General features: G+C 61.6%; 95 protein-coding genes and 2 pseudogenes (1 of these 97 running past the window's edge). 35 read left to right on the plus strand and 62 right to left on the minus strand.

The genetic code is table 11. From position 1 onward, the window contains the following. Positions 1-55 precede the first annotated feature (55 nt). The 5 genes and pseudogenes from otsB to M1L53_RS15010 all read right to left on the minus strand — a co-directional run. Positions 56-3,202 (minus strand): annotated as a pseudogene (otsB, locus tag M1L53_RS14990) (trehalose-phosphatase); the annotation flags it as partial. 120 nt (positions 3,203-3,322) lie between these two features. Beyond that, on the minus strand, positions 3,323-4,207 hold the full coding sequence (locus tag M1L53_RS14995) for a universal stress protein (protein ID WP_054187222.1): 885 nt from the start codon (positions 4,205-4,207) through the stop codon (positions 3,323-3,325). Between the two features lie 96 nt (positions 4,208-4,303). Then, positions 4,304-5,188, minus strand: a complete 885-nt coding sequence (locus M1L53_RS15000) for a 3-oxoacyl-ACP synthase (protein WP_054187211.1) — start codon at positions 5,186-5,188, stop codon at positions 4,304-4,306. Next, positions 5,172-6,275, minus strand: coding sequence for a 3-oxoacyl-ACP synthase III family protein (locus M1L53_RS15005; protein WP_054187210.1), 1,104 nt, complete (start codon positions 6,273-6,275; stop codon positions 5,172-5,174). The genes M1L53_RS15000 and M1L53_RS15005 overlap by 17 nt, the downstream gene beginning before the upstream one ends. A 163-nt stretch (positions 6,276-6,438) precedes the next feature. Further along, on the minus strand, positions 6,439-6,726 hold the full coding sequence (locus tag M1L53_RS15010) for an SHOCT domain-containing protein (RefSeq protein WP_054187221.1): 288 nt from the start codon (positions 6,724-6,726) through the stop codon (positions 6,439-6,441). A gap of 398 nt (positions 6,727-7,124) precedes the next feature. Here M1L53_RS15010 and M1L53_RS15015 point away from each other — a divergent pair, with 398 nt between their 5' ends. Next, on the plus strand, positions 7,125-8,276 hold the full coding sequence (locus M1L53_RS15015; protein ID WP_054187220.1) for a serine hydrolase domain-containing protein: 1,152 nt from the start codon (positions 7,125-7,127) through the stop codon (positions 8,274-8,276). Between the two features lie 26 nt (positions 8,277-8,302). Here M1L53_RS15015 and M1L53_RS15020 read toward each other — a convergent pair whose 3' ends face one another. Next, the gene (locus M1L53_RS15020) at positions 8,303-11,035 is read right to left on the minus strand and encodes a cation-transporting P-type ATPase (RefSeq protein ID WP_232319006.1); all 2,733 of its coding nucleotides are present in this window, start codon (positions 11,033-11,035) and stop codon (positions 8,303-8,305) included. 336 nt (positions 11,036-11,371) lie between these two features. Between M1L53_RS15020 and M1L53_RS15025 the strand changes: the two genes are divergently transcribed. Together M1L53_RS15025 and M1L53_RS15030 are read left to right on the plus strand one after the other, a co-directional pair. Beyond that, positions 11,372-12,172: a slipin family protein gene (locus tag M1L53_RS15025; RefSeq protein ID WP_080656743.1), complete on the plus strand. Its 801-nt coding sequence runs from the start codon at positions 11,372-11,374 to the stop codon at positions 12,170-12,172. A 36-nt stretch (positions 12,173-12,208) separates the two neighbouring features. Beyond that, on the plus strand, positions 12,209-12,793 hold the full coding sequence (locus M1L53_RS15030; RefSeq protein ID WP_141751469.1) for a hypothetical protein: 585 nt from the start codon (positions 12,209-12,211) through the stop codon (positions 12,791-12,793). A 54-nt stretch (positions 12,794-12,847) separates the two neighbouring features. On the opposite strand, the gene M1L53_RS15035 is transcribed toward M1L53_RS15030, so the two are convergent. Beyond that, positions 12,848-15,184, minus strand: a complete 2,337-nt coding sequence (locus tag M1L53_RS15035) for a heavy metal translocating P-type ATPase (RefSeq protein ID WP_054187208.1) — start codon at positions 15,182-15,184, stop codon at positions 12,848-12,850. 163 nt (positions 15,185-15,347) lie between these two features. On the opposite strand from M1L53_RS15035, the gene M1L53_RS15040 reads away from it, so the two are divergent. Then, complete coding sequence (locus M1L53_RS15040; protein WP_054187207.1) at positions 15,348-16,835, plus strand: AAA family ATPase; 1,488 nt, start codon at positions 15,348-15,350, stop codon at positions 16,833-16,835. On the opposite strand, the gene M1L53_RS15045 is transcribed toward M1L53_RS15040, so the two are convergent. The 4 genes from M1L53_RS15045 to M1L53_RS15065 form a co-directional block, all read right to left on the minus strand. Continuing rightward, positions 16,819-17,838 carry an Acg family FMN-binding oxidoreductase gene (locus tag M1L53_RS15045; RefSeq protein ID WP_141751468.1) on the minus strand — a complete coding sequence of 340 codons (1,020 nt, stop codon included), beginning with the start codon at positions 17,836-17,838 and terminating at the stop codon, positions 16,819-16,821. The two genes, M1L53_RS15040 and M1L53_RS15045, sit on opposite strands and share 17 nt — an antisense overlap. Positions 17,839-18,540: 702 nt before the next feature. After that, positions 18,541-20,232, minus strand: a complete 1,692-nt coding sequence (locus M1L53_RS15055; RefSeq protein ID WP_083471155.1) for a GAF domain-containing sensor histidine kinase — start codon at positions 20,230-20,232, stop codon at positions 18,541-18,543. Beyond that, positions 20,229-20,876 carry a response regulator transcription factor gene (locus M1L53_RS15060; protein ID WP_020907981.1) on the minus strand — a complete coding sequence of 216 codons (648 nt, stop codon included), beginning with the start codon at positions 20,874-20,876 and terminating at the stop codon, positions 20,229-20,231. The genes M1L53_RS15055 and M1L53_RS15060 overlap by 4 nt, the downstream gene beginning before the upstream one ends. 115 nt (positions 20,877-20,991) lie before the next feature. Next, the gene (locus M1L53_RS15065) at positions 20,992-21,963 is read right to left on the minus strand and encodes an Acg family FMN-binding oxidoreductase (protein WP_054187205.1); all 972 of its coding nucleotides are present in this window, start codon (positions 21,961-21,963) and stop codon (positions 20,992-20,994) included. A 234-nt stretch (positions 21,964-22,197) separates the two neighbouring features. On the opposite strand from M1L53_RS15065, the gene M1L53_RS15070 reads away from it, so the two are divergent. The 3 genes from M1L53_RS15070 to M1L53_RS15080 are packed head-to-tail and all read left to right on the plus strand — an operon-like array spanning position 22,198 to position 27,343. Further along, positions 22,198-23,085, plus strand: coding sequence for a universal stress protein (locus M1L53_RS15070; RefSeq protein ID WP_054187204.1), 888 nt, complete (start codon positions 22,198-22,200; stop codon positions 23,083-23,085). A 35-nt stretch (positions 23,086-23,120) separates the two neighbouring features. Beyond that, positions 23,121-24,119, plus strand: a complete 999-nt coding sequence (locus M1L53_RS15075) for a zinc-binding alcohol dehydrogenase family protein (protein WP_054187217.1) — start codon at positions 23,121-23,123, stop codon at positions 24,117-24,119. After that, positions 24,116-27,343: an HAD-IA family hydrolase gene (locus M1L53_RS15080; RefSeq protein ID WP_054187203.1), complete on the plus strand. Its 3,228-nt coding sequence runs from the start codon at positions 24,116-24,118 to the stop codon at positions 27,341-27,343. Before M1L53_RS15075 ends, M1L53_RS15080 begins: the two co-directional genes overlap by 4 nt. A 37-nt stretch (positions 27,344-27,380) precedes the next feature. On the opposite strand, the gene M1L53_RS15085 is transcribed toward M1L53_RS15080, so the two are convergent. Continuing rightward, positions 27,381-27,758, minus strand: a complete 378-nt coding sequence (locus M1L53_RS15085; protein WP_054187202.1) for a hypothetical protein — start codon at positions 27,756-27,758, stop codon at positions 27,381-27,383. Between the two features lie 239 nt (positions 27,759-27,997). On the opposite strand from M1L53_RS15085, the gene M1L53_RS15090 reads away from it, so the two are divergent. From M1L53_RS15090 to M1L53_RS15110, 5 genes are all read left to right on the plus strand, one after another. Next, on the plus strand, positions 27,998-28,516 hold the full coding sequence (locus tag M1L53_RS15090; protein ID WP_054187201.1) for a flavodoxin domain-containing protein: 519 nt from the start codon (positions 27,998-28,000) through the stop codon (positions 28,514-28,516). Further along, entirely contained in the window at positions 28,513-29,445 is a 933-nt protein-coding gene (locus M1L53_RS15095; protein ID WP_054187200.1) for a universal stress protein, read from the plus strand. The genes M1L53_RS15090 and M1L53_RS15095 overlap by 4 nt, the downstream gene beginning before the upstream one ends. Further along, positions 29,442-29,693 carry a hypothetical protein gene (locus M1L53_RS15100; protein ID WP_054187199.1) on the plus strand — a complete coding sequence of 84 codons (252 nt, stop codon included), beginning with the start codon at positions 29,442-29,444 and terminating at the stop codon, positions 29,691-29,693. Before M1L53_RS15095 ends, M1L53_RS15100 begins: the two co-directional genes overlap by 4 nt. 10 nt (positions 29,694-29,703) lie before the next feature. Continuing rightward, the gene (locus M1L53_RS15105; protein WP_054187198.1) at positions 29,704-30,441 is read left to right on the plus strand and encodes an SDR family oxidoreductase; all 738 of its coding nucleotides are present in this window, start codon (positions 29,704-29,706) and stop codon (positions 30,439-30,441) included. A 68-nt stretch (positions 30,442-30,509) separates the two neighbouring features. Next, positions 30,510-30,950 carry a DUF1003 domain-containing protein gene (locus tag M1L53_RS15110; protein WP_232319005.1) on the plus strand — a complete coding sequence of 147 codons (441 nt, stop codon included), beginning with the start codon at positions 30,510-30,512 and terminating at the stop codon, positions 30,948-30,950. Positions 30,951-30,953: 3 nt separating this feature from the next. On the opposite strand, the gene M1L53_RS15115 is transcribed toward M1L53_RS15110, so the two are convergent. The 5 genes from M1L53_RS15115 to M1L53_RS15135 all read right to left on the minus strand — a co-directional run bounded on the left by M1L53_RS15115 (position 30,954) and on the right by M1L53_RS15135 (position 38,543). Beyond that, positions 30,954-35,327 carry a non-ribosomal peptide synthetase gene (locus M1L53_RS15115; protein WP_054187197.1) on the minus strand — a complete coding sequence of 1,458 codons (4,374 nt, stop codon included), beginning with the start codon at positions 35,325-35,327 and terminating at the stop codon, positions 30,954-30,956. Next, positions 35,324-35,971, minus strand: a complete 648-nt coding sequence (locus tag M1L53_RS15120; protein ID WP_064112849.1) for a HemK2/MTQ2 family protein methyltransferase — start codon at positions 35,969-35,971, stop codon at positions 35,324-35,326. Before M1L53_RS15120 ends, M1L53_RS15115 begins: the two co-directional genes overlap by 4 nt. 35 nt (positions 35,972-36,006) lie before the next feature. Next, positions 36,007-36,504 (minus strand): DUF2231 domain-containing protein, encoded by a 498-nt coding sequence (locus M1L53_RS15125; RefSeq protein ID WP_021333643.1) that lies wholly within the window; start codon positions 36,502-36,504, stop codon positions 36,007-36,009. 63 nt (positions 36,505-36,567) lie between these two features. Further along, positions 36,568-37,803 carry a cell wall metabolism sensor histidine kinase WalK gene (locus M1L53_RS15130; protein WP_082900856.1) on the minus strand — a complete coding sequence of 412 codons (1,236 nt, stop codon included), beginning with the start codon at positions 37,801-37,803 and terminating at the stop codon, positions 36,568-36,570. Next, complete coding sequence (locus tag M1L53_RS15135; RefSeq protein ID WP_021333645.1) at positions 37,800-38,543, minus strand: response regulator transcription factor; 744 nt, start codon at positions 38,541-38,543, stop codon at positions 37,800-37,802. The genes M1L53_RS15130 and M1L53_RS15135 overlap by 4 nt, the downstream gene beginning before the upstream one ends. A 98-nt stretch (positions 38,544-38,641) precedes the next feature. Here M1L53_RS15135 and M1L53_RS15140 point away from each other — a divergent pair, with 98 nt between their 5' ends. Genes M1L53_RS15140 through M1L53_RS15160 form a run of 5 tightly spaced genes read left to right on the plus strand, consistent with a single transcriptional unit; the run spans position 38,642 to position 41,864 of the window. Next, positions 38,642-38,917, plus strand: coding sequence for a hypothetical protein (locus M1L53_RS15140; protein ID WP_021333646.1), 276 nt, complete (start codon positions 38,642-38,644; stop codon positions 38,915-38,917). Then, the gene (locus M1L53_RS15145; protein ID WP_021333647.1) at positions 38,914-39,855 is read left to right on the plus strand and encodes an FAD:protein FMN transferase; all 942 of its coding nucleotides are present in this window, start codon (positions 38,914-38,916) and stop codon (positions 39,853-39,855) included. Before M1L53_RS15140 ends, M1L53_RS15145 begins: the two co-directional genes overlap by 4 nt. Before the next feature lie 2 nt (positions 39,856-39,857). Continuing rightward, positions 39,858-40,415 (plus strand): ferric reductase-like transmembrane domain-containing protein, encoded by a 558-nt coding sequence (locus M1L53_RS15150; protein WP_054187195.1) that lies wholly within the window; start codon positions 39,858-39,860, stop codon positions 40,413-40,415. 1 nt (position 40,416) lies between these two features. Continuing rightward, positions 40,417-41,634, plus strand: coding sequence for an NADH-ubiquinone oxidoreductase-F iron-sulfur binding region domain-containing protein (locus M1L53_RS15155; protein ID WP_231915780.1), 1,218 nt, complete (start codon positions 40,417-40,419; stop codon positions 41,632-41,634). After that, on the plus strand, positions 41,631-41,864 hold the full coding sequence (locus tag M1L53_RS15160) for a ferredoxin (protein ID WP_082900857.1): 234 nt from the start codon (positions 41,631-41,633) through the stop codon (positions 41,862-41,864). Before M1L53_RS15155 ends, M1L53_RS15160 begins: the two co-directional genes overlap by 4 nt. 58 nt (positions 41,865-41,922) lie before the next feature. On the opposite strand, the gene M1L53_RS15165 is transcribed toward M1L53_RS15160, so the two are convergent. Continuing rightward, positions 41,923-45,075 (minus strand): multicopper oxidase family protein, encoded by a 3,153-nt coding sequence (locus M1L53_RS15165; RefSeq protein WP_261949228.1) that lies wholly within the window; start codon positions 45,073-45,075, stop codon positions 41,923-41,925. 269 nt (positions 45,076-45,344) lie between these two features. On the opposite strand from M1L53_RS15165, the gene M1L53_RS15170 reads away from it, so the two are divergent. Next, complete coding sequence (locus M1L53_RS15170) at positions 45,345-45,956, plus strand: hypothetical protein (RefSeq protein ID WP_007732226.1); 612 nt, start codon at positions 45,345-45,347, stop codon at positions 45,954-45,956. Positions 45,957-45,990: 34 nt separating this feature from the next. On the opposite strand, the gene M1L53_RS15175 is transcribed toward M1L53_RS15170, so the two are convergent. Next, positions 45,991-47,004 (minus strand): cation diffusion facilitator family transporter, encoded by a 1,014-nt coding sequence (locus tag M1L53_RS15175; RefSeq protein WP_042449543.1) that lies wholly within the window; start codon positions 47,002-47,004, stop codon positions 45,991-45,993. Continuing rightward, complete coding sequence (locus tag M1L53_RS15180; RefSeq protein ID WP_003942406.1) at positions 47,001-47,423, minus strand: metalloregulator ArsR/SmtB family transcription factor; 423 nt, start codon at positions 47,421-47,423, stop codon at positions 47,001-47,003. The genes M1L53_RS15175 and M1L53_RS15180 overlap by 4 nt, the downstream gene beginning before the upstream one ends. A gap of 109 nt (positions 47,424-47,532) precedes the next feature. Between M1L53_RS15180 and M1L53_RS15185 the strand changes: the two genes are divergently transcribed. Beyond that, positions 47,533-47,958: a nitroreductase/quinone reductase family protein gene (locus M1L53_RS15185; protein WP_029255500.1), complete on the plus strand. Its 426-nt coding sequence runs from the start codon at positions 47,533-47,535 to the stop codon at positions 47,956-47,958. 60 nt (positions 47,959-48,018) lie between these two features. Here the strand turns inward: M1L53_RS15185 and M1L53_RS15190 are convergent, their stop codons facing one another. The 4 genes from M1L53_RS15190 to hisI all read right to left on the minus strand — a co-directional run bounded on the left by M1L53_RS15190 (position 48,019) and on the right by hisI (position 49,449). Continuing rightward, positions 48,019-48,405, minus strand: coding sequence for a DUF2784 domain-containing protein (locus tag M1L53_RS15190; RefSeq protein ID WP_054187193.1), 387 nt, complete (start codon positions 48,403-48,405; stop codon positions 48,019-48,021). Between the two features lie 73 nt (positions 48,406-48,478). After that, a complete protein-coding gene (locus M1L53_RS15195; protein WP_223304508.1) occupies positions 48,479-48,739 on the minus strand; it encodes a hypothetical protein in 261 nt (86 codons plus the stop codon). A gap of 62 nt (positions 48,740-48,801) precedes the next feature. Beyond that, a complete protein-coding gene (locus M1L53_RS15200; RefSeq protein WP_054187192.1) occupies positions 48,802-49,095 on the minus strand; it encodes a DUF1905 domain-containing protein in 294 nt (97 codons plus the stop codon). Between the two features lie 6 nt (positions 49,096-49,101). Further along, complete coding sequence (gene hisI, locus M1L53_RS15205; RefSeq protein WP_003942390.1) at positions 49,102-49,449, minus strand: phosphoribosyl-AMP cyclohydrolase; 348 nt, start codon at positions 49,447-49,449, stop codon at positions 49,102-49,104. Positions 49,450-49,550: 101 nt separating this feature from the next. On the opposite strand from hisI, the gene M1L53_RS15210 reads away from it, so the two are divergent. Then, positions 49,551-50,072, plus strand: a complete 522-nt coding sequence (locus M1L53_RS15210; protein ID WP_054187191.1) for a universal stress protein — start codon at positions 49,551-49,553, stop codon at positions 50,070-50,072. A gap of 21 nt (positions 50,073-50,093) precedes the next feature. On the opposite strand, the gene M1L53_RS15215 is transcribed toward M1L53_RS15210, so the two are convergent. After that, the gene (locus M1L53_RS15215) at positions 50,094-51,575 is read right to left on the minus strand and encodes an NAD(P)/FAD-dependent oxidoreductase (protein WP_054187190.1); all 1,482 of its coding nucleotides are present in this window, start codon (positions 51,573-51,575) and stop codon (positions 50,094-50,096) included. A 104-nt stretch (positions 51,576-51,679) separates the two neighbouring features. On the opposite strand from M1L53_RS15215, the gene M1L53_RS15220 reads away from it, so the two are divergent. Beyond that, positions 51,680-52,297: a TetR/AcrR family transcriptional regulator gene (locus M1L53_RS15220; protein WP_185744506.1), complete on the plus strand. Its 618-nt coding sequence runs from the start codon at positions 51,680-51,682 to the stop codon at positions 52,295-52,297. Here the strand turns inward: M1L53_RS15220 and hisF are convergent. From hisF to M1L53_RS15275, 11 genes are all read right to left on the minus strand, one after another. Then, positions 52,294-53,067 carry an imidazole glycerol phosphate synthase subunit HisF gene (gene hisF, locus M1L53_RS15225; protein WP_054187188.1) on the minus strand — a complete coding sequence of 258 codons (774 nt, stop codon included), beginning with the start codon at positions 53,065-53,067 and terminating at the stop codon, positions 52,294-52,296. The two genes, M1L53_RS15220 and hisF, sit on opposite strands and share 4 nt — an antisense overlap. Further along, positions 53,064-53,897 (minus strand): inositol monophosphatase family protein, encoded by an 834-nt coding sequence (locus M1L53_RS15230; RefSeq protein ID WP_003942414.1) that lies wholly within the window; start codon positions 53,895-53,897, stop codon positions 53,064-53,066. The genes hisF and M1L53_RS15230 overlap by 4 nt, the downstream gene beginning before the upstream one ends. 9 nt (positions 53,898-53,906) lie before the next feature. Continuing rightward, positions 53,907-54,641 (minus strand): bifunctional 1-(5-phosphoribosyl)-5-((5-phosphoribosylamino)methylideneamino)imidazole-4-carboxamide isomerase/phosphoribosylanthranilate isomerase PriA, encoded by a 735-nt coding sequence (gene priA, locus M1L53_RS15235; RefSeq protein WP_003942371.1) that lies wholly within the window; start codon positions 54,639-54,641, stop codon positions 53,907-53,909. 19 nt (positions 54,642-54,660) lie between these two features. After that, the gene (locus tag M1L53_RS15240) at positions 54,661-54,912 is read right to left on the minus strand and encodes a hypothetical protein (protein WP_054187187.1); all 252 of its coding nucleotides are present in this window, start codon (positions 54,910-54,912) and stop codon (positions 54,661-54,663) included. Next, the gene (hisH, locus tag M1L53_RS15245) at positions 54,909-55,544 is read right to left on the minus strand and encodes an imidazole glycerol phosphate synthase subunit HisH (RefSeq protein ID WP_003942389.1); all 636 of its coding nucleotides are present in this window, start codon (positions 55,542-55,544) and stop codon (positions 54,909-54,911) included. The genes M1L53_RS15240 and hisH overlap by 4 nt, the downstream gene beginning before the upstream one ends. Positions 55,545-55,553: 9 nt before the next feature. Next, positions 55,554-56,675 (minus strand): MFS transporter, encoded by a 1,122-nt coding sequence (locus M1L53_RS15250; protein WP_042449554.1) that lies wholly within the window; start codon positions 56,673-56,675, stop codon positions 55,554-55,556. Positions 56,676-56,743: 68 nt separating this feature from the next. Continuing rightward, positions 56,744-56,893 carry a hypothetical protein gene (locus M1L53_RS15255; RefSeq protein WP_185744461.1) on the minus strand — a complete coding sequence of 50 codons (150 nt, stop codon included), beginning with the start codon at positions 56,891-56,893 and terminating at the stop codon, positions 56,744-56,746. Further along, entirely contained in the window at positions 56,890-57,504 is a 615-nt protein-coding gene (gene hisB / locus M1L53_RS15260) for an imidazoleglycerol-phosphate dehydratase HisB (RefSeq protein ID WP_003942383.1), read from the minus strand. The genes M1L53_RS15255 and hisB overlap by 4 nt, the downstream gene beginning before the upstream one ends. Continuing rightward, a complete protein-coding gene (locus tag M1L53_RS15265) occupies positions 57,501-58,643 on the minus strand; it encodes a histidinol-phosphate transaminase (RefSeq protein WP_042449556.1) in 1,143 nt (380 codons plus the stop codon). Before M1L53_RS15265 ends, hisB begins: the two co-directional genes overlap by 4 nt. Beyond that, complete coding sequence (gene hisD, locus M1L53_RS15270) at positions 58,640-59,962, minus strand: histidinol dehydrogenase (protein WP_054187186.1); 1,323 nt, start codon at positions 59,960-59,962, stop codon at positions 58,640-58,642. The genes M1L53_RS15265 and hisD overlap by 4 nt, the downstream gene beginning before the upstream one ends. A 153-nt stretch (positions 59,963-60,115) precedes the next feature. Further along, entirely contained in the window at positions 60,116-60,661 is a 546-nt protein-coding gene (locus M1L53_RS15275; protein ID WP_007732256.1) for a hypothetical protein, read from the minus strand. A gap of 55 nt (positions 60,662-60,716) precedes the next feature. Between M1L53_RS15275 and M1L53_RS15280 the strand changes: the two genes are divergently transcribed. The 3 genes from M1L53_RS15280 (at position 60,717) to M1L53_RS15290 (ending at position 65,876) form a co-directional block, all read left to right on the plus strand. Beyond that, positions 60,717-63,986 carry an arabinosyltransferase domain-containing protein gene (locus tag M1L53_RS15280; RefSeq protein WP_397517560.1) on the plus strand — a complete coding sequence of 1,090 codons (3,270 nt, stop codon included), beginning with the start codon at positions 60,717-60,719 and terminating at the stop codon, positions 63,984-63,986. 140 nt (positions 63,987-64,126) lie between these two features. Then, on the plus strand, positions 64,127-65,380 hold the full coding sequence (locus M1L53_RS15285) for a glycoside hydrolase family 1 protein (protein WP_082900860.1): 1,254 nt from the start codon (positions 64,127-64,129) through the stop codon (positions 65,378-65,380). Positions 65,381-65,426: 46 nt separating this feature from the next. Next, the gene (locus tag M1L53_RS15290; RefSeq protein ID WP_007732260.1) at positions 65,427-65,876 is read left to right on the plus strand and encodes a hypothetical protein; all 450 of its coding nucleotides are present in this window, start codon (positions 65,427-65,429) and stop codon (positions 65,874-65,876) included. Here the strand turns inward: M1L53_RS15290 and M1L53_RS15295 are convergent. Further along, positions 65,854-66,657 (minus strand): helix-turn-helix domain-containing protein, encoded by an 804-nt coding sequence (locus tag M1L53_RS15295; protein ID WP_054187183.1) that lies wholly within the window; start codon positions 66,655-66,657, stop codon positions 65,854-65,856. The two genes, M1L53_RS15290 and M1L53_RS15295, sit on opposite strands and share 23 nt — an antisense overlap. A gap of 92 nt (positions 66,658-66,749) precedes the next feature. Between M1L53_RS15295 and M1L53_RS15300 the strand changes: the two genes are divergently transcribed. Next, positions 66,750-67,553 (plus strand): sulfite exporter TauE/SafE family protein, encoded by an 804-nt coding sequence (locus tag M1L53_RS15300; protein WP_197492815.1) that lies wholly within the window; start codon positions 66,750-66,752, stop codon positions 67,551-67,553. On the opposite strand, the gene M1L53_RS15305 is transcribed toward M1L53_RS15300, so the two are convergent. Further along, positions 67,550-68,155, minus strand: a complete 606-nt coding sequence (locus tag M1L53_RS15305) for a dihydrofolate reductase family protein (RefSeq protein ID WP_030537073.1) — start codon at positions 68,153-68,155, stop codon at positions 67,550-67,552. The two genes, M1L53_RS15300 and M1L53_RS15305, sit on opposite strands and share 4 nt — an antisense overlap. Then, a complete protein-coding gene (locus M1L53_RS15310) occupies positions 68,149-68,805 on the minus strand; it encodes a nitroreductase family protein (protein WP_003942413.1) in 657 nt (218 codons plus the stop codon). The genes M1L53_RS15305 and M1L53_RS15310 overlap by 7 nt, the downstream gene beginning before the upstream one ends. Before the next feature lie 110 nt (positions 68,806-68,915). Between M1L53_RS15310 and M1L53_RS15315 the strand changes: the two genes are divergently transcribed. Beyond that, the gene (locus tag M1L53_RS15315; RefSeq protein ID WP_037130153.1) at positions 68,916-69,545 is read left to right on the plus strand and encodes a LysE family transporter; all 630 of its coding nucleotides are present in this window, start codon (positions 68,916-68,918) and stop codon (positions 69,543-69,545) included. A 21-nt stretch (positions 69,546-69,566) separates the two neighbouring features. Here the strand turns inward: M1L53_RS15315 and M1L53_RS15320 are convergent, their stop codons facing one another. The 6 genes and pseudogenes from M1L53_RS15320 to M1L53_RS15345 form a co-directional block, all read right to left on the minus strand. Continuing rightward, entirely contained in the window at positions 69,567-70,238 is a 672-nt protein-coding gene (locus M1L53_RS15320) for a DUF1345 domain-containing protein (protein WP_030537075.1), read from the minus strand. Positions 70,239-70,291: 53 nt separating this feature from the next. Continuing rightward, on the minus strand, positions 70,292-70,606 hold the full coding sequence (locus M1L53_RS15325) for a lipase family protein (protein WP_315974178.1): 315 nt from the start codon (positions 70,604-70,606) through the stop codon (positions 70,292-70,294). An 88-nt stretch (positions 70,607-70,694) separates the two neighbouring features. Next, a pseudogene (locus M1L53_RS34805) lies at positions 70,695-71,612 on the minus strand (lipase family protein); the annotation flags it as partial. Between the two features lie 20 nt (positions 71,613-71,632). Then, entirely contained in the window at positions 71,633-72,964 is a 1,332-nt protein-coding gene (locus M1L53_RS15335) for a cyclopropane-fatty-acyl-phospholipid synthase family protein (RefSeq protein WP_054187182.1), read from the minus strand. Between the two features lie 127 nt (positions 72,965-73,091). Continuing rightward, entirely contained in the window at positions 73,092-74,648 is a 1,557-nt protein-coding gene (locus tag M1L53_RS15340; protein WP_185744462.1) for an aminotransferase class V-fold PLP-dependent enzyme, read from the minus strand. 3 nt (positions 74,649-74,651) lie between these two features. Beyond that, complete coding sequence (locus M1L53_RS15345) at positions 74,652-76,043, minus strand: MFS transporter (RefSeq protein WP_042925076.1); 1,392 nt, start codon at positions 76,041-76,043, stop codon at positions 74,652-74,654. 124 nt (positions 76,044-76,167) lie between these two features. Here M1L53_RS15345 and M1L53_RS15350 point away from each other — a divergent pair, with 124 nt between their 5' ends. Both M1L53_RS15350 and M1L53_RS15355 read left to right on the plus strand, forming a co-directional pair. After that, positions 76,168-76,821, plus strand: coding sequence for a GNAT family N-acetyltransferase (locus M1L53_RS15350; RefSeq protein WP_176742015.1), 654 nt, complete (start codon positions 76,168-76,170; stop codon positions 76,819-76,821). A 95-nt stretch (positions 76,822-76,916) separates the two neighbouring features. Continuing rightward, positions 76,917-77,486 carry a DUF5655 domain-containing protein gene (locus M1L53_RS15355; RefSeq protein WP_054187180.1) on the plus strand — a complete coding sequence of 190 codons (570 nt, stop codon included), beginning with the start codon at positions 76,917-76,919 and terminating at the stop codon, positions 77,484-77,486. Between the two features lie 348 nt (positions 77,487-77,834). Here M1L53_RS15355 and M1L53_RS15360 read toward each other — a convergent pair whose 3' ends face one another. Continuing rightward, positions 77,835-94,016, minus strand: coding sequence for a non-ribosomal peptide synthetase (locus M1L53_RS15360; RefSeq protein WP_054187179.1), 16,182 nt, complete (start codon positions 94,014-94,016; stop codon positions 77,835-77,837). A 192-nt stretch (positions 94,017-94,208) separates the two neighbouring features. On the opposite strand from M1L53_RS15360, the gene M1L53_RS15365 reads away from it, so the two are divergent. Together M1L53_RS15365 and M1L53_RS15370 are read left to right on the plus strand one after the other, a co-directional pair. Beyond that, positions 94,209-96,068, plus strand: a complete 1,860-nt coding sequence (locus M1L53_RS15365; RefSeq protein ID WP_054187178.1) for a DUF4012 domain-containing protein — start codon at positions 94,209-94,211, stop codon at positions 96,066-96,068. A gap of 182 nt (positions 96,069-96,250) precedes the next feature. Beyond that, a complete protein-coding gene (locus M1L53_RS15370) occupies positions 96,251-97,282 on the plus strand; it encodes an iron-siderophore ABC transporter substrate-binding protein (RefSeq protein WP_054187177.1) in 1,032 nt (343 codons plus the stop codon). A 36-nt stretch (positions 97,283-97,318) separates the two neighbouring features. Here the strand turns inward: M1L53_RS15370 and M1L53_RS15375 are convergent, their stop codons facing one another. The 6 genes from M1L53_RS15375 to M1L53_RS15400 all read right to left on the minus strand — a co-directional run bounded on the left by M1L53_RS15375 (position 97,319) and on the right by M1L53_RS15400 (position 104,145). Continuing rightward, positions 97,319-97,822, minus strand: coding sequence for a GbsR/MarR family transcriptional regulator (locus M1L53_RS15375; protein ID WP_003942377.1), 504 nt, complete (start codon positions 97,820-97,822; stop codon positions 97,319-97,321). A 61-nt stretch (positions 97,823-97,883) separates the two neighbouring features. Beyond that, positions 97,884-99,140: a hypothetical protein gene (locus M1L53_RS15380; RefSeq protein WP_042925087.1), complete on the minus strand. Its 1,257-nt coding sequence runs from the start codon at positions 99,138-99,140 to the stop codon at positions 97,884-97,886. 34 nt (positions 99,141-99,174) lie between these two features. Beyond that, positions 99,175-101,166: a glycosyltransferase family 39 protein gene (locus tag M1L53_RS15385; RefSeq protein WP_083471153.1), complete on the minus strand. Its 1,992-nt coding sequence runs from the start codon at positions 101,164-101,166 to the stop codon at positions 99,175-99,177. Between the two features lie 93 nt (positions 101,167-101,259). Further along, the gene (locus tag M1L53_RS15390; protein ID WP_054187176.1) at positions 101,260-101,772 is read right to left on the minus strand and encodes a GNAT family N-acetyltransferase; all 513 of its coding nucleotides are present in this window, start codon (positions 101,770-101,772) and stop codon (positions 101,260-101,262) included. Between the two features lie 123 nt (positions 101,773-101,895). After that, positions 101,896-103,203 (minus strand): HNH endonuclease signature motif containing protein, encoded by a 1,308-nt coding sequence (locus M1L53_RS15395; RefSeq protein WP_142006209.1) that lies wholly within the window; start codon positions 103,201-103,203, stop codon positions 101,896-101,898. 48 nt (positions 103,204-103,251) lie between these two features. After that, on the minus strand, positions 103,252-104,145 hold the full coding sequence (locus tag M1L53_RS15400) for a dihydrodipicolinate synthase family protein (RefSeq protein WP_054186699.1): 894 nt from the start codon (positions 104,143-104,145) through the stop codon (positions 103,252-103,254). A 71-nt stretch (positions 104,146-104,216) separates the two neighbouring features. On the opposite strand from M1L53_RS15400, the gene M1L53_RS15405 reads away from it, so the two are divergent. Beyond that, a complete protein-coding gene (locus M1L53_RS15405; RefSeq protein ID WP_042450126.1) occupies positions 104,217-105,125 on the plus strand; it encodes a LysR substrate-binding domain-containing protein in 909 nt (302 codons plus the stop codon). Between the two features lie 6 nt (positions 105,126-105,131). Here M1L53_RS15405 and nadC read toward each other — a convergent pair whose 3' ends face one another. The 3 genes from nadC to nadA are packed head-to-tail and all read right to left on the minus strand — an operon-like array spanning position 105,132 to position 108,609. After that, positions 105,132-106,004 carry a carboxylating nicotinate-nucleotide diphosphorylase gene (gene nadC / locus M1L53_RS15410; protein WP_054186698.1) on the minus strand — a complete coding sequence of 291 codons (873 nt, stop codon included), beginning with the start codon at positions 106,002-106,004 and terminating at the stop codon, positions 105,132-105,134. Then, positions 106,004-107,575: an L-aspartate oxidase gene (locus tag M1L53_RS15415; protein WP_054186697.1), complete on the minus strand. Its 1,572-nt coding sequence runs from the start codon at positions 107,573-107,575 to the stop codon at positions 106,004-106,006. Before M1L53_RS15415 ends, nadC begins: the two co-directional genes overlap by 1 nt. Then, entirely contained in the window at positions 107,572-108,609 is a 1,038-nt protein-coding gene (nadA, locus tag M1L53_RS15420) for a quinolinate synthase NadA (RefSeq protein ID WP_003941702.1), read from the minus strand. The genes M1L53_RS15415 and nadA overlap by 4 nt, the downstream gene beginning before the upstream one ends. A gap of 102 nt (positions 108,610-108,711) precedes the next feature. Here nadA and M1L53_RS15425 point away from each other — a divergent pair, with 102 nt between their 5' ends. Next, positions 108,712-109,440, plus strand: coding sequence for an NUDIX domain-containing protein (locus M1L53_RS15425; RefSeq protein ID WP_007733069.1), 729 nt, complete (start codon positions 108,712-108,714; stop codon positions 109,438-109,440). Positions 109,441-109,454: 14 nt separating this feature from the next. Here the strand turns inward: M1L53_RS15425 and M1L53_RS15430 are convergent, their stop codons facing one another. Then, complete coding sequence (locus M1L53_RS15430) at positions 109,455-109,787, minus strand: hypothetical protein (protein ID WP_003941794.1); 333 nt, start codon at positions 109,785-109,787, stop codon at positions 109,455-109,457. Between the two features lie 109 nt (positions 109,788-109,896). Continuing rightward, positions 109,897-110,499, minus strand: coding sequence for a TetR/AcrR family transcriptional regulator (locus tag M1L53_RS15435; protein ID WP_007733070.1), 603 nt, complete (start codon positions 110,497-110,499; stop codon positions 109,897-109,899). A gap of 83 nt (positions 110,500-110,582) precedes the next feature. On the opposite strand from M1L53_RS15435, the gene M1L53_RS15440 reads away from it, so the two are divergent. After that, on the plus strand, positions 110,583-111,413 hold the full coding sequence (locus M1L53_RS15440; RefSeq protein ID WP_054186696.1) for an SDR family oxidoreductase: 831 nt from the start codon (positions 110,583-110,585) through the stop codon (positions 111,411-111,413). Between the two features lie 11 nt (positions 111,414-111,424). Here M1L53_RS15440 and M1L53_RS15445 read toward each other — a convergent pair whose 3' ends face one another. The 3 genes from M1L53_RS15445 to bioB are packed head-to-tail and all read right to left on the minus strand — an operon-like array spanning position 111,425 to position 113,261. After that, complete coding sequence (locus M1L53_RS15445) at positions 111,425-112,015, minus strand: DUF2567 domain-containing protein (protein WP_054186695.1); 591 nt, start codon at positions 112,013-112,015, stop codon at positions 111,425-111,427. A gap of 11 nt (positions 112,016-112,026) precedes the next feature. Continuing rightward, positions 112,027-112,251, minus strand: a complete 225-nt coding sequence (locus tag M1L53_RS15450) for a hypothetical protein (RefSeq protein WP_054186694.1) — start codon at positions 112,249-112,251, stop codon at positions 112,027-112,029. Further along, a complete protein-coding gene (bioB, locus tag M1L53_RS15455) occupies positions 112,248-113,261 on the minus strand; it encodes a biotin synthase BioB (protein WP_024487821.1) in 1,014 nt (337 codons plus the stop codon). Before bioB ends, M1L53_RS15450 begins: the two co-directional genes overlap by 4 nt. Before the next feature lie 164 nt (positions 113,262-113,425). Between bioB and M1L53_RS15460 the strand changes: the two genes are divergently transcribed. Next, positions 113,426-114,082, plus strand: a complete 657-nt coding sequence (locus M1L53_RS15460; protein WP_007733086.1) for a TetR/AcrR family transcriptional regulator C-terminal domain-containing protein — start codon at positions 113,426-113,428, stop codon at positions 114,080-114,082. On the opposite strand, the gene M1L53_RS15465 is transcribed toward M1L53_RS15460, so the two are convergent. Together M1L53_RS15465 and M1L53_RS15470 are read right to left on the minus strand one after the other, a co-directional pair. After that, entirely contained in the window at positions 114,068-114,388 is a 321-nt protein-coding gene (locus M1L53_RS15465; RefSeq protein ID WP_054186693.1) for an AzlD domain-containing protein, read from the minus strand. The two genes, M1L53_RS15460 and M1L53_RS15465, sit on opposite strands and share 15 nt — an antisense overlap. After that, complete coding sequence (locus M1L53_RS15470; RefSeq protein ID WP_054186703.1) at positions 114,385-115,098, minus strand: AzlC family ABC transporter permease; 714 nt, start codon at positions 115,096-115,098, stop codon at positions 114,385-114,387. Before M1L53_RS15470 ends, M1L53_RS15465 begins: the two co-directional genes overlap by 4 nt. Before the next feature lie 64 nt (positions 115,099-115,162). Between M1L53_RS15470 and M1L53_RS15475 the strand changes: the two genes are divergently transcribed. Beyond that, positions 115,163-115,343 carry the beginning of a helix-turn-helix domain-containing protein gene (locus M1L53_RS15475; protein WP_054186692.1) on the plus strand. 392 nt of this gene lie beyond the right edge of the window, so the window shows 181 of its 573 coding nt (coding positions 1-181); it begins with the start codon at positions 115,163-115,165; the stop codon falls past the right edge of the window.

Here is a 115,343-nt window from a genome sequence, read left to right on the forward strand (position 1 = left end):
CCACAAAATGCGCCATAAATGGCCGCCAGTGGGGAGCTTACGATGGCCGTCGACATTGCACTTCTCTCCCATTGATTCGCAGATGCAGGCGGTGGCCCCGGTAGAAGATGGGAAACTCGAGAACTCCGAGTGGTTTCGGCCAATGCGGGGAAAAGATCAGGCGGTCGCCGCGGGTCTCGAGCCCGGTGAAGCACCTTTGCAGCAAGTCGACGCTTCCCGCCATGGCGGCCAGGTGTATTCCCTCTGCGGTAGTGCCCCCCTGCACATCGGCGATATCGGAACGAAGGGCCAGGTCGAAGAATTCCATCGCACGGTCGCGGTTGGCCCGAGCCAGCACCCAGGAATGGACAACACCACTGAGCGTCGAACCGTGCGATGTACGTGCCATGTAATAGTCGATGGTTGCGGGGATGGCATCACCCACAAACTCATAGCCCAAACCATGGAGGATGCAACGCAACTCGTCAGCGGACAACAAGTAGAACAACATCACTACGTCGGCCTGCTTGGAAACCTTGTAGGAGTTGACGTCGTCACCCTCTGCCTCGAGGAGTCGGTCGAGGCGTTGTAGGTCGCCGTATCGCTGACGATATGCGTCCCAATCCAGTTCAGGAAGGTCCGCGTACCCCTCGAATTGGCTGATGACATCGTCGTGAAACGGGACGAACATCTTGTGCGTAATGTCTCTACAGCGCTCGATCTCCAGTGTGGGCAGTTCCAGCTTCTGAGTCAGGTCCGACCGGATCTGCAGTGGCACAACATCCAATGCCTCGAGGGCTCGCAGGATCACCCACACCGACATGACATTGGTATAGGCGTTGTTGTCGATCCCGTCACAGGGAGCATCCGGATATCCGGAGTGGAATTCGTCAGGGCCGATGATGCCCTGGATGACATACCGTCCGCGCATCTGGTCGAGTGAAGCGAGATCCGCGTAGAACCGAGCGATTTCCACCAGCATTTCGGCACCGAACTCGATCAGGTATTCCAAATCGCCGGTGACCTGATAGTACTGCCACACGTTGTACGCAATCGCGATGCCGCTGTGATGCTGGCGCCGACTCGGATCCGGGTTCCAGCGCCCGGATCTCGGATTGAGATGCAGTTGCTGGCTCTCTTCCCGTCCGTCACTACCCGACTGCCAGGGAAACATCGCTCCTCGATGACCGGCTTCGATCGCAGCCCGACGGGCCTCCCCCAATCGACGGTACCGATACCGGAGCAAGGACCGCGTCAGCGTAGGCAGGCGCAGGTTCAGCGCCGAAAAAACGAACAACTCGTCCCAGAAGATATGTCCACGATAGGCCTCTCCGTGCAATCCGCGAGCCGGTACTCCGGCGTCGCGGTCGGCGGTGTTCGGCGAGACCGTCTGCAGCAAGTGAAGTAGATGAAATCGGATTACACGCAGTGCGTGACCGTGACCAATGAGGTCGATGCCCATGCGATCCCACAGACTTGCCATGGTGAGAACGTGACCGTCGAGCAATTCATCGAATCGGTCTAGACGAGACAGCCAGCGCTCGGCTTCGTCAGCGGGCTCGGTCACAGCGGGATCACGTCCGGTGAATACCGTCACCATCTTCTCGAGAGTCGCCGAGCAGCCCGCTGCGAGATGCAGAGATATGTCGTGCCCGATCCGCCCTTCTCCTTCTACCCGTCGATACTCAGTCGAAGTCGGTTCGCCATTTCTCCACACCGTATGCCGGGCGGCCATCGCCACCGGTATCCGTGAGCGATTGGTCTGCACCACGAGCAGAACCGCGTTCTCGGATAGCTCTCTGGCCTCCAGCAGTGCGAGGTGTTGAGAGCCGAGTTCGCGATAACGCTCCACCAACCCGTTGCGGACCGTACCGTCCAGTTCCGAACGGATCTCGAGTAGGCCCGCCCAATCTTCAGCCACGATCGTCATCTCGAGAGCACAGGCATGCGGGAGGTGCATGGCAACACATCTCCGCTGGATAACCGTCGTGGTGTATCCCTCAGTGTCGCGCACCCGGAATCGGCGCGTCAGCATTGCCCGGCGAAGATCGACGTACTGGCGGTACTTGAGCACCTCCACAGTATCGATATCGAACCACGGGCCCCCGTCGATCCGGAATGTCACCGGCAACCAGTTCGGCAGGTTGACGATGCTCTCGTTGTCGACTGTGATTCCCGATACTTCGTCCTGCAGGCGGTTGAAGACGCCCGCAGCGTACGTGCCCGGGTAGTGGATGGCCCCGGCACGGCACTCCGGAGCACATCCCCGAGTGGCGAATGCTCCATTTCCGAGGGTGCACAGTGCCTCCCTCAACTTCTCTGTGTTCGGATCGTAGCCTTCGAAGAACACAGTCCAGGGATCGCCGGCGGGTGGCATCGTCTGCGCGCCGCTGCCCAGCAGATCTGCCAACCATTGCACCAATTTACGGACCTGGACGGGACTGTCTACCGCGAACCGAGCAGCCGACCGCCGGTCGCCGTTCTCGAAGTGGCGCACCACGATCCCGACGCCGCGGTCGTGGAGTATGACGAAAGCATCCTCGTCGGTGAAGTCATCGCCGATGTAAATCGGCAGCACGTTGTCGGCATCGACGAGGTGATCGAGAATCCAGTCCAGCGTTCGACCTTTGTCCCAGTTAACGTCGGGGCGGAGCTCGGTCACCATCCGTCCGCGGGTGGCACGAAGCCCGGTTCCACCCCCAACCTCCTGAACCACCGCGGCAGTCTCGGTGCGCCTGTCGAGGTCGGCATTGCGATAGTGGACTGAGAGACCAAACCGCTTGCGTTCCAGGACAACCCCTGGAATACCGGTCAAGCGATCACGTAGAATGTCCGCCGCGCGCTCGAGATTCGGCACCGAGGCCACAGCCAGGTCATTTCGATAGCGCTGCCCGTCCGGCCCGACGATTTCGAAACCGTGACTGCCGGCGTACCAGATTCCGGGCATGCCAACTCGGGTCTCGATGTCCGCCAGATCGCGGCCGGTGATCACGCCGATCGTGCAATAGCGAGTCAGCCTCGCGAGATCTTCCTTCATCCCGTCGACGAGAGTGGCAGCGGCTGGGTCGTTCACGATGTTCGATAGGGTTCCGTCGAAGTCAAGAAAGACGACAGGTCGTCGGGAACGCAAAAGGGTCGTCAGCTGACCGAGTGATGTGAGAGCTTCCGGTATTTCCGACATTCGGCGGTCGTGACGACGTGGGTGGATCGAAGGCATAGTCATGGACTCGACTCCAACGATTCATCGATGCCGGCGGGAAGCCACTCGTCGCAATTGTCGGACACGATCGGCCACGAAGTATCGCCGGATTCCTTGATACACAATTTCTTTCGATGCCATTCTCTATTCGCCAACGCATTCACCGCCTGGCTGTCGGACCATCAGGAGTGGGCACGGCGTTTTGTGCAGCAAAGCTGTGCCGGTCGAGCCGATGTCCATCCCCACGAAACCGCCCCTTCCTCGGGTTCCGACCACAACGAGCTGGGCATCGGCCGCCAAATCCAGGAGATGCTCAACAGGCCGGTCCCGAACCAGATTCCGCCGCACCCTGACCTCAGGGAATTGCTTCCACCACCTGGACACACTTTCCGCCAGCACCAACCGGCCTGCCTCCTCTACCGCAGCGCGGACCTCGGTCGCCGAATCGTCATGCAGCGTAGACATATCCTGGTCGAAACAAGCGTGCAGCACGATCAGGGACGCTCCACGAAGAGCACATTCTTCGAAGGCGAGACCGATGGCCGGCTCACTGTTCATCGAGCCGTCGACGCCGACTACGACGGGCCCCTCGACGGTCTCGTCCCTTGACCAACCGTCTATCACTGCCACCGGGCATTTCGCTCGACGTGCTACGGCCGCGCACACAGAACCGACAAACCCTCTGGAGTACTCATCGAGCCCGCGACGACCGAGCACGATCATCGATGCATCGGCGGATCGATCGATGAGCGCTCCCGGAGCATACTGACGTGACACTTCCCCGCGGACCTCGATTGAACCGGCGACAGCCTCGGCCCTGGCGATCCCCAGGGCCGTGGCAAGCACTCGATCTGCGCGGTCACGTAGTTCGCGGGCGAGGTCTGGACCATCATTTGTGCGTCGATAGGTCGTGGCGCACACGAGCAGTAGCGGCACGTCACGCAAGGTTGCCTCCCTTACAGCCCACCCCAGAGCATCGCGCGAGTGCTGAGATCCGTCTATTCCCACAATGATCGGAGATCTCGCCATCAGGACCTCCACAACAATCGATGTCAGCGTCAAGCACCAATACGTTCGCAACCATCGCTTCCCCCCACACAACTGTTCAGCTCGACCCGACTCAGCTCAATCTGACTCCGGGGGCACGTCGTACAGCGCGGCGCCAGCGGTCACGCCCGCCCCAGCCGCGACCAGCATCGTTCGAGAGCCTGCAAAGCGTCGCGGTTTCTCCCTCGCCAATCCTGCGATCAGGGCAGCCGTGTGGATGTACTCGTCGTCGGCCACGATGACCCGTGAGCTCGCACTCCCCAACCGTGTCGCGAGTGCCGAACGGAATGCCGGGCGAGCCGGAGCAGCCACGATGAAATCCACCTCCGCCAGAGCGATTTTCGCCTGCCGCAGGCATGCGGAAACTGCTTCGTGACCGGCTGCGGCGTAGTCGTCATCGAGCGAGTCGGACACTTGGAAACGCAGGATGTTTCGATTGTCTGCCTGTCCGACAGTTGCCCGGAAAGACTCCCCGCGGTCGAGATCATTGACCCAATGCACCGGGCCAAGACCATATCGATCATCGGTCCAGCGGCATAACGCCGCTCCCCCGGCTGCCGAGAACGGAAACCTCTCACTGAGCCGATGCCCCGGGTCTGCATCACTGGCAACGACGAGAGCCCGTTCGATCACTCCGGAGCGGAGGAATCCGTCGACGATCTGCAGCGCGGTCAGGACGCCACAGGTGCCATTCGCGATATCGAAAGAGAAGGTCCCGTGATCGCCCGTGTGCGGGTCTTCCGGATGAGCGCCGATATCGTCCTGAATCAGCGCGGCAAGAGCCGGCTCACCAAGGTTCCGGTCGCGATACAAACCCGCGTTCACGAGCAGATCCAAGCCATCCGGGCTGCAACCGGCCTTTCCGAGGCACGACTGAGCCGCCGCTACCGCAAGGTGCAGTGCGCTGTGCCGCCTCAGCCATCCAGCCCGAGTGACCATCACCTGCTCAATGATCGTTCCCATAGCGCGCCACCAGTTCATCGTCGATTTCCACAAGGACTACCCCGATCTCCAGCCCGGAAGCCAGGGAGATCAATGCAACTGTCTCTCCCGGTTTGATCCGGCCGGCCTCGAGTTCTTCGACCAATGCCACGGTATGAGTTGTCGAGGCTGTGTTCCCGTATCGATCGACGGTGATGACCGCGTCATGGCGCGGACTGTCGCCGAACGACAGCGCCATCTCAGCCATGCCCTTCTTGATTGCACGCGCCGACGTTTGATGGGTGATCACATGGTCGATGTCATGGATCGACAGTCCGAGTGTGTCGAGTACCTCGTGCAGAAGTAACGGGGTATCGGCGATGGCGGCCTTTTGAATGGCTCGCGAATTGGTGAACATGCGAGCACCCGGCTCCCTGCCCTTCGGGTAAGCGAGACACAACCGGCTGTAGTCCGCGACCGTTGTAAACCCGGCAATGCGAATCCCGGCTGCGCCCACGGGCGCCCGTTCGAGGACGAGCGCGGCGCCCGCATCGCCCAAGGTCAAGGAAGCCAACTCTCTGCTCAATATGTTGTGAATATGCTTGGCAGCATTGTGACCGAGCTGAGAAATATACTCACCGCTGACAACCAGCGCCCGCTCGATCAATCCCAGACGGATCCAATTGTTGGCCACCATCACCCCAGTGAGCATCCCAGCACAAGCATTGGAAAGATCGAAGCTCATAGCCCGGTCTGCACAGAGGTTCCGCGCGACGGCACTACTCATCGTCGGTTCGAGCCATTGAGTCATACCGCCCCTAAACTTGGTGATACTGCAGCTGATCACCACATCTATCGACTCGACGGCACAACCCGACCGACGCAAGGCATCCCGCGCAGCTGCTGTTGCGAGGGTGTAGGAATCCTCATCGCCCACGCTGACCCGCCGCTCGTGGATTCCAGTCAGTCGTTCGAGATCGATACCCGTGTCGTGGCGTGTTGTCGCCATCAAATCCTCAGTCGTAAGTCTGGTGACGGGAAGATGCCGACCTGCCCCCGCCACCCGCGTTCGATACGGCACTCGTCTGTCGTCATTTTCCGAGTCCGTCAACAGCCAGTGTTTGACCATTTCACTTGTTACCTCGCGCCGGCGTTCCTGAATCGTGAGTTAGTGCATCGGCATCATCTGCATGGGCGGCACTATGCCCATTCCGTGGAGACACATCATGAACATGTGGAACATCTGCATGGCATCCATGGCCGTCACCTCCTTCGTACTTGTGCCGAATCACTCAGGGGGATGGGTCGGTTCGCAGAATCGCCAGCCGGCTTCGATACTCGTTCTCATCTATATCCCCGCGCGCGAATCGCTCGGCAAGAATTTGCTCGGCGCTGTGTCGCGGCGGCGGAAAACTTTGCAACCGACTGCTTCCAGGCGGCTGACTCCCCGACTCTGTCGGTCCATGTCCGGCGTAGCGAATGAGCAGAAAGATCCCCAGGATCAGCAAGCCCCAAAACAAGGCCATACCTACGAACATCAGCAGGTAACCCCAACTACTGAAATAGTGATCGTCGTACATCACAGCGAGGCCTCCCATCTCTCCATGCGTGCCGTACGCACTTCCCCACCAGCGGAGCACTCACGCATACTCCTTCATGATGCGCCCTTACACGACGCGCACACAGAGTCTTTCTGCTCATATCGGCAGATGCGCCAAGCCCCGCCATGCTGCCGCAAGTCCGTGTTTGTAGAGCACTTCTGCTCCACCTTCCCCAAGCGTGCCGGCGCAGGAATCTTCCCGATCAACACGACGTTTCAAAGAAGTAACGCGGTGGTAATCGACGACCCAAGATCGATTGAGAAGTGCAGACCATGACGAACCTCCCCGAGATCGAGGAGCTACTCTCGACGACCGTTTCATGCGCCCCTCGTAGGGACGGATCCGACGGGGGTGCTCCCCTGTCCACTCCGGGCGTCATGCTGATCGACCCACGGTTCGGTCAGCTGGCTGCCCAGTTCTTCCGCCTCTTCGAACGCCCTTCCAACGGCGGCGGAGCGCTGGCGGTCTACCTCGAAGGAGAACCGGTACTCGACATCTGGTCCGGGTGGTCGACCCGCGACACCCGTTGGAACGCTTCCACGGTATCTGTGTCCTTCTCCACCGGAAAAGGGGTTGCCAGCACGGTATTGCACCGTGTCGCAGAACGTGGGCTCATCGACTACGACGCACCCATCGCGAAATACTGGCCCGAATTCGCTTACGCCGGCAAGGATGACGTAACCGTACGGCAACTGTTGACCCACCGTGCCGGGCTACATCGCATTCGCGGACTTGTCACCGGCCGACTTGCGATGCTCGATCACGACGGCATGGCCAACGCCCTGGCCTCGGCAACACCGGATATCCGTCGCCTCGACTCACCCGGGTATCACGCAGTCACATTCGGATCTCTCGTCGCCGAACTCACGACGCGGGCAACCGGAACATCGTTTACCGACCTTGTACGTACCGAGATAGCGGAACCTCTTGACATTCCGGACTTCTGGTTCAAGGTCCCCGAAGACGAACGTCATCGAATTGCGAAGCTGTTTCCTCATATCAATCAGTTCAAAGTGCCGTGGGATACAGCTTCTTACGCTTTGACCCGTCTACCTGTCCTCAAGAACATCGCGGATGCCGGAATGCCGGCAGGCTTCGACGAACTCGTCCGCAATCCCGTCATCCATGATTACGTGATGCCTGGTTGGAACGGTGTGTTCAGCGCGCGAGCTCTTGCTCGCATGTATGCAGCACTTGCCAATCGAGGAATGGTCGGAGGAATCAGGTTCTTGAGCGAAGACACCCTCGAACAGATGGGTGAAGTGCAGACCACTGCGCGCGATTACGTTCTCGGAGTCCGCATGAACTGGCGGCTGGGTTATCACTCGGCATTTGTAACCAGCCGCACCCAGTCGTTGCAAGCCTTCGGGCACTACGGGCTCGGCGGATCAGGTGCGTTCGCTGACCCGGAAACTCGTTTGTCCGTCGCATTCGTCACGAACCGAATGGGTGGGTCTCTGACTCCGTTCGCCGACCTGCGGTTGGCCGGACTGGGTGCCAGAGCGGAATCCATCGCCCGCGCACTATAGGCACTATAGGTTGGTCGCCTGCTCGATCAGCGGCGTCGCGTCCACCGCCAGAATTCATCGCACCCCCACACCAAGACCGGTAAGGGCAGCAACCACAGAACCTGATACCACGTGGGCGAGACTGTGCCGAATACACGCTGCGCCGACGGAAGCGTCACCACAACAGCGGCGAAGACAATCTCGAACGCAATCCCCCAGAGCAACAACCGATTCGAGAACAATCCGATCTTCCATAGGGATGCATGCTCTGTTCGAGAAGCGACGGCGGTTCCGATCTGGCACGACACGATCCCGAGGAAACTCATCGTCGTTGCCAGCTTCCAGGTGTGTTCGAGCGCACCTGAAGACACGTCGGCTCCGAAAGTCCAGCCTCCAGATAGAAGAGCGGCCATGAACAAGACCATGACTGCTGCAGCCGACGCGCCACCGAGCACGCCCCACGATCGCACCAGCATCATCTTGTCCACCACATTCTGTGAAGCTTTTCGCGGTGCCCGATCCATCAAGCCAGGCTCCTCCCGTTCCCGACCGAGTGCCAATGCGGGCAATGTCTCAGTGCCCAAATCGATTGCCAATATCTGCATCACGGTCAGGGGAAGTGGAATCTGACCGCCGGACAGGGCATACACCAGGAAGGGCACCACTTCGGGAGTCGCGTGCGCAAAAATGTAGACGATGAATTTACGGACATTGTCATAAACCCTGCGCCCAGCTTCGACCGCGTCGACGATAGTGGCGAAATTGTCGTCAGTGAGAACCATCGTCGCAGCCTCCCGAGCGACGTCAGTGCCGGACCGTCCCATCGCCACTCCGATGTCCGACCGTCGCAGAGCTGGAGCATCATTGACACCGTCGCCGGTCATCGCGACCACATAGCCACCGGCGCGAAGCGCATCTGTGATCCGAAGCTTCTCTTCCGGCGAACTCCGAGCGAAGATGATCTCGTTGTCGGTATACAGGAGTTCGTCGAGATCCTTCTCCGACATTTCCTCGAGTTCAGATCCGGTGACTACCTGAAGGCCCCCTCGGCCGATTCCCACACTTTCTGCAATTCCGCGTGCGGTGAGTCCATGATCGCCGGTCACCACGATGATGCGAATACCTGCAGTATGGCATTTCTCCACCGCGGCAGCGACTTCCGGGCGTGGAGGGTCGATCATCGCCACGATCCCTAGCAGTGTCATGTCTCGTTCGATGTCGAGACGAGACAATTGCTCCTCCTCGCCGATGATCGACAATCGTTCCGCCACGGCGATCAGTCGTAGTCCTTCCCGTGCCCAATCGTGGACCGCCGACGCCACCTCGGAACGCTCCGAGGACGTCAGATCATGCTCAGACGCATCGACCCCCACAATTCGGGAGCACAAACTGAGGATCTCCTCCGGCGCCCCCTTCGCCTGGATCCGAAATTCATCTCCGACCCGGTCCACTGTCGACATTCTGCGAAGCTCGGGATCGAAAGGAAAAATCGTGTGGTGCACGTGAGTGGTCGCCGACAACGGCTCACCGATATCTGCCGCAGCCCGCAGCATCGCCAACTCGGTCGGGTCCCCCGAATCGTCCCCGCCGTCTTCAACGCGGCCGCCCCCGATTTCCGCATTACAACAGTAAGTGATCGCATGCGCTACACGACGCGGGACAGACCCCTCGGGCCACGTTGAATCGGTTGCTCCATTTGCGTCGAAGGAAAGAACGCCACCAGGCGTCCACAGTCTGGTTACCCGCATTCGATTCTGTGTCAGAGTTCCGGTCTTGTCGGTACAGATCACGCTCGTCGAACCGAGCGTTTCCACCGCCGAAATCCTTTTGACCAACGCCCCTCGTTTAGCAAGGGTGCGTACTCCAACTGCCAGCGCCAACGTGATGATCGGAAGGAGCCCTTCGGGAACATTGGCAACCAGGAGTCCGATCGCGAAGTTGATCGAATCTCCCCAGGACAATCCCGCAATCAAGCTACCGAGGGGGATGAATGCCGCGCCCATCACCACCGCTACACAGGCGATCAGCCAGGCAATCTTCTTCACTTGTTTCTCGAGTGGACTCTCGTCACGACCCACGCGCTGTGAAAGGGCAGCGATACGCCCGATCTCAGTACGCATACCAGTTGCGAAGACCAATCCCGTAGCTTTGCCGCCGAGCACATCCGTTCCACTGAAGGCGATGTCTCGGGCCGAAACCAAAGGCCCTGCATTACTTGTCGAATCCGCAGAAACAGTGACCGGAACCGACTCTCCGGTCAGCGTGGACAGATCTACCTGCACCGAGCCCGATATCAGTCGTACATCTGCCGACACTCGGCGACCTTCGTCGAGAATGATCACATCACCTGGAACCAAGGTCCGTGCATCCACCACTTGCTCAAAGCGGTCACGGACCACAGTCGCCGTTTCAGGGAGAAATGCAGAGAGCGCCTCCACCGCTTGTTCGGCATGTAATTCCTGGACGAACGCGAACAACGCATTGACGAGAATCACCAGGACGATCGCCACCGCCAGTGGAGAAGCTCCACTGACAACAGCAAGCCCAGCGGCAACCCACAGCAGCAACGCGAGGGGATGAGTCAACTGCCCGAGTATCTCGCCAGGCCACTCACGTCCACGCCGACGCTGCAGTTCGTTGGAACCATGAACAACGGATCGACGTTCGGCTTCTCTGGCCGAGAGACCTTGCCGATCTGACCTGAGATCTCGAAACATTCGTTCCACGGATTCACGCGGATTCACCGCATCTGATTCCGAATCAGCGACCGCCTCGGACACATGCACACCTCCTCACGAACCGAGAACCAAATGCAACTGCTTCGTTCGAGGTTTCACCGTCCGAGAACGCGATACCAGGGCACTCGGTAGTCAACTCAGGCCGTATGGCCTCACTGATCGAAACAGTGTCCGCCTGCCGTGCAACTAGTGACATTCGGCCATGTATGCAATCGACACCGCGACGCAAAGCTGGACGAAGACCGGACATGCCTGCAGGTCCGCCCGCCCGCACGACGGTGCTCGTCTGGCCCCCTGCCCCGCACAGAATCGAGAATCACCGTGAGCGCCACCATCGTCGTCGTCGTGGTTGCGACAATCCTGTTCCTGATTTTCGCAATGGCAATACGAATCGTCACACAGTACGAGCGCGGTGTTCATTTCCGGCTGGGGCGGATCATCGCGGTACGCAATCCCGGTCTGACACTCATCATTCCCGCGGTCGACCGGATGACCAAGGTCTCGATGCGTATCGTCACGATGCCGATCCAGTCGCAGGGAATTATCACCCGCGACAACGTCAGCGTCGATATCGCGGCCGTCGCATATTTTCGCGTCATCGACGCGGAGAAATCCGTGGTGACCATCGAGAGCGTCAACTCTGCCATCGACCAGATCGCGCAAACCACTCTCCGAAACGTGGTAGGTCAGCATTCCCTCGACGAGGTTCTGTCGGAAACGGCCGTGATCAACACCAGCATCCGTCAGATACTCGATACCACGACACTCGACTGGGGCGTCGAGGTAACGCTGGTAGAACTCAAGGACATTCAGCTTCCGGAAAGCATGAAGCGAGCCATGGCGCGTGAAGCAGAGGCCGAACGAGAGAAGCGGGCAAAGATCATCGCAGCGGAAGGGGAAGCGCGAGCCGCCGCTGCGCTCGGCGAAGCATCGGACACAATGATGGACCACCCGTTGGCGCTACAACTGCGCAACCTGCAGACCCTCGCAGAGCTCGGCGTCGAGAAAAACACCACCGTGGTCTTCCCCGCACCCCTGATGAGCGCAATCGGCGAACTCGGTTCGTTTCTTCATCGGGAAAACGCATCTGCGGAGGATCTCTCCAGTCATGGTGCGAAGGAAAACGCCATGAAAGAGACAACTTTCAACGCAAGCTCCCTCAGCGCCAGCCGACCGTGATGCCTCCACTCCAGACCGGTCCAGGAGGCCGGCACCATGCGTAAAGATCTGATTCACACGGCGGGACGGCCCACTCGCTGGTGGAACCAAGCTCCCTGGTCTTCGAACCGACTCATGCGTCCGTCGGATCGTATCTGGTCCTCCTTGGTCATCGCCGCAGTCGCAATCGGGACTCTTGCGATACCTGTCGCAGCAGCAGTCGGCACGTCCGTCTACGCGTCCGGCCGAGCGCGAATCGAACAGCAACAGCACGTCAACAGCCAATGGAGTGGCACGGTGAGTCCCGACCCGGTTCCCGGGACAAAAGACATGGGAGCCGCGCGCAAGGTCGTGGCATGGACCATGAACGGAACTGCACGCACCGAACCATTGGTTGCTCACTTCAGCGCACGTCCCGGTGACACGATCGCCGTGTGGACGAATGCAACAGGCGATCAGGTTCCGCCTCCCCCTCAGACGTCGAGCACGGCTGTCGACGGAATCGCTGCTGCGATCACGTTGTATTGTGCGAGCGTTCTTGCTGTGCACGGAATGCTCACTGCCGCAAGAACACTGATCAGTTGGCGCAACGGTCGCGCCTGGGATGCAGAGTGGTCGGGGGCCTTCCCACCACACGCATGAAGTAACAAAAGTCCAAGTGGATTCGTCTGCGACTGGATTCGTCTGCGACGCAGATCAACTGCTACTCCCTTCCCTCTCCGATCGATCTGCGAGGACGAAATAGCTCTCTTCTTCCTGACGGAAATGCAACTTCAGCACCGCATAGAGACCGTAGAGACACGCGAGAAGGTCTCCGACCTGAGCATCGTCTACCGCTCCCAGCTTGTCCGCGGCCCTGACATGATTCTCGACCCGTCGGCAGAGTCTCTCGATCTCGGAGTGAGCGTCGGCCACCGCCGAGATGGAATCCGCGCCACCCAACGAACGCTCTAGTGCTGGATACAGTTTCGCCCCCTCGGCCCGCTCGTGCGGAAGAACCACCTCCTGGAGAAACCGATTGGTCTGATGAAGTCGCCGCATTGCCAACACACGGTCGTCACCCGAGAGAGCATCCGCAGCGACACGAATCGAATCGAGATCTGCGCGCATACGACGATGCTCCGTGGAGAATCCGCGAAGCATCCGCTCCAACTCAGGTTCGAGCTTCGGCACACTCGACCGTCCGTGCCCAAGCGCACGTAACGCGTTCAGTATCACTGCAACATCTATCAACTCCTGCAACAAGGCACCCACCGCCGGAGCCAGCAATCCGAACGCTGCAAAAGCCATCGCGACCACAGAAAGCCCGGTGCCGACAGTGGCACTCTGCACAGCAATTCGACGAGATCGCCGAGCAATATCCATTGCATCGGCTACCCGAGACAACCGGTCGGTCGTCAAGACGATGTCAGCCGCTTCAGACGATGCCGTCGCACCTCGTGCACCCATGGCGATACCGACCGATGCTGCGGCCAGCGCCGGCGCGTCGTTTATTCCGTCTCCCACCATGACGGTCACCGCGCGCTCGGATTCTTCGCGTACTCGCACGACCTTGTCGGCAGGTTCCTGTTCCGCATAAACCGCGTCCAGTCCGAGGACACATCCGACCTCGACTGCAGGTTCCGGACGGTCGCCAGTCAGCATCACGATCTTGCCGATGCCGGCCGATCGCAAGCGCCGTATCGTCCAAGGTGCGTCGTTGCGAATCGGATCGATCAGCAGTAGCGCCCCGCTGAGTTGATCGTCGATCCGCACCCACACCACGACCGCTCCGTCGAGCCTCGCGCGATTCTCCACTGATGCGGCCCAGCCGGGGCGGTCGATCGCGCCGGCGATTCTGCCGACTTCGACGACATGACCGTCGACCGTTGCGGTCACTCCATACCCTGGCCGTTCGGTCACAGATTCGGGTGTACTGAGTAACAAACCCTGCGCTCGCGCACTTCGAACGATGGACTCCGCCAAGATATGTGAGGACACTTGGTCTGCGGATGCAGCCAGGCGGAGAATTGAAGAGCTGTCGATATCCTCTCCGCAGACGATATCCGATTGTGTGGGTTTCCCTGTGGTCAAAGTCCCCGTCTTGTCGATAACGAGAGTCTTGACATTTCCGAGCCTCTCCAGTGCACCGCCGGACCTGACGATCACACCGATCCGCGATGCCCGTGAGAGACCGGAAACGATAGCAACGGGTGCAGCCAGCAAAAGCGGACACGGGGTCGCGACGACTAGTACGGCAACCGCACGTGTGGCAGAGCCACTCGACATCCACGCAAAGCCACTCACGAGCAGTGTCACGGGTATGAACCACGCCGCCACGCGGTCGGCCACACGCACGATCGGCGCACTGTCGGCGGCCGCTTCCTGGGCAAGCGAAACCACCGCCGCGTACGTGCTCGATCTGGCCGTCCGACTCGACTCGATTCGACAACCACCACCCGCATTCACCACGCCACTGCGAACCGGGTCGCCGATCGAGCGCTCCACCACTTTCGATTCACCCGTCAGAGCGGATTCGTCGAAGACTGCCGGTTCGCCGACAATCCATCCGTCCGTGGGTACGACGTCCCCGGAGCTGAGGAAGATTCGGTCGCCTGGCTCGATCTCGTCGACTGCCACCGTCCGAAGTTGGCCGCACTCTTCGCGTTGCGCGGTCCTCGGAACATGTTCACGAAGGGAACGAAGATCTCGCGCCGCTCGACGATTGGCCGCCGCATCGAGGGTTCGCCCGGTCGCCAGCATGACTGCAATCAACGCACCGGCCAGATACTCCCCTACCCAAATCGTTCCGAGCAGCGACAGAACTGCAATGACATCGACGCCCGCCCGTCCTCTGCGCAACCCGTCGACAACCCACCACCCTGCCGGCAGCAACGCCGCAATTGTGCCCAAGGCCCACATCCCGTCGGCAACGGCGCGCTGATCGAGTGACCAGGCGAGAACGCCACCGGCGAGCGCACACACAGTCGCGGCCAGGAGAAGGGACTCGGCTTTCGTTGTCAAGCGCTGGAACAGGTCTCGGATAGGCGACATGATTCCAGCGTCGTCATTGCCGCGCTGTGACCACTAGTGCCGTAATGCCCGACTAAGTCATCGCAATGCCCCGCGACGGCTGACCGCTGTTTCGTCCAGACTTGAAGGATCGAGGAATCGAGCGTCTCCGCGTGGGAACCGCTGCAGTACGAGGGGAGATCAGATGAGCATTCATGCTTCGTATCTCGACGTAAAGGAAACGACTACCGGGGTCGTCGTACTTGTAGGTGACCGCGCGTACAAGATCAAAAAGGCCATCTCCACGCCATTCCTCGACTTCAGCGAACCTTCACGACGAGAGGACGCTCTGCAACGTGAACTCACGTTGAATCAAAGGATCTGCGAGGGTGTCTACCGCGGAGTGACGCACGTGGTCGACCCGGTCGACCAGTCGAGCGAGCCGATTCTGGTGATGGTGCGTATGCCCGATGAGCGAAGACTGTCCGCGTTGGCTGCGACGAACCAGGATGTCGCACACGCATTGGACGAGATCGCAGCGGCAGTGTCGGACTTTCACAGGCGAGCAGCCAGGGGCGAGCGAATATCCGAACAAGGAACATCAACAGGCGTCGGACACCGATGGGTATCGAATCTTGCCGAATTGCGCCAATTGTGTTCGGGTCTCCTCCCGCCCTGCCGACTCGATCACCTCGAGGCGCTGTCTACGAGATACCTGTGTGGGCGTCGGTCCCTGTTCGATTCGAGAATCGCCGAAGGTTGCATCGTGGACGGCCACGGAGACCTTCTCGCGGACGATATTTTCGTACTGCCCGACGGACCCAAGATTCTCGACTGCCTCGACTTCGACGACCAACTCAGATTCGTCGATATTCTCGACGACAGCTGTTTCCTCGCCATGGACCTGGAGTTCCTCGGCTATGAGGATCTTGCGAGGGAGTTCCTTGCCTCGATCGTCACGAAATCGAAGGACCAGCCGCCGATTTCGTTGATCGACCATTACATTGCCTATCGCGCCACGGTTCGTGCCAAGGTCGACGCTCTGCGTCTGCAGCAAGGCGATTCGAATAGTCAGGCCGCGCTCGAACGGCACCTTGATCTTGCCGACAACCACCTGCGCAACGGCGAAGTTCGACTATGCCTGGTGGGCGGCTTTCCGGGAACCGGTAAAACGACATTATCCCTCGCTCTTGCCGCACACACCGGCGCTACAGTCATCTCCAGCGACCGCGTGCGGCGCGAGCTCGTCGATGCCGGCGCACTCCGCGGCTCCGCCGACGCCTATCAATCGGGACTGTATTCGCCCGACTCGGTTCACACCGTCTACAGCGAAATGCTCGATCGTGCCCGCGATCATCTCTCGATGGGTGAGTCGGTCGTACTCGATGCAACATGGGCTCGGTCTCGACACCGCAGGGAAGCCGAACTGTTATGCACCTCAACAGCGTCGACGTTGATCAGCCTGTCGACCAGCACACCGCTACCTGTCGCCGTTCAACGAATAGCAACGCGCACGAATACGCTTTCCGACGCCACGACGGCTACTGCAGCCGCCATCGCGCAAGGCCACGACCCTTGGCCCGAATCGACCGCGATCGATACCGACACATCCATCGACGTCAGCGCCGAGTCGGCCGTAGATGTCTGGCGCCGGTCAGTGAGTGTGGGTAAAGGTGTCAACTCGACACGGTGAGCACCTCTTCGAGTGGACGACGGCCTGTGCCCCCTGTCCGATGTTCCTCGATACGTGTTTCGCTCCCTGCGGCATCGATCACCGCGTCGGACGGTTCTCTCTCCAACCCGACACGAATCATCACCTGTGGATTCTGAAGTGTCTCGCCGGATCTCGAAGCAACATCTCGAACGATTTCCCGACTTGATTCCACTTCGGTCAAATGTGTCAGAGGGCAGGTCGCCAGGTGCGACGCGGTGGCATGTAACAGCAGCGAGGACATCGCCTGACCTGCGTTCAGCCAGTCGATCGGTGTGTCCGAAAACGTACTGATCAGTATCAATGCTGCATCGTCCCTCACTCCAGGCCCGATCCTCAGTTGGCCCGAAGGAAACGCTCGTGCAGACGCAGACTCGTGAATCGACAATGCATCCGGCAACGCACTGCGCGGAACACCGTCTGCTGTCGGAGCCGAGCGTATCCAACTCTCCAACTCGTTCCAGTACGCCGGATCGCTCTGATGCTGCTCTGCGGCCACTGTGGCCGCTCGGGCGAGCATGTCCCCGAACTGCGGTGACAAACTGATTGCCGACGCCCCGAAAACCGAGGCGTGCTGAGCAAGGCCGACCAGCGACCCGACGGGGGGTGCATCGAATGGCCGTCGGTCGGAGCGGCGGCGTTCCAACGATGCGAAGAGGCCCGCGTCGGCACTCATCGCCCGCGCTCGCCCTCTGAAGGTGATCACCGCGAGCAGGTCCGGTTGCCCACGGTCGGGAAAAGTCGCGACAATCGGCTCGATGAGGTTGTGTTCCAATGTAACTCGCAAATGATGCAAGGCGGCGCCACAGCTGATGATCAGCTGCCTGCCGGCAGAATCCTCCACCGGGATCGAGCGCAGCCGATCGACGCGGAGTTCAAGTTCACCGCGACGCAGTCGCCACGCCCACGGTTGGACGTTGTGAACAGACGGCGCCGCGCAGGCCCAACGGACAGCGTTGCTGATCGTCTCGGAATCCGCGCTCACGTAGCGCACCATGGTTCGATCACTCTCGTCGAAGTCGTCTGCTGTCGGACGAGCGGCAAACGTCTCTGTTGATCGTGCGCCTCGCCCCGCACTGTTCGCTACGGCCCTTTGTCAATCATCGAACTGTCGTGAGGCATCCTCGGTTCGTGCGGAGTACTTGAATTCACCGCCACGGAGTTGTTCCGTGATCTTGTCCGCCCACGCATCGATGTCGGCCCAGTCTCGAGCAGCCGAGTATCGACCGCCCATGATCTTGAAGACAATGCGCCGACCAGCAGCCAGTCTCCACGTGTCAACGCACCAGCGAACCGGCGATGGTCTCGCAAGTCCGCCGATTTGCGAAGTTTTGTCACCGTCCTCGGTTCAGACGCAGACTTTCTGATTCGACGAGTCAGTTGCGTAGACAGAAACGTCGATGTCTCGCCCCATGTCGCGACCGAGAAGGCCCTCACCGGTTGAGTCTTCACTGCCACCCTCCGTCGATCGACAATGACTGTGGCGGAGGGCAACCAATCCATGTCGTGAATGGCGCTTCCCAAGATCACAGCGTCGAACCATTCGTGCCCTGGGCTCTCGACCGCAGGAAACATCGTCACGTCAAATCCTGCAGCACCACACCGTTCTGCGATCCTTCCGGCCTTCCGGCTACACCTCGCGTCGATCCTTTGGCACTCGCGTACGCGATCAGAATCTTGGTCATCGTCACTCGTTCCCATCCGGAAGGGGAACCGACCAGACGAGAGTTGTACCACCTCCTGCGGAGGACTGTGCGTCAAAGGTCCCACCCAAGGCGAATGCTCGCTCGCACAGGTTCTTCAGCCCGCGCCGGTGCGCCCCTGATGGTAAGCCGATTCCGTCATCCTTGATCGTGACGGTCAAGGAATCGTCTACGTCTATGACGATCGCCGCGGTTGACGCGTGCGCGTGTCGGACCACATTGCTGAGCGCCTCTCGCACCACCGCCTCGGCTTGCTCGCCCAGAGTCGGATCGACGACCGACAGTGGACCCTTTATTTGGACGGTCACCCGCAAGTCGGTGTCAGCGCTCGTCTCGGCGACAACTTGGTTCAGGCGACTCCGTAGTGAGGGGGCGCCGTCCTCGGTCGCATGCAAGTCGAAGATGGCACGGCGAATGTCCTGAATGATGTCCTGCAAGTCGTCGATGGTCCCACTGAGCCTTTGATGTATTTCAGGAGCTCGCGCAAGCTGGAGCGTGCCTTGAACCGACAATCCGACAGCGAAGATTCGCTGAATTACGTGATCGTGAAGGTCACGCGCGATCCGATCACGGTCAGCAAGTATGTCGAGTTCCCGCATTCGACGTTGATTGTCTGCCAGCCGCAGTGCAACAGCCCCTTGATCGGCAAAGGCAGACATGGACGCCACCTGATCCGTACCGTACTGCTCCGTCCCGCGCAATTTCAATACCGCCAGGACTCCTCGAACCTCTTGTCCGTCTCGAAGTGGCAGCACGATCGCAGGTCCGTAGTCATGTCCCTCACCGAACCCCGGATCGAATTCCAATGACTCCGTCATGATCGGAAGTTTTTTCCGGTAGACCGCGCCCGATGTGGAGAAGTCCATCGGAATACCGTGTCCGACCAAAGCTTCGGAATCCAGTCCGCTCGCGACAGAGACCACCAACTCGGCGGTCTCTACGGCTGTCAGTTCAGGATCCGCAGGTACCGCCAGAAATGCGCAGTCAGATGAAGTGAGTGACAGCGACTTGTCTGCGATCAGTTGAAGAACTCCCCGTGTGTCGGCGCCGGCCAACAACGCTGTCGTTACCTCGCCGGTCGCGCGCAGCCATTCTTGTTTCATTTTCGTCAGGGCGTACAGCTGGGAGTTGTCGATCGCGATGCCGGCGGCCGATGCGAGCGCGAGAACGATCATCTCGTCGTGCGCGGTGAAAGCTCGCCCGTTCGTCTTCTCGGTGAGGTAGAGATTGCCGAACACCTGGCCACGAGTCTGTATCGGTACGCCGAGAAAGGTTTTCATCGGCGGATGATGGTCAGGGAAACCCACGGAGGCCTCATGTTCTGACAGATCATCCAACCGCAGTGGCTTCGGATCAGAAATCAGGGCGCCGAGCACACCGCGTCCGCGGGGGAGGTCACCGATCAGTTCCTGCCCGGTCTCGTCGATTCCTTCGTAGACGAATTGCTTCAGTTCCTCACTGTCGCCGACCACTCCGAGCGCACCGAACGTGGCATCGACCAACGCGATAGCGGATTTGACGATCGTGCGCAGGGTGGCATCCAAGTCGAGTCCCGCCGTGACCGCCAGTAGAGCTTCGAGCAGACCGTCGACATGTATGAGTTCATCGGACGGAAGGCCTAAGTCGTTCGGTACCGTTCCGGCATGAGCTTCAGAACCCGGCTCGGAGTGAGTCATGGCTGCGGAAGGTGCTCGTGCATCTTCGTTGCCAGTATCGCCGCTTGAGTTCTACGCTCGACTCCAAGTTTGCTCAACAAACGGGAAACGTAATTCTTCACGGTCTTCTCCGCCAAAAACATTCGCGCCGCAATCTGTCGATTCGTCAGGCCTTCACCAAGTAATCCCAGCAATACGCGCTCCTGCTGGCTCAGTTCCTCGAATGGGCCGTTCTTGTCAGCTGCATCGGTGCGCAATTTCGCCATCAACGCCGCAGCAGCTCTGTTGTCGAGCAACGATTTCCCCGCGCCGACATCTCGCACCGCCCTGGCCAAGTCCAGTCCCTTGATGTCCTTGACCACGTAGCCACTGGCACCGGCCAGAATCGCATCGAGCATCGCCTGATCGTCTTCGAACGAGGTGAGGATGAGGCACCGCAGTGCAGGCAACTTCGACAACAACTCGCGACACAGTTCGATCCCGTTTCCATCCGGAAGCCGAACATCGAGAACAGCCACGTCTGGTTTCAGAGCAGGTATTCGTGCCATCGCGTGGGCATAATTCGACGCCTCCCCTACTACCCTCAGGCCCGGGTCTCCCTCGAGTAACTCCACGAGGCCACGGCGCACAACCTCGTGATCGTCTACCAGAAATACGTCGGTCATGTGATCATCCGTCCTCACCTCACGCAGCACGCACTCAACGACTACCCATAGCCCGACGAACGAATCAGCGAACGCGGACGTCACTGCACCCAAAGGGTGTTGCCCGACAAGTTCGTCACGTCACGGTAAGGACCTCGGACATCGACCTACGAGTAGTCATGACGGGTGGAGTGCCGCCAGGCGCACGCCCGATACGAACCAGCATCTGAGGAACGCCGACTTCCGGCACCAACCGGTTGAGCAGAGCACGACTGCCAGGCACTTCGGTCATATGTGACAGCGGGCACGTCGCCGCGCCCCGAACCGTCGCTTCGAGCAGTATCGACGAGAGCACCTGACCACACCGCAGCCAGTCGCGCCGGCTGTCAGTGGTTGTGCCAATTGCCACTACCGTCGATTCGTCGATTGCACCTTGGTCCCCCATCGCAGCATTACGGCGCGCGGGAAAAGTCCGGGCGATGGGGACGCTGCCACCACCGGAAACAAGCGAAGTCTCCGGAATTCCACCCGAGGACATGGAATGCCCAGCCCACCAATGCAACTCCGCTTGATACTCGGAGTCGTATCGGCGAGCAGCGGCCGACGCTTGGGTTGCGCGAAGCAGACCGGCTCGTTGCTCCGAGCCCAGTACCGTTACGCCGACGTCAAGTTTGCGACCCACTTCCGCCACAGAGTCGGTCAGCTCGTCGATTGCGTCGAACATCCCGAAAGCGCGGCGGTCGGTGCGCCGCCGACGTATCGCGGCGAGCATGTCGAAGTCGTGCGAGCGCGGCCGCGCATCGTGCCGAAACTCTACCGTGGCAAATAGATTCGGGGAGACTCCGCGGTCTTCGTAGTGAATGTCGACACTCCAACGTAGCCCCAGCAGGCCCACTCGGAGGTGATCGAGTGCGGCGCCGCAACTGATATGCAGTTGCCGTCCGGTCGGGTCAGCTGCCCGGAGAAGTCTACGGTGATCGCCGAACAGCTGTAACCGCCCGTCGGCGTACGTCCACCGCCACGGTTGGCTGTTGTGCAAGGACGGCGCCCGACACGCGAGATCGACGGCGAGCTGTACGACACTCGAATCCGGTTTGGTGAGGTTCATGTCTCCTCCGATCTCAGCGGCCCGAAGTCCCACGTGCCGCTCTCAGTAGAAGCGTCGCAGGGTCGTCCGCTCCGCATAAGTGCCAATGGTCACCGCAACGCCGACCCTGTGAAGGTCGGCCCAATCCGACTGGTGACACCGAAAATGACTTTCTCCTCTGCCATAGGCAGCCTCGGTCACGAAGGATTCGGTCACGGCCAATTGACATCCGTTCCGACGAGAAGGAGATCAGTTGTGAAAAACAATCCACCCGTTGTTGTCGGGTATGACGGATCTTCGCAGTCACGGGACGCAGTGTGGTGGGGCGCTCACGAATCCGCCCTCCGAGCTGCACCCTTACTCCTGCTGACGACGATGTTCACTCCCACCACCTATGGCGTACCCATCGGGATGCCGGCCTTCTATTTCGACGAACAAGAAGCAGCCGCCAAAAAACGACTTGCCGAGGCCACCGAACTGGCGAAACAAGCGGTCGGCGAACGAACAGTCCAGATCGACGTCGAATTGGCTTCGGATCCACCCATACCGGTGCTCCGTGAAACTTCCAAAACTGCCCGGGTCATCGTCGTCGGAAGCCGCGGGCACGGCGAATACACCGGAGGTCTCCTGGGTTCGGTGAGTTCGTCGCTGGCAGTGCATTCACTGTGCCCGGTCGCCGTCGTCCGAGGACTCGGCGGCGACGAGGACGTCTCCTCTCGCCCCGTAGTAGTCGGGGTCGACGGCAGCGTACACAGCGAACCAGCCATCGCCACTGCCTTCGAGGAAGCGTCACTACGTGGCGTCGAGTTGGTCGCCGTCCACGCCTGGTCGGACGTAGTTCTCGAGGTTGTCTTCTCGAAGTTTCGGGAGGTCGATTGGCGAGCCCGCCAAGACACCGAACGTGCACTGCTCGCCGAGAGCCTGGCCGGATTCGGCGATCGTTACCCCGATGTGCCAGTAAATACTGTCGTAGTCAAGGACAAGCCGGGTCAAAATCTCGTCCACCACACCGAGCGGGCACAGTTGGTAGTTCTGGGACGCCGCGGCCGCGGCGGATTCAGCGGCATGCTTCTAGGGAGCACCTGTCGAGAAGTCCTCCACGACGCACACTGTCCGGTGTTGGTCGTCAACAGCCATCGATGATCGAGATGACACCCCGCACGCCCTCCGACGAGTGGATGATGTCGTGGCATGTCGACGCCCCCGGTTCGCTCGGGACGCATCCACTTGTCAGGCGACTGGTCCCCCGCCCGGAAATCGGCGCGAATGAACTACTGGTCCGTGTTCTCGCGTGCGGAGTGTGCCGCACCGACCTCCACGTCGCCGTAGGCGACCTTCCGGTTCACCGACGCAACGTCGTACCGGGTCACGAAGTTGTCGGGCTCGTCGAGGCGGTCGGGACGGCTGTCGACGCCTTCAAGCCCGGTAACCGTGTGGGGATTCCGTGGCTTCATTCGACGTGCGGTGTGTGTCGCTACTGCCTACGCGGCGCTGAGAACCTGTGCCCGAACTCCACCTATACCGGCTGGGATGTCAACGGTGGATTTGCCGAATATACTTCTATATCAGAAGCATTCGCACTCAAACTCCCGTCTGGGTATACGGACGACGAACTCGCACCGCTACTCTGTGCGGGAATCATCGGATTCCGTGCGCTCGAGCGTGCCGACCTGCCGGAAGGTGGGCGGCTGGGAGTTTACGGTTTCGGCGCAAGTGCACACCTTGCGACGCAGGTCGCACTTGCTCGAGGCGCACAGGTGCATGTGATGACGCGCAGCAAATCCGCGCGCGAACTGGCCCACGATCTCGGAGCCGCATCGGTGCAAGGTGCATACGACCATCCACCGGAACTGCTCGATTCGGCAATCCTTTTCGCGCCAGTCGGCGATCTCGTTCCCACTGCCCTCGAAGCACTGGACCGAGCCGGCGTCCTGTCAATCGCCGGAATACACCTCACGGATGTACCTGCACTGAACTACCAGAAGCACCTGTTCTACGAACGCGAGGTTCGATCGGTAACTTCGAACACCAGGCGAGATGCACAGGAGTTTCTCGAATTCGCGGACAATCATCACCTCCACGTCAGCACCATGCCCTATCCACTCAGCGGAGCGAATCGGGCACTGGAAGACTTGGCGGCAGATCGAGTCACGGGCGCAGCAGTGCTGGTGCCATGACTATCTGGCGCGCGGCGACCTCCGAACACGCGTCGGTGATCATTCGTAGACGCGTCTTTCGCGCTGTCTTGTTCGACATGGACGGTGTCGTGACCGACACCCGACATACCCATCGAGCCGCCTGGGGGCGCCTGTTTCACGAATTGAGCGCGCACGACGACGTCGGCGATGTGGAACTCGACGACGAGGACTATCGAGAATTCATCGACGGCAAAGAAAGACAGAAGGGCCTCCGGTCATACCTCGAATCGCGGAAAATCGAACTTCCCCTGGGGCATCCCGACGATCCTCCCGATGCCACTACCGTCAATAATCTCCTCGAGCGCAAAAACCGATTCTTCCTCGCGGAACTCGAACGAGAAGGAGTCGGGGTGATCGCCCCGACCGTGAGGTGGGTTCAGCAACTACGCGCCGCCGGCGTACTCACTGCTGTGGTGTCGGCAAGCAAAAACGCGCGACGAGTACTCGAGATCGCCTGTGTCTCTGACTATTTCGACATCCGACTCGACGGCGCCGACATTGCACTACTCGGGTTGGACGGCAAGCCGGATCCAGACACCTATCTGGAAACCGCACGAAGACTGTCGATCCCGCCAGCCGAATGCGTCGTCGTCGAAGACTCGATCGCTGGAATCCGCGCCGCCCGATCCGGTGGATTCGGTCTGCGAATCGGTCTTGGTCCAAGCGAAAATCTCGACTCTCTCACCGAGAACGGCGCCGACCTCGCCGTCACCACCATCGGCGAGGTCGCCTTCCACTTCGTCACGGCCACAACGCGCGAAGGCGATAACCACGATCCTGGATGCCGACTCTGTATATCAGGAAATGAGCCCAACTCCACACTCGAATATCGCGGGATCGACCCGAGCGCCACTGGCCTACGCGAGACCATGTCGACCATGGGAAATGGCTACTTTGCCACGAGAGGCGCATTGTCTGAGTCCCACGACGACGGCCTCCACTATCCCGGCACATATGTCGCGGGGTGCTACAACCGACTCACCTCGGATATGGACGGACACTTACGCGAGGACGAAAGCGCGGTCAATCTGCCGGACTGGACGACATTTACCGTCACAGGACCTGACGGAGAACTGCTCCAATCCCAATCAACGCTTGTCACGCACCACCACGAAGCAGTCGATCTCGAGCACGGAATCTGTTCCAGAGAAAGTGTATTCCGCGATACGCGCGGTCGCGTCACTCGAATTCGACAACGCCGGATCGTATCGATGGACGATCCACACGTAGCCGCGATCACCATGACCGTCGCAGCCGAAAACTGGGATGGAACAATCGACATCAGATCCGGCATCACCACCGACGTAGTCAACAACAATGTTCCGGACTATTCGAAACTGGCCAAAAAACACCTCGAAGTCCTCGCTTTGGACACCGTCGACGACCAATGCATTTCCGCAACGGTCCAAACCACTAACTCCCACATTCGAATCACCCAAGCCGAGCGTCTCCGCCTAGCCGACATCGACGGATCAATCACGCAACACCACCGCCACGTGAACACAGACCACACTGGAATCGTGCAGGTCATCCGCTGCCGAATCACCGTCGCCAAACCCGTCACCATCGAGAAGACGTCGGCGCTCTTCACCTCCCGCGATAAATCAACTCTCGACCCGAAGTCCGCCGCGTGGCAACGAGTCCAGGAAGCAGAGAACCACGACGCACTGTTTCGACGCCACTGCGCCGCTTGGGACGGACTCTGGCACCAATTCGCCATTACCCTCGCTACAGAAGACTCCTCTGCTCTGGCGACGAACGTACTACTCCTTCACGTACTTCAGACACTGTCGACCCACACAACAGATCTCGACGTCGGAGTTCCCGCACGAGGACTCCATGGCGAGGCATACCGCGGTCACGTCTTCTGGGACGAATTGTTCGTTATGCCAATCCTGACGCGCCGCCTTCCGGAGTTGACATCGTCCTTGCTGCTCTATCGGTGCAGACGATTGGCCCAGGCGCACCGAAACGCCCGAGGCCTGAATCTGCGCGGCGCTCTCTTTCCCTGGCAAAGCGGCAGCGACGGTCGAGAAGAAACACCTCCCTTCCTCTTCAACCCCAGGTCTGCCCACTGGATGCCCGATCACTCTCGTCGCCAGTACCACGTCAACCTCGCAATCGCCCACAATGTCTGGCGATATTGGCAAACGACAACCGATCTGGAATTTCTCGCTCGCCACGGGGTCGATCTACTCATCGAGAATGCGCGATTTTGGATGGCAAAGTCCGAATACGACGCGAGCAACGACAGATACGATATCCGCGGTGTCATGGGCCCAGATGAATTCCATGACGGCTATCCCGACCGCCCCGGCACCGGGATCGACAACAACGCATACGTGAACGTCATGACGGAATGGTCGCTCATACGTGCGGTCGAGGCGGTTCGGGTACTCCGCAATGACAACCGATACTTCCCTGGGCGCCTCGATGTGAGCGACAAGGAGTTGGTGTCGTGGGACCGACTGAGCAGGCGACTGCGCCTGACTTTCCTCGATAACGGCCTGATCAGTCAATTCGAGGGTTTCGGCGCGTTGACCGAGCTGGATTGGGCCGACTACCGGTCACGATACGGGGACATCGGGCGCCTGGATCTCATACTCGAGGCAGAGGGAGACTCGCCGATCCACTACAAGGCCTCGAAACAGGCAGACATCCTCATGTTGCTCTACGTCTTCACCGCGGAGGAACTGACCGAGTTGATCACACGATTGGGGTACGAGTTCGATCCCTCCGTGATCCCGGAGATGATCGATTACTACCTCGAGCGCACGACGCACGGTTCGACACTGAGCCGAATTTCCCACACATGGGTCCTTGTGCGAGGCAACCGATCACAGTCGTGGGCCATGCTCCGCGATGCCCTGGCCGCGGATCTGTCCGACGCCCGGAGCGGAAGTACCAGGGAAGGAATCCATCTCGGCGCGATGGCGGGCGCGATCGATATTCTCGAACGCTGCTACACAGGGCTCGACTTCCGGGACGATATTCTGCGGCTGCATCCGCAATTACCCCTCGAGCTGCCTGAACTTGCCTTCACGATCTGTTACCGTGGCCACCGTCTTCGAATCCAGTGCACCCATTCGGATGTGACAGTGGCATCGGAGACAAAAGATATCCCACCGATCGAGCTTTCGATCCACGACACCAGCTACACCCTTGCTGCAGGCTCCTCGGTCACCGTGAGTTCGGATAAGTAGGAGGTCCGGACAGCTAGGGGTCCGAACAGCGGGGCAGTCAGGAGGCGTCGATCGACGGCCCCAGGGCGAACCCGGCGTCGGATAGATCCGCATACGCAGGCTCGCCGTGGGAACCGTCATCGCGAACCTCGACATACCTGGCCGAATACGCTCTCGGGTCAGCAGCGCTGCCCGTGACAGGCGTCCTCTCGAGCACGACAGCGCCAGGCCATCGCGCATGTACCGCAGCCACCAGGGCGCTGCCGTCGACGGTCGCCGTCGACAGTGGTCCACCTTCACCAACGATCACCACGCGCCGACCGTCTGTCAGCATCCATACCCCGACCGGGAACGATCTGACTGTGCTCCCTTCCCCTGAGACCGTCACCGTATCCCCGGCCTCGCTCACCAAACTCGCAGTTTTCGGTTGATTCATTCCCGGGCCTCCTGAGCAGCCGTACCGGTCGAGTCGCTACCTGCCGTCGACGCTAGCCCACAACAACCACCACCACAGGTGTCGGCGGCACACGGATCAGAAGGCCGAAAGACCCTTTTTCGTGCACCTCGCGGCCCTGACCAGGAAGTCCTGACCCCGGCACAATTCGAATCACGATCACCCGAGCACGGCGAGTGCACGTGAGCAATCGCCCTGTTGATTCCCGAGCGGAGCATTGGATGAAGACACTGGTCACGGCCGCAAGCCGCCACGGTTCGACAAGCGAAATCGCAGATTTTCTCGCAAAATCCCTACGAGAGAGCGGAATGGACGCCGACCGCCGCCAGCCTGACGACGTTCTCGAACTCACCGAGTACGACACGATAGTTCTCGGGAGCGCGATCTATATGGGGCACTGGATGAAGGACGCAGAGGAATTCACCAAACGCTTCTCGGATGCATTGCGGCTTCGCCAGGTTTGGCTGTTCTCCTCGGGACCGATCGGTTCCGGCGAATCCACGACCGGTGTTCCATCCGACATCGCCACCTTGATGGAGAAGACCGGTGCAGTCGAACACAAATCGTTCGCAGGCAAACTCGACCGCGAAGGATTGGGGTTCGGTGAACGAGTGGCCGTACGAGTCGTTCACGCGCCCGAAGGCGACTTCCGGGATTGGGCTTCGGTTCGCTCCTGGGCTGAGTCGATCCGCGAGGCAGCTCGCACCACACGGGATTTCGAATCAGAGGAAACGTCATGAACCGCGGAGCACCAATCGTGGTGGGTGTCGACGGGTCGGCGCCGGCGCTGTCCGCAGTTCGATGGGCGGCCCGAGAAGCCGTACTTCGCACTCGACCGCTCCACTTACTGTCCGTGATGCCTGACGACGCAGACACTTTCGGCGGTGCTGTCAAACTCGGTGCACCACGGTTTCCAGACCAACGAACTGTTGGTCGCGAACGACTCTCCACAGCTCGTTCCGAGGCGCTGCTGTCCGCAGCGACGCTGGGAGACAGAGAATTACAGATCGTCGACAAGCTGAGATTCGGAAACGGTGTAGAAGTACTCCTTGACGAATCCCGCACGGCTGCGATGCTTGTCGTCGGATCGCACGGGCTCAATCAATTCGCCGACGCGATACTCGGCTCCGTCAGCGCGGCAGTGGTTCTCCATTCGAACGTGCCTGTCGCAGTCATCCGAAACGTCCCGAATTCGAAACAGCCGCAGATGAGCGGCCCGATAGTGGTGGGTATCGACGGGACAGAGAACAGCGAACCCGCGATTGCCGAAGCGTTCGAGGCCGCTTCAATCCACGGAGTGGAGCTAACTGCAGTCCATGCCTGGAGCGACTCCGACCTTACAACCGTGTTTCGCTCCGATCCTGACGGTGTATCGCTGGACTGGGACACGATCTCAACCGCCGAGCATGCGGTCTTGGCGGAAAGGCTTGCGGGGTGGAGGCAGGAGTACCCCGACGTCGCCGTTCGATGTGTCGTCGTACGTGACAATCCTGCAAGGCAATTGGAAATCGAATCGAAATCGGCGCGACTCGTACTCGTGGGACGGCGAGGACGGGGCGGATTCTCGTCGATGCTACTCGGCTCGACGAGTCGCCGTCTCATGCACACAGCGTCCTGCCCGTTGCTGATCATGCCGTCCCCCACCCGCCAGAAGGACCAGAACACGTGACAACGCACCTCGAACCCCAATCACCACCGAAGTCGCCCTCGGACCGCAACCAATACTCCGCCACAGTCAATCGACTCGTCGCGGAGTTCAAGGGACTCATCTCGGCGGAATGCATCAACATCGTCGTGACAGGCTGCCTCGACGATCTGTCCTGGACAACGCCGCAAGCCCGACCTGAACTCAGCGAACGACTCGCGCGGCAACGCATCATCAGCTATCTCGACAGCAAGGCGGACAACTTCAACTGAGGGGCTACGCATGACCGACCACAACGGAAGAAGCGCTCTCATTTCCGGAGGAGCGAGCCAGGTCGGTGCGGCCATCGCCAAAGCCCTGTCCGAAGAAGGCTTCGGAGTCCTCATCGGCGACCTCCTCGAAGGAGAAGGAAACGCAACAGCATCGAAACTCGGTGACCGCGTGGCGTTCCAGCGTCTCGACGTGACACAACCGGAGAGTTGGGAATCCGCCATCGACACAGCCGAGTCAACTTTCGGACATCTGTCCGTCCTCGTCAACAATGCCGGAATCATCGAGTCGGGAAGCGTGCAACTACAACGCCCCACACAGTTCAAACATGTCCTCAATACCAACCTGTACGGGGCATGGCTCGGAATACACTGTGCTGCAAAGTCCCTGACAACCGCGGGCGGAGGTGCAATCGTGAACATCTCCTCCACAGCGGGTCTGACCGGATACCAGGGAATGGGTGCTTACGTTGCCAGCGAATGGGGCCTTCGAGGGCTTACTAAGGCGGCGGCCCTCGACCTGTGCGGCAACGACGTGCGAGTATGTTCCGTTCACCCCGGACCGATACAAGGCTCAGCGACAAATGATTTCGGCGGTTTGCCCTTCGTCGCCGATCAGCCTATCCCGCGTCTCGGAAGTCCGAACGAGATAGCATCGACAGTGCGCTTCATCGTCAGCGAAGCGACGTACACCACCGGCACAGAATTTGTCGTCGACGGTGGATACGCTGCGGGGAGACCGCGCTCGTGACCGAAAGAATGCCGAGGATGGTCGACCTGAACTGAACACGACCAGCGGCAAGCGCACAATGGTGAACCATGAGACGCAGGACCATGAGACTCGGAAACAAGAATCGGTGGCATCTGCATCCCGCAGTCCGTACGGGTTCGGAGCTGACCCGCGGAGAACGTGCGGCCGATGTGGTCCGCAACGGTATGGGGTCGTGGCCGTTCGTCTTCGTGTTCGTCGCGATCATGGGAATCTGGGCAGGGTTCAACGGCAATACCGGTTTCGATCCCTACCCGTTCATTCTGCTGAATCTATTTTTGTCGATGCTTGCCGGCATGCAGGGAGCAATTCTGTTGATCTCGGCGAAACGGGCGGATGCCATCAGTAGTGAAGTCGCGGTTCATACCCTCGACAACACCAATCAACTCCGACAGTTGATCGAGGCGAACACGGCACTGACCGAGACCGTCGCGGAACTCTCGCGGGGAATCCACAAACATGTCTGCACTCCGGAACACACCGCACGCTGACCGTCACGATCTCGTGTCCAGCGCGTGCAGCGGCGCATCCGGACTCCTCACGAGAGCATCTGCGGTTGCGGACAGAGTCTTGGCGAAGAGGGTGGCGGTCGCTGCGTCGAAGAGATCGGCGGAGTAGACGAGTGCCGCCTCGATCCCGGCGAGTTCACCGGTTTCGTCGAACACTTCGGCAAAGTGAAAATGAAGGTCACACTTGGCGATGTCGAGTGGCCGCGGCGTGACCTCGAAGGTAAGCCCGTCGGATTCGAGCACTGCGGCAGGGAAGTTCTCGAACGACATTGCCACCTGGAAGAACGGATGCAGCGACGCATGACGAGGAGGATCGAGATAGTCGACCAGTCGCTCGAACTGCACATCGCTGTGATCGTGCGCCAACAGTTCTACTCGGCGGCACTCGGCGACAAGAGAGTCGAAGTCCGCCGAAACGTCGACGTATGTGCGAAGCACGAGTGTGTTCACGAACATGCCCACGAGGTCGTCGAGTTTCGGATGGCCCCGGCCTGCGACCGGGCTACCGACGATGATGTCGTGGTCACCGGACAGAGCACTCAGTGTCGCCGCTAAGACGGCGTGAACGACGGTGAACAACCCGGTCTCGGCTCGCTTTGCAGACATACTCAGCCCGCGATGAGTCTCAGGATCGAGCAAGAATTCGACTCGCCCGGCCCCGAATGTCCACATCGAGGGTCGAGCGTGGTCGAGTGGCAGAGAAATCTCACTCGGTGCCCCGTCGAGAACCCTCGCCCAATGCTCGAGTTGACTGACAGCGAGGTCGGTAGGCGCCCCCTGCGCTCCCAGAATTTCCGTGCGCCACATGGCGTAGTCCGAGTACCGCACCGCGGTCTCCGGCCACGTCGGGTGCGTATTCCGCGCCCGAACCTCGTACGCGACGGACAAGTCGCGCGCGAGAATGGCGAGAGACCATCCATCTGCCGCAATGTGATGGACAACCGCCGCCAACAGATGATCGTCCCGACCGTATGCACACACGATCAAGCGAATGGGGATCTCGGAACGCACATCGAAACCCCGAGAGAGCGTCTGGTGAACGATCGATTCTGCATCGCTCGAATTCCCTTCGACCACTTGAAGTCCGCGCGGAATCCGGTCCGGATTCACCACTAGCGGGCGCGGCGAACCCGAGACATCCGGATACACGGTTCGAAGTGTTTCGTGCCTGACCATTACGTCCTGCACGGCCGAAGCCAACGCGTCGTGGTCGAGTCTGCCACGCACGCGAATTGTGAAGGGCAGGTTGTACAGAGCAGGCGAGGTGAGTTCTCGACCGATGTATTCCTGTGCAGGTGAGAGCAGCGGCGTCGAGGCGTCGCCGGCCTGTTCCAACGGTGGCACCCACCCGACGTGTTGGCCGAAGGAACTCGCGAGCGCGGCGGCGCTCGGCGAGTCGAACAGATCCCGAACACCGAGGTTGATGCCGAACTCAGCGTTGAGGCGGCCGATCACGCGAGTTGCAGACAATGAGTCTCCCCCGAGATCGAAAAACGAATCGCTGTGGCCGATCTCGCTGGCCCCGAGCACTCCCTCGAAGGTACGGATGATGCGGGCCTCGATCGGTGTTGCGACCCGTACCGCTTCTCTCCGCTCGAAGGTGGGAGCGGGGAGCGCGCCCCGATCGACTTTCCTGTTCGTGGTGAGCGGAACCGCGTCGATTCGAATCACGACGACCGGGATCATGTATTCCGGCAACTTCTGAGTCAGAAGGCGTTCGATACTCACGTCCGAGTCGAGCATTCCCGAATGCAGTTTCACGTAACTCACCAGCGCCGGCGAACCATTGGCCAGATCGCGGACCAACGTCGTGGCGAACTCCACCGACGGGTGGCCGTACAGGACGGAATCGATCTCACCGAGTTCGATTCGGCGCCCACGCACCTTCACCTGATCGTCTGTGCGACCGAGGAATTCGAGTTGGGCGTCGTCTGTCCATCGGACCCGATCGCCGCTTCGGAACATACGATGCCCCGCTGAAAGTGTGGACGCAACGAAACGCGCAGCCGTCTCACCCGCTCCACCCTCGTACCCTCTGGCCAAACCAGGCCCCGACAGGTAGAGCTCCCCCGCGGCCCCTGTGGACAACGGCTCGAGCGATGCGTCGAGAACCACCGCCTCGACTCCGTGCATGAGCCGCCCGAGTGTCACACGATCGTCGACGTTCAAGACGTCGGTGATGGTGACACTGCATGTCGCCTCGGTAGGGCCGTACGCGCTTCGAACACGCACGAACGGCGCCCACCGGCGCATCAGTTCGTGCGGTAATTTCTCGCCACCGACTATCAGGAATTTCAAGCCGGGCACCCGTTCCGGAGCCAATGTTGCGAGCGCCGAAGGTGTTACGAGTAGATGTGTCACGGCACGACGGCAGATGAGGTCTTCCAGCTCGAATCCACCAACGGTCTCGGGTGGGCAGATCACCGACGAGGCGAGGAACAGAGCGGGAGCGAGCATCTCTACGACAGAGGTGTCAAAACTGGTTGAAGCACAATGCATTACGACAGAGCGTGAATCGAGCTCGTATTTCTCGCGAATGTCGGTAGCCAAATTGGCCAGGCCACGGTGAGTGACCGACACCGCTTTGGGCCGGCCCGTGGAGCCGGAGGTGAAGATCATGTAAGCCCGATGATCGGCATGTGCGGGCTCGGGGTCGAAGGACGGCGCGAAAGCATCGGGGTCACAGTCCAAGAACAGCCACTCGAGGTCGTACGGCAACGAACGCCGCATCCCGAAAGTCGTGAGCCCGATCCTTGGTTTGCATACACCGAGCATGTCCACGACCCGTTCGGCGGGGTGGGCCGGATCGATCGGTACGTATGTGGCTCCTACACGCGCCACAGCCCACATTGCCAGGACCGATTCGATGGATCGCGGGATCGCCACGACGACAACATCATCGGGGCCCACATCGACGGACTTCAAATGCCGACTCCAGAGTCCCGCCATCCGATCGAGGTGCCCGTAGGTCCACGATCTGTCACCGTCGGTGATGGCAACCGAATCGACAGCCCGGTGCACTGCGGAACGCAGAAGAGAATCAAGACTTCTGGGCTCGATCGAAGGCTCGCCACGCGCCGGACTCGTGGCTCCCAGCTCGGCATCCGTCCACAGGGGCGGAGCAGGATGATCCGGCGGCGTGTCGACGAATACCTCGAGAAACCGAACGAATCGATCATGATGGGCAGAAAGTTCGGCAGAGCTGTACAGCGCACCGTTGGCCTCGAGATCGACGCGAATGTTCCCTGTGTAACCGGGGTAGACGTTCAGCGCGATATCGTCGATCGGTCCGGTCGTGAGTATCTCGACGTGACCTCGTACCGCGCCCAAGCTCAGGGCCCTGTCGAACAACATGACGTTGACGACCGGACCGAAAGATTGCACTCTTGACTGCCGTCGACCGTCAGTCAGAGCGGACATGTCCTCCCGGCGGTAACGTTGGTGCCGAAGTGCCTCGCTCAGTGCGCTCTCGACAACGCATACCGCCGAGGAGGGTGTCGATGCACCCACGCCGCGAAGTACCAGAGGAACCACGTTCGACATCGCGCCCGGCAACGATCTCGACGCAGCAGTCACTCGCCCGGACACCGGCAGAGACAAACACAGGTCGTCGACACCACACATCAGTGCCACGTATGACGCGAACGCCGATATCACCGTTGCTGCCGAGAGATCGGACAGTGGCACTGTGCCACTCGCTCGCAGCGTACTTCCCCGAAAAGTGCCCGTCGCGCTCGCTCCCAAGACCGGAGAGGAGGGAACTGACCGGAGTTTCTCGTGCCAGAATTCTCGATCGCGGACACAGCGCGGTGATTCTCGGTATCGGCTTTCCTGGCGGGCAACCGCCGCCACGCGATCCGACACAACCGAGTCGACCTGATCCGGCCTCACCGGACCAGCGGACAGATAGATCTCGGCGGTGCGGCGCATCAGAAGTGCAGCGGAGTAACCGTCGAGTGCGATGTGATGCGCACGGTAGTACCAGAACCAGCGATGAGGGCCGACCTGCAACAGATTGGCGACGGTGAGGGCAGTATCCGGAGCGAGAGTCGCCGTGCTCCACTCTCGATTCATCCACGTCATCGCTGCACGGACGGGATCGTCGTATCGACGGAAATCCAGCCTTCCGCCGACCAGTGTCAGATCAGGGTCTTCGTCCAATTCGGGCACTCCATCCGTCACACGCAGACGAAGGCCCGCAACGCCGAACTCACGGTGCGCGGCGACTGTCGATGATTCCAGCCGAGATGCGTCCAGCTCACCGTTCAGATCAACGAACTGAGCTATGACAAACGGCGACGCCGGTTCAAGGGACTGAGCGAACCACAACGAGCGTTGTGCAGCTGTCAACGGCGTCATCGTCTCGCTCGGATCACGACGATCTCCTCAGTGACCTGGTCAGGGTCGATGACGCCGATCGACTCCAGGTATCGCCTGCGCGACAGCAAGACCGGGCCGAAAGGAATCGAGGTCCTCGAGACCACCGATGCATCGAGTTCGTTGTCGGCGAACAGTTCGACGGTGCGATCGATGCCGCTGAGTGCGGACTGGATCAGCAATATCGTGCCCTCCTTCTGCAGAACACCCGGTGCCGTCGCACATATGCGATCGAGCAACAGGCGTCCGTCGTTGCCTCCGTCCCAACTACGAGCACGGCCGGTGCGCGGCGCACGGTCGTCCACGGAAGGAACATAAGGCGGGTTCGAGACGACGAGGTCGAATCGACGACCGTGAAACGGGGTCAGGAGATCTCCGTGACGGGCGTGGATTCTGTGACCGCGGAGTCGCCCGTTCATCCAGGTGCACACCGCGGCACGTCGTGAGATATCCACGGCGAAAACCGTTCCCGCCCCAGCCTTGGCCGCACACACACTCAGCGCACCACTACCGGAGCACAGATCGAGAACCTGAGAAGACGCATCCAACTTCTCGGCGCGTACTGCGTCGGAAATAAGACGAGTATCGCACTGAGGCGAATAGACACCGGGAAATCGAATCATCACACTGCGCTCCTGCCGTGGACTTACTCGGTGGATGTCTACGACTGCTCCTGCCAGACTGCCTTCGCTCCGCTCTCACCGATGCGATAGACCTGAACCATCGAACCCACTGCCGCGACAACTGCGATCGCCGCTATCGCGACTGTCACGACTCGGAGAAGCGTCGAACTGTCGGACAGTGAAGTTCGTGCGCCTCGCCACTCGGTGAATCTATCGGTATGCAGGACCCACCATGTCGCCGCGAACACGAACACCGCGATGGACCAGATCAGAAGTTGATCACCGAGTTCGGCGTGAATCTCGATCAACTCGCTGTGAGGCGAATTGTGTTCGAGCCATTCACCTGCATCGGTGGTGATCGGTACGAGTATCAACGTGACGAGGGCGATGGCCGGTGGAAAGATCCCGAGCCTGCGCCGAGCACTCGGCCACAGAACGGAGCAGAGAACCAGAACCGCCGAGAGCGGAACCAACACGACAACGAAATGAACGAGGAGTGGGTGAGCGGGTAATCCGCCGATCGTGGTCAGGCCCATGTCGATCAACGTAGGCAGGATTTCTTGGAGAGTTCTGGGGACCCTGCTCGAACGTGCTCGGTGTCAACGAGCTACCGGCAGCACAATCTCGAAGGACGAGCCGACATCCGGTGTCGATTCGACGAAGACTTTCCCTCGGTGCGCGTGCGCGATCTCGCGAACCAAGGACAATCCGATGCCATATCGCCGGCTACCGGCGGGTTGAGTCGGGCCATGTGAGAATCGGTCGAACAGAATCGGAACCGCTTCAGATTCGATTCCGATTCCCGTATCGCTCACGCGGATTCTGACGTGGTCGCGATCTCGCTCGACGCGGAGAAGGACGTGGCCTCCTGGACGCTCGTGAGCAAGCGCATTGTCAACGAGCGCGAGAACCGCTCGGCGCAAAGCCGATTCGATCCCCAAGACCACTGGCTCTCCAGTTCCGGCCTTGCTCACGTCGACAGAGACGCCAGATTTCTGAGCATGATCGGCCACACTGTCACGGACCTTCTCACACACTGCCGCCATGTCCACTCGATTCCGGGGTTGTCCGCTGTCGTCCATCGATGCGGCCATCAACAGGTCCTCGATGACTTCGCCGAGGGCCCGAGTGTCGTCCACCAACCCGTTGAGCTGCGAAACAAGCTCAGAAGACTCGAGAGAGTCTCCGCGTCGAGCCAAAAGTTGTGCACGAGTGTGTAGTACGGTCAACGGCGCACGTAGTTCGTGCGATGCATCGGCGACAAAACGACGTTGCAACTCGAGCGCCTGTGTCAGTGGCTGAATCGCACGTCGGGACAACAACACCACTACGCCCACAGATGCGGCAATTCCGGTGAGTTCGGCAAATCCGAGTGCAAGAAGTAATCGCTGCCTTCCTGATTCATAGGGCTCGAGTGCCGCGATCACGACAACGCGACCTTCCGCACCGTCGGAGACGAGGGCCCTGAAGTTGCTGTCACCATCGGTGAAATCCGAATACCCAGCGGGCGCATCCAAGAGTTCCGCGGTACCGGTGGGGGCATGCGCGCTCACGGTCTCCACCCCATCATCGGAACGAAAGGCCAGCGACATACCGGGCGGCGGATCGTCCGCATCGTCTGCTGTGGCTGCAACCTCGGTCAGTGCAGAACGAATCTGACGATCCTGTGCCCGCGCATACCCCGCGTAGGACACCGCTCCGACGATCAGCAACACGGCACCGAGAGCAATGGCGGCTTGGACCGCAGCTGAACGTCCGGCTCGCCGTAGACGCACCTCGTCACCGAACCCGATCCCAGACGACTGCCTGTCCTTGTTTTTGCTGCGGACAATCATGATCCGAGCCGGTATCCGAGTCCGTGGACGGTGGCTACGACGTCCCTGCCCAGTTTCCGCCTGAGATAGTGGACATAAGTGTCAACGGTGCCTGGAGTATCGGCACTTCCGAAGACACGCCCCAGAAGCTGAGTCCGAGAAAAAACCTGCCCAGGCGATGCGCACAGAAACCCGAGCAGTTCGCTCTCGCGTTCGGACAACGAGGTCACCGATCCGGACTCGGTGTCGGTAGCCGTCCGGTTCACTCGATCGATTTCCCACCTTCCAACCACGATCGGCACTATGGACGTTCGGCGACGCAACAGCGCACGCATTCGAGCCAACAACTCGGGAATCTCGAAGGGCTTGACCAAGTAGTCCTCGGCACCGGCATCGAGTCCCTCCACTCGATCGGCAACGGAACCGCGAGCAGTGAGGATCAACGACGGTACTGAGCAATCCCTCGCCCGGAGGGTTCTGAGCAATTCCACACCGTCGATGACCGGCACTCCACGATCGAAAACGAAAGCATCGTAGCTGCGGGTCAACGCCAGATGCAGACCGATTTGTCCGTCGTGCGCCACGTCGACCTCGTGCCCTTCCTCCTCGAAGAGGTCCGCAAGCAGGCCCGCCAATTGCCGGTCGTCCTCGACAAGAAGAATTCGTGGTTTCGCGCCCATGCCTGCGAGCCTGCCACGTCCGTTCTGAGAACTCTCCAAGATTGCACCGCGATCGTGGAACTCGGAACTCTCCGACGGCACGACCGATTCCCCGCAGCTTCACAGCAGACGTGCAGCCCCGGACAAGCACCTCGGCCGATTGTTGAGTTCTCAATCGAACCTTCGAGAGCAGGCATCAGATGGATACACCGGAAGACGGATTTCGACGCACCCGAATCGTCACCGGGGCCCTCGTGGCATTCGGAGTCGTGGGCGTTGTCGGCGGAACAGTACTTGCCTATTCGGATACGCAGGCCACGCCGATCACAGCGACCACAGACGAAACCAAGCAATCGAGCAGTGCACCTGGCGGCAATTCGACTCCGAACTCGCAATCGAAAACTACCTCAACCGCGGCGGCACCGAAGACCTCGAGCGGAAGTTCTACTCCCCACGCTCGATCGGCCGGATCGTGACCACCTCCCTGAGCGTCGCGAGTTCCATGTGGAGGGTGTGGGGCCTCGAAGCCACGGTCGTGGTGACAAAACCCGAGGCGATTCCATCTGCCAGGTCGATAATCGACGAGCGCCTTCTCGAAATAGAATTGGCATGCAGTCGATTTCGTGACGATTCAGAGATTCGAGCTCTCGAAAAGTCGACAGGCCTACCGGTCGAAGTGAGTAGCACGCTTGCCCGGCTGATCCAGACAGCACTCGATGGCGCCGAGTGCACGGACGGCGCCGTCGACCCGACCATCGGCGCAGCGCTCGTCGCGCTCGGATACGACCGCGATTTCGCGCAGATCGAAGGCAGGGACGTGCCGATCAAGACATCGTTCGTCTCTACTCCGCAGTGGACCTCGGTCAAACTCGACGGACAAAAGGTCACAGTTCCCTCGGGCGTCCAACTCGACCTCGGGGCAACGGCAAAGGCCCTCGCAGCAGACGAATGTGCGCACGCCGTCAGCATGTCACTCGACTGCGGTGTCCTGGTGTGCCTCGGCGGAGACATCGCTACCGCCGGACCGGCGCCGGACGGTGGGTGGATCGTTCTCGTCCAAGACGGCGACGACGCCCCGGCCGATACGGTCGCCATTCCAGGCGGGACAGCCATCGCTACATCCAGCACCAGGAAGCGTCGATGGTCGCAAAACGGTAGACACGTGCACCACATCGTCGATCCGCGGAGTGGCACCAGCGTTGATGCCGCATGGCAGACGGTCACCGTCGGCGCGGACAGTTGTGTGTCGGCAAACCTCGCGAGCACCGCATGCATCGTCCGAGGTTTCGAAGGTGCGCGGGACCTCATGAACACGGGCCTACCGGTGCGACTGGTGGACCGTGCAGGTGAGATCCGCCTACTGAACGGATGGCCGACGGAAGATGCGGTCGCCACCGGCAGACGGGAACCCTAGTCGTGGACGAAGCACTGTGGGCATTGGGTCGAGGGACAGGTATCACCGCTCTCGTGTTCATGACGATGTCGATGGTTCTCGGAATCGTCACACGGTCTGGGAGAGCTCTAGCGGGACTACCTCGATTCGGCGTGCAGAACGTGCACAGGGACGCCGCCTTGATCGGGGTGATCCTCGTAGTCGTACACATGCTGGCACTGTTGGCCGATCCGTACGCACAACTGAAACTCGTCGACTTCGTCTTCCCCTTCCTGGGTAACTATCGTGCCTTCTGGCTCGGACTGGGCACCCTTGCGTTCGATGTTCTGTTAGCGGTGTCCTTGACAGGACTACTGCGAAATCGCCTAGGAAACAGAATTTTTCGCGTCGTTCATTGGAGCGCGTACGCTCTGTGGCCGATCGCGTTCGCGCACGGACTGGGAAACGGAACGGACTCAGGACACACGTGGTTTCTCGCCATCGCCATCGGATCGGCCGTCGCGGTGACCGGAGCAGTTCTCTGGCGACTCCGGACAGACTTCGTCGAATTCTCGACCCTGCGCCTCATGGAAAGGACGTGACGTGACAACCGAATCCACCTATGCGGGCCTTCTCGCCGCATGCTCACCCGATCTAGCCACCCACACGGCCCTCCACGGCCACAACCCACGCTCGTCGCCGGGTACCTTGAGCCGCCTACTCGCCGATGCCGGTCTCCACGGGAAAGGCGGGGCGGCATTTTCGACTGCGCGAAAACTCGATTCCGTAACTGGACGGCGTGTTGTGGTTATCGCAAACGGTAGCGAAGGCGAACCGCTCAGCGACAAGGATGCAGTTCTTCTCGAACGTGCGCCGCACCTCGTCCTCGACGGCTTACAACTCGTCGCACACGAGTGCGGAAGCGAAGAAACATATCTGTACGCAGGATCGCAACTGCTTCAATTCGTACGGAATGCGTTGAAAGAAAGAAGGACTGCCGGGCTGACCGAGCCTTTGGTCACACTCGTGGCTTCACCGAAGACATTCATCAGCGGCGAGACATCCGCGGTAGTCGGAACGATCGAAGGCCGAGCACCCATTCCTCGAGACCGCTCGGTACACAGCACCGTGGCCGGGCTGAACGGACGGCCCACAGTGGTTCACAATGTAGAGACACTGGCGCACATCGCTCTCATCGCCCGATACGGACCCGAGTGGTTCCGCACGCGAGGGCTGGGCGACGCGTCGGGGACGACCTTGATCACCCTGTCAGGCGATGTGACCGTGAGTGGTGTCGTCGAGATCCCGATGGGAATTCCATTGGATCAGTTGGTGACCCAGTATGCGCGTACTGATACTCCGTCTATCAGAGCAGTCCTCGTCGGCGGGTTTCACGGAGGTTGGATCGATGCGCAAGACTTGCCAACCACCACCATGACAACAACGGCTTTGGTGACGGTCGGTGCTTCGCTCGGCGCCGGAGTCATTCACGTACTGGGTCACGCAAGGTGTGGTCTGAAGACTTCGGCCGACATCGTTGAGTATCTCGCCGATCAAAGCGCTCGGCAGTGTGGACCGTGCATCAACGGAATGCCCCGACTGGCACGCGCGTTATCCGAGATTGCCTATCGCTCAGGGTCGGTCCATACCCAGGAGTCGATCCGATATCTGGCAGATCTGGTCGAGGGGCGTGGAGCATGCAAACATCCGGACGGGGCAGTGAGATTGGTGAGGAGCTCCCTTCACGTTTTCCAGCACGATCTCCGAATGCATGCCGCAGGAGCCTGCGAGGTCAACACACGGATGGGAGCGGCATCATGAGCACAAAATCGCCCAAAGTCCTACACATCGATTGGACTACATGTGAAGGTCGAGGACTGTGCACAGAATTGCTGCCGACCCTGCTGACGCGCGACGAATGGGGATATCCACTCCCACACGATCGCCGACGTGAGCCACACATTCCCGCCGAACTCGAAACGGATGCCCAACGCGCCGTCAAACTCTGTCCCAGAGCGTCATTGAGGGTTCTCTCGGGTCAGGATCGATGAAAATCTGTTTCCATGCACAGATCCCGACTCCGCAATCAGTCCATACTGTCGACATCGATCATCGACCGCCGAGCGGCAGCGCTCCCCCACCGACGGGGTAGGGAGGGAGCGTTCCCGCAAGTGTCGGTGTCAATGTGGTCGCAGACGGATCGGAACGACCGAGAGTGAATTTCCGAACTTCGGCACCACTTCCGTCGCTGCCGCTGACGAGGAGATCCGCGCCGGTGGTCGTGCTCGTCGTGGCTACTCCGACACCCGTCCCTGGACCGGCGAACGGATCGAAGGATGCAACTTCCCGAAACACCACGTCCGTCGAATGATGATCTGGGCTCTCCAGGTACATCTCGGGCGCACCGTCGAGCCTCGATCCACTCGAGAAGACGCGGACGGATCCTTCGCCTCCGAGCATGCCTGCCACTATCGACTTTGCTCCGCCCTCGGCGCCGGCCACCCAACCCGTCGACAGAGACACCCCGTCGCGGTAGTCCTGATCGAATGCCAAGAACTGTGATGTCGTTGCCGGACCAGCCGTATGACCTGCGTGTTCATCGGAGCCGCCCTGCGCAGCCGCCGTCGGTTCGTACAGGTCGTAGCGGAACGTCTTGATCAAGGGCTCCTCGCCCGCACCGGGTGCTGTCACGATGCTCGCTCGACCGGAGTGACTGTCAACCATTCCGGTTGCGAACGTGACTCCGCTACTCGATCCCGGGTACGGCGAGAACGAACCGAATTCTGTGGGTGCGGACCTCTTGTCCGCCGGAAGGTCGGTGGAGTAGATCTTGACCTGCGACTCCATCCCTGGGCCTGATGCAACGATGATGTTGTCTGCCAGTGCATTTCCGTCGATGTCGACACCGCCGACGTTCACTCCACCGCGGAAACCCACATCGAAGGGGGCGAATCTTGCCAACTCGTCGGTGAACGGCACGCCGCCGACTGCGTTGTACGCCACCACTTCCGGAGCCGAGCCTGCACCTGTTCCAGCGACCAGATCAAGCACCATGTCTCCGTTCACGTCCGCCATCGCAACACTCGGGGTGCCTTCGAACGACGGGAAGGGCGTCACAGCAGTGATCAGTTTGTCGCCGTTGGCATCGAATATCTGCACCTTGGCGGGCACGCCGGCCGAACCAGGTATCGCGACGGCATATGTCGATACCTCGGGAATCACGTTGACAGTCGCCATCAAACCGTTGTCCTCGTGGTTGAGTCGGTGGCAGTGAATCACAAAGGTTCCGGTGTACTCGGTGAACTTCGTTCGCAACGTCACTGACGCAGGCTCGAGAGCATTCTCATTCTCGTCAGTCACCGGAGCGGGCACGTTCACGTTGTCGATTCCCCAGGGCTGAACGCCCGTCGTGGTACCTGCGACGGGATCCACAACTTCCGTTACCTGGAAGTGGTTGACGTGAATATGCATCGGGTGTTCGTCGTTGTTGAGGTTCGTGATCTTCCATTCCTCAACGGAATTCAGTCGCGGTTGAATCAGCGGAATGTTGGGGAACGTGTTGTCGGCGAATTCGTAGGTGAAGGCCTTCGGATCGCTGTTGCTGGCCTTCTCGTTTCCGAACCCACCGGACACTGTGAGATTGCGGGTCACGTCGGGCGTCATCGCTGCGGTATCCACGAACGAGGTGTAGGTATCGAGCTTCTGTCCGAACTCGAAGGGAGTCGTCTTTCCTTCACCCTCGTCTGGCGTCGCACGGATCAACTGCTGAGTCGGGAACGTGAAGAATCCGTCCGCGTAACTGATCACCGACGGGTCGACGGTGACGGTTCCGAGTTCGGCGGGCGGATTGTCGGTACCGTTGTTGGTGTAGAGAATGCCTGGATTGCTCACCGGCTTTGCACCTTCGAGCGGTGGCATCTCCAGCACCAGATCGCCGGACTCCGGCATCGTCACTGCGATTGCGTATCGCGAGGCCGGCGGAATCACCAGCCTGGTTCCGTCCCCGTCCACGGGTGGCCTGACCTCGTCGAACGGGTTTCCGTCCTGCCCTACGATGGCGAACTTCGGATGGGCGCCGGTTGCGGTTTCCGTCAACGTGACCGGCATGTAGGCAAAGTCGCTGATGTTGGCAAGCACCCAGATCTCGGTCTGCCCCGGCTTCAGTTTCAGCGACGGCTGGAACTGACCGTTCACGGTGTACTGCACATCGCGTTGGTTGTCCGGCAGTGAAGGATCGGCCGGTACAGTCGTCGATTCACCCACGAAGCTCTGCAGATTGCCTGGAACGAATTGATTCTGTCCACGATGATTGGCCGGGGACAACGGTCCGGTGTACCAGTTGGTGAAATACTGCGCGCCCTCGGTGGTGTCCGAGAAATTCACCGGAGCAAGGCTCGGACGGTACGTCCCGTCGGCTAGTTCCGTACCGGCGGGTGGCGTCAACGTACTGACGAATTGGGGCCAGTTCGCGTCGTTGAGCTGTCGGCCCTTTCCTTTGCGGTCGAATACGAAGTTGTACTGCAGTGCCATATCGCGAATCGGAACGTCGTTTGCCGTCACGACAGGCAGATTGCCGTCCGGCCGGCCGATTTCCAGTAGCCCGGCCAGGCCCATGTACGTCTGCTGGGCGGTGAGGGTGTGCCGGTGACTGTGATACCAGTACAGACCGTTCGGCATCGTCCCCGGAATCGCGTAGTCGTACACGTTTCCCTGGCCGGCTGGAATGTTGAGCAACACGTTGTCCGCATTGCCGTCCGGACTCACGTGCACTCCGTGCGTGTGCAGATTCAGCGGAGCCGACGTCAGCGCCGGCGGATAGATCGGCACGCCCCCGCCCGCCGGTGTGAATGCCGGATCGTAGAAGTCCTGGATCGTGAGATCCTGCAAATCGTTGTCGTAATGAATGATCAATCGCTCTCCGGGATTGACGCGGAGAGTCGGCGCCGGATAGACGTCACTCGCCGAGGTCGATCCGTCCGACGCCGTACCGCGGATGACCTCGTACCCGAAGAGCAGAAAATTCGACACGGGCGCCGAAGCGGTATCGAGCGGAATCACTCCCTGATGAGCGGACAAGCGCACCTCGAGAACACCATCTCGGCTACTCAGTTTCACCGGCTCCCGATAGTCGACGGCGGTTCCGCCAGAGCCGTAATTGCCGCCCACCTCGGGCGCCGATTCAGCGGAGGTACACGCGGCCAACGCCATCGTCATGGACACCACAACTGCTGCGGCTAACGACTTTCGTCGCAGTGCGATCACTGGTTTCCCCGTTCCATGGTGGCGTGAGGTACGTCCGATCAGCGCTCACCAGCCTATCGAGAAAACATCGGCTGAACAGGATATTCACGACAAATCGCCCACCTAAGGCCTGCGTGAGTGCTGCACCTTGCAAGCAGTCTCAGCAAACCGATCAGAAATCGAGAAGCACAGCCACGGGACCCGCAATTACGTTGAAACACATGAACACACCACAGAAGTCCACTTCCGACCACACGTCGCCAATCCACACATCAGCAGGGAGCGCCCAGATGACCACCGCGAAATCCGTGATACTCGACGTTCCCGACCTCGCGGCAGCCGAAGCCTTCTACAACGCTCTCGGCGTCGGAGATCGAATCCAGCTACGCGAATCGAACGAACCGACAACAGGGTTTCGTGGGTACACCCTTTCGCTCGTCGTCTCCCAACCGAACATCGTCGACGCCTTCGTCGGCGCAGCACTCGCAGCCGGTGCCACCGCCTTGAAGCCTGTGAAGAAATCCCTCTGGGGATACGGCGGAGTCGTCCAGGCTCCAGACGGTTCGATCTGGAAGATCGCCACGTCGTCGAAGAAGAACGACGGGCCGGCCACCCGCACGATCGACAGCCTCGTGCTGCTGCTCGGCGCCGAAGACGTCAAGGCCAGCAAGCAGTTCTACCTCGACCGCGGACTCGAGGTGTCCAAGAGCTTCGGTCGCAAGTACGTCGAATTCACCAGTGCAGCAAACAATGTGACACTCGCACTGTATGGTCGCCGCGCTTTGGCAAAGGATGCCGGGGTTGCTCCGGAAGGCACCGGATCACACCGTCTGACCGTTGCCGGCACGTCTGAAACCTTCACAGACCCAGACGGTTTCGCCTGGGAAGCCGCCTGCGCTTGACATCAAGCACAGATCACCGGGAAGGCGGCCGGTATCAGACTTCGGAGTTGGCCGCGTCATGCGCCGGGTACGCATGCACCAAGGCAGTAGCGAGTTTGGGCACCGCGTGAGTGAGCGAATGCTCGGCGCTGTGTGCAATCGCATGAGCTTCGGCAAGTGTTGCCCGGGGATCGATGTCGAGTTCTGCATCGGCATGCAGTCGGTGTCCGATCCACCGCATCTTCAGATCACGAACACCGAGGACTCCAGGTTCGTGCATCAATGCATGCTCTGCGTCGTCCACCAACTCAGGTTCGACGCCGTCCATCAACCTCCGGAAGACGTCTCGCGCTGCAGTCCTGAGCACCGCCACGATGGCAACGGTGATGACAAGGCCGATGATCGGATCTGCCAACGGGAAACCCAGCGCAACTCCCCCCGCCCCCAGAAGGACTGCGAGCGAAGTGAATCCGTCGGTCCGAGCATGCAATCCATCGGCCACCAGGGCCGCTGAACCGATTTGCCTGCCGACCCTGATCCGATACAACGCCACCAATTCGTTTCCGATGAAACCGATCAAACCTGCCGCCGCTACCCAACCGAGGTGCTCGATCTCGACCGGGTTGATCAATCGCCTCACCGCCTCGACACCGGCGATCACTGCCGACAGTGCGATCATGGCGAGCACGAACAGTCCGGCCAAATCCTCCGCACGCCCGAAACCATAGGTATAGCGCCTGGTCGCAGCGCGCCGACCGAGCGCGAAGGCAATCCAGAGTGGGACTGCCGTGAGCGCGTCGGAGAAGTTGTGAATGGTGTCCGCCAGCAGCGCCACCGAACCCGAGATCGCCACGATCGCAACCTGAGCAACTGCGGTGACTCCGAGCGCGACAAGACTGATCTTGACCGCCCGGATGCCGATTGCGCTCGATTCCAATGCGTCGTCGACACTGTCGGCAGCGTCGTGACTGTGCGGCGAGAACACTTCGCGGACTGCCGATCGAAATCCCTTCGGCCCGTGGACATGGCGGTGGCCGTGGCCGTGGGACGTCTTGGGTTCGTGCGTCATGACGCACCTTCTTCTTGATCGGTCCGATCGACGTTCGCCGAGCGCTCCGGGTGTATCTCCCGAAGCTCACCTTCACTACGGTGATGCCCCGGCAACCCGGGTCCGGCATGCTCCGCATTGAAGACCGCATCCGTAACCAGTTGGCGCACATGGTCGTTCTCCAGGCGATAGAACACCGTCGTACCATCGCGGCGGGTTCGTACCAACCTTGCCATGCGCAATTTCGCCAGGTGCTGCGACACCGAGGGCGCCGGCTTGCCGACGCGTTCCGCCAGTTCGTTCACCGAGCACTCGCGGTCGACCAATGCCCACAAGACCTGCACACGGGTTGCGTCGGCCAGCATGCGGAACACCTCGACGACGAGGTCGACTTGATCATCGGGAAGCTTGCGGCGACAAACACCACTATCTGCGTTCATACGTAGATAGTAGATCATGCTGGACGCCGAAGATGACCTCTCGTCGATTCACCAGTTGTGCAAAGCTTGGCGGCAGAGCCCTTCGCCACTCGCAGACCGGGAGACAACGATGAGTACCGACGATTGGAACGCAGGAATCATTGCGGAATTTCGGGAGAACGAGGGCAAGGTAGGCGGCCCCTTCGAAGGTGCGCCCATGGTGTTGGTCCACCACACAGGACGCAAATCCGGACGCGATTTCGTGAGTCCCATGATGTATCTGGCAGACGAGCAGGATCCGAAGACCATCTACGTTTTTGCATCCAAGGCCGGTGCCCCGACCAATCCCGACTGGTACTACAACCTCGTTGCCACCGACCAGGCAGAGGTCGAGATCGGCACCGAAACATACCCGGTCTCCGTCAGCGAAGTAACCGGCGAGAAGCGTGACCGCATCTACGACGAGCAGGCCAGTCGATACCCGGGATTTGCCGAATACGCGGAGAAGACCGCTGGGATCCGCACAATCCCGGTGGTAGCCCTGACTCGCGCGTAAATCCTGGTAGCACCTCCCAGTCGTTTCCATTCGGAAACGGCTGGGATCGTTTGTACGGAATCAGGTCACTGAAGAGGCTTTCACCTCACCCTTCGCATGCCGTCCCAGCAGCACGTATCCTACCCAGGATCCGACAACCACTGTCGCCGCGAGCGCCTGTACAAGGCCTTCGATACTCGCCGGATAGAACACGCCGGTGATGTAGTGCGAGATGAATCCGGTGGACGGCAACTCCGCGATCCCGGCCATCCGGCGGGCCCAGTTCTCGAGATTGGTCAGCGGGCAGTCGTATCCGACCGCTATCGAACCGACTCCCCAGACGACTGCAAGAAGGTGGAAACCGATGGTACGACGCCACTTCCACGCCACGAACCCACCCAGCACCACATAGAGGACAAACCCGAAGTGAACGAACACCGTTACTACTTCGATGAGCCGATACACCATCGTCGTCTCCGCTCGTGGCGCGGAAGTCCCGCAACAACCAGACTAATCCGATGTTAGTCCTCGTAGAGGTGATCTACCCGGTGTATGCAGCGGTCGTGCGAGCAGCGGCGGCTGCAGCCGCATCCGGGTCGTCGCCCGATGCGATCGCAGCTTCGGCCCACAGTTCACTGCTTCCCGCGATGAATGCCTTGGCCTCGTCGCTCGCCGACCACTCGGGTGTCTCGAGTGGCGTCGCGATCCCCAGTTCCACGTGTCGAGCCAGCCCGAGCAGTCCCATGTCCCACCCGACGCCGACGGCACCTGGACCGTACTCGGCCCACCGATCCGGCTCCACGTCCGCGGCATGTTCGAAATCGAACAGAATTGCACGACGGCGCTCCTTGGTTCGGGAAAACTTCAGCTCAGTCGCTGCTGTAGATGTACCGCTACCTCTTCTCCAGCGGCGCTCTTGCCGATCGCCTTGCACAGCGCCACGCGCAGCGGAAGCCAGTGCGGTCCGTCGCCGGAGGGCATCAGCGTCGCCTCGAAGGGATGCTCACCATCGAGGGTTCCGAGCACCTTCACAGCGCGTCTGGTTCCCAGAAGTTCCGCCGAGGCGGGCACGGTCAAGAACGTTGCGAACGCACCGTCTTTCTCGATGGGAGCGGTGAACGAGTAATCGAGCGGTTGTGGAGTCTTGTCAGTGGCCATCTCGCGTCACTGCTCAGCAGCGAGCAGGACGTCGGTGTCGAAACACGTGTGAGTGCCGGTGTGGCAGGCGGCGCCCTCCTGATCGACGATCAGCAAGACGGAATCGCCGTCACAGTCGAGTCGCACCTCGTGGACGTACTGGGTGTGCCCCGACGTCTCACCCTTGACCCAGTACTGCTGCCGCGAGCGCGAATAGTACGTCCCCTTACGGGTTTCCAGTGTTCGCGCGAGCGCTTCGTCGTCCATCCACGCGACCATCAGCACATCACCGGTCGACTTCTCCTGCGCAACCGCGCTGAACAGTCCGGCGTCGTTTCGCTTCAGCTTCGCCGCGATTGCGGGATCAAGACTCATATGACGTTTATACCTTCCACCTGTGACTTCCGTGGAATTCCCCTGCACGGCCGCCCTAGAATGGAAGTTCCTTCGCTTCTCGCTCTGGAAGAAGATCCGACATGAACCATCAGCATCATGACGGTCCGCACCCGGAGTACATCTGCCATCTCGCGAACCCGAGTACCGATCGCGTCCGAACCCGCCACGTCGTTCTCGGCATCGGCCCAGGTGCTACCAGCAAGAATGTACTCAGCTACGCACTGACGCTTGCCGCCAAGGAGGATTCAGCCCTCCACGTCGTTCACTGCATCACGTCAGAGGACCTACCTGTCGAAACCGACTCACCAGAATTCGAAACGCGTCTGCACGACGAGATGGTGTCGCAACGCGAGCAGACAACCTCGGCACTTGCCTCGCACGCCGACACCTGGACGTACGACTGCACCTATGGAGACCCGGCCGGTGTCATTCTCGCAACCGCGGACAAATACGACGCATTTACCATCGTGATCGGATCTCCGCGAAAAGGCGCTGCCTCCGCGGTGAGCCGACTGATGCACATCTCGGTCACTTCCCGACTGAACCGGCAGAACCGTTATCCCGTGATATCGGTTCCGACCGGAGTCAGCTCGGCAAGATAGCCGAACGCGGGACAAGCCCGCCTAGATGATCGAATAGTCCTCGAGCGGAAAGCGTTTCGCTTCGACGAACGCATTCCGTGTAGACGTGGGCCGCAGAATCGCAGCCTCGCCGTGCTGATTGAAGTAATAGCTTCGTGCAGTCTGGCAACTACCGCCGTAGAAGACGGAGTCCGCCAGGTTCTCGGTCATCCGGTCGAGGAACTCGGCGTTGGCAGTTTCGGTGACCTCGAATGTTTCCGCGCCGCGCCGTTTCACCTCGCCGAGCAGTCGATCCATGTGCTGCATCTGGGATTCGATCGTCGTGAAGTAGGACAACCCGCTGTACGAGTACGGACTGGCGAGCGTGAGGAAGTTGGGGAAATACGGAACCGCGACCCCTTCGTAGGCCTGGAAACGGTTGTCGCGCCACCACTTACCGAGGTTTCGTCCCTCGCGACCGATAACCTCGATGGCTGGAAAGTTCACATCCCAGAGGTTGAATCCCGTTGCCAGCACCAAGGTGTCGATCTCGGTCTTGCGACCGTCGGCGGTGACGATTCCGTCGGCAGCGATGTGGTCGATCGGCGTCGTTTCGAGATGCACGTTGTCCTTGGTGAACGTACGGAAGTAGTTGTTGGAAAATGTGGGACGCTTGCACCCGAAGTCGTAGTCCGGTGTGAGTTGTTTGCGAAGGCTGGCGTCGCTGACCTGGGACCGCAGAAACGCACGTGATGCGGCCGCCGCACCCTTGTTCAACAGTTTGACCTGCTTGTAGTGAAGGACCGCGCTGACCATGATCATTTCTAGGATCGACGAACTGACAGCGCGGGCGATTCGCTGGGTGAGCGGAATACGCGAGAACAGCTTCTGCACTGCATTCGGAATGGAGACGTCGATCTTGGGAACCACCCAGATCGGGGTGCGTTGGTAGACGGTCAACTCTGCGGCCTGCCGCGCCACCTCGGGGATCAACTGCACAGCGGTGGCGCCGGTTCCGATGATTGCGGTCTTGGTGCCGGACAGATCGTAGGAATCGTCCCAGGCCGTGGTGTGGATGATCTTGCCGGCGAAGTCGTCGATACCGGAGATGTCGGGCCGATGCGGTTGCGAGAGGAAACCCGTCGCAGTCAGGAGGTACTTGGCAGTGATGTCCGGCGCGCCTTCGACGGATACGACCCAGTGCGAGGAATCCTCGTCCCAGCGGGCTCCGTTGACCACGGCACCGAACGTCATGTGCTTCCGCAGATCGTACTTGTCCGCGACGTGATCGGCGTACTTCTTCAGTTCCGCGCCCGGTGCGAAAAGCCTGGACCAGTTCGGATTGGGCTCGAACGAATACGAGTAGGTGACCGACGCGATGTCGACAGCCAGACCGGGATAGCGGTTGACGTGCCAGGTTCCACCCAGATCGTCCTCGCGCTCGAGGATCGCCAGGTTGTTCAGGCCCAGCCGCTTGAGTTGAATGGCCGCACCCATTCCGCCGAAGCCCGCCCCCACCACAACTGCGTCGTACTGCACTGCCATCGGAGAATCCCTCTCGTGAACTGCACATCAGAAAAACTGCACATCAGAAACTGACACGTCATTCCGTTATTGAGAACGGTATCATTCCTGATGTGACGAAGGCCATGACCAGAGCGGAACGAAAAAAGGCGGAATTGCGCCGCGAGATCATCGACGCATCATTCGAGTGCTTCGCGGAACGCGGCTACCACGCGACCGGAATTGCCGATATCGCAACAACTCTCGGAATCGGTCACGGGACCTTCTACCGGTACTTCGAGAACAAGCGCGACATCATCGACCACGTCATCGACGATCTGATCGCAAAGATCATCAGCGCACTCGCCGTCGAAAATGCCCCTGACGCAGCAAATACATTGGACGAGTACCGCGCCCAGGTCGGTCGCATCGCCGAAGCGCTCCCCCGCATCTTCTTCGACGACCCGCGCATTCCGCGGGTTCTGCTCTTCGAGACGACAGGCGTCGACGCCGATCTCACTGGCCGGATGCTCGATCTACTCGACCAGTCGGCATCCTTGACCGCGGCGTACCTGCATCACGGAGTCGAATGCGGCTATCTACGCGCCGACCTCGACGTCGACAACACTGCGCAGGCCGTCAACGGCATGATGCTGGCAAGTGCGATTCAAGGATTGCGAGCCGGTTCGTCCGTCGACTGCACGGCGTTGAACCAAGCCATCAGCCGCCTCATGTTCGACGGAATCCGCGCCGAGAACGCCTAGCGAACGACGATTCTCTCGGCACGCATCGCATCCTTGACCTCCGGGATGCTCAGATCGCCGAAGTGGAAGACACTTGCTGCGAGAACTGCGTCTGCGCCCGCTTCGACTGCAGGGGCAAAGTGCTCGACCAGGCCGGCACCGCCACTGGCGATCACCGGTACGTGGACTGCCGCCCGGACAGCGCGGATCATCAGAAGGTCGAAGCCCGCTTTGGTGCCGTCGGCATCCATCGAGTTGAGCAGGATCTCCCCCACTCCCAACTCTGCACCACGCTCGGCCCACTCGACAGCGTCGATCCCGGTGCCGCGCTTGCCCCCGTGCGTCGTGACCTCCCACCCCGACGGTGTGTCCGGCTGCCCCTGGGGAACGGTGCGGGCATCGACCGAGAGGACGATGCACTGCGAGCCGAAACGCTCACTCAGTTCCTTCAGCAGTTCCGGGCGCGCAATCGCCGCGGTGTTCACGCTGACCTTGTCGGCACCGGCACGCAGCAGACGATCGACATCCGCGACCGTGCGCACTCCACCGCCGACGGTCAGAGGAATGAAAACCTGCTCGGCAGTGCGACTTACGACGTCGAGCATCGTGCCGCGATCCGACGTGGAGGCGGTCACGTCCAGGAAGGTCAGTTCGTCGGCGCCCTGAGCGTCGTACGCTGCCGCGAGTTCCACCGGATCTCCGGCGTCGCGAAGATTCTCGAAATTGACACCCTTGACCACTCGCCCGGCGTCGACGTCGAGGCACGGAATCACACGAACTGCGAGGGTCATGACTGTGGTCCTCCTGAGGACGAAGCGCGCGGATCACCGAGCGCGTTGAGGATATCGAGAATCTCACCGTGGATGCCCGGAGCGGCAGCGAGCACCGACTCCGATTCTACGGTCCACGGGCGGCCGGCCAGGTCGGTGACCACCCCGCCCGCACCGCGAACGAGCGCGACCCCGGCCGCGTTGTCCCACGCGTTGCGGCCGTAGACGATCGCACCGCCCAGGATGCCGGCCGCGGTGAAGGCCAGATCGACTCCGGTTGAACCGTGTATCCGGATCCGCGAGGACACCTTGCTGATCTCGGCGAGGAGGTCGAGACGGAAACTGCCGGGGATCCGCCCTCGACTGTTGACGTTGAGCGCACCCAAGCCGACGATCGACGACGCCAGATCGGTTGGCTCCAGCGGCGGTACGGCGATTCCATTGACCAACAACGGACCGCCGGCGCGAGTCGCGTACGTGTGACCGATCAATGGAAGCCAGGTCAATCCGAGCACCGGGACACCGTCGTCGAGAAGCGCCAACAACGTTCCGGCAGTGGGCAATCCGGCCGAGTAGTTGAAAGTACCGTCAACGGGGTCGAGAACCCAGACGAGCCCGGAACCGACGTCGGGACCGCCGAATTCCTCGCCGTGCACCTCGATGCCGGTCTGCTCGAACAACTCCGCGGTCAACCGCTTCTCGAGCGCAAGATCGACCTCGGTGGCAAAATCACCCCAGCCCTTGCGGACCGCACTCGGGGCGCCGACACCGGAGACGAACTGATCGTGGACGCCGTCGAGAAGCCGACCCGCAATCGCGAGAAGTTCGTCGAGGTCACGCGTCGGAGTCATCTGGAAAATCTATCCGGAAACTGCTGCCAGTGCTTCGGGGAGAGTGAAGCGACCGGCATACAATGCCTTGCCCACGATCGCGCCCTCGACACCCTGATCAACCAGGCTGGAAATGGCGAGTAGATCCTCGATGGTCGACACACCACCGGAGGCGACGACGTGCGCGTCGGTGACCGCGCAGACCTGGCTGAGAAGTTCGAGATTGGGACCGGTGAGTGTGCCGTCCTTGGAGACGTCGGTGACGACGTAACGAGTGCAGCCGTCACGGTCCAGACGCGCGAGGGTCTCCCACAGATCGCCGCCGTCGGTGACCCAGCCGCGACCACGGGTGCGGTACTGACCGTCGACGAGACGAACATCGAGGCCGACAGCGATCTTGTCGCCGTACTTGGCCAATGCACGCGCACACCACTCGGGATCCTCGATAGCGGCAGTACCGAGATTCACGCGAGCACAGCCGGTGGCCAGTGCGGCTTCCAGGGAAGCGTCGTCGCGGATTCCACCGGACAGTTCCACCTTGACCGTCAGGTCGCCGATGACGCCGGCCAACAGTTCACTGTTGGACCCACGCCCGAAAGCAGCGTCGAGGTCGACAAGATGCACCCATTCGGCACCGTCGTTCTGCCACGCAAGAGCAGCGTCGCGGGGCGACCCGTAACCGGTCTCACTTCCCGCCTCTCCTTGCACGAGGCGAACAGCTTCACCGTTGACGACATCTACAGCAGGCAAAAGGACCAGGCTCACGTGCGGTAACCCTAGTAGGTCAGGACCTCGAACCGTCTTCCGGGTCACCGAACGCTTTTCGGGTCATCCGCTTGGATACGACGCCCATTGCCGCAATCGCAGCGGCGACCCCCACGAGACCGATCACGAGGCCGACGCCCGGCGATGGTTTGAGAACAACGATGACGACAGTTGCGACCGTCAGCGCAGCCACAGCGGCGCCGAGCGAGAACAACGCCAGACGGGCGAGGGAGAAATCGTCACCGCGGTTCGGTCCGGATCCCCCGGTCACAAACTCTGCACCCAGTTGCTCAGCAGCTCGGCGCCCGCGTCACCGGATTTCTCGGGGTGGAACTGCGTTGCCGACAACGCACCGTTCTCGACGGCAGCGAGGAACTTTCCGCCGTGATCGGCCCATGTCAGCTTCGGGGGTGCAATGTGCTCGGACGGCGCGAGCTCCCAACTCTGCACACCGTAGGAGTGGACGAAGTAGAAGCGGGTATCGGCGTCTATGCCCTTGAACAGGGTGCTGGACTCCGGAGCCTCCACGGTGTTCCAGCCCATGTGCGGCAGGACCTCTGCTTGCAGCCTCTCCACGGTGCCGGGCCATTCGCCACAGCCCTCCGCCTCGACACCGAATTCGACTCCCCGGTCGAACAGAATCTGCATGCCGACGCAGATGCCCAGCACCGGTCGGCCACCGGCCAGGCGTCTGCCGATGATTCGGTCACCCTGCACTGCACGCAGACCTTCCATGCAGGCCGCGAACGCGCCGACGCCGGGCACCACGAGACCGTCGGCCGCCAGTGCAACCTTCATGTCGTTGGTCACCTCCACCTGCGCCCCGGTGCGCGCCAGTGCGCGAGTAGCCGAATGCAGGTTGCCGGAGCCGTAATCGAGTACAGCAATCGTGGAAGCGCTCATGCCCCAACTCTATCGGGCAACCCTGCTGCCGATCACTTTGCCGCCCGCGGCCAGTGCCGGGAGCAGAGCGACAACGACCGCGGAGACCGCGAAGACCCACGCATAGCCGGCAGTCGTGGCCACGAATCCCAACGCCAGTGCACCGATTCCGGTGCCGGCGTCGTAGCCGATGTTCCAGATCGCGCTGGCGGATCCGAGTTGCCTCGGGCCGGCAGCCTGAAACGCCATGACCAAGGACTCGTTCTGTACCGCCCCGAACCCCAGCCCGAAAAGGACCGCCGCGCAGAACAAGACCGGCGTCGACCCGCCGTCGACGTTGATCGCGAACAGCACCAATCCGATGGTCGACGACGCCAATGCCGGCGCGAGTGTCCGACCACTGCCGAGACGATCGGCGATCAGGCCCGCCGAGTACCGGCCGATCAACATCGATCCACTGGCGGTCGCCAACACCACACCTGCAACGGCCGCGCGCTCCGAGATTGCGATCGGCAGTAGAGACGACAGCCCGCCGAACGACGCGGACACGCACGCCAGAGCGAGCACCGGAACCAAGACGGCGAACACACTCAGTCGAACGGATTCCCCGGTCGGCTGGGCGAAGATCTTCGGCAACCCGGCAATGGCCACCAGCGCGAGCGCCGGGATCAGCGCACCGAGGACGAACACCGGTGTCGCCGACCACCGTTCCATGATCGCAAGCCCCAGCGGAAGCCCCGCCATTTGTGACGCTGCGATCGCGATTCCCTGAGCACCGGTGGCACGGCCCAGAATTCGTTTGGGCGCCAACTCCGCCACCAGTGCACTGCCGGCCACCGTCAGCATGCCGAAACCGATGCCACGCACCGCGGAAACCGCCAGGACAGGGCCGGCGTCGGCCGAGATCAACAGCACCAACGACGGTGGGCCGAGGAGCAGACACCCGACCGCCAGCACGCGCCGGTAGCCCTGCGTCCGCAACAACCGAGGCACGAGCAGTTGCGTCAAGACCGTGGCCGCCATGAAGACACCGGTCACCGATCCGGCAAGCGCATCCGATCCGCCGGACTGCGCAACCAGCAACGGCACCACCGGCAACAGCAACGACCAGCCACCGAAAGCTGCTGCCGCCATGATCAGGACACCGATCATGCCCGGAGTGCGAAGCAACCCCGGCGATGGAGCAGGATCTTGCGTCTCAGACGCAGTCACTTTTCGCGTCACAGACGCAGTGCGCCCGCTACCGCCGCCAGAACCGCCAACGCCCGAAGGATTCCCGACGCAAGCTTGTTGACCTTGAACATCGAGTAGGCGCCGCCCACGGCAATTCCCGCGCCGATGAACAGCAAGTAGGTGAAGAGGACGCTCACAGTGTGCCCTTCGTCGACGGCACGCCGCTCACGCGCGGATCCGGCTCGACCGCCTCACGCAGAGCTCGCGCAACGGCCTTGTACTCCGCCTCGGTGATGTGGTGCTGATCGCGGCCGTACAGAACCCGAACGTGCAGTGCGATACGTGCATTCAATGCGATCGACTCGAACACGTGGCGGTTGATCACCGCGTGATACGGAACGCCCGGGTACCCGCCGATGACGGAATGCACCATGTAGTCGGGCTCACCGGTGTGCACGCAGTACGGGCGACCGGAGACGTCGACCGACGCGTGCGCCAGCGTTTCGTCCATCGGGATGAAAGCGTCGCCGAAACGACGGATGCCCTTCTTGTCGCCGAGAGCCTGGCCGAGCGCCTGGCCGAAAACGATCGCGGTGTCCTCGACGGTGTGGTGAGCGTCGATCTCGACGTCACCCTTCGCCTTGACGTCGAGATCGAAGCTGGCGTGCGTACCCAGGGCGTTGAGCATGTGGTCGAAGAACGGAACGCCGGTGGAGACGTCGACGATGCCGGTCCCGTCCAGATTCAGTTCGACGACGATGCTTGATTCCCGAGTTGTTCGTTCGATCCGCGCGATGCGATCGCTCATGCCGTCTCTCCTGAATTCGTGTCGACCAGCTGGGTGCCTGCGATTTCGTCACTGGCCTTGATGAACGCGTCGTTCTCGGCTTCGAGTCCCACGGTGGCCCGCAGATATCCGGGGATGCCGATGTCGCGGATGAGAACCCCGCGGTCGAGGTATTCCTTCCACGCCTGTGCACTGTCGGTGAACTGTCCGAACAAGATGAAGTTCGCGTCACTGGGAATCACTCGGAAACCGGTGTCCGCCAGCGCCTTCGACACGCGATCGCGCTCGGCGGACAAGGCGTGCACACTGCCGAGGGTCTCGTCGGCGTGACGCAGGGCGGCACGTGCCGCCGCCTGCGTGACCACCGAGAGGTGATAAGGCAAGCGCACCAATAACAGTGCGTCGATGAACGCGGGAGCGGCGGCGAGGTAGCCGAGTCGGCCACCGGCAAACGCGAAAGCCTTGCTCATGGTGCGGGTCACAACCAGCTTGGCCGGGAACTCGTCGATCAGCGTCATCGCGCTCGGGGCAGCGGAGAACTCCGCGTACGCCTCGTCCACGATCACGATGCCCGGCGCCACGTCGAGGATGCGTCGCAGTTCTGCAATGCCGACGCTGTGTCCGGTCGGGTTGTTGGGGCTGGTCACGAACACGACGTCGGGTCGACGTTCCGCGATCACGGTGACGGCAGCATCCACGTCGAGTGCGAAGTCGTCCCGACGGAAGACCTCGACCCACTCGGTATCGGTACCGTCGGCGATGATCGGGTGCATCGAGTACGAAGGCACAAAACCCATCGCGCTACGTCCCGGACCTGCGAACGCCTGAAGAAGTTGCTGCAGAATCTCGTTCGATCCGTTTGCCGCCCACAGATTGTCGACGGTGACCGGTACACCTGTCTGCTTCGCCAGGTACGCCGCCAGATCCGTCCGCAACGCCACAGCGTCACGGTCGGGGTAGCGGTGCAGTTCCTTCGCGGCTTCGCGCACGGATTCGGCCACATCGTCGATGAGCGCCTGGGTCGGCGGATGCGGGTTCTCGTTCGTGTTGAGCTGAACCGGAACCGTCAACTGCGGTGCGCCGTACGCCGACTTTCCACGCAGGTTCTCGCGAATCGGCAGGGCGTCGACCGAAATCGACTCTCCAGGAGCACTACTCATCGCAGAGCCTCGAATCGCAGACGCACAGCCTCGCCGTGAGCCGGCAGATCCTCCGCATTGGCCAGCGTGATGACATGTCCGGCAACGTCTTTCAGTGCAGACTCGGAGTAGTCGATCACGTGGATTCCACGAAGGAACGTCTGCACACTCAGACCGGAGGAGTGGCGTGCACACCCGGCCGTCGGCAGAACGTGGTTGGAGCCGGCGCAGTAGTCGCCGAGACTGACCGGCGCCCACGGGCCGACGAACACGGCACCAGCGCTGGTGACCTGAGCTGCCACCCCGGTTGCATCCTCGGTCTGGATCTCGAGGTGCTCTGCCGCATACGCATTGACGACGCGCAGACCAGCGGAAACATCAGAAACGAGCACCGTGCCCGACTGGCTACCGGTCAGTGCCGTGGTGACGCGCTCGCGATGCTTGGTGATCTCGAGCTGCGCAGCCAGAGCCTTGTCGACCGCGTCGGCCAAGTCGACGCTGGTCGTGACAAGAACGCTGGCGGCCATCACGTCGTGCTCGGCCTGGCTGATGAGATCGGCGGCAACGTGGACCGGGTCAGCGGTGTGGTCGGCGAGGATCGCGATCTCGGTGGGACCGGCTTCCGCGTCGATGCCGACCAGTCCGCGGCACAGACGCTTGGCGGCAGTGACGTAGATGTTGCCGGGACCGGTGATGAGGTCGACCGGGACAAGCTCGGTTCCATCGGTGTCGGTTCCGCCGTAGGTAAGGAGGGCGACGCCCTGCCCGCCGCCGACGGCCCACACCTCGTCGACGCCGAGCATGGCTGCTGCGGCAAGGATGGTCGAGTGCGGCAATCCGCCGAAGTCGGCTTGGGGCGGCGAGGCGACAACAAGTGATCCGACGCCGGCCGTCTGAGCCGGCACGACGTTCATGACAACGCTGGACGGGTACACGGCATTGCCGCCGGGCACGTACAGCCCGACGCGCTCGACCGGAACCCAACGCTCGGTGACCGTGCCACCCGGAACAACCTCGGTGACGGTGTCCTTGCGACGCTGGTCGGCGTGCACCGTGCGGGTGCGCTCGATCGCAACCTCGAGGGCTTCCTTGACTGCGGGGTCGAGTTCACGAAGTGCGCGCTCGAGCTCGGCTGCTGGTACACGAACCGAAGCCGGACGAACGCCGTCGAACTTCTCGCCGAACTCGAGGGCGGCTTCTGCCCCGCGATCACGGACGGCTTCGACCATCGGGCGAACCTGATGCAGTACCGCGTCCACATCCACTCCACCTCGGGGAAGCGCGGCGCGAAGTTCGGCCGTGGATGGGGTACGACCACGCAGGTCGGTGCGGGCAAGCATGAGAGTTCCTCTCGTACGCAAACGGGGTGCCTGTGCAAGCGGCAGCAAACCGGTCCGGCATCACAGGCCCTGAACAGCGCGCCTGAAACACAGAACTGATGTCAATTATCCAGGATAGGCGCACCCCGTTTTTCACCGGTCCACCTGCAACGCTCACTGCAGGTCCGGCGCCCGCCGCCGGGCGAGTTCGATCAGCTCGTCCCTTCGAGGTGTTGCCACCGAGATTTCACGGCCGTCATGCAGACGAAAGCGGACCCCGTCGCCGGGTGACGCGAGAATTACCCGCATACCTGGGCCGGTCATTCGATAACCGATTCCGGAGCCCATCCCGATATGTACTGCAGTGGCAGACACAACTTCGTCCCACCTAAATACCTGACGCAGCCCCGGAGACAGCGCGATCGACACTCGTTCGACGTCTGTGGTGATGATCACGCGCACCTTCCACATGTACGCGGCCAACCCGAAGGACAGGACCGCGGACAACACGGCGCCGACGTAGCCCGCCGAGTCGCGATCCACGATTGCCGCGAACCCGCAGACAATTACCAGGACAATTCCGAGGACGACGCACAATGCGACCGCCGAACGCCGCAGTAGTGGGCTCAGGGGAATGGACTCGTGAAATTCGCGCACAGCACCCCCCGCCTCGATCGCCGACAACCCCACCCCGAGGAATGACACCGGGAACACGACCATCCCATTACTCGCGCTTTTATAACAAACACGTCACGCACAGCTAGGGTCCAAAGTCGTGACAGACAGTGACGTGGCCACGACCGCACCTCCGGCCTTGCCGACCCCTCAGCGATCCAGCGGACCGAACCGAGCACGGATCGTTGCGATTGTCGCATCGATCCTCGGCATAGTTTTGTGCGGATCAGTGCCGTTCCTGCCGATCGAGCAGGACACCGCCGTCGTCAACTGGCCGCAGGCCGGGTCGACGACAAGCGTCGAGGCGCCATTGGTCTCGTACACACCGTTGCGCATGGAGGCATCGATTCCGTGCGCGTCGATCAGCGAGTTGGCCGCCACCGGCGGAACACTCGTCTCGACTGCACCTCCGGGTGCCCCCGATGCGCGCCGCTACGGATTTGTTGCCACCGTCTCCCCCGAATCCGCCGACGCTCCCGCTCGGGTCGACGTTGTCCTGCGTGATCAAGTGTTGCTCTCGACACCCGTTGCTGATCTGCAGACTGGATGCGCGCTCACGCTCGCCGCCGAGCCGACCCGAACCACCTTCAGCGCCACCGGTTCCGAACCGCGCGTCATCGAGGGCGACAGCCGACCACAGGTAGTCGGCGTCTTCAGCGACCTCGATTCGGCGGCAGCCGGTTTGAACGTCTCGATCGAGGCGGACTCTCGCTTCACGTCGAGCCCGTCGGTGATCAAGACTCTCGCCATGATTCTCGGGGCACTCACGGCTGTCGTGTCCCTCTTCGCGCTGCACCGCCTCGACAACCGCGACGGCCGGGGCACACGCAAATTTCTGCCCGCCCGATGGTGGAAGTTCACCGTCCTCGACGGGGTCGTCGTCGGAACTCTGGTGCTGTGGCACTTCATCGGCGCTACCACCACCGACGACGGCTACCAGTTCACGATGGCAAGAGCCTCCGAGCAATCGGGCTACATGTCCAACTACTTCCGGTGGTTCGCGGTCCCCGAAACCCCGTTCGGAACGCCGTATTACAACATCCTCGGACTCCTGGCCCACGTCAGCACCGCAAGCCCCTGGGTCCGTCTGCCTGCTCTGTTGGCAGGCATCATCACCTGGCTCGTCATCAGCCGGGAGGTTGCGCCTCGGCTGGGCGCCGCCATTCGCGGAAATCGACTCGCCCTCTGGACCGGCGCGCTTGTCTTCCTCGCTTTCTGGCTTCCGTTCAACAACGGACTGCGCCCCGAACCGATCGTTGCCCTCGGCGTGCTGCTGACCTGGTGCTCGATCGAACGCGCCGTCGCGACGAGACGACTTCTGCCGGTCGCAGTCGCGATCCTGATCGCCGGATTCACCTTGACTGCCGGCCCTTCCGGCCTCATCTGCTTTGCCGCACTCATCGCCGGAATACGCCCGATCATGCGCATCATCATCGAACGTGCGCGCACCACCGGTTACGTCGCGGCTGTCGGGCCACTGCTAGCTGCCGGACTCTCGATTCTCATCCCCGCGTTCGGCGATCAAAGTCTGGCCGCCGTCATCGAGATGCAACGCGTCCACTCGATCTCACCGAATCAGCCCTGGTTCGACGAGTACCTCCGCTATCAGTACCTCTTCAACATCTCCGTCGACGGTTCCCTGACTCGCAGATTCGGTGTGTTCGTCATGGTTCTGTGCCTTGGCGTCTGCACCGCGATGATGCTGCGCAAAGGGGGCCGTATTCCCGGTTTGGCCGCCGGCCCGTCACGCCGCGTCGTGGGGCTGACGATCGGCGCACTGCCACTGCTGATGTTCTCGCCGACCAAGTGGACGCACCACTTCGGAATCTTTGCCGGACTCACCGCCGTTCTGGCGATGATGACGGCCGTCGCCGTGGGAACGAAACTCCTGCGCTCGCCGCGCAATCGGGCCCTCTTCGCGGCGGCCGTCCTGTTCCTCCTCGCGGTGGCATTCACCGGCAGCAACAGCTACTACTACGTGTCCAGCTACAGCGTTCCGTGGTGGGACAAGCCTGTGTCCATCAGCGGACTCGGCGCGAGCACCGTCCTCCTCGGGCTGACGGTGCTGATGCTCGGCGTCGCCGCGTGGTACTTCTTCCGTGAGCCGTACACCGCGGGGAAGGAACCGTCCGCGAAGCACGCTCGACTGCTTGCCATCTCGCCACTGACGGTTGCCGCAGGTGCCATGGTCCTCTTCGAGGTGCTGTCCATGGCCAAGGGCGCGGTCACCCAGTACCCGGCCTATTCGGTGGGCCGTGCAAACGTCGACGCCGTTCTCGGCCGACATTGCGGTCTCGCCAACGACGTTCTGCTCGAGACCGATCCGAACGCCTCGATGCTGACGCCCCTCTCGGGCAGCGTCGCCACAGGACTGTCCGCCGGTGGGGCTACGGGATTCGATCCGAATGGCGTCGCCTCCGACCTTCGAGCAGACAAGGAAGCCACGGCTACCGGCGGCGCGAACACCGTCGACACCTCCGAGGACACCGCCGGCAACTCGGCCGGAACCGGCGGTGGCGCCGGACAGACCGGAGTCAACGGCAGTTCGGTCGCGTTGCCGTTCGGTCTCGACCCGGCGACAACACCCGTCATGGGTAGTTACGGTCAGCCCTCCCCCGGCACTCTGACCAGTGACTGGTACCAACTCCCCGACGTGGGCGAGAACGCCACGCGTGGCGACATCATCTCGATTGCCGCGGCTGGTCGTGTTCGGTCCGTCGACAAGGACGGAATCGTCACCTACGGCCAGAACGTCGAGGTCGAGTACGGCACAGCGCGTGGCGTCGACGATGCCGAAACAGACGCTGTCGAAACACTCGGAAAGATCGCGCCCCTCGACATCGGCCCGGCGCCGTCATGGCGGAACCTGCGTGTGCCGTTGGATCAGATTCCCGTCGAAGCCAACAGCATTCGACTGGTCGTCAGCGACTACGACAGCAAGCCCGACCAATGGGTGGCCGTCACCCCGCCGCGGGTTCCGAAGACCCAGAAGCTCAACGACGTCGTCGGTTCACAGGCGCCCGTCATGCTGGATTGGGCTGTCGGACTGGCATTCCCGTGCCAACGCCCCTTCGATCATCGGGTCGGTATCGCCGAGGTCCCCGAGTATCGGATCCTTCCCGACCATTCCGGCGCGCTCGTGACCAGTGCCTGGCAGGACCACTACGGCGGTGGACCGTTGGGGTGGATCGATCTGCTCCTGACCGCTCAGACCATTCCGTCGTATCTCGACAACGACTGGGCTCGCGACTGGGGTTCGATCGAGAAGTACACACCGATCGATCCGAGTGCAGTACCTGCCCAGGTCGACGAAGCGACCGTTCAGCGCTCCGGGACGTGGAATCCGGGATCGATGACCATGGTTTTCTGAGCGGAATTTCTGAGCGGCTGGGTCACTGAGTGACACGGTCCAGTCGCGGGCGGATCGGACGAAACGCCTGCGACTGGACACTTGTATGACTTAGTCTCCCAGGCATGGGAGCCCTGTCACGGTCTATCGCGCCTGCGCTGATGGCACTGACGTGCCTGTTCGGGGTGCTGGCCCTTCCCGCTCACGCCTCGGCTGAGGTACCGGATGACTTCCTCTGGGGCGTTGCCACCTCCGGGTTCCAATCGGAAGGTTCGTCGCCGGACAGCAACTGGTCTCGATACTCCGATTCCGGACGAACCCACGACAAGATCGGTGACTCGGTCGACTTCCGTCATCGCTACGCCGAGGACATCGACCGGGCGGCCGATCTGGGATCGAAGGTTTTCCGATTCGGCGTCGAGTGGGCGCGAGTTCAGCCCGCCGCCGGGAGCTGGAACGAGACCGAATTCGCCTACTACGACGACGTGGTAGCTCACATCCGCGCGCGGGGCATGACTCCGATGATCACACTCGACCACTGGGTGTATCCGGGATGGGTTGTCGATCAAGGCGGCTGGACAAATCCGAAGACGGAAGCCGATTGGCTGGTCAACGCAGAGAAGGTAGTCGAGCGGTACTCCGGAATCGGGGCGCTCTGGATCACGATCAACGAGCCGACTGTGTACGTTCAGCGCGAATTGACCTACGGCGGAATCGCACTCACCCAGGCGCCGTCGATGTTCGACTCATTGGTCCGAGTCCACCGGGCGATCTACGACCGCATCCATGTTCTCGATCCCGGTGCCCGCGTAAGCAGTAATTTCTCCTTCATTCCCGGCGTGTCCGAGGCGATCGATTCGGTATTCACGGATCGAGTGCGCGACAAGCTCGACTTTCTCGGCATCGACTACTACTACGGTGTGGCCCTGAACAATCCGACTGCCGCGTACGCCGCACTCGACGAGTTCTACAACGTCACGCCGCAGCCCGAAGGCCTGTACGACGCATTGATGCGGTACTCGGGCAAGTACTCGGAACTCCCCCTCTACATCGTCGAGAACGGCATGCCCACCGACAACGGAACGCCGCGTGCCGACGGATACACACGCGCGAATCACTTACGCGATCACATCTATTGGATGGAACGCGCCCGAGAAGACGGTGCCGACGTGATCGGCTACAACTACTGGTCCATCACCGACAACTACGAATGGGGTTCGTACCGACCTCGATTCGGCCTCTACACGGTCGATGTTCTCGGCGATCCCACTGCGGCCCGAATCCCGACCGACGGCGTCGACGCCTACCGCCGGATCATTCACGAGAACGGCGTCGGGGCCGACTACGTGCCCGTCATGGCCCCGGCTTTCTGCTCGCTCGTCGATCCTCCCCGCAGCTGTACGGCTACTCGATGAGGGCCGTTTTCCGAATTTCCTCCACTCCTCGTCGTTAGGATGTCCCATGCGAACACTGCGAAATATCGCCGGAACTGCCGCTGCCACCGCTGTCCTGATCCTGGTTGCCGGAGGCGCTGCGACGGCAGCCCCGAACCCGGCCGATTCACCCCGCGAGGCGCAAGCACGCGCCTACATCGACGCCCTCGTCTCCCATGACGTCTCCGATGTTCATTTCGCCCCGGATGCGACCCGCGTCGAAGCCGGACTCAAGACGGGGTTCTCCGGACCACAGATGTCCGCCGACCTCGAAAACGGCATCCAATACCGCGTTATCCAGGGCGTCCGAGACCTCGAGATGTCGGAGGCCGGGGACATCGTCTCGACCACCTACCTGCTGGACGCGGGAATCGGCGGCACTCGCCTCATGACCGTGGAGATTCGTGAAACCTTCGAAGTCCGTGACGGTCTCATCCACGACGTCGTCGCCGACATCATCCCTGTGTCTGTGTCGTGACGCGCGCCCGATAGCTACTGGGCGGTGCACCCGAGACTCGGGTGCACATCGCCGCGAAGGCAGCCGGCGTCGAGTATCCGAGTTCAGACGCAACGGCCGTCACACTGGCCCCGGCAGAAAGTTTCGGAAGCGCGTGAAGAATGCAGGCACGCTGCATCCACGACGACGCGCTCATCCCCGTTTCCGAGATCAGCAAGCGGTGCAGTGTCCGTTCACTGACGTGGAGTCGGTCAGCCCACCGCGTGGGCGAGTCATGGATCGACGGGGCTGCGAGATACTGCGCGCACAACGCCCGCAATCCCGGGTGCCGAGGCAGCGGGAGTTCCACAGGTAGGGGCGCAAGATCGCGAAGTTCGTGCAGGATCAGCTGAAATACCGCGGCGCTGCGTCCGTGTGCGGGGAAGTCGTCCTCCACATTCAGCTCGACATCCACGTCGACTGCAGCGACAAGTAACTCACGCAGGAGCGACGATACTGCGACGACTCGGCACCTGACCGGGAACCACGGCGCTGCGGACGGTTCGATGTAGAGGCTTCGCGTGCTGACGCCGTCCATTGTCACGGCATGAGCGACACCGGCGGGAATCATGACCGCATTGGACGGCAGAACAGTCCACTCACCGTCTTCGGTTTCGACGTTCATCGCACCGTTCACAGCGAAGAGAAACTGGGCTCGTCGATGTTCGTGGGCGGCCAGCACGTGACCGGGTGGGTAGTCGGTTCCGATTGCGAGAACACCGCGGGGTGAGTGATCGACGTCGTTGATCGAGATGTTGCGCACCGGAGGAACCTACCGAGTCCGTGTCTGATTGACAATGGAACCTGGCGAACCTTCGAATGTGCGCCAGCGGAGAAATCGCTACCGTTCATCGAGTGCTTCACTACGCCCTCATCCTTCTCGCTTTCGGCGCCTTGACCGGAGTCACCACCGTTCTGTTCGGATTCGGTGGCGGGTTTGTCACTGTCCCAGTCGTTTACGCTGCATCGACGCTGAGGCCGGACGTCATCGATCCGATGCATGTCGCCGTAGCATCCTCGGCGGCCGTGATGGTGGTCAATTCACTCGGTGCCACAGTCGCATTCAGGAAGTCAGGACGGCTTCGGACGGAGTACATCAGACCTCTGATCGGCCCCGTCGCACTCGGAGCCGGGCTCGGAGCGGTTGCGGCGGGCCACGTAGACGACGGCGTCGTCCGGATTCTGTTTGTGCTCTACCTGCTGGTGACAATCTTGGACAGTCTTCTGCGACAAGGGTTTCTGACACCATCTGAACCTCGCGAACATCTTGACCGTCACGGCGTCCGCGCTGTCGGGATAGGCATCGGTGCCGTCGCAAGTTTCCTCGGAGTCGGCGGGAGCGTCATGACGGTTCCGATGATGCGACGCCGCGGAGTTCCGATGGCCGACGCCGCCGCGAGCGCCAACCCGTTGAGCTTGCCTGTCGCCGTCGTCGCGACTGCGGTGTATGCGGTCTCATCAGGGCACAGTTCAGCCTCGGATCTGTCGGCGGGCAGAGTCGGCGCTGTCGACCTTCTGGCCGTCTGTGCACTACTCGCCGGTTCCCTACCGGCGATCGCGCTGAGCCGACGAATCGTCGGTGCCATACCGGACCGAGTCCATGCCGCCGCCTACATCGCTCTACTCGGCGTCGTCACGGCAGTGATGGTGATTGCTTAGCGAACGGCGTATCGCAGATAGATGACGCCGCCGTCGAAGGTTTTCTCCTCGAGCAGTTGCAGATCAAGCCGGCTTTCCGGGAGAGCTCGCAATCCGCCACCGATATTGACCGGACACAGGAACAGTCTGACTTCATCGACCAAACCCGCCGCGAAAGCACTAACCGCAACCGTCGGTCCACCGATCGAGATATCTTGTACCGCTTCACTCTCGAGCAAACGGATGAAGTCTTCATCGAAGCTCGGGACAATCCTGGTACGTGCGGTCGACACCTCGTTCAGCGTCGTGGAGTACACGATCTTGTCGATTCCACGCCAGATCTGAGCGAACTCGGCGGTCGCCGCCTCGATACCGGCAAACTCGCCCGGAGCCGAAGGTCCTCCTGCCACCGAAGAACGCTCGAGATCCTCGGACGCCATTGTTTCCCAGGGAATCATCGTCTCGTACATCCGGCGCCCGAGCAGGTACGTGCCGACTCCCCTCTCTAGCTCGTTGACGAACGCGTGGACCTGCGCGTCGGGAACCGCCCAGTCGAAGTTCCCCTGCTCATCGGCCACATACCCGTCGATCGAGCAGATCGCCGAGTAGATCAGGCTCACCATCGGTCCACGTGCAGCACGTTGTCGACCGGTTCACGGGCGGCGGGTTTGAACGTCTCGCCGGTGAAGTACGCCGTCGGGATGAGCGCAGCCTGATGGAATCCGGCCGGAATGCCCAGCAGCTCGGCAACTTCCGCTTCACGCTGCAAATGCAATGTCGTCCACGCCGTACCGAGCCCACGTGCCCGCGCGGCCAGCGCGTAACTCCACGCAGCCGGGAGTAGCGAACCCCACAGGCCGGCTTGGTTCCCCTCCGGCAGCGTCTTGCCCGCCTTGATACACGGAATGAGAAGGACCGGCACCTCACCCATGTGCTCACCGAGCCACGCGACGCTGGTGCCCACGCGTTGTTGAATCGGCGCGCGATCGGGATCATCGGCGAAGAGTTTTGCCGCCGAACCGTGAGAGGCAAGGTACTCGTCGGTGACTTCCTTGTAGATCTGCCCGACTGCTGCACGCAGTGCCGGATCGGTCACCACCATCCACTGCCAGCCCTGGCGATTCGAACCGGAGGGCGCTTGCAGGGCGATCTGGAGGCATTCCTTCACCAGGTCCAACGGCACGGGACGGGTCAGATCCAGACGCTTTCGAACGGTCCGCGTTGTGGTCAGCAATTCGTCGGGTGTCAGGTCGAGTACGGGATACGACGTCATCCCCCGATCATTGCACTGTCGCGAGCAGTGAGCAGGACTGTCCGTCTACACTTTTCTGATCCCGTGCGTGCTCGTTGTCGGGAGTATTTCCCGATCAAAGGACTTTCGACATGAGTTGGCACGTCTGGTTGGCGTTCTTCGGAGCAAGTTGGGTGATCAGCCTGTCGCCGGGGGCCGGCGCCATTGCGTCGATGTCGTCGGGACTTGCCTATGGCTTGCGACGCGGATACTGGAACATCTTCGGGCTGCAGTTGGGATTGTTGCTGCAGATCGGAATTGTCGCGGCGGGGGTCGGTGCAATTCTCGCCAGTTCGACCGTGGCCTTTTCCTTGATCAAGTGGTTCGGTGTCGCATACCTCGTCTACCTGGGGATCAGGCAGTGGCGATCGGCGCCCACCGAGGTGGAGACCGACGAGGCAGCCGCGAGCAGCTCCGGCCCGATGATGATGCTTCGCGGATTTCTCGTGAACGCGAGCAATCCGAAGGCCGTCGTTTTCATGCTCGCAGTGCTCCCGCAGTTCCTGGACCCGTCGGCGCCGCTGCTGCCGCAGTATCTGATCATCGCCGCCACGATGTGCGCAGTCGACGTGATCGTGATGACCGGATACACCGGCCTGGCCGCCCGGGTGCTCACCTTGATGCGCTCCCCCAAACAGCAGCGAACCACCAATCGAGTGTTCGCCGGTCTGTTCTTCGGAGCCGCCGGCTTCCTCTCGAGCATCGGGCGTGCAGCGGCTTGATCGGTCACACGGCTCGAGAGATCACAGGCCCGCAATCAAGTTGACGACGGACGCCACGATCACCGAACCGAACAGGTACGACAGCAATGCGTGGCCGAGTGCCATCGCGCGCATGTCCGACGACTTCAAGTTGGTGTCGGAAATCGCGAAGCTCATCCCGACCGTGTACGCCACGTAGGCGAAATCGCTGTACCTCGGCGGTTCTTCCTGATTGAAATCGATTCCGCCGTCGGGGCCGGAGTAGTACAGCCGTGCATATCCGAGGGCGAAGAGCGTGTGGACCGCCAGCCACGAGATCACGACGCTGCCGACTGCAACCGATGCCGCCACTACTTGGTAGTGATGTCCGTCGGGTGCCGCCAGGAGCAGGAACGCGATACCGACCAGGCTCGCGACGGCGGCACCGAGAATCAGCAGGTGCGCGACGTTTCGGGCCGGCTCTTCGCGCGTTGCGTGGCTTGCGGTGAGCGTCGCGTCGAAGGGCCAGACCAGAATCCACGTCCACACCGTGAACACCATCGCCGCCACATCCCAGCCGATCAGAAACGCGAATCGGGGGTAGCCGACCAACGCCGTGACGACACCGGCGGCCACACCGAGCAGCAGACCCGTCGACACTCTCAGCGCCGGCCCGGCACCCAGGGCGCTCCGTGGAACCGGGTTGATCGGAAGGTCGTGCGGTCGATCGTTCACGGGCTCAGTCAACCACTGTTAGAAGTGAGACGGTGGTTACGTGACACGGCGACTCAGGCGTTGCACGCACCGACTATCGGCTTGCCGTTGAATCTGTCCAGCACGTACTGCAATCCGACGCCGAAATCCGCTACGGCCGGCGCGAGGTGGTTGTTGCCGCTCCCCGGATTCACCGCAGGCAAGGTGTCGGTGAACAACGTCGCCTCGGCCCCGCGCGCGCACCAGTCCTGAACCAGGCGCCGGGTTTGCTCGTACGGGATGAAATCGTCGTTGAGCGCTCCGTTGACCAGAATCGGCGAGGCCGGGGTTCGCCACCCGATGCGTTGTTCCTCGATCACCTGTTGGATCTCCGGTACCGATTCCACCACGTCGGCGAGTGGGTCGTCCGTCTGTGGTCCACGACGCCGTCGACTGCTTCCCGTACTTGGTTCGGGAATCGATGAGGCATTGCCCGGCGACGTCGGCGAGCACGGACCGGCCGTAGTCGTTGAGTCGAGATTCGATCGGCTCTCGGGCGGCGGGATAGCGGTCGAGGACGCCGTTGATCGTGTAACCGATCGCGGCCATCAGGCCGGTACCGTCGATATGACGCAGAACGCTTGCCAGGTCTGCCGGGGGCGCGCTCGCGTAACTCCCGACCAGATTCAACTCAGGCGCGTATTCGGGTGCCAGTTCGGTTGCAGCGGCAGTGGCGCCGCCGCCCTGCGAGTGGCCCCACAGCGCTATCGGATCGTCCTCTCCTGCCCGCGCGAGGGCTCGGGCAGCGCGCGCACCGTCCAACATCGCATGGGCTTCCTCGGCGCGATTGACGTAGGTATGGACGCCGGGTGTTCCGAGTCCGATGTAGTCGGTGACGAATACACGAACGCCCTGGGTGAGGAAAGCGAAAGCAAAAGCTGACTCGTAGTTGACACCGACACTGTCCACACCGGCACCGTAGTTCGACGGATTCCCGGGTTCCGCCAGGCGGAGCTGACCGGCAGTGGGAAACATCCTCGACGGCGCGCACTGATCACCTTGGCCCTGCGTACCCGGACCGATCACCACCGTCGGGCGGGGGCCCGCTCCTGACCACGGGGCAGCCGGCTCCAGGTACGAGCCCGACACAGCAACCTTGGATCCGTGGGTGTCGGTACTCGAATACAGGATCCGGGTCCCCACACCAGGCACTCCGCCGACGGCACCGGCCAGAGCCAGCGGTTCCGTCCGAATCACCGAACCCGGATCACCGACGTCGCCCGGAATCGCATCGTAGAAATCGTTCACAGGTTCGGCGTTCGACATCGGTGTGAACAGCAGCGAGGTCGGCAACAGCGCTGATACCGCAACGGCCGAAATCGTCAGTGCCGCGAGGACAACCTTCCGGGTGCTCATGGAAATCCAACGTATAGGCCTCAGTCGACGCGCGGACCGGTTTCGATCTGCGGGACTTCAATCGATCGATACCAACTGTCACGCGAGCGGGCCATGCCGCTGGCCCCCCGATCCCCTGGTTTCACGGCCAGAACCTGATGAATCGTAAGCCTGTGCGGCTCCTCGAAACCCAGGGCACTGGCAGCGAGATACAGCAACCAGGTACGCACCCGGGGAGCACCGACCTGTAAGACCGATGCGTCCCAGTTCTCACGAAGGTTCTGCACCCATGCGCGCAGTGTCAGTGCGTAATGCTCGCGCAACGCTTCGCTGTCACGCGTCTCGAAACCCGAAAGTTCCAGCGCATCAATGGTTTTACTCAACGGAAGGATCTCACCGTCCGGGAAGATGTACCTGTCGATGAAGCTGGGACCGTCATCGACGTTGTCCGACAACGACTTCACCGCGGCGATGGCATGATTGAGCAGACGACCCTGCGGCACGAGCAGGTCGTAGAGTTTTGCCGTGTACACCGGCAAATTGACCAGGCCCACGTGCTCGGACATGCCGATGCTCGAAATCGCGTCGTAAGGGCCGTCGTCGACGTCGCGGTAGTCCTGCACCCGAATCTCGATACGATCGGTCAAACCCGCGTCGGCAACTCGCCCCTTGGCGTATTCGACCTGCTCGTTGCTCAGCGAGACTCCGACGACGTCAACGCCGTAGTTCTGGGCGGCGTGCAATGCCATCGATCCCCAACCGCAGCCGACGTCGAGCAGTCGCATTCCCGGCTTCAGATCGAGCTTGCGGCAAATCAAGTCCAGCTTCGCGTACTGAGCAGCTTCGAGGGATTCGACACCTTCCGGCCAGTATCCGCACGAATAAACCATGCTCGGCCCGAGGAACAGTTCGTAGAAGCGATTCCCGACGTCGTAGTGATGGGAGACAGTCGCCGAATCGCGTGATCTACTGTGCCGCTTGCCTCGCTTACTACGCATCTCGATCGCCGGGGGTGACGGTGGTGGACCCACCGCCCCCAAGCCGGCGAAAGTACCGGCGGCGCGAACAATCGAGCGCAGCGGCAACGTCGACAAACGATTCTCACCGAGCCGCGTGACCAGTTCCGGGACGTCGAGGAGCGCGAAGATATCGCCGTCTACGTCCAGATCGCCGGAAACGTACGCCCTCGCCAGCCCTAATTCGTTGGGAGAGTAGAGGACCCGCCGTAGGGCACGCCGATTCCGGAAGTGAACCTGCGCAGCGGCGTCCGGTGGCCCTGCCTCCGAACCGTCCCAACATCGCACGCGAACCGGAAGCGGAACCCCGATCACTTCCTCGAACACCGTCAAAATCTTGGCCGCGGCACCAGTCACTGATCAACCCTCCGACAAAAGATGGTTAGCCGATGACAGAAAACTTACGCCCGATTCGCGAATCTTTCGCGCCATTTGTCCGAGTTTTGGACAGTGTTCATCGCGGTTTCGGTATTCATCGCCGAGTTCAGGGTTCCACCATTCCGGCGAGGAATTCCACCAGCAGTCTCTTCGTGACCTCACGTGGCAGCGATTCCACTGCCGCGAGGACGGCCGCCATGTCCAAGGGAGAATCGGAAGAGCCCCGAGGATCCAGCCCCGCCGACGTCAACGCTGCCGCGACGGCGTCACTGGGCAACGCAAGAACATCGGCGACGGTGACATCGCCACGTTCGAATGCTCCGGCCAACTCTGCCAGGGCCGGCGGCGCCTCGGCTGCCGCCGAGCCGCGAACGTCGTCGGCACCGAGGACGAGTGCGCTGGTCAACTCGCCGAGCACAGATTCCGTCACCGGGGTGACGGTGAGGTGGGTTGTTCGAGGCAACGTCGTCCCGTCAGGTTGCGTCGACGCCGGCTGCCCTTGAAGGACGAAGCCGCGGGCACCGACAGCGCTCACCCAGCGATGCGGATCCACTCGCCGTTCGAGCGGCACGGAATCGTCGGTAGCGACCGCGAACAGTGGTCCCACCGGCGAGCCCACGACGCGAAGACCCTCGATTGCCTCGACCGTGCCGATCAGTGCACGAGTGGCCCGCTGCGCCCGGGACACCAATTCGGCGTACCCGGATTGCCCGAGGACTTGCGAAATCGCCCAAGCACCGGCAAGAGCAGCAACGGATTTGGAACCGAGAAGCGTGGGATTGACCACCGGGTACCCCGGCCAGTCCGTGAGTCCGAAATACTGCTTGCGATGCAGATCTCGCCCTCGGTGCAGCAGGACCGAAACGCCTTTGGGCGAGTATCCGTACTTGTGGAAGTCGACGGACATGCTGGTGACCCCGGGCACCCGGAAATCCCAGGGTGGCAGATCACCCCACCACGGCAACGCAAGCCCACCGATGCAGGCGTCGACATGCAGTGGAATCGAATGTGCACGAGCAACTTCCGCGACATCGGCGATCGGGTCGAGCACCGCGAACGGGTAGCTGGGCGCGGAGACGACGATCAAGACCGTGTCTTTCCGAACTGCCGTCGCAATATCTTGTGCGCCGACGCGCCCCGACGTGGGATCTACTGGTACCAGGATCAGTTCCAGTCCGAGCAGGTGAGCTGCCTTGTGGAAAGCGGCATGCGCGGTGGTCGGAAGAACCAGCGAACCCTCACCCGGCGGGAGCCCACGGAAGTCGCGAGCTGCCTTGACGGCCAACACACAACTCTCCGTTCCGCCGCTGGTGACATTGCCGACGACTACGCCTCCGGCGTCTGTATCTGCGGCTGGGTCTGAAGCTCCATGGAGGAACTCGCGTGCGAACGCAACCAACTCACGCTCCATCACCGCGGTGGACGGGAACACCGTCGGGTCGAGACCGTTGACCGGCTGAACCAATCGAGCTGCGTCCGCTGCCAACTCGTCGAGCGCTGCGAGGCCGCTGTCGTACACGTACGACAGAACCCGGCCTCCGTGCGTCGGAGCGTCCTGCTCGCGAAGCGAACGCAACCGACTCAAGATGTCGGCCGCCCTCTTCTCGAGGTTTGCGCTCTCGACGATCTTGCCCTGAAGTTCCTCGGCCCGAGTGGAACTCATCGTTCACCTTTCGTTCTCGTGAGTGGATTCTTGTTCGGTGCGGTAATTCCGCAATACGACCAGGCTGATCGCAACCAGGATCGCCGGCACGACCGAGAAGCCGAGGGCAATTCCGGTCAGCGCCGATTCCGGTTGCACGACAGTCTCGCCCGCAGTTTTCGAGACGAAGCCGGTCACCGCGAGTACACCCAAGAACACCGCGGGTCCCAGGGCAAGGCCTGCGGTTTCCGCGGCGGTCCAGATGCCACTGAGCGAACCACCGCGTTGGCGCCCACCGATTCGCGCGTCGTCCTCGATGACGTCCGGAAGCATCGCCAGCGGGAACACCTGCATGCCGGCGTAGCCGACGCCGGCAAGCGCGACGGCACCGTAGATCCACGAACCCGCGTCGACAGCCGCAAGCGTCAACAACGCCGTGGCGACGACGAACAGAACCGAAGACACCACGTAACCGCGAAGCTTTCCGTACCGATGCGAGAACCGGTACCACAGCGGCATGACGACGAGAGCTGGTCCGACGAGTGCAACGAACAGACCGGTGAGCGCACCTTCGTTGCCCATCACATAGGTCGCCAGATATTGCGCACCCGCCAACATCACGGCGGTGGCAAGAGCTTGGAGCACGAAGACGCTGACCAGCAATCGGAACGCGCGGGTACGTCGTATCGCGTCGAACCCGTCCCGGTACTGCGAGAGCAACGAGCCGACCGGCGCGTCCGCGTGAGTCACCGTGTGGCGCGCGGCTCCGCGAACTGCCCAGATCATTGCCCCGCACATCAGCGCCGACACCCCGATCGCCATGACCAGATAACCGCGTGCTCCGCCTCCGGCAGCATCGCGGAGCTCGGGTCCGCCGGCGCCGATGACCAGAATTGTCAGGGCCAACACCGCAATTCGAACCGATACCAACCGAGTGCGCTCGTGGTAATCGCCGGTCAACTCGGTCGGCAACGCGATATATGGAACCTGAAAGAGGCTGTAGGCACTCGCCGCGAGCAGGAAGAAGACGAGCACCCACATCGCCCCGACTCCTGGGCCGGCCGACACCGGGGCCGAGAACGTGAGAATGAAGAGCAACGGCAGTCCCAGAGCGCCTGCGAGCATGAGTGGCACTCGCGTACCGGTTCGATGAGAGCTTCGGTCGCTGATCGACCCGATCAGCGGATCGATCAGGACGTCGGCGATTTTCGGGACAATGACCACAAGCGACGCGAGCGCCGCGGCAACGCCGAGCGTGTCGGTCAGGTAGTACGCCAGTACCAGACCTGGCAGAACACCGAATCCACCCGTACCGACACTTCCCGCTGCGTATCCGGCCACCACACCACGCGAAAGCCTGTCGGGCGATCTACCTTCACGAAGACGTACCGGTTTGTCTGTAGTCACCGTCCACACACTAATGTCACGACTTCGTACCGCGAGGGCAAAAGAATCCCGATGACCAGAAGTCGCTCACTCGGACGGGCCTGGCATGCCAGACTGTGACCCGATTCGCACACGAAACGAAGGTCTGAAGACGATGGTTGACCCACTGCGAGAGATCTGGCCTCCGTACGGAGTCACGATCACGTGTGGGCCCATCACCTTGCTCCCTGTGCGCGACGATCATTTCCCCGAACTCACTGCGCTGGTCCGAGCCGGCATTCACCCTGCCGAACAGATGCCGTTTCTCGTCCCCTGGACGGTGGGCACTCCCGACGAAGTGTCGCGAAGATTCATCCAATACCACTGGTCGGTCCGCGGAGCGATGACCATGACCGACTGGAAATTCGAAACAGCCATTGTCGTCGACGGAGAAACCGTCGGCTGCCAGGCGTTCGCCGCGACGGACTTTCCTACCAGTCGTACCGGTGAAACCGGCTCGTGGATTGGACGCGGGTTCCAAGGCCGGGGTGTCGGCACTCTCGCCCGACAGGCAATCTGCGCATTCGCATTCGACTCTTTGGGTGCACGAAGCGTGGTGTCATCGGCATTCACGGACAACCCCGCCTCGATCACGGTGTCCACCAAAGTCGGGTACCGCGCAGACGGCACAGTAGAGGAGTTGGCTGCCGACGGTCGCATGACCGTGCGTCGTCTCTTCACCCTCAGCCGCGAAGATTTTGTCGCACCGCCGTATCCCGTCGAAGTGACCGGCGTGCGCGCGTTCAAGACGATGCTCGGCATCGACTGAGCGAGCTACCCGTGCACCGTGAGAACCGAGAGAGCAGCGACAACCGGAAGACCAGTGACAACCGGAAGACCAGGGACAACCGGTAGAACAGACACATGGAACCCTCCGACATGATGGCCGCAGTCACCTCGTCCATGCGCGACCGTACCGGGCGCACCCTCGAAGAATGGGTTGAGGCCGTACGGACGTCCGGGGTCGACCCGCTCGATCAGAACGAAGTGCGCAAGTGGCTGAAAGCAGAGCACGGTGTGCCGCAGAATTCGCAGTGGGCAATTGCATTCGAGACTGCCGAACAGGCCGGATGGGTGGAGCCGACCGTCGAGCAATACATCGACCAGCAGTACAGCGGCCCGAAGGCAGCACTGCGGCCGATCTTCGATGCAGCCCGACGTCTGATCGAAGAACTCGGAGCCGATGTTCGGGTCGAAGGCCGCGGAACCTACACACCCTTCGTTCGCGCTCGCCAATTCGCCGCCATCGCAGCGGCCACCAAGGCCCGAGTCGACCTCGGACTACGTTTTGTCGAGGCCCCCGAATCCGAACTTCTTGTGCCAGCCAAGGCTCCCGGGCAGTCGACCCACAAGATCGGGCTTACCAGCACCGCAGACGTGAACGACGAAGTCGGATCGCTGACAGCGATCGCGTATCAACAGAACGGCCGGTAGGTCACCCACTCACCGCCACGCAAACGCACCTGCAGGCTGCACGAAAGTCCCTGTCCTCCTTGTCGGAGAACAGGGACTTTCTTCACCGCGGGGGAAGGTCGCTGCGACGTGTCAGCTCAGGCCGAAGAGCGCGCCGATGATGGTCCGAGCAGCCTCGAAGAGCGCGTCGACGGACGGAACACCGATTTCAGAGCTGATGGAAAAAAGGGAACCCAACATACGATCCTCCGGAGATAGTTTCTGAATGGCTTACTGCCACAAGGGAAATGCTACCGATTCCACTTGCGGAACTGAAGCAAGGGGACCACGGGAGTGACAATTCCGGACCAAAGTCCCGGCCCGTTAGATCTACTGCACCCCAGTATGATTGCGATCCTTCGAATCCGAATCGACACCTTCGAGATAGCCGACGAGAACTTGGGCGACCTCCGCCAACACCTCAGTGCTCGACATTTCCGAGTGGGAGCAGTCGACCAGGTACGCCCGCAACGGCCCCACCAGTTCGGACCACCTTTCGACCAGGTGACGATGTTCAGGCAGATCATGCTGCGCCACAAACAGTTCCACTGACCCGAAATAGTGCCTCGGCGTGTGGTCCCGAACGATTCGCGACAGTTTTTCCACCCGACCCACTACTGATTCGAGTACCGTGTCGGAAAGGAAATCCATACCGGTCTGCCTTCGGATCTCTGCCGCAACGTCTGTGAAAGTCAGTGCTGCAGTTTCAGTTTCAACCTCGGATAGCCCGATCTGCGCGAACAGTTCGGAAGGTTTCGGAGCCGCTTGTACCGATGGCATCATCTCCGGTAACAGCGCGTCGAGCATGACAACCGAACCGACCAGATCGCCGGCCTCTTCGAGCTGGCTCGCCATCTCGAGCGCGATCGTTCCGCCGGCAGACCAACCGAGTAGATGGTATTCACCCGACGGCTGCACCGTCCGTACGGCATCGACGTACCCCGACGCCAACTCCGCCACCGTGCCTGGCAATTCACCTGCTCCCGTTGCCTGGATGCCGTACACCCGTCGACCCCGCAGCTGACCGACGAGTCCGGCGTAGCACCAGGCAATTCCGCTGACCGGATGCACACAGAACAACGGCGGCCGTTGGTCATCGGGGTCGCCTCCGAGCATGACGACCGTGTCCAGCGGATCCGAACGAAGCGAATCACCCTCGAAGACATCGGCATGAACGAGATCCATCCGAGAGGCAAGCTCCGCCACAGTTCGGTCGGTGAAAATCCATTGAACCGGGAATTCCCTGTTCAGGCTCTCACGCAAGCGCGTAGCCACTCGAACTGCACCCATCGATGTCCCGCCGAGCTCGAAGAAGTCGTCGTAGCGGCCGACCGATTTCGCGCCGGTCACGCCCTCGAATGCCTGTGCCACGTGACGTTCGGTATCCGAGATGGGTCGATCCACACTCGACCCTGGCTGCGGTGAAGGAGCAGGAAGTGCCGCTGCGTCTATCTTCCCCGAAGCGAGCAACGGTACCTCGCCCACTATCGTCACCGACGAAGGCAGCAGGTGCTTCGGCAGCAGGCCGGAGACGAACCCGCGAAGCTCCGATTCCGTCGCCGAACCGTTTTCCGCCAACGTCACATACGAACGGAGCTCAGCGGATCCGTGCCCGTCGTCACAGACAACGGTTACCGAGAAGGCCACTGCTCCATGGCTTGACAGAGCCGCGTCGACCTCCGCCGGTTCCACGCGGACACCCCGCACCTTCACCTGCGCGTCGTTGCGACCCAGGTACTCGAGCGCTCGGTCGTGACGCCTACGACGCACGAGGTCACCCGTGCGATACATCCGAGTCCCCACCGCATGAGGATTGGCAACAAAGCGCTCGGACGTCAGAGCCGGGGAAGCGACGTACCCCCGTGCCACATTCTCACCGGCGAGGAACAGTTCTCCCGCAACGCCATCCGGAACCGGTCGGAGCCTCTGATCGAGAACAAATGCTGTCGTACCAGGGACTGGAGTGCCGACAGTGACGTCTGCGTCAGTGATCCGTGCGGAAATCGATGCCGCGATCGTTGATTCGGTCGGTCCGTATCCGTTGACGATGCGATGTCGGGGTGACCACGCCGACGCAAGGCGCGCAGAGAGCGGCTCCCCCATCGATTCGACGATCAACGGTTGCACTGCATCCGGATCGACTGTCGCCAGGACCGTCGGCGTCACGATCAGATGTGTTACGTCGGCGGCTATCAGCAGATTCGTGAGTTCTTCTCCCCCGTAGACGAAGTCGGGAGTCAGAATCAGCGTTCCACACCCTGCAGCCGCGAGAAGGATCTCGATCACCGACGCGTCGAAGGTCGACGACGCCAATTGCAGGACTCGGGGGCCACGCTCGAGCTCGGCGATCTCGGCGTGTGCGGTGCAGACGTTCATGATTCCGCGGTGTGAAACCTCCACGCCCTTGGGTCTTCCCGTGGAACCCGACGTGTAGATGACGTAGGCGAGGTTGTCGGGGTGAGCCGGCGTTGCCGATACCTCGGCAGCGCCACCAGCAGTGCGGGATTCGTCCATCGCCACCCACTCGACGCACTCGGGCAAACTCTCGGATGCACCTCCCGCTGTCAAACCGACAACCGAACCGCATTCCTCGACCATCGTCTGCCGGCGCGCTGTCGGCAGCGCCGGATCGAGCGACAGCCACGCTGCGCCTGCACGCGCTACTGCCCACAACGCAACGATCCACAGATGCCCGCGCCCGAGCGCAACGGCCACCACGTCGTCGCGTCCGATTCCTCGGACCACCAACTCGCGTGTCCAGTGCGACGACTCCTCGTGCAGGTCGCGGTAAGTCCAGCGTCTGCCGTTCTCTTCCAGCGCGACGCCGTCGGGCGCCTGACGCAGAGCGCGTTCGAAAATGTCGGCAATCGTCAGAGGTTCGACGTGGCGAGGATTCGCAGCAGTCAGCGCCGAGCGTTCGAGTCCGGACAGCAGTTCGATCTCCCCGATCACAATCGCGGGTTCCGCGGTCACTGATTCGGCGATACGTCTCACCCGCTGCATGAACAGTTCCGCGGTCGACTCGCGGAACTTCTCCGTCGCATACAGCAATCGAATAGTCAGACTGTCACCGGTGTCGACCAGGTCCCACGTCAAGTCGTAACCGGTCGACGCCCCTGCGTTGTCGATGTCGAAGACGGTAATGCCGTCGATCTGCGGCAACTCCAGCGCTCGCCGGTACGCCAGCATGACCGTGAACAGCGGATGCTCGTTCATCCTGCGCGGCGGATCGACCTTCGCAACGACGTCGTCGAACGAGACGTCCGCGTTCGCCATTGCTTCCAGATCGACACGGCGAACCTCGTCCAGAACAGCAGCGAAGCGATCGGTGGAGTTGATCCTCGTGCGCAATGCAACAGTACCCACCATCATTCCGGCGACGCTCAGCAGCGCCGGATCGTTCCGCAGGCTCACAGCTGCTCCCACCACGACGTCGTCCGTGACGCACTCGCGAGCGAGCAGCACGGCAATCACGCTGTGGACGACCATGAATACCGTGACGCCATGCGAACGAGCCAACGCCGACAACGCGTCGTAGGTGGCGCCGTCGAGGACTTCCGTCACCATCTCCTCGGATCGTGAAGACACGGGACTCCGGGGGTTGTCGACGGGTAGAGCCAACACATCCTCGACGCCACAAAGTGCGTCCGACCAATAGTCGAGTTGCCGGTGAGCCATGCTGAGAGAATCCTCGGGGTCACCCAAGCTCTCTCTCGCCCAGAAACTGTAGTCGCCGTAGCTGATCTCCCCCGACGAGCGATCCCAGGGAAGACCTGCCGACCTGGCCTCGAAGGCTGCCACGAAATCGGTCAGGATCGGGCCCATCGACGCTCCGTCGATCGCGATGTGGTGAACAACGATGACCAGGACCGTCAGTCCTGCAGAGTCGACTCCTGCCTTTTCGGCGAACACACGCACACGGAACGGAACATCTCGTTCGAGATCGAACGGCACAGTCGCGAATGCCGAAGCGCTCGCACGGATATCGCCGACGTGTACCGCAGTGAGATCGAATGCAACAGAGTCCATTTCAAGTTGTTGCGGACCGAATTCACCCGGAACACAGACAGTTCGCAATACGGCATGGTGATCGACGACGTCGCCGAGCGCGCTGCTCAAGACCGAACGATCGACGTCGTCTGCCAGGACCGCTGCAAACGTCAGGTTGTACGCAGTCGATTCCGGCTGAAGCTGATTGATCAGCCAGAGTCGTTGTTGCGAGGGCGCCAGCGGGGCCGGCTTGCCGGGATCACGTCGAGTCAGTTCGCGGCGTGTGCCATCGGACGCGCTCGCCGACAGCCACTGAGACATCGCTCGCGGCGACGGATTGTCGAAGACGGCGCGAACAGGCACATCTCGCGCGAAGATCGAGGCGAGTCGACCTGCCACCGCTGCCGCGGCCAACGAATCACCACCTGATTCGAACAGGTTGTGCAGAGCGCCGAAACTTCCGGACACGTGTTCCGACATGACAGCGGTGACGAGTTCCTCCGAAACCGTCACTGCTGCATCGGGCGCCTGGCTCTCGAACACATGGCGCCGCAACGCATCTGCGTCCAGTTTTCCGTTCGTCGTGAGCGGGATCGACTCCAATACGACCACGCGGCCGGGCATCAGATACGCAGGCAACATCGCGGCCAACTCGATTGTCAGCTGATCCGCCTCCACACCATCGCCGACCGCGCACGCAACGGCGATGTCGTCGACGAGGACAACCGCCGCAGCCTCGACGCCCGTGCACCGACGCAGAGCTGATTCGATTTCGGCGGGCTCGACGCGGATTCCTCGCACGCTCATCTGACGGTCGGAGCGTCCGACGAATCCGAGCCTGTCATCCGTGCGGCGATGAACCAGATCACCGGTCCGATAACGGCGGTGCCCACCGGGTGCTGCGATGAACGACGTGGCGGTGCCGGCAGGATCTCCGGCATAGCCCATCGCAAGCCCGGGCCCGCTGACGTACAACTCACCGATCCCGGCCCACGGCACCGGACGCAGTCGCGTATCGAGCACCTCTGCACCGATTCCGGCGAGCGGGACTCCGATGGTGACCCGATGATCCACCTCGGCGACAGTGGTGACCACCGTGCATTCCGTAGGTCCGTACGCATTGAGCATTCGCGCGCGGCGACTCCACGCACGCGCGGTGGAAGGTGAGAGCACATCGCCACCGACTGCCACCACCTCGAGCGAATCGAACCGCTCTGGAGCCATCGTGTCGAGTACGGCTGGAGTGGACAACATGTGAGTGACGCCGCGTTCTGCGACGAATTCTTCGAGTGCCCTTCCGCCGAAAGCCTCCCGAGGAGCGACCGCCAAGGTAGCCCCGGCGCCGATCGCCAACATCATCTCGAGGATTGCTGCATCGAACGTCGGTTTGTAACCGTGCAGCACAACCGATTCCGAAGTCACGCCGTACTTGCGGACAGCATCGTCGGTCAGCAGGCCCAGTCCTCGGTGGGTGACTGCAACGCCTTTCGGTTCACCGGTCGACCCGGACGTGTGAACAACGTACGCGACTGAATCCGGATACTGCCGACCGGGAACAGGGCTGCGATCGGAGAGGACTGTGCGCAGCTGCTTCAGACGTGCCGGTGGCAGGTCGGGGTCGATCGGCACGAATGCCGCTCCCGTTTTCGAGATCGCCAACATTCGGACCAGGTACGCGATAGTCCGCACCGCCGGAATCTCGTACACGGCACCCGGTCCTGCTCCCCGAGCCACCAGTTCCCAGGCTTGGGCATCCGAGGCAGAGTCGAGTTCGGCATACGTCACCGTGCGGTGTCCGTCGTCGAGAGCAATGTTGTTCGGGAATCGCGCCGCGGTGGCGGCGAAGATCTCGGTCAGTGTGCGGGACGAATCGACCTCGGCAGCAGTCCAACTGGGCGCCGCGCCCACCACGAGATCCGAAACGAGTACTGGTACATCCTCGGCAATCGAGGTGAGCACTCTCGACAGCTGTCGGGTAACCGCGTCGGCGGTCGAAGGATCGAATGCGCTCGCGGCATAGATGAGCGCTCCGGTCAATGAACCGTCGTCAGCGGGTGCGAGCGAGACATGCATGGGGAACTTCGTTGTCGCGGTCTCGATTTCGCGAGCCTCGATCGTGAGGCCGGAAACCTCCACGGCAGGGATCGCGAAGTTCTGCAGACCCAGCGCAATCTGGGGAGTTCGTCCACCGAGCAGCTCACCAACCAACTCGGCAGGAACAGAGCTGTTTTCGAACGCTGCCACATCAGCATCGAAAGCTGCACCCAACAGAAGATCGATCGGCACGTCCCCGTCGATCCGAAGGCGAAGAGGCACCGTATCCACGAACATGCCGACCACGCCGTCGAGCTGAGGCGCCCGCCGTCCGTCGACAGCTGTCGCGATCACGACATCGGGATTTCCACTCAGCTTGGCAAGCACCACCGACAACGCCGCATGAACCACCGCGAACAGCGAGACCTTCAATCGGTCGGCTCGCGCCTGCAGTGCCGAGGTGATGACGGCTGGTATCACGAAGTTCACTCGCTGCGCTAAGGTATCCGGCCCGCCATCGGAGTGATCCACCGTCAGCGGAGACACAGATGTCACACCGTCCAGCGTTCGGCGCCAGAACTGCTCGACGACAGGGGAAACGTCACGTGCTGCCTCCCACGCGGCAAAATCCCCGTACTGGATCGGCAACGGAGACCATTGCGAATCCAGTCCAGCTCGTCGCTTGCCGTACGCGGTCAGCAGGTCGCCGACCACCGTTCGCATCGACACCCCGTCGACTGCGATGTGATGAAAGCTCACTGCCAGAACGTGCCTGACCGGTGACACCTGGAGCAGCATCCAGCGCACCGGCAGGTCTGCCGCTACATCGAAACCACGCGAGCCGAACTCTCGCAGCAGCACCTCGACCTCGATGTCGGCGACCAGCCGCGTTTCCATTGTCACGGAGGTCGGAGGATCCACGACCTGAACCGGTGGAGTGCCCGGATACCGGGTTCTGAGGACATCATGACGACCGACAAGATCCGTTGCTGCCTGACGCAGCGCCGCCGCGTCGAGTTCACCGTCGATCTCGATGCAGATCGGCAGGTTGTACGCGCCGCTCGCCGTGTTCCGCTGATTCAGTACCCACATCGCACGCTGGTTTCGTGACAGGGGTGCGGGCGTGGGGTCGCGGCGCGGTTCCAGTCGGACAAGATCGGTCACCGAGTCGTTCTGCTCGAGCGAATCGAGCCGGGCTGCCAACGCCGCAACTGTTGGATGCTCGAATACGGTCCTGAGCGGAACAACCAGCCCCAGAGTACTACTCAAGAGCGAGGTAACCTCCGCGGCCGACAGCGAGTTGCCCCCGAGCGAGAAGAAGTCTGCGTCGCGGTCGTCCTCATTCCCACCGAGGACGGAACCAAAAGCTCCGGCTACAACACGTTCGGTGGCGGTGGCCGGCCCCTCTGCACGGGAAGCATCCAGTGTCGGAGACGGGAGACGGGCGAAGTCGACCTTGCCGTTCCGCATCGGAAGCTCGCCCTCGATGTCGACGATGGCATGCGGAACCATGTACGTCGGAAGGACTTCTGCGGCGGCAGCGCGAAGTTGACCAGTGTCAACTCTTTCGGCACCTGAACTTCTCACGTAGGCGACCAACAGAGGACTTCCACCTTCGGCCGACCGAACCCCGACGACACAGAAGTCGACGTTCGCGACAGACTGAATGACTGCCTCGATCTCACCCGGTTCGATCCGGACACCGTTGACCTTCACCTGCACGTCGGTTCGCCCGAGATAATGCAGGCGATACGTATTTCCCTCGGATTTGGGGCTTTCCGGCTTCCACATCACCAGATCGCCCGTCCGGTACATCCGGGCGCCTGAACCGGTTGCCACGAATCGTTCCGCAGTTCGGGCCGGTTGGCCGGCGTAACCGCGAGCGAGCATTCGACCTGAGAGATACAGTTCGCCGGCGACTCCCGGCGGCACCGGTTCGAGTCGATCATCGAGCACGACGGCGTCGACCCCGGCCAGTGGATACCCGATCGATCCGTCGTGAGTGTCACCCGACAGTTGTTCGATCGACAGTGGTTCGGTAGCAAGCGAATACATCGTCGACTCGGCAGGTCCGTATCCGTTGATGACTCGGCGTCCGGCTTGCCAGCGCTTCGCCAACGCGCCGCCGAGTCGCTCGCCCCCGAACATCACCGTGGAAAGGTCCGGCAGCGAAGGATCGCCGATCGAGGCGACGACAGTAGGTGTGGCGCACAGATGAGTAATTCGCTCGCGCCTCAGTGCTGATGCGAGTCCCGAGCCGAACAGTTCTTCGTTCTTCGCCAGAACGAGCGTGGCCCCGGACGCACTCGCGATGAGCACCTCGAGCAACGTCATGTCGAATCCTGGCGCTCCGCGATGGAATACGCGAGAACCTGGCCCAGCCGAGAATCGACCGGGCAGGTCTTCGGCGATCACACCGAGCCCGCCGTTGGTCACGACCACAGCCTTGGGGGTTCCGGTCGTTCCTGACGTGAAAACTACGTAGGCCGCCAGGTTCTCGGAATATTCGCGCACCGAGTCGGTGACTTTCTCACCACCAGCGTTGCGGCCGCCGATCGCTCCGGTGCCCAGTGTTTCGAGGACATCGCGTACTCGCGCCTGCGGCTGTTCCGGGTCCGTCAATGCCGGAGCTGCACCGACCTTCGCGATTGCCCACAGTTGCACGATCGACGCAATCGACCGATCTGCAGTCCAAGCAGCGACCTGGTCGACTCCAACTCCCCGGGAGCGCAACTCGTCGGCTGCGACATCCGACTGGGCATCGAGTTCCCGGTAAGTCAGTGTATTGCCCTCACCCTCGACCGCCACAGCGTCCGGGGCGGATTCGACGCCGAAGCGCAGCATGGAGGCAAGTGTCGTACCGGAAAGTCGAGATCGATCAGGCCGGTCGACCGCGCCATGTACGGGGACGAGAAGAGCTCGTTCCGCACTGTCCAACAGGTCGATTTGCCCTACGGCGACATTCGGGTCGACAGACACTTGATTCAGGAAGCGCTCGAACCGGCCCGCAAAGCTCGATACCGTCAGATCATCGAATAGATCAGCGTTGTAGACGAATTCGAGACCGAGTTCGCCCCCGACCCCCTCGTCCGTGACGTTGACCTGCAGATCGAAATTTGCGTGCCTGACTTCAGGAGCAATCTGTGTGATGTCCAGCCCTGGTATCGACCACGCGGCGGTCTCAGCAGTTCGGAACGAGAGCGCCACCTGGAACAACGGATGTCGCGAACGCGATCGCGGTGGGTCGATCAGATCGACCAGCGATTCGAAGGGCATCTCTGCGTGCGCGAACGCCGCTACGTCACGCTGACGAACCTGCTCGACCAACCGGCCGAACGAGTTCGACGGATCGACTTCGGTTCGAAGAACAATCGTGCCGGCAAACATGCCGACCAGCTCGTCGAGTTCAGGTGTGACGCGTCCGGACACAACAGTGCCGACAGCTACGTCATTGCTACCGTTGTACCTCGCCAACAGCGCCGCGAGAGCGGCGTGTACAACCATGAACATGGTCGCGTTGTTCGATCGTGCGAGTGTCTGAAGGCCCGTTCGTACCGAACCTGAGATCTCCACCCGACAGCTCGACGCACGGGCGAACGTCGAACGTGGACGATCGAGGGGAAGCGTCACCTGCTCGGGAAGTCCTTCGAGAGCCTGCATCCAGTAGCTGCGTACCGTCTCGGGAATCCCCGATTCCCTTTGCCATGCACTGTAATCGGAGTATTCGAGCGCGAGCGGCGACCACTGCGGAGCGTGCTGCGCCGAGCGGGCGATGTACGCCGCAGTGAAGTCGCGGACCAACAATTCGAGTGATCGAGCGTCGGCGGCAATGTGATGGACGACGACAGCCAGGATGTGCTCGACAGGTGAAACCTGGAGAAGTGCCGCACGTACGGGCGGATCAACGGTGACATTGAAGCCCGAACCCACCAGTTCTGCTACACAATTCTCGGCGTCGCCGCCGTCGAGTGCCTCGAGCTGAAAGGCCGGAAGCGCATCCTCGGCGTCGAGCACCGTCTGAACCGGGCCGCCGCCGACAACCGGGTACACGGTCCGCAGGGTGCGATGGCGATTGATCACGTCACGAATTGCCAGTTCGGCCGCAACCACGTCCAGCTCGCCTGCCAAGCGCAGCACGATCGGGATGTTGTATCCGGCGGAGTCTGTATCCAACTGATTCAGAATCCACATTCGATGCTGGGAAGCTGACAGGTGCACTTCCGTGTTGTCCGAACGAGGCCCCAAGGACACGTCAGACGCGTGCTCCGCGCCGGTTCGCCCTACACCTATCCGCGCAGCAGCGATGTCTGCGAGCTGATCGACGGATGGGTGCTCGAACACATCGCGGACGTCGAGGTTGCAGCCCAGGGCGGAGTTCAGACGCGACGAAAGACGAGTGGCGATCAAGGAATTGGCGCCTTGATCGAAGAGGTTCCGGACCGGATCGACATGCGGAACTTCCATCAAATCGCTCAGAATAGCTGCGACTGTCTGCTCGAAGAAGTCTCGCGACTGCCGAGTCGGCTGCGTGAGAGACACCGGGGTCGGCAACGATGCTCGGTCGATTTTGCCGTTGATCGTGACCGGTAATGACGCGAGCGCCATCAAAGCCGACGGAACCATGTGCGCGGGCAGCAACGAACGAGCAGTCCGCAAGACGCCGTCGAGGTCGTGTCCGCTCCCCGGGGTGATGTAACCGACCAAAGTCGGCCCGCTGTCGAGTTCTCTCACCACTACCGCGGCCTGCTCCACCGACGTGTGAGCCAACAGCGCGGATTCGACCTCGCCCGGTTCGATGCGGTAACCGCGCAGTGCCATCTGACCGTCGGCGCGGCGAACATATTCGAGTCGGCCGGCTCGCCAACGGACCAGATCGCCGCTGCGGTACATCCGTGATCCATCGAATCCGGGTTCAGGCACGAATCGCGAAGACGTCATCGCGGGTCGACCCAAGTAGCCTTCGGCCACCTGCGGACCCGCAACATACAGTTCGCCGACAGATCCCGGAGGGACGGGCTTCAACGACGCGTCCAGTACGTAGCTGCGCAACCCTGGTAGTGGGGACCCGATCGGCGAGACAGTCTCGTCACCGGGGACAAGGTCGAAACTGGTGACATGGACTGTGGTTTCGGTGATTCCGAACATGTTGACGCCCCGCACGTCCGGGTGCCGATCGAACCAAGCCTCCACGCGCCCGGCGTCGAGGCGATCACCGCCGAAAACAATCGTCCGGAGCGGAAGCAGCATTTCCTGCGTGACTTCCGCCAACGCATAGAAGGCGGCCGGGGTCTGATTGAGAACGGTCACTCGTTCCCGCACAATCAGATCCGCGAATCTTTCGGGTGAGCGCGCGACATCACCGTCCACGATCACGAGGGATCCGCCAGTGGTCAACGAACCCCACATCTCCCAGACCGAGAAGTCGAATGCGTACGAATGAAACATCGTCCACACATCTTCGGCGTTGAAGTCGAAGATCTCTCGGGTCGAGGCGAGCAGCGCCAACACGTTGTCCTGAGACACCACTACGCCTTTGGGAGCTCCAGTTGATCCGGAAGTGTAGATCACGTAGGCGGCGGACTCCGACTGTGCAACGGGCCAGTCGGCCGTAGCGTCAGTCGTCTCGTCCACGAAGATGACAAGTTGCTCGTACCCAACGAACCGCCCAGCAGATTCGTCCGTCGACAGAATCGCTTTCGGGCCTGCATCGGCAAGTACGTAGTGGATACGAGCGTCGGGATACTGCAAGTCGATCGGTACGTACGTCGCGCCCGCGCGAACGACAGCGATGATGGCTACGACGAGGTCGACCGATCGAGGCAGGGCGACCGCCACGCGATCACCGACTCGAATTCCTCGATCGATCAAGACAGCGGCAAGGCCCTCCGAACGAACTCGCACCTCTTCATAGGTGAAACGAGTATCGCCACTCGACACCGCGATTGCATTCGGATGCCGGGCTGCGACGGCCCCGAAGAGGTCAGGCAGCGACTGCGCGACAATCGACGGCGCCGGCACCCGAGCCGACAATTCTTCGCGTTCCGCAACACTGAGAACATCGATGTCACGCAACATGATTGACGAGTTCTCGGTAATCGAGCCACACACTCGACGAAGCCGCTCGACCCAGCTCTGCACGGTGCCTGCATCGAACAAATCGTCGGCATATCGGAATGTACCGCGAATACCGCTCGCGTCTCCGTCAATCGTACGATCCTCGCGCACAGTCACTTCGAGGTCGAAGCGAGGGTGCACGGGGGGTAGCGGAGTGCCGTGCGCCGTCAGAGTTCCCATCGCGATCTCGGAGTCGGGCGCTACCGGATCGACAGCGAGAACAACTCGGAGGAAAGAATTCTTCTCGCCCACGGCCCCACCGACCGCACGGTCGACCACCCAGTCGAACGGAACGTCGGCATTGGACAGGGCCGCCACATCAACCTCGCGCACCTGAGTCAAGAACTCACCGAACGTGTCTCCGCCGCGAAGGAGCGTTCGCAGCGCGACGGTCCCGACGAACATACCGACGACACCGTCGAACGAAGGATGCGTTCGTCCGGAGGTCGGGGTCCCGATGACCACATCGGACGCACCGGTGATCTTGCTCAGTGCGATCGCAAGGCAGGCGTGCAACACCATGAAGGTTGTGCAGTCGTGCGCGCGAGCGATCTCGTTCAGCGCCGCATGGATAGGTGAGGGCAACTCGAACGCCACGTCCCGCGCCGACGACGGTTGGTCCGGCCGGCGGGATCTGTCCACGGGAAGCGCCAGAGTCGGATCAACACCGGCGAGTGTGTCGGACCAGAATTCCAGCTGGCGTCCTGCCAAGCTCTGTGGATCCGCGGGATCACCGAGAATGGTTCTGTGCCAAGCGGAATAGTCGCGGTATTCGAGAGCGGGCGAAGGCCAGATCGGCGACCGTCCGTCGGCGCGAGCGTCATACGCCGCGACGAGGTCCGAGACGATCGTCGCGAACGAAAGGCCGTCCAGGGCGACGTGATGGGCAACCACGGTCATGCGGTGGTCGGCGTCGCTGCCGGAGGCGAGGATCAAGCGAAGAGGCGCATCGGTCGCCAGGTCGAAACCCGCCGCAACCAAATCCGCTGACGCAGCCTCGTAATCCTCGGACGCAACCTCGATCAGAGTCACCGGAGTCGCGGTCGCAACCTGGATCGGCCACGCATCGTGATTCTGGTCGAACGAGAAAACAGTACGCAAGACGAGATGGCGATCGGTCAGGTCACCTACCGCCGCCCTCATCGCCTCGATATCCAGAGCACCACTGAACGCGACCTCGAACGCAATGTTGTACGCCGACGACTGGGGATCCAGACGGTTGAGTAACCACAGGCGTTGTTGCGCCGGTGCGATTTCCACGACGAGGTCGTCCGAAATGCGTTGGGGTTCCACCATCCACTCCGCCCGCCCCGCACGGATCACCCGGGCCAGGCGCGCCGGCGTCGGGGCACCGAACACGTCCCTGACACCAACCCGTCTTCCGAGAGCGGAACTCACTCGCGCGGCGACATACACGGCGTCGAGTGAACTACCGCCCCAGGCGAACAAGTCGGAGTGCGGTCCGAGAACTCCGACGCCGAGGACCTCGGCCATCACCGAGGCAATCAATTCCTCGTCGTACTCGATCGGACGGTTGACCGCCGCGCGCTGCTCGGCCGGCGCGGACGACGCCGGTTCGGGGAGCGCTGAACGGTCAGTCTTTCCATGGCTCGTGACGGGCAATGCTGCCAAAATAGTCACCGAACTCGGCAGCATGGAACGAGGAAGTCGGGAAGCCAGATGATCGAGCACCATCGTCTGGCTCAACGGATGAGCTGCACCTTCGGCCACGGTCACATACGCCGCAAGCGACCCGGATCGCTCGACCACCGCTGCTTGCGCAACGCCGGGAGTCGACAGGAGCACAGCCTCGATCTCACCCAGTTCGACGCGTACTCCACGGATCTTGACTTGTTGATCAGAGCGACCCAAGAACTCGAGTTGACCGGCATCGTTCCATCGCACGACATCCCCGGTGCGGTACATGCGCTCGCCGGCACCAGTGGCACCAAAGGGCGCAGCGACAAAACGCTCCGCGGTGAGCGTCGGAGAAAGGTACCCTCGCGCCAGTCCGTGTCCCATCACGTACAGCTCCCCCGCGGCGCCGACCGGAGTGGGCAGCAACGACGAATCCAACACCACAGCGGAAACGCCGTCGATCGGGCGCCCGATCGGAGTATCACCACCAGGCGCGAGCGGCTCGCTCATGAATGCCGCGACGGTTGCTTCACTGGGCCCGTACGAATTCACGATGTCGACGTGACTCGACCACGCATCCACTAGCGCTCCCGGCGGTCGCTCGCCGCCGACGTTCAGGACTCTAAGTTCCGGCAAAGCCCGAGGATCCATCGTCAACGGAACCGATGGCGTCGAGTTCAGGTGCGTGACACCTTCGAGCCGCAAATAGTCTTCGAGGTCCACTCCGCCGATCAATCCGGGAGGAACGATCACTGCGGTCGCGCCGCAGCCGTGTGCAAGCAGAATCTCGAGGATCGCCACGTCGAACGATGTGTTTGCAAGGAGCGCGACGCGGGAGGAACTATCGATGTTCAGACGCCGTGCGTGAGAACGCAGCAACGGCACAATGCCTCGGTGCGTGACCGCGACACCCTTCGGTCGCCCGGTAGAACCAGAGGTGTAGACCACGTAGGCGGTGTCGTCGAGAGACAGATCGGCGATAGATGAACCCACCCCCACGCGTCGATCCACCGGCCCTTCGACGGTCTCGTCGCCACTGGGATCAACGACGCACACCCAAGCCGGCACGTCCACGAGTTCGCCACCGACCACAACCGACACGTCGGCGTCGTCGAGAATGAAAGCGACACGCTCGGAGGGTGTTTGAGGATCCACGTAAAGAAGGACAGCACCAGCCCGCACTACCGCGTGGAATGCAACTACGGAATCGGTCGAGCGCTCGGTGAGGATCCCGACGACGTCGCCTCGTCCGACTCCGTTCTCCACGAGCAAGGCGCAGAGTGCATCCGCGCGAGCGCCGAGCTGGTCGTAAGTGACGTCCACACCTTGCTCGCGGATCGCGACAGCACTCCCCTGCCCTGCGCCGCCTCTGATGACCGAATCGAGCGTCGCGAATCCGTCCGTCCGCGGACCCAGCGCGGGGACCAGATCCTTCACTTCGTCCGTCGAGAGGATGCGGAGGTCACCGAGCGCATGGGTAGCCGAGTCGAGGAACCCCTCGAGTAGCCGAACGAACTGACGATGATGCATCGCCAGGTCACGTTCGCTGTAGAGGTGCGGATTGGCTTCGAAGGACAGGCGAACGTTCTCCCCCGCGATCGACGGATAGATGCTGAAGAACAGGTCCTCGGTGGGTCCGGATGTGAGGACGTGAAATTCGCCGACGACGTCACCGAGCCGAATCGCTTCGTGAAACATCATGACGTTCACGGCCGGGCCCGCCGCCTCACGGGATCCGCCCTGCCCCTCCTGGAAGCCCATGTCCTCGTAGCGGAATCGCTGGTGGCGTAGTGCACCGGTCATCTGAACCGAGATCTGACGCACCAGTTCTCGTGGCGACAGATCCCGTTCGAGTTGCGCACGAACAGGCACGATGTTGGACAGCATCCCACCTGAACGTCTCGACGTCGCCGTGGTGCGGCCGGACACCGGCAAGCTGAGGACTACGTCATCGGAATCAGTCATGCGACCGAGATAGGACGCGAATGCACCGACGAGGACCGCCACCTCGGACGTAGTCCACTCGGTCGCGACATCCGAAAGCTGTTTTGCAAGAGTTGGATTCAGTGTCCGAACCATCATGCGCTGCGGCATGGACGTCAGCCCGGCGCCGTCGGCGAGGCGAACCGGGCGGGGCAGGCCTTCGGACATCTCCGTCCAGTACTGCTCGTCCGATCGATACCGCGACGAGGATCGGTAGTCGACGTCGAGGTCATGCAGTGCACGTACCCCGAAACCACCGAAAGGAGTCAGCGTCTTGCCATGAACCAGATGCGAATAGCGCTCGGCCACCCGAGCGGTGAGTGTCATCGCCGCATGTCCGTCGAGCACGAGGTGATGGGCGTGCGAGTACCAGTAGTAGTGCTCATCTGCCAGGTGAAGCAAGGTCGCCGAGATCAGGCGGTCAGACATCACGTCAAGTGGCCGTGAGTATTCCGCTGTCATCCACTCGTTCGCGCGCTGAACCGGGTCGCGGTCGCTGCGTAAGTCGAGGTATGCGAGATCGTCGACGATCGAATGATCGACGACCTGTGCCGGCTCGGCATCGGTAGCGACGAGGCGAACGAACGGCGACTCCAATTCATGACATGCCGTATTCGTTGCCTCGATCAGCGCGTCGACGTCAACCGGTCCGCGTAGTTCCACGTACTGAGCCACCGCGAACGGAGTTGACGGACTCAATTGCTGCGCGAACCACAGCGCGAGCTGAGCCCGAGACAACGGAAAAGCACTCAACCCGTCACCTCACATTTCACCAGCCTTGTTTTTCACGAACGTTCGGTGGCTGATCACGTGAATCCATGGGAGCGAACACCACGAACGGCCGAACCGAACCCTACTGTCTCGTCTAAGTTTTCACCACTGGGCCAACACTGCTAGACATGTCGACGCAGCTTTCACGCACTCAAACGTCAGGAGCTTCAGCGGATGAACAACGACACGGTGGGACCAAAGTCCGACGACGATTCCGGGGCTGAACCGATCGGCTCCAACACCATCCCACCGAGGGGCCCGGAGCGCGAAACCAAGGGGGCGGCCGCTTTTCTCCGAAGCCGTAGAACGGCAGTCGCGATCACCGCAACGACGCTGGTAGTGGGCGGTTTCGTGGCATGGCTCGGGTACACGGCATACGAGGCGAAAGACAACCTGGAGGCGGCTCGCGACCACGCACAGTCGGCGAAGAGCGCTCTCCTGGCCGGAGATACGGGAGTCGCAGAGTCTGCCGCGGCGGAAGCCGATCGCGAAGCATCGGCCGCATACGACAACACCCATTCACTCCCCTGGAACATCACCGCCGCAATTCCCGTCATCGGGTCGCCGTTCGAGTCGACGCGCCAGATGACCGAGGTCGTTCAGGGGCTTACGCGTGACGTTCTCGGCCCTGCCGTGACTACCGGAACTTCACTCGCACCAACGGAATTGGTGCAGCCCGGTGGGCGCTTGGCACTCGCACCGTTACGCGAAGCGGAACCGAAACTGGCCGAAACAGCTATCGCCGCGGAATTGCTGTCGTCGCAGGCACAGGAAGTTCCCGAATCGAAGTACCTGGGCCGAGTTAACGATGCCAGAGCAGAATTACAGTCGCAGACAAGCGAACTGGCTACCCTCCTGACGAACACCGCCACCGCGGCGCGCATCGCACCGGCGATGCTCGGCACCGACGGACCGCGCAACTACTTCATCGGTTTCCAGACCAATGCGGAAGCGCGAGGAACCGGCGGCCTGTTGGGTGGATACGGCATCGTCCGAGTCGACAACGGCGCCGCTCGGGTGGACACACTCTCCCCCAACTCCGAACTAACACTGGACAATCAACCGATAGACCTTGGTCCTGACTTCAACCAGCTGTACGGAAACAGTCGACCGACCACCGATTTTCGCAACAGCAACCTCAGCTCGCACTTTCCGTACGCAGCGCAGATCTGGCAGTCCCTGTGGTCACAGGAGTCCGGGGGTGAGCTGGTCGACGGCGCGATAGCGACCGATCCGATAGCACTGAGTTACCTCCTCGCGGCGGTGGGACCAGTAGAGATGCCGGACGGAGAGTCGGTAACGGCCGACAACGTCGTTGAGTTGACCGAGTCGACCGCGTACGCACGCTTTCCCTCCGACAACAAGGCACGAAAGCAGTATCTGCAGACAATCGCGGCCCGTGTCGTGGCGAAGATGACCGGGAACATCAAGTCGCCGAGCGCATTACTGGAGGCTCTGGGCAGAGGTGTCAGCGAGGGCAGAATCGCAGTGTGGAGCTCTCACCCCGACGAACAATCGGTTCTTGCCGACACCGTCCTCGGGCACACCATTCCCGATGATGCCGCTCCGTACGCCGGTGTGGTGATCAACAACCAAGCCGGCAACAAGCTCGACTACTACCTCACACGAGAAATCGACTACACAGCCCAGACGTGCACCGGCGACACCCGAAAGACAACGGTCACCGTTCGACTGACCAACAACGCGCCCGACGCCGACCTGACCGAATATGTCAGCGGGATCGTCGACAACCCCGGACGACTGCCCAATGGCACCAATGTGGCTGCAGTCACTCTGCTTGCGACAGCCGGCGCCAAACTCGATGCCGTCTCCGTGGGTGGACAGATTTCGTTTGCCGTCAACGGAACCGAACAGGGTCACCCGGCCTACATGACCAGGGCCGTCATTCCGCGAGGCCAGACGGTTGAGCTGAAGTTCGATCTGACCGAGCCCACAGCCGAGGGCGAAGCTCGCGTACCGGTCCAGCCGCTTGTCGACGACCCGAAGATTACCGTCGACGTTCCTAGCTGCTGAGCTTGTCCGGCAAACGTCGACGAGGCCCCTGGCATGTCGCCGTTTGTCGGACTCGTGAACTTTCAGCAGATTTGAAACTTTGGCGAAGGCTAGCCTATGCTTCCTGACGCGCCTGGAACCGGCCGTCGGCTGCGATCCGTCGGAGTCTCACTCCTCGGCGCATCGACAACGGAAGGTTCCCCATGCGATACGCCCGTGTGCGCTCACTTCGCCGAACTGTGGCGCTGAGTGGATTGGTCATTGCCGCCCTGGTAATCGGCGGATGCAGTAACAACGACACCGCAACCGAATCGAGCAGCAGCGACTTCGAAACCGTCACCATCGAAAGTGCGCTCGGAAACGCCGTCATCACCGAAAAGCCCGAGCGAATCGTGACTCTCGGCATGGGGTCGGCGGAGACCGTAATCGCGCTCGGCACGATCCCCGTCGGCGTCGAAAAGTACGCATGGGGCAGCGACGACACCGGGTATCTGCCGTGGGTCCACGAAGCGGTCACGAAGCAAGGTGGCGAACTGCCAGAGCAGTTCACCGGCGGAACCGATCTCAACATCGAGGCGATCATCGCTCTCGAACCCGACCTGATCCTCGCCCCGTGGTCCGGCATCACACAGCAGCAGTTCGACTCACTCAACGCGTTCGCGCCGACCGTCGCCTACGCCGAGAGCCCCTGGACCATCACGTGGGAAGACCAGATCAACGTCATCGGCAAAGCCATGGGCGAATCCGAGAAGGCGACAGCCGAAATCGACAAGATCAAGTCGCAGTTCGCGGAATCGACTGCAGCACATCCGAACTACGCCGACGTCAGCTTCTCCTTCATCTACAACACGGGCCCAGGAACCCTCGGCGTCTTTTTCGCCGAAGAGCAGCGTGTGGCCATGGTCCGCGCACTTGGCCTGCAGGTGGATCCCGTCGTCTACACCTTGACGGAATCTGAAGGAACAGACTCCGCCGTCATCGGCCTCGAGAACGCAAACCTCCTCGACAAGTCCGACCTGCTCTTCACCTTCTACTCGGACCCGGCCAACCGGGCCGAGATCGAAGCGCAGCCCGCTTACCAGGCAATCCCCGCTGTGGCTCGGGGAACTGTCATCGCTCCGACCGAACAGCCCTTCGTCACCGGTTCCTCGATGATCAACCCTCTGACCGTGCCCTGGTCGCTCGAGCGCTACGTGCCGATTATCGACGAGGCAATCGCGAAGCTGAACAAGTGATGTAGATCAGCATCGTGCGATCGAGAAGCCCGCGTCCTATTCGGACGCGGGCTTCTTGCCGTCGCGTTCAGCTTTGAATCGCATCCACTCACTGCTCAGCATGCGATTGTCGATGATCCACCCCATGTAATCGCGCATGTTGAGCACACGAATGTACGCGGGACCGTTGGGGTTTGCGTACTGCAGGGCCTCGGTCGCAAGCTTGCGTTGATTCTCGAGATATACGTGCTCTGTTTCGAGGAATCCGCCCCACACGTCGGAATCCATGACGTAGTAGTGAGTCCGATCCCGAGGCTTGCGCGTGAGCTTGACGAACCCCCGGTCGATCAACCGACGAATGTAGGTGGACACCGATCCGCGACTTGCTCCGAGTGCCTGCGCCAACTCTTCGGCGCTGACCCCTGGCGACTCGCTGATCAACAGATAGCCCGCAATACGTCCTTCGATGCGGGCCCCACCGCCGGACTGCCAGTACACGGAGAACTGGTCGATGAACCAGGTGGAGAAATCGTCACCGCGAGCAGGGCTGGCATCGCCCATTCGTTGAGCCTCCGACGTCTCTGGGTACGAACAATTCGCCACTATTGTGCCAGCACCACCGTCACCGAGCCGAAATCACCAGCCCTGGAGTGGTTGCGATGAACTCGAGCTGTTCGATTGTCAAAGGCGACGCCGATGTGGAGCCAGCCGATGTCACGAACTGGGTCACCACTACTGTTTCGCCGGAGGGGTGAACAACCCGGACCGTGTCATCGCCCGAGCCATCGGGATCGACCAGGCGAGTCACGGTGGTGGAGCCTGGCAACGTCAGTGTCTCACCCGGTTCCGGCACAGCGGTACCAACTGATATTTCGACATCGCTGCTGCCGTCCGCTGTCGAGGCGACGATCCGCTCGCACACTCCTCCCTGTCCGTAATCATCTGGAACCAACGAACCGAGCGGGCGCTCCAAAGTGACGCCTGCCGCGCCGAGATCCTTCCAACGTGCATCGAGCAACTGATTCAGTCGGTCGATATCCATGCGCGACGCAGGTGGACCGGCATTCACAGAATCGGTGTAGCAGGATGCCATCGGCGGCGGCGTCGAGTCTGGAACCGGCGCAGTCACCGCAAGCCCCGGCGCGGTCGCTAACGCGATCAGTTCGTCCATCGTCAAGAGCGGGGAAGCATCCGACGAAGTTCCGGTCGACGTGTCGACGCTGGCAACAACCCGGGATCCATCACCGAGATACGCGACGACTCCGCGCTCGCCCCCGACTTCCGAACCGTCTGTGTCTTCGAAATCGGCTCTGTCCTCGAAATCGGCGATGTCGAGCACTGTTCCGTTTTCGAGATGCTCCCGCCGATCCACCAGACCCTCCAAGCACGGCGGCACCGGCTGATCCCATGCACGCACCTGAACCGAGATATCCGCAGTCCGCCCGACGCGAGTCAAGGTTCCCTTCGCCGACGTAGAACCGCTGAACTCGATCGGGTCGACCCCGTCAGGAAACGAGGCACCCCGGTAATTCTGGATCGGCGCAAACTCGAGCGATTTCGATGGACTCGCAAATGCAACGTCGACATCGGAAGGCAGCGATTCGAGTAGTGCGTCGCTCATGGCGGTGGCCTTCGGTCCCGAGAACCATGGATAGTCCGGGTCGTCATAGCCGGGCTCACCGGCAAAACCGTAGTTGATACGCACCGGCGGACCCGGCGATGCCACCGAATCGCAGCCGGGAATCGACGCGCCCGTGTCTTCGTTCGTCACCGCCGCGACAACAGTTCCCAAGGCGACGATCGAGACGATCACCAGCCCGTCACGCCAGGTCCATTGCTCGCGGCGACGGTTCGACTCGTGTGCGGTGCGCCCAGACATTTCTCGATCATTGCCTACCACAACAACTACGTCGCTATCCGACATACCCGCTGAGGTCGTAGATCGTGGAATTTCCCACCGTTGTCGACGTGAAATTCGCTTCGACCCATTCCTGGATGACACTCGACGTGCTGTCCCCGCTTTGGCCCTCTCGCTGGCTTCCGCCCTGGCCACCGGCAATGTAGTAGTGAATTTTTCCGTCTGCCACGTACTGGATGAATTGATCCAATGTCGGTGCGGGATCGGAACTCCAACCGCCGATCGCCATCACCGCGGTATTGCTGGCCAACTCGTAGGTTGCTGCGCTTTGCGAGCCGTTGGTCGCGGCCGACCACGTGGTGCCCGCATTGACCAGCATTGCCGTCAACTCGGAAGTACTTTCACTGCCGCTACTCAGTTCTTGCCCGTTCGACGCCGGATTTACAGTCGCGTCAGAAGAATTCGGCGGAGCGTCACCGTTTTGCAGCTCTGGGCCCCCACCCATACCTCCTCCCCCGCCGATTCCGGAGTCGGACACGGCGCCGGTCGGTCCGGCCGTCGGGATGGACCCACCGTGCGCTGTTGCGGCAGTGGCAATCGCGTAAGACGCAGAACCGGTTATCCCTGCCAACGATCCAAGAATCAATCCAGCGACAGCGAGCTTGCGAAATCGATCCTTAGCTCCCACGAGAACCAGGATCGCGCCGACGACAGTGCCTACCAACAGAATCCACTTCAGCATCGGCAGCCAGTCGGCATTGCGGTGCAACAACACCCAGCTCCAGATTCCTGCGGCCAGCATCGTCGCAGCCAACCCGCAACGTCCGATCCAACGGGCACGGACCAACCACAGAGCGTATCCACCGGTCCCGATCATCCCCGCGACGGCGGGCGCCAGCGCAACTGTGTAGTAGGGGTGGATCGTGCCGGACATGTAGCTGAAGATCAGGCCGGTAACGAGAAACCAGCCACCCCAAAGGATCAACGACGCACGGACAAGATCTGTGCGCGGTGCGCGCCCACAGGCGAGCAGGCCGAACACCAGCGCAATCAAAGCCGCAGGAATAAGCCAGGAAATCTGGATACCCATCTCGCTGCCGAACAGCCGTTCGAGTCCGGCACTTCCCCCGAAGCTCGAACCTGCACTGCCACCGGCCATTCCGCCACCGCCACCGGTGCTCCCGAAAAGTCGACCCAATCCGTTGTATCCCACTACCAAGTCCATGACGCTGTTGTTGGTCGATCCGCCGATGTACGGGCGAGAATCAGCGGGCCACAGCCACACTGCCAACACCCACCACCCAGCCGATATGACAACGGACGCAGCACCGATCACCAGGTGGACCAGGCGAGTCCGCAAGCGCACCTGTCCGGCGATCAAATACGCGGCACCAAATGCAGGCAACACCATCAGCCCTTGCAGCATCTTGGTGAGAAAGGCAAACCCCAGCGCTACTCCTGCGAGCGCCACCCACATAGCGGCTCGACGACCTATCGCCGTGCACATGGCGCGAATAACGAAGTAGCCGGCGAGAGTCATGAGCAGAACCAACAGTGCATCAGGATTGTCGAACTTGAACATCAGGGCGGCAGCGGGCGTAGCTGCCAAAACAGCTCCCGCCACCAAACCCGCAGCGGGCGACGCCACTCGTTTGACGGCCGCGTATACGAGCGCAACCGATCCGATGCCCATCAATGCCTGCGGAACTAGAAGGCTGGCACTCGAAAATCCGAAGATTCGTCCGGACACACCCATGACCCACAATGAAGCGGGCGGTTTGTCGACAGTGATGAAATTCGAGGTATCGAGGGAACCGAAGAACCACGCTTTCCAATTCTGGGAGCCGGCCTGCGCCGCCGCAGCGTAGAAGGTGTTGGCGTAGCCACTCGCAGTCAGATTCCACAAATACAGGACTGCCGTTGCCGCCAACAGGATAGTCAGCGCCAATCCTGTACTGCGCCTGCGGAACCACGACGGCGAGGGCTCCGCGCGATGGGCAGTTGGTGCCGGCCGCCGAGGCGGGGCCGGATGCAGAACGGCGGTCATCAGGAAGTCCCTTCACGAGTTACTGTCCTGCCAACGATCGCGTCTCCAACCCTGGCGGCACTGGGAGCCGCCTGGAAAGTTGCTGTGAATGGATCAGGTCAGGGAGCGCTCGAACAACACGACACTGAACCAACCGGTGTCGGCATCGTCTCCGAAGTCACGACGCCCGACCTCGGTAAAACCGGCGTCCAAATAGTAGCGACGCAATCGCACGTTGGTTTCTACACAATCGAGCCGCAGGTACTGCGCGTTCTCCTGCGCGGAACGTCGATGGGCCCAGCCGAGTAAGCGTTCGCCCATCGAGGTTCCCGAGAATTCTCGATCGATGACCAATCCGTGCACGTAACCAGCACGCTCGTTCGAATCGGGCCAGACCACAGGGTCCGACCAGATCAACCGCAGGGCGCCGACAATCCTCGACTGCGCCCGATCTCGCGCAACAAAGAACTCCCCTCTCGAAATCTGCTGCTCGACCTGCTCGACAGACACTTCACGCGGGCGCCACTGGATGATTCCGCGTTCTGCCAACCAGTCTTCTGCCGCATGCCGCAGCGCCAGAATCTCCGGCCCATCGGTCTCGACCGCTTGCACAACGTCCACAACCATATGACCTCCCCCATATCTGCAGCCGTTCACAACAACACGGCCTCCAGGCCCCAACCCGGGTGTATCTCCGAGTTGAAGCCTATCGGCGTGAAGTTGTGCGCCTGAACGGGTGTCACCACTCAGTCAGGTTTTGAATGTGGTGTTGGCCGGCCTCGGTTGCTGCTGCGGGTCAATCGAGGGTGGTGGGATGAACCACGGTTTGTTGTCGGCGCCTATTCGGATTTCCCATTTCCCGACGAACCCGGATTTTCGGTGCATCAACCGATGATGTGAACGGCACAGCAGGACCAGATTGTTCATCACCGTCGGGCCACCGTTCGCCCAGTGCCGGATATGGTGCGCATCGGTCCACGCGGGCACACATGTGCAACCCGGGAACGCACAGCCCTTGTCTCGGGCAATCAACGCCACTCGCTGTTCGGCGGTGACCAACCGTTTCCCGGGTTTCGCATCCAAGGGCGCGCCGTGATCGTCGAGCAGAACGGTGGACAGGAAACAGTCACACCCGAGGAGCCTGGTCTGCGATACGGACAGTGGTCCGAGCCACGGCATGTGCCCGACATCAAGATCAGACACAGCCACTCCACCATCAGCCATGGAGGGTGTTGCGGCGCAGTCCCGATGCTCAGCGAGATCCCGAGCGTTGATGTGCACGTTCACGTGCGGGCGTTGGCCACCATCGGTACCGGTTTTCGCGCAGTCCAGATACCGGCGGATCAGTTCCGTGAACCCGTCCGCGGTCCGTTTCGCCGCCGACCGAGAATCCGGCGTCCCATCCGGTGCCGGGGTCGGCATCGTCAGATTCGACAACGCCGACAGCAGCATTTCACCGGTCAGGGCATCGAAATCCCCACGCACCACCACCCGGCCATTGAGCGTCGAAGCAATCCGCAACTCATTGAGATCGACATCCTCGGCGGGCGGGATCTCATCCGATTCGAACAACCTCTCCAACGTCGCAATCACGTTCCGCACCTTCGTCGTCGTCGCCTCCACACCCGACGCAGCAGCCAACAACAAATCGATGCACTTCGGTAGCGCCTCCTCCGGCATCCCCTTCGGCGGTGACTCACAGAACGCCACGATCAACACGGCATGCTCGAACGAGCAATCCCCGCCATCGAACCGAGCAGCCACCGCCGGAAACGGCCGCAAAGCCGCACCCAACGCGGCGATCTTCTTCCCGTCCCGAACCTGCAGCATCGTGTTCGCCGCCAACCACGAACCGACACCGCGGCTGGCAATCACCTGATCATCCGGGCGCAACGACAACTCGTCCACCACCGCCACACGCACCGCCTCGAGGCGCAGAATCTCCGCACTCGCCTCGACAGCAGCAGCAGCACGCAACTCAGAAGCAGACAACTGCCACAACCGTCCGCGTAACCCCACCGCAGAACCAGACACCACATCCGACAACAAGACGCTCATTGAATCCCCCGATCCCCTCCCCAAATCATACTCGAACACCCGTTCGAGTCAAGAGTGGTAGACCTCGAGCGCCCGCGCTACCGATTCGTCACCCGCAGGTAGCAACGGCAGTCGCACATTGGGAGTCGGAATCTGTCCCAACGCATGCAATACGCCCTTGATCACAGTCGGGTTCGGTTCGGAAAACAGAGCTCCGGACAGCTTCGACAAACTCCGCCCGAGGTCACGGGCGCCGTCCACATCGCCACTGTCCCAAGCTTTTACCAAGCGGACGAACTCAGCGGTCGACACATGAGCGGACGCCAAGATGCCACCGGCCGCACCCAAGGCCAGAAGAGGCGCGAGAAACAGATCATCCCCCGCCAGTACGGCGAAGTCGCCTGGAAGATCCGCGAAGAGTTCGACGGCAGCTGCGTCGATACCGCCCGCGGCATACTTCACACCAACAACCCCGGGCAAAGTACCCACCTCCTGCATAGTGCCGCTGTCCAGATCGCACGCAGTTCGGTACGGCACGTGATAGACGATCAGCGGCACTGGGCTCGACGACTGCAGATGCGCGAAATGCGCCACCACACCGGCTTTCGACGGCCTCGTGAAGGAGGGAACCGGCACCAAGGCCGCCGAGACCTCAGGCCACCGAGCCAGCCTCCCGAGCGCCTGCGCACTGCCCGCCGTGTCGTTACTGCCCGCGCCGACGATCAACGTCGCACCTCTCGCACGGCACACATTCGCACAGATATCCAGAACGGTCACTCTCTCCTGTTCGGTGAGTGTTGCGGCTTCCGCTGTAGTCCCCAGCGCAACGAGTCCGACCGCACCCTCGGAGAGGACCTGGTGCGCAAGCTGTTCGAGTGCATCGGTTGCAATACGACCGTCGCTCTCGAAGGGCGTGATCAGTGGAACATGGATTCCGGCCAGGTCAACTCGAGTCGTAGTCATAGAACTCAGCCTCACCGAACAAACCTTGTAGGTCTAGTTCGCATTTCCATCGTCGAGCGTAAGCTGAGCTGATGCTCGATGTTCGCCGACTGAAGCTCTTGCGCGAACTAGCGCTGCGCGGAACCATCGTTGCCGTTGCCGAGGCGCTGTCGTTCAGTCCCTCCGCGGTGTCGCAGCAGTTGGCCGTCCTCGAACGTGAAGCCGGCGTGCCGCTGCTGGAACGAACAGGCCGTCGCGTCCGACTGACACCCGCCGGTGAGAACCTCGCACGTCATGCCGAAGCCATCCTGCAACGCCTGGAGCAGGCGTCAGGTGAATTGGTCGACGCACGTCGTGGACTGGCGGGGCCGCTGCGCATCGGAACGTTCCCGACCGCGGCACGGGCGATCCTCCCGGCGGCATTGATCGCCCTGTCTCGCGAGCATCCCGGGTTGGAACCGATGGTTTCGGAGATCGACCCGGCGGACGTCGCCGACGACCTACGAGCTGGGACTCTGGACTTGGCATTGATTCACGACTACGACTTCGTCCCTCGCCCCACCGAACCGGGCCTGACGACATTGCCGCTGTGCAGCGAAGCCGTGTACCTCGCTTCGAGTGACATCGAGTCAGATTCCCACGACGCTGTCGCATCGCTGACCGACTGCGTAGAACGTCCCTGGATTACCGCAATTCCCGGAACTGCTTGTCATGCAATGACTATTCGCGCATGCCAGGCAGCTGGATTCACCCCGAAAGTGCGACACCACATCGACGAGTTCGCCACCGTTCTCGCCCTCGTCGCTGCGGGACAGGGTGTTTCGCTGGTTCCTGAACTCGGAGCAATCCATCCGCCGCTAGGTGTGCGCCTGACGCCGATGCCCATTCGACGAAGGACGAAGATTGCACACCGAGCGGGCTCCGACGCTCACCCGGCGGTCGCAACCGTGACAAACGCGCTTCGCTCGGCCGTCCCACAACTGCTGGACGCCGAGCAATAGCGGCATCTACATGTCGAGCCCGAGGTCGAGGACCGTCACCGAGTGTGTCAGGGCACCTACAGCGAGGTAGTCGACGCCGGTTCGGGCGTACTCTGCGGCAACGTCGATGGTGAGACCACCGGATGACTCGAGTTTGGTTTCTGGAGCAACAGCGTCTCGGCGCTGGACCGCGATCTGCGTCTGCCACAGCGGGAAGTTGTCCAGCAGAACAAGTTCCACGTTCTCCGCCAGCACCTGATCGAGCTGAGTGAGGTTGTCGACCTCAACTTCGCACTCGATGTCCGGGGCGAGCTCACGGACCGCACGAAGTGCTGCGACCACCGAACCGGCAGCAGCAACATGGTTGTCCTTGATCAACGCCGCGTCACCCAATCCCATACGGTGGTTGACGCCTCCGCCCACGTGGACTGCATATTTCTGCAGAGAACGCAGTCCGGGCAGCGTCTTTCGGCTGTCCCGCACTTTGGCACGAGTGCCGGCGATGGCGTCGACCCACTGTGATGTCGCCGTGGCGATTCCCGAGAGATGGCAGACGAGGTTGAGCATCGTGCGCTCTGCCGTGAGAAGTCCGCGGGTGGGCGCGACAACGGTGAGCACCGATTGACCTGGCGCAACCCGAGTTCCGTCGGCCACCCGATCAACGACCTCGTAGTTACCCGCGCCGATCACCTCGTCGAGAACAAGCAGTCCGACGTCGATGCCGGCGACAGTACCCGAGGAGCGTGAGACGACCGACGCCTTCGCGACCGCATCGGCGGGAACCGTTGCGGTAGAAGTGATGTCGGGTCCATAGCGCAGATCTTCGTCCAGAGCGAGCCTGACCAATGTGAGCAGCTCGTCACGGTCGAGCGGCGCGGGCAGGATCTTCTGCTCGGTCATCAATGAACTCCTGTCAACAACATGTCGGGTATTTCGAGCGCTCCGTCGGCACCCATCTTGATCCGAGTGCTGCGACGCTGATTCGGATCTGTTTCAGGATAGTCGGTGCGGGTATGGCAGCCACGGCTCTCGGTTCGCGCCACGGCCACGTCGACCAATGCAGTCGCGGTCAACGTGAGCGCCGCGTCTTCGAGGTCCGGAGCAGCCACCGCCACTGTCTGTTCGGCGTCGGCAAGCGCGGCTCGCGCAATCTGGAGACCGCCTCCGTCGCGAACCACCGACGCGTGTGCCGTCATGACGGACTGCACGGTCTCTCGCGGCAGGATCGGCATCGGCTTGCGCACCACGTTGACCACTTCGGCATGAACCTCGCGACGCTCGGCAGCTGCGATTCCTGCACGCTCCCCGACTACCAAACCCTCGAGAAGGCTGTTGGACGCAAGACGATTCGCGCCGTGCAATCCCGTGCGAGCCACTTCGCCTGCTGCGTAGAGACCAGGCACTCCCGTTCGTCCATGGACGTCGGTGGCGACTCCGCCGCACGAATAGTGCGCGGCCGGAGCGACCGGAATTAATTGGGTGCGTGGATCGATGCCCGCTTCGAGGCAGGACGCCGTGATGGTCGGGAATCTCGAATCGAAACCGTCGAGCTTGCGAGCGTCGAGATAGGCGTGATCAGTGCCGAGATCGCGTAGGCGTGCTGCGATTGCCCTCGAGACCACGTCACGCGGGGCGAGATCACCCAGCGGATGAACACCTGCGGTGACCGAATCACCGCTGGTGTCGACAAGAATCGCGCCCTCGCCGCGGACCGCCTCACTGATCAGGGGTCGGCGGCCTACCCCGCCCGGAGTGAAGAGCACCGTCGGATGGAACTGAACGAACTCCAGGTCCGCAATCGCCGCACCGGCTTCGAGTGCCAACGCGATTCCGTCGGCAGTCGCTCCGGGCGGATTTGTGCTGCAGGCATACAGCTGACCGAGTCCGCCGGTAGCGAGCAGCACCGCGGGCGCATGGATCACTCCGAGGCCTTCCGGCGAGGAGACGATGAGTCCGCACACCCCACGCCGGTTGGTCACCACCTGGACTGCCGCTGCACCGAACAGAACGGGGAGCCCGGCAGCATTGAGAGCCCGCTGCACTTCCGCGCCAGTGGCGTCGCCGCCGGCATGGATGATCCGACGCGTGCTGTGCCCACCCTCGCGGGTGCGCGACACCTCGCCGTCTCGCCCGCGATCGAAGACCGCTCCCAACGCGGCCAGCGCAGCAACAGCGTCGTGACCAGCTTCGACGATGGAATAGACGGCTTCCTCGTCGCACAAACCGACGCCGGCCTCACACGTATCCGAAACGTGCGACTGGACGGAATCCGTATTCAGATCGTCGACGACCGCGATGCCGCCCTGCGCGTACTGAGTCGCGGTGTCCGTCGGACCGCCCTTGCTGACCGTGAGTACTTTCAGTCCCCGCAGGGAAGCGGTGCGCGCAGCGGTGAGGCCCGCGACACCGCCTCCCACGACGACCAGGTCGGCATGAGCCTCCCAGGCGAAACGCCCGGCAGGGCTGGTCACTCGCCGCCGCCCGGATTACCGATCTCGATCATGCGCTGCACCGACTTCTGTGCACGCTTGGCCATCTCGAGATCGACGTGGACCTCGTCCTTGCCCTCGAGAAGGCAGCGAAGCAACGCGGCAGGCGTGATCATCTTCATGTACGGGCACGACGCGCGGTCGTTGACGGCCTGGAAATCGACGTCGGGCGCTGCCTTGCGCAACTGGTGCAGCATCCCGATCTCGGTCGCGACCAGAACCTGCTTGCTCTTGGTGACGCGGGCCGCGTCGAGCATTCCGCCGGTGGAGAGAATCTTGACCTTGTCCGCGGGGACCGCGCCTTCACCGGCTAGGTACAGAGCCGAAGTAGCGCAACCACATTCAGGGTGCACGAACAGCTCGGCGTCCGGGTGCGACTTGGACTTGGCCGTCAGCTCGTCACCGTTGATGCCGGCGTGCACGTGGCACTCACCAGCCCAGATCTGCATGTTGGTACGGCCCGTCACGCGCTTGACGTGAGCTCCCAGGAACTGGTCCGGCAGGAACAGAACCTCGCGGTCGGGATCGATCGAGTTGACCACGTCGACGGCATTGGACGAGGTGCAGCAGATGTCGGTGAGACCCTTCACCTCTGCGGTTGTGTTCACGTACGACACCACCAGCGCGTTCGGGTTGTCGGCCTTCCACTCACGAAGCTGCTCGGCATTGATCGAGTCGGCCAGAGAGCAGCCGGCTCGCTCGTCCGGGATCAGCACGGTCTTGGACGGCGACAGGATCTTCGCGGTCTCGGCCATGAAGTGCACACCGCAGAAGACAATCGTGTCCTCGGGCGCCTCGGCAGCGATTCGTGACAGCGCCAGGGAGTCACCGACATGATCGGCGACGTCCTGAATCGCAGGCAGCTGGTAGTTGTGCGCAAGAATCGTCGCGCCGCGTTCGCGAGCCAGACGTTTGATCTCAGCGGCCCACTCGGGGGTCGCTTCGACTCCGTTGTATCCGCCGGGGCCGTCGTGAATCTGCGAGGCCGATCCCTCCCATAACGTCGTGGTCGTCATGGCGTTCTCCTTCACCGTGAACCCGGGCTCGTCACCCAGTTCAAATCCGGACGGGCTGGCCCGGATTTCCGTATTCGAGGTTTTCGACTTAGGATCGAAAACGTGCCCAATAGTAACACCACCCACGAAGTGCTTGCAGCGGTGTTCCAAGTTCGCACCTTCCCCGCAAGCATCGCCGCAGGTGACGGCGATCACTGCCCGCAAGGGCGTGAAGAGTTGGCCGTGCTGCTGTGGCAGCGTGCACTCAACCCACAGAAGGGCACGTGGTCCCTGCCCGGGGGCACTTTGCGCGACGACGAGGACCTGACGACCTCCGCTCGACGACTCCTCGCCGAGAAGGTCGACCTACGAAAGGTCGCCCACCTCGAACAGCTCTCCGTCTTCAGTGATCCACAGCGCGTGCCGGGTCCGCGCCGCATCGCGTCGACCTTCCTCGGACTCGTTCCCCTCAGCGCCGACCCACAACTGCCACCGGACACGGCCTGGCACCCCGTTTCGAAGTTGCCGGAGATGTCGTTCGACCACGGAACCGTCGTACGGCACGCGCGCAATCGACTCGCCGCGAAACTCTCGTACACCAACATCGCATTCGGGCTGGCCCCGGAAGAGTTCGCGATGTCGACACTGCGCGAAATCTACTGCGCTGCCCTCGGTTACCAGGTCGATGCCACCAACTTGCAACGCGTGCTGGGGCGTCGAGGCGTTCTGACTCCCACCGGCAACACCGCACCGTCCGGCAAGTCGGGTGGACGTCCACCCGCCCTGTACCGTTTCACCGACTCCACCTTGCGGGTCACCGACGAATTCGCCGCACTACGGCCGCCAAGCTGACACCGATCGCACTGTCAGGCAACAGCTTCGAGACTTCCGCGTTGCAACCACACCGAGGTCACGGCGCCGGCCGGATCGATGACCCGGTTGATTACACCGAACCGAGTCGTCACCCGATCGAGAATCCGATCGGCCTGCCAACGATCCGTCGGATCGGCGACAATCGCAAAGAAGCGATGGGCAGGTTTTCCCGCCATGACGCGAACCAATTCGGTGACCGTCCGCGCCGTGACTGCCACGCTCCAACCAGCGTCGAGAAACTCGGCGGCCGTGCGCGCACCGTGCTCGAATCCGATGTCCGTGACAAGTACAACTCCCCTGTTGGGGGCGATCTCTGAAACACTCATTGCCGAACCTCCACTCGGAATCAAACTTCTTGACTCCTATGTAAGTCCGCAATCTTGTGCTTCCCTTGTGCTGGTTCTGTGAGAACTCTGGGGAATTGCGCGCCCCACCTCAGACAGCCCTGGAAAGGCCCGCCCAGAAGACCGTCGAGGCCGCGTTCACCACCTCGCCCACCGGCACGTCGCCCAACATTCCGCCCGCAGCAAGCGTCGCGACGCCGTGGAACGTCGCAAAGGCAACCAGCGCAATGCTTTCCGGATCACCGGCGGCAATGTCACCGGCGGCCTGAGCTTCCGACACGAGCCGGACGGTCAGGTCCATCGTCGCGTGCCCCGCGTTGACGACAGTTTCGGCGGCGCCCGGCGCATGCTTGTTGCTGTACATCAGAGAGAGCAGGCCCGGATGCTCCAGCGCAAAATCCACGTAGGCATTGGCGAGCGAGGAGAACCGGGCCCTCGCGGTCGGTGGAGCATCCGCGACTGCCCGCTCGAGCGCACCGGTCATCCGATGGAATCCACTTTCGGCCAAGGCATCGAGCAAAGCCTGGCGATCACGAAAGTGCTTGCCCGGAGCCGCGTGGCTCACGCCCGCCTCACGCGCGAGTTGCCTCAGCGACAACTTGTCGACGCCATCTCGTTCGAGTGTTGCTTCGGCCGACGCCAGGAGTTCCTGTCGCAGGCTGCCGTGATGATACGGCTGTTCGTGGGCGGGCATGGTGGCACCATATCAAAATGTTGTCATTGACAACTATGGTGTCAGTGCCTACATTTGGGATCACCCGAACCGAAGGAGCCACCATGGCCATCGACGTAGCCGGAACCACCGTCCTCATCACCGGAGCCAGCGCTGGGCTCGGAGTGGAATTCGCTCATCGCTTTGCCGCTCGCGGCGCAAACCTGGTTCTGGTCGCCAGGCGGGCCGACCGCCTCGAGGCACTCGCCACCGAACTCCGTGGCGCCCACGGCATCATCGTGACAGTCCTGCCCGCCGACCTGGCCGCACCCGGCGTCGGTGCATCGCTGCACCAGGAGCTGACAAACCGTGGCATCACCGTCGACTCGCTGATCAACAACGCCGGATTCGGAACACACGGGGCATTCGTGGACGAAGATCTCGAGCGCGTCACGTCCGAGATTCAGCTCAACATCGCCACGCTGGTCGAGCTGACACACACATTCCTGCCCGACCTTCTCACCGGCCGCGGAGCACTGGTCAACATCGCCAGCACAGCGTCGTTCCAGCCGACACCGGGCATGGCCGTCTACGGCGCGTCCAAGGCGTTCGTACTCAACTTCACCGAAGCACTCTGGGCCGAAGCTCGCGGCAGCGAATTGACTGTATTGGCGGTGTGCCCCGGTCCGACGCGCACCGAGTTCTTCGACGTAGTCGGCTCCGAAGACGCAGCGGTCGGGCGAATGCAGACGGCAACTCAGGTGGTGGACACCGCTTTCCGAGCACTGGATCGACGCAACGCGCCGCCGACCGTCGTATCGGGACTGCCGAACTGGGTGTCCTCGATCAGCACTCGCTTCGCAACCCGCCGGTTGGGCGCGCTGATTTCCGGGCGACTGTTGGGTGACGTGCGAATGAAAGCCGAAACCAAGCGCTCGTCGACCTCTGCGGCGTAGCGACGCAACAGTTACGGAAGTTTCGGCTGGCTTTCGACTTCGGCCTGTTCGGTGTCGGTGGCCGGATCCCCAGATTCCGGATCCCCGGATTCCGGGTGGTCCCCCACCCCGAGGTCGTCGTACGGATTGAGCACTGCAAGAACCAATGTCACGACGCACGCCGCGAGCGGCTGAAACAGAAGCACGAGCAAAGTTCCGACGTTCGGGGCCCGCGCAATGATCTCCCCGACCGCCGGATTGTCGGCCGTGGGGAAACGCAGTTTTGTCACGCCCGAACCCACGAGTGCCATCAGTCCGGTACCTGCCACTGAACCGACTATCAACCCGCCCAGGGCATAAGGACCTCGACTCAGGCGTGCCAACCAGGCCGCCACCGCCGACAGCACACCGACGATCAGTGCCAGCCAGATGAACATGGCGCTCGCGTCGAACTGATGAAGGCTCTCACCCGTCAACGCGACGCCGCGCCCCTCGGACACCACCAAGAGGTGCTCGGCCGGAGCCAAGAACGCCCACAGCACACCGACGAGCACGCTCACGCCCGCAATGGTTGCGGCGATCACGATCGCGGTGCGCAGACGAATCTGCCGAAGAGAGATCACACAGAGTGACGCTACCTGCGGGCGACGTCGATCGAGTCGACGACACCGTGTCGGGAGCATTTCGCCCACCATCCGTCAGGGCTGACCTGAACGATCATGCGGCGCCCGCACTGCTCGCAGAAGCGAGGAGGCTCGAGCCCCATCGACGCCGCAGTCGGCGTCGGATCGTCGACGCCGTCGACGATCCGACGCCCGGTGAACGGGTTGTACCGCTCCTCGGTCACCGGAATGCTCACAGAGTGTCGTTCAGTGCTTTGATCGGCATCTGCAGATCCACCAACAAATCCAGATCCTTCTCGGCGGGACGTCCGAGGGTCGTCAGATAGTTGCCGACGATCACGGCGTTGATTCCGCCGAGGATGCCCTGCTTGGCACCCAGGTCGCCGAGAGTGATCTCGCGTCCACCCGCGAAGCGCAGGATCGTGCGAGGCAGCGCGAGACGGAATGCCGCCACGGACTTGAGCGCCTCGCTGGCGGGCAGCACGTCCAGATCACCGAACGGGGTACCCGGACGCGGGTTGAGGAAGTTGAGCGGGACCTCGTCCGGCTCCAGTTCAGCCAGGTTGGCCGCGAATTCTGCGCGCTGCTCCAGCGATTCACCCATGCCGAGGATTCCGCCGCAGCACACTTCCATGCCTGCTTCACGAACCATCCGAAGCGTGTTCCACCGCTCTTCCCACGAGTGCGTGGTCACGACGTTCGGGAAATGCGACTTCGAAGTTTCCAAGTTGTGGTTGTACCGGTGCACACCCATGGCGGCCAGTTGGTCGACCTGCTCCTGGGTGAGCATGCCGAGCGAGCAGGCGATCTGGATGTCGACCTCGTTGCGGATCGCCTCGATGCCTGCGGCAACCTGAGCGAGCAACCGGGCGTCGGGTCCGCGGACGGCGGCCACGATGCAGAACTCGGTAGCGCCCGACTTCGCAGTCTGCTTGGCAGCTTCCACCAAGCTCGGGATGTCCAACCACGCCGCGCGAACCGGCGACTGGAAGAGTCCGGACTGCGAGCAGAAATGGCAGTCCTCAGGGCAGCCGCCCGTCTTCAGGCTGATGATGCCCTCGACCTCGACCTCCGGTCCACACCACTTCATACGCACATCGTGGGCGAGAGCCAGCAGGTCTTCGAGCCTGTCGTCGTCGAGTCGGAGTACGTCGAGCACCTGGCTTTCGGTCAGGCCAACTCCTCTTTCGAGAACTTGCTCGCGCGCCTGGTCGAGGATGTCGACCGTCGCAGGGGCCGTGCTAATCGGGGGCGGGGTCACAGACGTCTCCTTCGAAACCAGCAAAATTGAACACCGTACAAGTTGAACGGTGTTCACGTTAGAGACGTGGTGGAATACTGTCAAAGGCGGGTCCGATCGACATTCGATCGAAAGCGCTCCACAGCGGGACGAAACGAGGGGAGCAACAAGTGCAGTTGCGACGCGGCGACGTGCTGGACGGCGCCATGGCGATACTCGACGAGTTCGGACTTGCCGACCTCACGATGCGCAGGCTCGCGACCTCACTAGGTGTCCAACCCGGCGCTCTCTACTGGCATTTCCCGAACAAACAGACCTTGCTCGGCGCGGTCGTCGACAAGATCCTCGAAGACCTCGACGCCCCCGTTGACGCGGACACGTGGCAAGAGGCGTATTCCGAACTGGCACACAGACTTCGGTCTGCCCTACTGGCGCACCGCGATGGCGCCGAGTTGGTCAGCGCCACCTTCGCTTCGCGGATGACGAACAGCAAGGTGCGCGAGCATTTCGTACAAGCCGGGCAAGAATCCGGTCTCTCACGCGAGCACGCCCAACTCGCGGCGTACGCCCTGCTGTATTACGTACTCGGCCATACCGTGGACGAGCAGTCCCGAGCGCAGATGGAAGAAATGGGGGCACTTACCCGAGCACCCATTTCCCCCGACTCCCCCGAGGTGATCGGCGGCGGTTCCGACGAGGACCTCCTCGACGGCGATCCGACAGTGCGCTTCCAGTTCGGCCTGGACCTGTTCATCGACGGCATTCGCACTCGCCTGAATTCGATCCCCGATTCAACGCCCATCGAATCGGCTCTACGACACTCCTGACAGTCGGAGTACTGCAGTAGTGCCGGCCGCGACAATCACCACGACCACCAACGGCGCCTTGAACCAGGCGCAGATGCCTCCGGCCACCACGCCGAGCATCCGCGCCGGCCCCGCAACGTCATGCCCGGTGAATACCGTCGATGTCACAACCACTGCGAGCAGCAGCACCACGACAGCACGATCGAGGGTTTTCTCGACAAAAACCGAAAGCTTCACCCGAGCGCGGAGCAGAACGCCACTTGCCCGCAAAGCGTAAGAACCGCAAGCGAACACGACGATACCGATCCAGACCGACGCGGTATTCATCGAACCTTCTCCCGGAACGGTATCGTCACCGCGATACTCAGCAGCGCAACGAGCGGAGCGGTACCCGACGGCAGGAACGGCGACGCGGCCACCGCGACTGCTGCACCGATCAGGGCGGCAAGCAGCGTCACCTTTTCCTTCAGCGCAGGCAAGACAAGGGCCAGAATGACAACCGGAAACGCGGCATCCAATCCCAACGCGCCGGGGTCTCGGACGACTCTGCCGAGCAGCCCGCCCAGGAGAGCTCCGATCGGCCACGACACCGCGATCCCGATCCCACAGAACCAGAAGGCCGCACGCTTCTGCTTCACCGAGCCCTGCGCCATGGCAACCGCGACGCTTTCGTCGTTGACCAGGTGCGCGCCGACCAACTTGCGCCAGCCCGAGCCCCTGCGCCAGCCTGAATCCGTGTGGCGAGCCTCGCCGAGAAAAGATCCCGCTGCCAATCCGTAGGCGAAGTTTCGGGAGTTGATCAGCAAGCCGGCTATAACTGCAGCGACGGCGCCGCCTCCGGCCGCGATGATTCCGATGAACAAGAACTCCGAAGACGCTCCCAGAACGAGTACAGCCAACGCCAAAAGCTGCCACAACGAGAATCCAGCCGATCCTGCCGTCACACCGTAGGACACACCGACGATGGCCACGGAGAGACAGATCAGCACGCTCACCCGAACCGTGTCTCGATCAACTGTTCGCCATAAAGAACGCATGTATTCTATGTTGAACGAAGTGACACCGTTCGTCAAGTAGAACGATCGATCGGAGAATCGAACGATGCCCAGTAATGAAACGGATACAGCGGAGACTCCTCAGAAACTGGTCGCCGTCGCACTCAAACGCGAACGTGCCCGAGCAGGCTTGAGCCTTTCGGAGGTCGCCCGGCGCGCCGATATCGCCAAGTCCACACTCTCCCAACTCGAATCCGGACTCGGAAATCCGAGCCTCGAAACTCTGT

Source organism: Rhodococcus sp. T9N (genome assembly GCF_024436645.1).
Lineage (GTDB): Bacteria > Actinomycetota > Actinomycetes > Mycobacteriales > Mycobacteriaceae > Rhodococcus_F > Rhodococcus_F qingshengii.

Excerpts from the sequence above, each read along its gene's own strand:
- M1L53_RS15015 (WP_054187220.1), top strand. The coding sequence starts at position 7,125 with ATGCTGATCGACCCACGGTTCGGTCAGCTGGCTGCCCAGTTCTTCCGC.
- M1L53_RS15025 (WP_080656743.1), top strand. The coding sequence starts at position 11,372 with ATGGCAATACGAATCGTCACACAGTACGAGCGCGGTGTTCATTTCCGG.
- M1L53_RS14995 (WP_054187222.1), bottom strand. The coding sequence starts at position 4,207 with ATGGCGAGATCTCCGATCATTGTGGGAATAGACGGATCTCAGCACTCG.
- M1L53_RS15385 (WP_083471153.1), bottom strand. The coding sequence starts at position 101,166 with ATGACCGCCGTTCTGCATCCGGCCCCGCCTCGGCGGCCGGCACCAACT.
- hisB (WP_003942383.1), bottom strand. The coding sequence starts at position 57,504 with ATGAGCGATCGCATCGCGCGGATCGAACGAACAACTCGGGAATCAAGC.
- M1L53_RS15310 (WP_003942413.1), bottom strand. The coding sequence starts at position 68,805 with ATGACGTCGTATCCCGTACTCGACCTGACACCCGACGAATTGCTGACC.
- M1L53_RS15215 (WP_054187190.1), bottom strand. The coding sequence starts at position 51,575 with ATGGCAGTGCAGTACGACGCAGTTGTGGTGGGGGCGGGCTTCGGCGGA.
- M1L53_RS15005 (WP_054187210.1), bottom strand. The coding sequence starts at position 6,275 with ATGGTCAAACACTGGCTGTTGACGGACTCGGAAAATGACGACAGACGA.
- nadA (WP_003941702.1), bottom strand. The coding sequence starts at position 108,609 with ATGACGACCACGACGTTATGGGAGGGATCGGCCTCGCAGATTCACGAC.
- M1L53_RS15110 (WP_232319005.1), top strand. The coding sequence starts at position 30,510 with ATGAGACGCAGGACCATGAGACTCGGAAACAAGAATCGGTGGCATCTG.
- M1L53_RS15470 (WP_054186703.1), bottom strand. The coding sequence starts at position 115,098 with ATGCGTTCTTTATGGCGAACAGTTGATCGAGACACGGTTCGGGTGAGC.
- M1L53_RS15010 (WP_054187221.1), bottom strand. The coding sequence starts at position 6,726 with ATGTACGACGATCACTATTTCAGTAGTTGGGGTTACCTGCTGATGTTC.
- M1L53_RS15370 (WP_054187177.1), top strand. The coding sequence starts at position 96,251 with ATGCGATACGCCCGTGTGCGCTCACTTCGCCGAACTGTGGCGCTGAGT.
- M1L53_RS15440 (WP_054186696.1), top strand. The coding sequence starts at position 110,583 with ATGGCCATCGACGTAGCCGGAACCACCGTCCTCATCACCGGAGCCAGC.
- M1L53_RS15115 (WP_054187197.1), bottom strand. The coding sequence starts at position 35,327 with ATGACGCCGTTGACAGCTGCACAACGCTCGTTGTGGTTCGCTCAGTCC.
- M1L53_RS15405 (WP_042450126.1), top strand. The coding sequence starts at position 104,217 with ATGCTCGATGTTCGCCGACTGAAGCTCTTGCGCGAACTAGCGCTGCGC.
- M1L53_RS15090 (WP_054187201.1), top strand. The coding sequence starts at position 27,998 with ATGAAGACACTGGTCACGGCCGCAAGCCGCCACGGTTCGACAAGCGAA.
- nadC (WP_054186698.1), bottom strand. The coding sequence starts at position 106,004 with ATGACCGAGCAGAAGATCCTGCCCGCGCCGCTCGACCGTGACGAGCTG.
- M1L53_RS15210 (WP_054187191.1), top strand. The coding sequence starts at position 49,551 with ATGAACCATCAGCATCATGACGGTCCGCACCCGGAGTACATCTGCCAT.
- M1L53_RS15430 (WP_003941794.1), bottom strand. The coding sequence starts at position 109,787 with ATGAGTGTTTCAGAGATCGCCCCCAACAGGGGAGTTGTACTTGTCACG.
- M1L53_RS15185 (WP_029255500.1), top strand. The coding sequence starts at position 47,533 with ATGAGTACCGACGATTGGAACGCAGGAATCATTGCGGAATTTCGGGAG.
- M1L53_RS15285 (WP_082900860.1), top strand. The coding sequence starts at position 64,127 with ATGGCACTGACGTGCCTGTTCGGGGTGCTGGCCCTTCCCGCTCACGCC.
- M1L53_RS15275 (WP_007732256.1), bottom strand. The coding sequence starts at position 60,661 with ATGGTCGTGTTCCCGGTGTCATTCCTCGGGGTGGGGTTGTCGGCGATC.
- M1L53_RS15080 (WP_054187203.1), top strand. The coding sequence starts at position 24,116 with ATGACTATCTGGCGCGCGGCGACCTCCGAACACGCGTCGGTGATCATT.
- M1L53_RS15200 (WP_054187192.1), bottom strand. The coding sequence starts at position 49,095 with ATGGCCACTGACAAGACTCCACAACCGCTCGATTACTCGTTCACCGCT.
- M1L53_RS15125 (WP_021333643.1), bottom strand. The coding sequence starts at position 36,504 with ATGGGCCTGACCACGATCGGCGGATTACCCGCTCACCCACTCCTCGTT.
- M1L53_RS15355 (WP_054187180.1), top strand. The coding sequence starts at position 76,917 with ATGGAACCCTCCGACATGATGGCCGCAGTCACCTCGTCCATGCGCGAC.
- M1L53_RS15465 (WP_054186693.1), bottom strand. The coding sequence starts at position 114,388 with ATGAATACCGCGTCGGTCTGGATCGGTATCGTCGTGTTCGCTTGCGGT.
- M1L53_RS15175 (WP_042449543.1), bottom strand. The coding sequence starts at position 47,004 with ATGACGCACGAACCCAAGACGTCCCACGGCCACGGCCACCGCCATGTC.
- M1L53_RS15375 (WP_003942377.1), bottom strand. The coding sequence starts at position 97,822 with ATGGGCGATGCCAGCCCTGCTCGCGGTGACGATTTCTCCACCTGGTTC.
- M1L53_RS15075 (WP_054187217.1), top strand. The coding sequence starts at position 23,121 with ATGATGTCGTGGCATGTCGACGCCCCCGGTTCGCTCGGGACGCATCCA.
- M1L53_RS15190 (WP_054187193.1), bottom strand. The coding sequence starts at position 48,405 with ATGGTGTATCGGCTCATCGAAGTAGTAACGGTGTTCGTTCACTTCGGG.
- M1L53_RS15290 (WP_007732260.1), top strand. The coding sequence starts at position 65,427 with ATGCGAACACTGCGAAATATCGCCGGAACTGCCGCTGCCACCGCTGTC.
- M1L53_RS15180 (WP_003942406.1), bottom strand. The coding sequence starts at position 47,423 with ATGAACGCAGATAGTGGTGTTTGTCGCCGCAAGCTTCCCGATGATCAA.
- M1L53_RS15220 (WP_185744506.1), top strand. The coding sequence starts at position 51,680 with ATGACCAGAGCGGAACGAAAAAAGGCGGAATTGCGCCGCGAGATCATC.
- M1L53_RS15305 (WP_030537073.1), bottom strand. The coding sequence starts at position 68,155 with ATGGTGAGCCTGATCTACTCGGCGATCTGCTCGATCGACGGGTATGTG.
- M1L53_RS15250 (WP_042449554.1), bottom strand. The coding sequence starts at position 56,675 with ATGATCGGTGTCCTGATCATGGCGGCAGCAGCTTTCGGTGGCTGGTCG.
- hisD (WP_054187186.1), bottom strand. The coding sequence starts at position 59,962 with ATGCTTGCCCGCACCGACCTGCGTGGTCGTACCCCATCCACGGCCGAA.
- M1L53_RS15030 (WP_141751469.1), top strand. The coding sequence starts at position 12,209 with ATGCGTAAAGATCTGATTCACACGGCGGGACGGCCCACTCGCTGGTGG.
- M1L53_RS15105 (WP_054187198.1), top strand. The coding sequence starts at position 29,704 with ATGACCGACCACAACGGAAGAAGCGCTCTCATTTCCGGAGGAGCGAGC.
- M1L53_RS15340 (WP_185744462.1), bottom strand. The coding sequence starts at position 74,648 with ATGAGTTCCACTCGGGCCGAGGAACTTCAGGGCAAGATCGTCGAGAGC.
- M1L53_RS15065 (WP_054187205.1), bottom strand. The coding sequence starts at position 21,963 with ATGAACCTCACCAAACCGGATTCGAGTGTCGTACAGCTCGCCGTCGAT.
- hisF (WP_054187188.1), bottom strand. The coding sequence starts at position 53,067 with ATGACCCTCGCAGTTCGTGTGATTCCGTGCCTCGACGTCGACGCCGGG.
- M1L53_RS15230 (WP_003942414.1), bottom strand. The coding sequence starts at position 53,897 with ATGACTCCGACGCGTGACCTCGACGAACTTCTCGCGATTGCGGGTCGG.
- M1L53_RS15170 (WP_007732226.1), top strand. The coding sequence starts at position 45,345 with ATGACCACCGCGAAATCCGTGATACTCGACGTTCCCGACCTCGCGGCA.
- M1L53_RS15055 (WP_083471155.1), bottom strand. The coding sequence starts at position 20,232 with ATGACTCACTCCGAGCCGGGTTCTGAAGCTCATGCCGGAACGGTACCG.
- hisH (WP_003942389.1), bottom strand. The coding sequence starts at position 55,544 with ATGAGCGCTTCCACGATTGCTGTACTCGATTACGGCTCCGGCAACCTG.
- M1L53_RS15395 (WP_142006209.1), bottom strand. The coding sequence starts at position 103,203 with ATGAGCGTCTTGTTGTCGGATGTGGTGTCTGGTTCTGCGGTGGGGTTA.
- M1L53_RS15380 (WP_042925087.1), bottom strand. The coding sequence starts at position 99,140 with ATGTCTGGGCGCACCGCACACGAGTCGAACCGTCGCCGCGAGCAATGG.
- M1L53_RS15350 (WP_176742015.1), top strand. The coding sequence starts at position 76,168 with ATGGTTGACCCACTGCGAGAGATCTGGCCTCCGTACGGAGTCACGATC.
- M1L53_RS15060 (WP_020907981.1), bottom strand. The coding sequence starts at position 20,876 with ATGACCGACGTATTTCTGGTAGACGATCACGAGGTTGTGCGCCGTGGC.
- M1L53_RS15160 (WP_082900857.1), top strand. The coding sequence starts at position 41,631 with ATGAGCACAAAATCGCCCAAAGTCCTACACATCGATTGGACTACATGT.
- M1L53_RS15315 (WP_037130153.1), top strand. The coding sequence starts at position 68,916 with ATGAGTTGGCACGTCTGGTTGGCGTTCTTCGGAGCAAGTTGGGTGATC.
- M1L53_RS15040 (WP_054187207.1), top strand. The coding sequence starts at position 15,348 with ATGAGCATTCATGCTTCGTATCTCGACGTAAAGGAAACGACTACCGGG.
- M1L53_RS15435 (WP_007733070.1), bottom strand. The coding sequence starts at position 110,499 with ATGCCCGCCCACGAACAGCCGTATCATCACGGCAGCCTGCGACAGGAA.
- M1L53_RS15000 (WP_054187211.1), bottom strand. The coding sequence starts at position 5,188 with ATGGGAACGATCATTGAGCAGGTGATGGTCACTCGGGCTGGATGGCTG.
- M1L53_RS15035 (WP_054187208.1), bottom strand. The coding sequence starts at position 15,184 with ATGTCGCCTATCCGAGACCTGTTCCAGCGCTTGACAACGAAAGCCGAG.
- M1L53_RS15140 (WP_021333646.1), top strand. The coding sequence starts at position 38,642 with ATGGATACACCGGAAGACGGATTTCGACGCACCCGAATCGTCACCGGG.
- M1L53_RS15095 (WP_054187200.1), top strand. The coding sequence starts at position 28,513 with ATGAACCGCGGAGCACCAATCGTGGTGGGTGTCGACGGGTCGGCGCCG.
- M1L53_RS15400 (WP_054186699.1), bottom strand. The coding sequence starts at position 104,145 with ATGACTACGACTCGAGTTGACCTGGCCGGAATCCATGTTCCACTGATC.
- M1L53_RS15390 (WP_054187176.1), bottom strand. The coding sequence starts at position 101,772 with ATGGTTGTGGACGTTGTGCAAGCGGTCGAGACCGATGGGCCGGAGATT.
- M1L53_RS15265 (WP_042449556.1), bottom strand. The coding sequence starts at position 58,643 with ATGAGTAGTGCTCCTGGAGAGTCGATTTCGGTCGACGCCCTGCCGATT.
- M1L53_RS15130 (WP_082900856.1), bottom strand. The coding sequence starts at position 37,803 with ATGATTGTCCGCAGCAAAAACAAGGACAGGCAGTCGTCTGGGATCGGG.
- M1L53_RS15085 (WP_054187202.1), bottom strand. The coding sequence starts at position 27,758 with ATGAATCAACCGAAAACTGCGAGTTTGGTGAGCGAGGCCGGGGATACG.
- M1L53_RS15365 (WP_054187178.1), top strand. The coding sequence starts at position 94,209 with ATGAACAACGACACGGTGGGACCAAAGTCCGACGACGATTCCGGGGCT.
- hisI (WP_003942390.1), bottom strand. The coding sequence starts at position 49,449 with ATGAGTCTTGATCCCGCAATCGCGGCGAAGCTGAAGCGAAACGACGCC.